This is a genomic window from Nocardia sp. JCM 38205, assembly GCF_058222935.1.
This window is the reverse complement of the sequence record NZ_JBYHFL010000001.1, coordinates 1,154,290-1,268,297: the sequence shown is the minus strand read 5'-3', so window position 1 is coordinate 1,268,297 and position 114,008 is coordinate 1,154,290. Positions and strand designations below refer to the sequence as shown.

The window sequence follows — 114,008 nt, the reverse complement described above, 5'->3', positions numbered from 1 at the left end:
GGCCACCGGGCGTCCAGCCCGGCAACCGGCGGGCGACGGTATCGGTTTTGGCCTTGCGCAGCGTATCGGCCTGCGCCTTGCCGCGCCCTTCGGCGACGGCTTCGGCGAGATTGGCGAACAGCACGGTCAGCCACAACCACGCCACGATGGCCCAGCCGAAGAAACTCGGGTCCGCGAGCGCGAGCACGGTCGACCAGACCGCGCCCACCTCGACGATCAGCATGACCGGATTGCGCCACAGCGTCCGTGGATCGAGTTTGCGCAGTGCTTCGGGCAGCGAGGACAGCAGCAGCCCCGGGTCGAGCACACCGCGCGGCACCGCGCGTTTCGCGGTCGGGGCCGGAGCGGGGCCGGGGGTTTCGGTGACAGAGGTGGTCATCAGTGGATTCCTTCGGCGAGCGGCCCGAGCGCGAGGGCGGGCAGGAAGGTGAGCGCGACCAGGATCAGCGTCACCCCGGCGACCATTCCGACGAATTGCGGACGGTGGGTCGGCAGCGTGCCGATCGAGGCGGGCGTGCTGCCCTGGCGGGCCAGTGCACCGGCGAGCGCGAGCACGAGAATGATCGGCAGGAACCGGCCGAACAGCATGGCGAGACCGAGTGCGGTGTTGTACCACTCGGTGTTGCCGGTGAGGCCGGCGAAGGCCGAGCCGTTGTTGTTGGCGGCGGAGGTGAACGCGTAGAGCACTTCCGAGAATCCGTGCGGCCCCGCGTTGAGCATGCTCGCGCGTTGTCCCGGCATCGCCATCGCGAGCGCCGTGCCCACCAGCACGATCAGCGGACTCACCAGGAAATACGCTGCGGCCAGCTTGATTTCGCGCGGCGTGATCTTCTTGCCGAGGTATTCCGGTGTGCGCCCGACCATCAGCCCGGCCACGAACACCGTGATCACCGCAAGGATGAGCATGCCGTACAGGCCTGCGCCCACTCCGCCCGGCGCGACCTCGCCGAGCTGCATGTTGAACATGGTCATCAGGCCGCCGAGGCTGGTGTAGGAATCGTGGAAGGAGTTCACCGCACCGGTCGAGGTCAATGTGGTCGACGCCGCGAAGGTGGCCGAATTCGCTACGCCGAAGCGCTGTTCCACACCCTCCATCGACGCCCCGATCGCCGTCGGAACGGTGCCGTGGTGCTGGAGCTGGAACAGATTGGTCAGCGTCACGCTCGCGAGCGCGATCGTGCCCATCACCGCCACGATCGCATAACCCTGCTTGCGGCTGCCGACCATGCGCCCGAAGGTGCGCGGCAGCGAGAAGCTGATCACCAGGATGAGGAAGATCTCCAGCCAGTTGGTCCAGGTGGCCGGATTCTCGAACGGATGCGAGGAATTGGCGTTGTAGAATCCGCCGCCGTTGGTGCCGAGTTCCTTGATGACCTCCTGGCCGGCCACCGGACCGCCGGGAATGGTCTGCTCGCCGCCCGCGATCGTCTGCGCGAGCTGATCGTGCACGTGGAAATTCTGGATCGCGCCGCCGGCGATCAGCACGATCGCCGAGACGAACGCGATCGGCAGCAGGATGCGCAGCGTGCCGCGCACCAGATCGACCCAGAAATTGCCCAGATCACCGGTGTGCCTGCGGGCGAATCCGCGCACCAGCGCCACCGCTACCGCCATACCGACGGCCGCGGAGACGAAGTTCTGCACCGCAAGACCCGCCATCTGCACCAGATGGCCCTGCGTCGATTCACCGGAGTAGTTCTGCCAGTTGGTATTGGTGACGAAGCTGACCGCGGTGTTCCAGGCCAGCGCCGGGGTCATCTCGGTGCCCGGATCGTTCAGATGCCATGGCAGCACGCCCTGGACCAGCTGGAATCCGAACAGCAGCAGCACACCGACCGCGGAGAACGCGAGCACGCTGCGCGCGTACACCGGCCAGGTCTGCTCGACCTCCGGCTGCACCCCGATCAGGCGATACACCCCGCGCTCGAAGCGCGAATGCCTGGTGCCGTTGTAGACGCGATACATGTAATCGCCGAGCGGCACGTGCACCAGCGCCAGCGCGACGATCAGGGACACGACGAACACGATCCCCGCGGTAGTGGTATTCACTAGAACCTCTCCGGGAACAGCAGCGCGGCCACCATGAACCCGGCCACCGCGACAGCGAGCACCAGGCCGACGAGATTGGCGATCACAGCCGCTCCACCCCTCGCTGGATCAGGCCGAGAATCGCGAAGAGCGCGATCGTCAGCACGGCGTACACCACCACAGACATCAGTTGCAGACCTCCTTTGCGCTTCGTTGGTGAAGCGCGCCGGAGATCGAGTCAAGCGCCCACCAGGGTCCTCGAGGCCTTTCCTTACGACTTCTTGGCGCCGATAGGCTGGGCTTTTGCGCTCTGTTGACACCACCTCATCCGGTCACCCGGAAGGAAGCTGTCAAAGACGACGGCCAGGCCGTAAGGAGACCGTAAAGACGCGGCTCGCGCCCGAAACGCGCGGTAGAAGTGGGACACCGGCCAGTCGGAATCCCGCACGCGACCGGTGCACAGGTTGTGGAAGGAGTCCTCGTGTCGGCTGTGACCGTTGCGGTCGTTTTCGGCTTCCTCTGTTGTGCGCTGATCCTTCGCATGATCAGCCTGCGACAGGAAGGCCGCCACCTGCGGGTGCTGCGTGTGCGCCCCGCCCGAGCAGCGCGGGCGCCACGCGCGATGATGGACGAGTGAAGCGCGGGCATCTGCGGATCTACCTGGGCGCCGCGCCGGGAGTCGGCAAGACCTACGCCATGCTCGGCGAAGCGCACCGGCGGCTGGAACGCGGCCGCGATGTGGTGGCCGCCGTCGTCGAAACCCATGGCCGCGCCAAGACCGCCGCGTTGCTGGACGGCATCGAGCGGATTCCGCCGAAGATCATCGAATACCGTGGCACCGCATTCCAGGAACTCGACGTCGCTGCGGTGCTGCGCCGCGCGCCCGCGGTGGTGCTGGTCGACGAGCTCGCCCACACCAACGCACCGGGCAGCACGAACGAGAAACGCTGGCAGGACATCGAGGAACTGCTCGATGCCGGCATCGACGTGATCTCCACGGTCAATGTGCAGCATCTGGAAAGCCTCAATGACGTCGTCGAGCAGATCACCGGCATCCAGCAGCGCGAAACCGTGCCGGACGCGGTGGTGCGCGGCGCCGAACAGGTCGAACTGGTCGATATCACCCCGGAGGCGCTGCGCCGCAGGATGTCGCACGGCAACGTCTACGCCGCCGAGAAGGTCGACGCCGCGCTGCGCAACTACTTCCGGCCGGGCAACCTCACCGCGCTGCGGGAACTGGCACTGCTGTGGCTGGCCGATCAGGTCGACGCCGCGCTGGCCAAATACCGGGCCGATCACCGGATCACCGAACTGTGGGAGGCCCGCGAGCGGGTGGTGGTCGCGGTGACCGGCGGTCCGGAATCGGAGACCATCGTGCGGCGGGCCGGCCGGATCGCGACCAAGTCCAGCGCCGATCTGGTCGTGGTGCATGTGGTGCGCGGTGACGGCCTGGCCGGGGTATCGACCGCGCGGCTGGCCAGGTTGCGCGAACTCGCGGCCAGCCTCGACGCGTCGCTGCACACCGTGACCGGCGAGGACGTGCCCGCGGCGCTGCTGGAATTCGCCCGCGAGGTCAATGCCACCCAGCTCGTGCTCGGCACCTCACGTCGTTCCCGCTGGGCGCGCATCTTCGACGAGGGCATCGGCTCCGCGGTGGTGCAGCAGTCCGGCAAGATCGATGTCCACATGGTGACCCATGAGGAAGCCAACCGGGGCTTGCGCAGGTCCAGGGCCATGCTGCGGCGCCCGGTCTGGGCCTGGCTGGCAGCGCTGGTCGTGCCGGTGCTGGTGTGTGCGATCGGTGCCTGGTTCCTCGACGGCGCGCTCGAATTGGGTGGGCTCAGCGCGATGTTCTTCGTCGCGGTGGTGCTGGTGTCGCTGCTGGGCGGTGTGTTGCCCGCCGCGATGTCGGCGTTGCTGTCGGGTGTGCTGCTGAACTGGTTTTTCGCTGAACCGCGCTACAGCCTCACCGTCAACGAGCCCGACAGTATTTTCACCATCGCGGTACTGCTCATCGTCGCGGTGGCGATGGCCGCGCTGGTGGACCGGGCGGCCGCACGAAGCAGGCAGGCACGCAAGGCTTCCCGGCAGGCCGAGCTGCTGACCGTCTTCGCCGGTGCGGTGCTGCACGGCGCGGATCTGCCGAAGCTGCTGGAACAGGTCAGGGAGACCTACGGCATGCGGGCGGTGGCGCTGGTGGCGGGGGAGCAGGTGCTGGCCGCCGTAGGCGCCGAGCCACCCGCCCACCCGGATCAGGCCGACACCACCATCGAAGCCGGCGATACGGTGCACCGGTTGTTGCTGGCCGGGCACCCACTGGCCGCCGGGGACCGCCCGGTGCTGACCGCGGTGGCCAATCAGGCCGTCGGACTGGTGCGGCAGGCGCGGCTGGCCGAGGAAGCGGGCGCGGCGGCCGCACTGCTGGAAGCCGACCGGCTGCGGCGAGCGCTGTTGTCGGCGGTCAGCCACGACCTGCGCACCCCGCTGGCGGGAGCGAAGGCGGCGGTGTCGAGCCTGCGCTCCGATGACGTCGAGTTCTCGCCCGAGGACACCGCGGAACTGCTGGAGACCGTGGAGGAATCGGTGGACCAGCTCACCGCGCTGGTCGGCAACCTGCTGGATTCCTCGCGGCTGGCGGTCGGGGTGGTCTCGCCGCAGCTGCGGCAGGTGTATCTGGACGAGGTGGTGCATCGCGCGCTCGTCGGCGTCGGCATGGGTGCGCGCGGGCTGCGACGGGCGGCGATGGACCGGGTCGAGGTCGAGGTGGACGCCCTGTCGGTGCGCGCCGACGGCGGCCTGCTCGAACGGGTCCTGGCCAACCTCATCGACAACGCACTGCGCCACTCCACCCCTGGTACACCGATCCGGATCACCGCCGAACGCGACGGCGGCAAGGTCGCCATCGCCGTGGTCGATATCGGGCCTGGCATACCGGCCGGCGCCGAAGAGCAGCTGTTCGAACCGTTCCAGCGGCTCGGCGACCGGGACAACACCACCGGCGTCGGGCTCGGGCTGTCGGTGGTGCGTGGATTCGTCGAAGCGATGGGTGGCACGGTGCATGCCGAACCGACGCCCGGTGGTGGGCTGACCATGCTCGTCGAACTGCCGGCCGGCGAGGACGCGGCCCCGGCGCAGCACGCGGTGCGCGACAGCGACGCTCCCGGTGCGCGCCCGGCGACAATGGACGCGGCGGGCCGATCGCGCGGCGACGATCCGGCCCAGGGCAGCGACCGCGCCGAGGTGACGTGAGCAGCACCGCCGCCGTCCGCACGCACCGGGGCTCCCGGTGCCTCCGACTCGACCAGGAAGCGCGATGACCGACAAGTTGCCCGACGCGATCGCCACCAAGGTGCTGGTGGTCGACGACGAACCGCAGATCGTGCGTGCCCTGCGCATCAACCTGTCCGTGCGCGGATACGAGGTCTTCACCGCGGGCACCGGGACGGCCGCGCTGCGGGTGGCCGCGGACCGGCATCCGGATGTGGTGATCCTCGACCTCGGGCTGCCGGATATGGACGGCATCGATGTGCTGGCCGGCCTGCGCGGCTGGACCTCGGCGCCGGTGATCGTGCTGTCGGCGCGCACCGACTCCTCCGACAAGGTCGAGGCGCTCGACGCCGGCGCCGACGACTACGTCACCAAGCCGTTCGGCATGGACGAACTGCTGGCACGGCTGCGCGCGGCCGTGCGGCGCGGCGCCACCGACGGCGACTCCGGCGATCCGGTGGTGGTGACCGCCTCCTTCACCGTCGACCTCGCGGCGAAGAAGGTCACCAAGAACGGCGCCGACGTGCATCTGACGCCCACCGAATGGGGCATGCTCGAGATGCTGGTGCGCCATCGCGGCAAGCTGGTGGGGCGGCGTGAACTGCTGCGCGAGGTGTGGGGTCCGTCCTATGCCACCGAGACCCACTATCTACGCGTCTACCTCGCTCAGCTGCGGCGCAAGCTCGAAGACGATCCCTCGCGGCCCAAGCATCTGCTCACCGAAGCGGGCATGGGCTACCGCTTCCAGGAATGAGCGCGCGGGCCCCGATGTTGGCAGGCGTGCATCGCCCCCGAACCGAGATGGCAGGATCGTGCCCATGGCTGAACACACCGCCGCACCCGTGACCGACACCGCCGCACCCGCGGGCACCACCGCGTCCACGAACAACGCCGCACCCGGATCGACCACCCTGTGGGTCGAGCGCACCGGCACCCGGCGCTACACCGGCCGCAGCTCGCGCGGGGCCGAGGTGCTGATCGGATCGGAGAACGTGCCGGGCGTGTTCACCCCGGGTGAGCTGCTGAAGATCGCGCTCGCCGCCTGCTCCGGGCTCAGCTCGGACTTCCCGCTCTCGCGCCGGCTCGGCGACAACTACGACGCCACCATCCGCGTCTCGGGTGCCGCCGATCGCGAGAACGAGGTCTACCCGCAGCTCGACGAGGTCTTCGAACTCGACCTCAGCGAACTCGACCCCGAAGCTCGTGAGCGGCTGCTGGTCACCGTGCAGCGCGCCATCGACAAGGTGTGCACCGTCGGGCGCACCCTGAAGGCGGGCACCAACGTCACCCTGTCGTTCGATATCGACACCGCCGACTGATGCCGGACGATCCGCAGGTTCGCCTCAGCGCGTGGGTGCACGGCCTGGTGCAGGGCGTGGGCTTACGCTGGTGGACCCGTTCGCGCGCATTGGAACTCGGCCTCACCGGGCACGCAACCAATGCCCGCGACGGGCGGGTGCACGTCGTCGCGGAGGGTCCGAAAGCCGCCTGCGAACGACTGCTGGCGCTGCTTCGCGGCGGCGATACACCCGGCCGTGTCACCCTGGTGGTGGAGAACTGGGAGCCCGCGCGCGGCGATCTGAACGGATTCGAGGAGCGCTAGATCGACCGGGCGGGGAGGAGAGCATAGATGAGCGACACTCCGAATACTGCGGGCGGACCCGAGGACGGGCGTGCGGGCGGTGACGCCGAGCAGGGCCCGTCCGGGAGGCCGGAACCGTCGCAGCCGCCTGCTCAGCCGGAACCCGGCCGCCCGGGGCCGGAGCAGTACTCCGACCACCCGGAGTCCGGGCGGCCTTCGCTGTCGAAGCCGTCGGGACCGCAGCCGTCGGGACCGCAGCCGTCGCCCGGCCCGGCTCCCCGTCCCGGCAGCATCAGCCGCCAGGAACCCGGCGTGACCCAGCCGCGCCCTCCCACTGTGGCCGAGGCCCGGGCCAGGGACAAAGCCCGCAGGAAGGCCGAGGCCGAGGCGCAGGCCGCGGCCGCCCGCGAGGAAGCGGCTCGGCGCACCCGCAAGCGCGTGATGATCGGCGGCGCCGCTGTGGTCGGCGTGGCGGCCCTGGTCGGCGGCGGTTATCTGGCCTACCGGGCGGTGGCCGCGCCGGACCGGGTCACCGCCTACTGCACCGTCATCGACGACAACGGCAAGGAGACCGTGGTCGAGGACGATCGCTGCGGCCGGGCGAGCTCGGCAGGCCATGCCGGCGTCGGCGGGATCTTCATCTACAACGGCATGCAGTACCGCTATTACTACGGCGGCAACAACACCGTCGGGCAAGCGCCCACCGGCGGAACCACGGTCAAACCCAAGGGCGCGGAGATCACCACCAAGAGCGGCACCGTCATCCAGCGCGGTGGCCTCGGCAGCAAATCGGGCGGAGGTTCCTGATGCGGCGGGTCCGCGATACCCCGCGTCCCGGCTGGCAGCAGATCACCGAGGACCAGGGCCTCGTCTATGGTGCGCCGGGCCGCGACGCCAGCGGTAACCCGCGGCCGTACTGGGACGAATCGGTGCACTACGAGTTCGAGATGGACGAGATCCTCGCGCTGGAAGCCGATGTCGAACTGCTGCATTCGATGTGCCTGCACGCCGTGGAACACGTCGTGCTCACCGAGCGCTTCGGCGATTTCGGCCTGCCCGAATGGAGTTGGGGGCCGATCGCCGAATCCTGGCGTCGTGGCGACCCGTATGTCTACGGCCGCTTCGACCTGCGCTACGACGCGCGGCGCCCGGCCAAGCTGCTCGAGTACAACGCCGACACCCCGACCTCACTGCTGGAAGCGGCGATCGTGCAGTGGCATTGGCTCACCGATCGCTATCCCGGTGGGGATCAATGGAATTCGCTGCACGAAAAGCTGGTGCAACGCTGGACGGACCTGCGCGATGCGCTGCCCGGTGCGCATCTGCACTTCACCTGGTCCGGTGCCGACGCCACCGGCGAGGACAACGTCACCACCGCCTACATGCAGGAAACCGCCGCCGAGGCCGGCTTCGACACCATCGCACTGCCCATCGAGGAAGTCGGTTACGACACAGAACTCGACCGGTTCGTGGATCTGGCCGAGGCGCCGATCGAGGCGATCTTCAAGCTGTATCCGTGGGAATGGGTGCTCGACGACGAATTCGGTAAGCGAGTGGTCGACTCGCTGCCCGAGACCGCATGGATCGAACCGCTGTGGAAGACCCTGCTCAGCAACAAGGCGATTTTGGCCGTGCTGTGGGAGATGTATCCCGGCCACCCGAACCTGTTGCCCGCCTATCTCGATCAGCCGAATGAGCTCACCGAATACATCCGCAAACCCAAGCTCGGCCGCGAGGGCGCGAATATGACGATCGTCGGTGCCGCTCTGGAAACCGCCACCGGCGGGGTGTACGGCGAGGAAGGTTACGTCTACCAACTGCTCGATCCGCTGCCCGTCTTCGATGACATGCGTCCGGTGCTGGGTACCTGGGTGGTCGGCGACGAAGCGGCGGGACTGGGTATCCGGGAGACCGCGGGCCTGATCACCGACGACGGCGCTGCCTTCGTACCGCATCGGATCAGCACCGAATAGATTGCGTGGGCGCACCGCGCTCGCATTCGACGTCCCTCGGAAGGATCACGATGACCGTTCTGGCCCTCGATTCGAGCTACTGGAGTTCGCTGGCGGACGGCGTGGGGGCCATCCTGCTCTACGCCGTCGTCGGCTTGGTGCTGATGGTGATCGGCTTCTACGGCATCGATCTCACCACTCCTGGCCGGCTGCGGGCGCTGGTGGCGGAGGGCAGGCCCAATGCCATCGTGGTGACCGCCGCGGGCATGATCAGCATGGCGTTCATCGTGGTCCTCGCGATCTTCTCGGCGGGTGGCAGGCTGCTGGAGGGTTTGATCGCGGCGGCGGTCTTCGGGCTGGTCGGCATCATCGCGCAGATCGTCTCGGTGCGGGTGGTGGAGAAGGCGATCGGCATCGATATCGGTGCGGTCATGCACGCGGACCGGTTCGCCATCGAAGCGCTGATCGTGGCGGCCGCGCATTTCGCGCTGGGTCTGGTCGTCGCCTTCGCCATTCTCTGATCGCAGCTGACGGCTCGGGTCGTCGCGGCGACCCTTGACATTCCACTGTGGAAGGCGCATCCTAGGTGCGTATTCCACAGTGGAATGTGGCTCGATCGTTCGCATGCGGGCCCTGTCATGAGGAGCAGCTATGGACATCTCGCCGGGTACCCGCGCTTCCGACGCCGAACGCGCCCAGACCGCGGAGTTGCTGAGCAGGCATCTCGCCGACGGCAGGCTCGACCTCGCCGAGTACGACCAGCGCGTGGTGACGGTGTGGGCCACCACCACCCGCGATGATCTCGCCCTGGTGCTCTCGGACCTGCCGAAGCTGCCGAAGGTGCGCGCCGAGCAGCCGCAGCGGCCACGCATTCCGATCTGGCAGCGCATCGAAGCCGCCTCCTGGGTGTCGGTCAGCGTACTGGTGCTGGTCATCTGGGGCACCATCTCGCTGGCAGCCGGCGAATTCACCTACCCGTGGCCGATCTGGGTGATCGGACCATGGGGTGCGGTGCTCGCCTTCCGCGCGCTCACCGGATTCGAATCCGGGCGGTCCTGCCGCTCGGCCTGACCGGGCAGCGGATGCTGCCGGTGTGCTGTACTGCCGCTTCGGCGGCCCGGCGCCGCCGGTGAAATGCCGGGGATTCGGCGGCCGGTGATTAGCCTGGGGTGGACCGCGCTCCGTCGCGGGCGGCTACCATGACTGGTCGCCGGATACGACGGGGCGGTGCCGGGCCAGTGCTCTCCACGGCAGTACACGGAAAGGTCGCCGGATTTGCATCTGAAGAGCTTGACGTTGAAAGGGTTCAAGTCCTTCGCGTCCGCGACGACGCTGCGGTTCGAGCCGGGGATCACCTGTGTGGTCGGTCCGAACGGGTCCGGGAAATCCAATGTCGTCGACGCGCTCACCTGGGTGATGGGCGAGCAGGGTGCCAAAGCGCTGCGCGGCGGCAAGATGCAGGACGTCATCTTCGCGGGTACCGCGGGCCGGGCCGCGCTCGGCCGCGCCGAGGTCACGCTGACCATCGACAATTCCGACGGCGCGCTGCCCATTGATTACGCCGAGGTCTCCATCACCCGGCGGATGTTCCGCGACGGCGCCGGTGAGTACGAGATCAATGGCAGCTCCTGCCGATTGATGGACGTGCAGGAGCTGCTCAGCGACTCCGGCATCGGCCGGGAAATGCACGTCATCGTGGGCCAGGGCCAGCTCTCGGCGATCCTGGAATCGCGCCCGGAGGACCGGCGCGCGTTCATCGAAGAGGCCGCCGGCGTGCTCAAGCACCGCAAACGCAAAGAAAAAGCGGTACGCAAGCTCGACGCCATGCAGGCCAATCTGGCCCGGCTCACCGACCTCACCACCGAACTGCGCCGTCAGCTCAAACCGCTCGGCAGGCAGGCCGAGGTCGCCCGGCGCGCCCAGACCGTGCAGGCCGACCTGCGTGATGCTCGGCTGCGCCTGGCCGCCGACGACCTGGTGACCAGGCGCCGCGAGCTGGAAAGCCAGCAGAGCAAAGAGGCATACGCGCGCGAACAGCAGATCACCGTGCAGTCCGAACTGGACGCCGCCAACGCCGCACTCGCCCAGCAGGAATTCCAGCTCGGCAAGCTCACCCCGAGCGCCGAGGCCGCCGCTCAGCTGTGGTTCCAGCTCTCGGCGCTGGCCGAACGGGTCAACGCGACCATCCGCATCGCCGGCGACCGGGCCCGTCATCTGGACACCAGCGCCCCCGTGGGCACCGGCCGCGACCCCGATCAGCTCGACGCCGAAGCCGATCGTGTGGAAGCCGAGGAGGCCGAACTGCGCGAAGCGGTGGAGATGGCCGCCGAAACGCTCGAGGCGGCCCGCGACGCACTCGCCGAACGCGAACACGCCGCCAAGGCCGCCGAGCAGGCCCATCTGGCCGCCGTCCGGGCCATCGCCGACCGGCGCGAGGGGCTGGCGCGGCTGTCCGGGCAGGTCGACACCCTGCGCACCCGGGCGCAATCGGTGGACGCCGAGATCTCCCGGTTGTCGGTGGCCATCGCCGAGGCCAGGCAGCGCGGTGAGGCCGCCCAGGAGGAATTCGATGCGGTGCAAGCCGAACTCGACGATCTCGACGCCGGTGAGGCGGGCCTGGACGCTCAACACGAACATGCCGTGCAGGCATTGAAACTGGCCGATCAGCGCGTCGACGAACTGCGCGAACAGGATCGCGACGCCGGCAAGCGGGTCGCCTCGCTCACGGCGAGGATCGAAGCGCTCGGCATGAACCTGGCGCGTCGTGACGGTGCGGGCTGGCTCACCGAACATCACGGCGCGGATCTGCTGGGCCCGCTGTCGACGTTGATCCGGGTACATCCCGGATTCGAGGCAGCCGTTGCCGCCGTGCTCGGACCGCTCGCCGATGCCGTCGCCGCTGCTTCCGGCAGTACCGCCTATGCCGCGGTGCAGGCACTCAAGGCCGCCGACGGGGGCCGGGCCGCGCTGGTCTTCGGCACGGGTGCGGCGCGGGCCGGATCCGCCGATGCGAGCGGCGAGGCCGCCGGATCGACCGGAGAGGGCGCCGACTCGACCGGTGAGCGCAGGCCCGCTCGCACCGCCGCCGAGGCCGGCGGAGGGACGCTCCCCGCGGGCGCGCGGTGGCTCGGTGCTGTGGTCGACTGCGCCGATGCCGTGCACGCCGCCGTCGCCGCACTCACCGCCGACGTCGTCGTGGTCGAGGATCTCGCCGCCGCCGCCGAACTGCTCGCGGCGCGCCCGCAGCTGCGGGCGGTGACCACCGACGGCGATCTCGCGGGCACCGGATGGGTGCTCGGCGGATCCGACCGCGCACCGAGCCAGCTCGAGATCCAGGCCGATATCGACGCCGCCGAAGCCGAATTGATCGCGGCCAAGCGCCGGGCCGAGGAGCTAGAGGCCGCCCTGGCCGGCGCGCTCGCCGAACAAGCCGATCGCAAGGACGCCGTCGATCACGCGCTGATGGCCCTGCACGAATCCGATCAAGCCCTGGTCGCGATCTACGAGCGGCTCGGCAGGCTCGGCCACACCGCCCGCGGCGCGCATGCCGATATCGATCGGCTCACCGCCCAGCGCGCCGAAGCCGAAGACGGCAGGGAGAAGGCGCTCGCCTCGCTCGCCGAACTCGAGGACCGGCTGCGCCACGCCGAACTCGAACAATCCGGCATCGACGACGACGGCCTCGGTGCCGCGAGCACCGAGGCCGCCGGCCGGGCCCGCGAGGAGGCCGCCGCGGCGCTCGCCGAGGCCCGTTCGATGGAGGTGGAGGCCCGCCTGGCCGTGCGCACCGCCGAGGAGCGCGCCGAATCGGTGCGCGGTAAAGCCGACGGCCTGCGCCGGGCGGCCCGCGCCGAACGGGAGACCCGCGCCCGCGCCGAACGAGCCCAGGCCGCCCGCAAACAGGCCGCCGCGGTGGCCGCCGCGGTCGCCGAATCGGGCGCTAAGGTCGCCGCGGAGCTGGAGGGTGTGGTCGCCCAGGCCGCGGCCCGCCGCGACGAGCTGGTGCGTCGGCGCACCGAATGCGCCGCCCAGGTGGATCAGATCAAAGAGCGAGTGCGTGCCCTGACCGCACAGCTGGCCCAGCTCACCGACGCCGTGCACCGCGACGAAGTGGCCAAGGCACAGGCCGCGCTGCGGATCGAACAGCTCGAGGCCACCATCGCCGAACAGTTCGGCATCGCCCTCGGCGATCTCATCGCCGAGTACGGCCCCGACATCCCGCTGCCGCCGTCGGCGCTGGAATGGCAGGAGTACGAACAGGCCAAGGAACGCGGCGAGGACGTGACACCGCCCGCGCCGATGCCATTCGATCGCGCGAGCCAGGAGCGCAGGGCCAAACGCGCGGAAAAGGATCTGGCCACCCTCGGCAAGGTGAATCCGCTTGCGCTGGAAGAGTTCGCGGCGCTCGAGGAGCGCTACAACTTCTTGGCGACCCAGCTCGAGGACGTCAAGAGCGCGCGCAAGGACCTGCTGGATGTGGTCGCGGAGGTCGATGCCCGCATCCTGCAGGTCTTCACCGACGCCTACGCCGATGTGGAGCGTGAGTTCGTGCAGGTGTTCGCCAAGCTCTTCCCCGGCGGCGAGGGCAGGCTGCTGCTCACCGACCCCTCGGACATGCTGACCACCGGCATCGAGGTGGAGGCCCGTCCGCCGGGCAAGAAGGTCAAACGGCTGTCGCTGCTCTCCGGTGGCGAGAAGTCACTGACGGCGGTCGCGTTGCTGGTGTCGATCTTCCGGGCGCGTCCCTCGCCGTTCTATGTGATGGACGAGGTGGAGGCCGCCCTCGACGACACCAACCTGCGCCGGCTGATCGGGCTGTTCGAACAACTACGGGAGAAGAGCCAGCTGATCGTCATCACCCACCAGAAGCCCACCATGGAGATCGCCGATGCGCTCTACGGCGTCAGCATGCGCGGTGACGGCATCACCCAGGTGATCTCGCAGCGGATGCGCGGGCAGAACCTGGCCCCGGTGGGTGCGTCGGCGAGCTGAGACGCGGTGCTTCGAGTGCCGGTCGGGAGGCGTGAACACGACCGGCGCGAGTGAGTCCGCGCCACTATCGTCGTCGGCATGGTCACCATCGAAGTGCGCGACATTCCCGACGACGATGCCGAGGTACTCCGACAGCGGGCGGCGGCCGCCGGGCTGTCACTGGAAGAACACATCCGCGAGCAGCTGATCGCCTCGGCGCGCAGGCAGTACCGCGTCGAAGCGCTGGAAGACATCCGCAAGGCGCTGGCCGCCAACCCGCTGCCCGGTGAGGACCCGGACCGGGTCGTGGAGGATCTGCGGCGCGAATTCGAGGACTGCTAGCACTTCGGTACGAACCATCGACCACACCGGCGGCCCGCGTGCGGCGGGTCGCCGGATCGGTGTTCACTCGCTCACAGCAGGTCGCTGACGTCGTCGGGGACATCGACGGCGTATTTGCGCAAGATGTCCATCGAGATCACTTCCAGGGCGTTCTCATGGGTGGCCGCGAGCACCACCGGTGCGGCGACACCGTCCTCGTGCGCGTGCAGCCACCGCACCGCCACCACACACCACCGGTCCCCTGGCTGCAGGCCGGGAAAATTGTTCTCCGGGCGCGGGGTGCTCAGGTCGTTGCCGATCGAAGCCTGGTGTTCCAGAAACTCGGTCGTGACGACCGTGCACACGGTATGACTGCCCAGATCCTCCGGGCCGGTGCTGCAGCAGCCGTCACGGTAGAAGCCGGTCAGAGGATCGGTGCCGCACTCTTCGAGCGGACCCCCAAGCACGTTTCGATCGGTCACGTCGCCGATCCTATTGGCACGCCGCGAGAAGTTCCGCAGGACAAGAAATCTCACGGGCTGTGTCTGGACGACTGACCTGCTCCGGGCGGGTCGATGACCGGCGAGAACTCGTTCTGCAAGGATGGTCGGCGTGAGTTCCGAAGCCTGGATTCTGATCGCGGCTATCGCCGCCGTCGTACTCGTCGCGCTCGTTGTCGGATTCGTCCGGTATCGCAGCGGGCGGGTATCGCTGACGGCGCCGACCGAAGACAAGGAGCTGACCGACAAGTCCGGCGGCTATAAGGCCTCAGGGGGCTTCAGTTTCAGCCAGGGCGGCACCGCCACCGCCACCCGGCCCGAGCCGCTGCCCGCCGAACGCACCGACACCGAGGGCCAGCCACACATCGGCGACGACGCGGCGATTCCGCGCGACGCGCCGCGGCGCGGGATCACCAATGTGCCGCTGCCCGAACCGACCGACCTGGCCGAAGCGCCCGCGGGCGACGCGACCACCGCCGAGGCGCCCGAGACGGTGGCGCCGGAAGCGGAATCGGCCGAGACGGCCGACACCACCGACGTGACGGCTGCGCCCGCCGAACAGGCCGCGCCGGAGACCGTCGTCCCGGAGGCGGCCCCCGACACCGCACCGACCGACGCCTCGCCGACCGACACCGCCGCCGCCGACACCGCCCCTCCCGCCGACGCGGCACCGGAGGCCCCGGCCGTCCCCGACACCGTCGCCGAGGCCGAACCAGCGCCCGCCCTCGAGGAGATCGAACCCACCGCGGGCCGCCTGGTCCGGCTGCGTGGCCGCCTGTCGCGGTCGCAGAACGCGGTGGGCAAGAGCCTGCTCGGCCTGCTCGGCGGCGGCGACCTGGACGAGGATTCCTGGGAGGAGGTCGAAGACACCCTGGTGCTGGCCGACCTCGGCACCGCGAGCACGGCCGCCGTGGTGCAGCGGCTGCGCGAGGAGATGGCCGCGCGCAGCGTGCGCACCACCGATCAGGCGCGCGCGGTGCTGCGTGACGTGCTGGTGGAGGCGCTGCGTCCGGAGCTCGACCGTTCGGTGCGGGCGCTGCCGCATCCGGATCATCCGTCGATCCTGCTGGTCGTCGGTGTGAACGGCACCGGAAAGACCACCACCACCGGCAAACTGGCCCGCGTGCTGGTGGCCGACGGGCGCCGGGTGCTGCTCGGCGCCGCCGACACCTTCCGCGCGGCCGCCGCCGACCAGCTGCAGACCTGGGGCGAACGGGTCGGCGCCGACACCGTGCGCGGTAAAGAAGGAGCCGACCCGGCCGCGGTCGCCTTCGACGCCGTCGCCGCAGGCATCGAACGCGGCGTGGACGCGGTGCTCATCGACACCGCCGGGCGCCTGCACACCAAGACCGGCCTGATGGACGAGCTCGGCAAGGTCAAGCGAGTCGTGGAGAAGAAGGCCGCGGTCGACGAGGTGCTGCTGGTCCTCGACGCCACCGTCGGCCAGAACGGACTCATGCAGGCCAGGGTGTTCGCCGAGGTCGTCGACATCACCGGCGTGGTGCTCACCAAGCTCGACGGCACCGCCAAGGGCGGCATCGTCTTCCAGGTGCAGCACGAGCTCGGCGTGCCGGTCAAGCTCGTCGGTCTCGGTGAAGGGGCCGATGATCTGGCGCCGTTCGAGCCCGGAGCATTCGTCGACGCGCTGCTCGGCTGACTCCGCTACCCCGCGGTCCGGATCGAGCGCCGCCCGATCCGGACCGGGGCGGCGCGCCGACCGCCGCGCCGATCCTGCCTTCTCGCTCCGATACCCCCTGTTAGCTGCGGGTTCGCTGCTTCGACACGCCGCTCACAGCCTCGGGGAAACCTCCTGTGCACAGTTGGAAACGTGGTAGCAACACGGGGGCGCCATCCGTTCACGTAGGTGAAACACGGGGGCGGCACGGATGAAACACCGAATGAGCAACCTTCTGTGCAGGTCCATTTCGCCGGAATCGGCGGGGCCCGAGATGAGGAGGACATTAAGGTGGCATTTCCCGTAATCGGCGCGCCGGACGCCGGTGACACCGCATGGATGCTGGCCAGTTCAGCACTCGTGCTGCTGATGACACCCGGACTCGCGTTCTTCTACGGCGGCATGGTCCGCTCCAAGAACGTGCTGAACATGATCATGATGAGCATCAGCGCCATGGGCCTGGTCGCCGTCCTATGGGCGCTCTACGGCTTCTCGGTCACCTTCGGTGACGACAAGGCCAACCTCATCGGTGATCCCGATCAGTACTTCGGGCTGAAGCAGATCTTCGGTGGTGCGTACCTGGCCGACGCCGAGTCCGGCGCCGAGGCCGCGATCCCGCTGGCGGGCACCATCCCGCTGACGGTGTTCGTCGCCTTCCAGGCCATGTTCGCGATCATCACCGTCGCCCTCATCTCGGGTGCGGTCGCCGACCGCATGAAGTTCAGTGCCTGGCTGATCTTCGCCGGCATCTGGGCCACCGTCGTCTACTTCCCGGTCGCGCACTGGGTCTTCGCCTTCGACGGCGTCACCGCCGAGGCCGGTGGCTGGATCGCCAACAACCTGAAGGCGATCGACTTCGCCGGCGGTACCGCCGTGCACATCAACGCCGGCGCGGCGGGCCTGGTGCTCGCGATCGTGCTCGGCAAGCGCAAGGGCTGGCCCAAGACCCCGTTCCGTCCGCACAACCTGCCCTTCGTCATGCTCGGCGCCGGTCTGCTGTGGTTCGGCTGGTTCGGCTTCAACGCCGGTTCCGCGGTGGGCTCCAACGGCATCGCCGGCGCCGCCTTCCTGACCACCGTCGTCGCCACCGGTGCGGCGCTGCTGGCCTGGCTGGTGGTGGAGAAGATCCGTGACGGCAAGCCCACCTCGCTGGGTGCGGCCTCGGGCATCGTGGCCGGTCTGGTCGCCATCACCCCCGCCTGCCATTCCGTCAACGTCGTCGGTGCCCTCGCCATCGGCATCGTCGCCGGCGCGTTGTGCGCCCTGGCCGTCGGGCTGAAGTTCCGCTTCGGCTTCGACGATTCGCTCGACGTGGTGGGCGTGCACCTGGTCGGTGGTCTGCTCGGCACCCTGATGGTCGGCCTGGTCGCGGCGCCGGAAGCGCCCGCGGCGGTGAAGGGTCTGTTCTACGGTGGTGGCATCGAGCAGTTGAAGCTGCAGGCCGTCGGTGCGTTCACGGTGCTGGCCTACTCGCTGGTCGCCACGGCCGTCATCGCCTACCTGATCAAGTTCACGATCGGCCTGCGTGCCGACGACGAGGGCGAGTTCGTCGGCATGGACGAGTCCGAGCACGCGGAAACCGCATACGATTTCGCTGCTGTGGGTGGCACGGCACGTTCGGCCGTCAAGGAGGCATGACGACATGAAACTGATCACCGCAATCGTGAAACCGTTCACGCTGGAGGACGTGAAGACCGGTCTCGAGCAGGCGGGCGTGCTGGGCATGACCGTGAGCGAGGTGCAGGGTTACGGCCGGCAGAAGGGGCACACCGAGGTCTACCGCGGTGCGGAGTACTCGGTGGATTTCGTGCCGAAGGTTCGGGTCGAGGTCGTCGTGGATGACGCCTCGGTGGACAAGGTCGTCGAGGTGATCGTCGAGGCGTCGCGCACCGGCAAGATCGGCGACGGCAAGGTCTGGGTGACCCCGGTCGAGACGATCATCTGGTTCCGTACCGGCGAGCGCGGCACCGACGCGCTGTAGCGGGAAGTCGAATCGAGCGGCGGCCCCGCTCCCGCCGGATCTCCGGCCGGGGCGGGGCCGCCCGCGTGAATGGGTGGTGTGGGCAGTGGGTAGCAGTCGGCGAGAACACAGCGATGGCGCCGAGTCGGCGGCGGTCGAGAACACGGTGGTGTCCAACGGCGCGGCCGATCTGGTCAAGGCCAGGCGCCGGTTGCTCGAGGGCGGGCAGCCGCGCAGTCCGCGCCTGGATGCCGAATCGCTGCGCTCGGCGCTGGTCGACCTGTACGAACTGTGGCTGACCAGCAAGGGTGCCGAACTCGGGATCACCGCCGACAGCGGGCTCGCGGTCGTCGCGGTGGGTGGGCTCGGCCGCAAGGAGATGCTGCCCTACTCCGATCTGGACCTGGTGCTGCTGCACGACGACGTCGACCCCGCGCGGGTGGCCGAGGTCGCCGACCAGCTCTGGTATCCGCTCTGGGACGCCCACATCAAGCTCGACCACAGCGTGCGCACGGTGCCACAAGCCCTGCGAGTGGCCAACGACGACATGATCGCGGCGCTCGGGATGCTCGAGGCCAGGCATATCGTCGGCGACGCCGAACTGAGCAACCTGCTCATCGGCGGGGTGCGCCGGGAATGGCGGACCGGGATCCGAGCCCGCTTCGACGATCTGATCGCCCAGGCCAAGGCCCGGTGGGAGCGCAGCGGCGAGATCGCCCACCGCGCCGAACCGGATCTGAAGAACGGGCGCGGCGGACTGCGCGACATCCAGCTGCTGGACGCACTCGCCATCGCCCAGCTGACCGATGCCATGCCGGGGCTCGGTCCGGATGTGCCCGGCGGCGGTGTCCGCCACGCGCATCGTCGGCTGCTGGATGTGCGCACCGAACTGCACCGGGTGGCCGGACGCTCGCGCGATCAGCTGATGGCACAGGACGCCGACGAGATCGGTGCGGCGCTGCGCATCGGCGACCGTTTCGACCTGGCCCGTACGCTCAGCGACGCCGCGCGAACGGTCAGTTACTCGGTGGACGTCGGGTTGCGCACCGCCGCCAACGCGCTGCCGCGGCGCGGCCTGGCCCGGCTGCGCCGGATGCCGGTGCGCCGACCACTCGATGAGGGGGTGGTCGAGCACGCCGGCGAGGTGGTGCTGGCACGGGACGCGCGGCCGCAACGCGATCCCGGCCTGATCCTGCGGGTGGCCGCGGCCTCGGCGCAGACCGGGCTGCCGATGTCGGCGAATACGCTCAACCGGCTCTCGGAGGACGCGCCGGAACTGCGCGAACCCTGGCCCAAGGACGCGCTGAACGATCTGCTGGTGCTGCTCGGCGCGGGCCGGGGCACCATCGACGCGATCGAGGCGCTGGACCGCACCGGACTGTGGGGCCGGTTGCTGCCGGAGTGGGGCGCGGTGCGCGATCTGCCGCCGCGCGACGTCCTGCACACCTGGACCGTCGACCGGCACCTGATGGAAACGGTGGCCTACGCAAGCGCGCTGAGCACCCGGGTGGCCCGGCCGGACCTGCTCGCGCTGGGTGCCCTGCTGCACGACATCGGCAAGGGCCGCGCCGGCGATCACAGCGTGGTCGGCGCGGAACTGGCCACCCATATCGGGCGCAGGCTCGGGCTGTGGCCCTCGGATGTGCGCACGCTCAGCGCGATCGTGCGCCACCATCTGCTGCTGCCCGACACCGCCACCCGGCGCGATCTCGACGATCCGGCCACCGTGCAACTGGTGGTCGACGCGCTCGACGGCGACGCCCAGCTGCTGGAACTACTGCACACCCTCGCCGAAGCCGATTCGCTGGCCACCGGGCCCGGAGTGTGGGGCGAGTGGAAGGCGTCGCTGATCGGTGAGCTGGTGCGGCGCTGCCGGATGGTCATGGCCGGTGACGAGCTGCCCCGGCCCGAGCCCATCGCGCCGGAACTGCTGGAGAAGGCGGCCGCCGGGGGAGTGCATGTGACGCTCGCGCCCGGCGAAGGCAAACACACTCACATCGTCACCGTCATCGCTCCCGACACGCCCGGACTGCTGTCCGAGGCCGCGGGAGTGCTGGCGCTGCATTCGCTGCGCGTGCTGTCGGCGGCGCTGGGCAGCGCGGGCGAGTCGGCGATCAACACCTTCGTCGTATCGCCGAAATTCGGTGATCCGCCCGACCCGGGCCTGCTGCGGCAAGAGTTGATCCGCGCCATCGCCGGCGAGCTGGACCTGCGCGGTCAACTCGCCACACGCGAACGCGAGGCCGTCGGCGCACAGCTGAGCCCCTACGCCAAGGCACAGCCGCGGCTGCTGTGGACCGACACCGATACCCCCGGTCAGGTGATCGTGCAGTTGCGCGCCGAAGACCGGATCGGGTTGCTGAGCAGGCTCGCCGGTGCGCTGGCCGGTTGTGGGGTGGACGTGCGCTGGGCCAAGGTCGTGACGATGGGCACCGCCGTGGTCGACGCCTTCTGCCTGGATCTCGGCGCCGATTCGGGACCGGCCCGCCGCGCCAGGATCGACGAGGCGATCCTGGCGGTCGTGCCGCGGCCCGCACCGAAGAAGCCCGCCGACGACAACGGTGCGCACGAAGGTTCCTGAGCCACCGAGGTTTTCGTGCCCAGCGCGGCGAACTGCCCTGTGACCTCGCCGTTATCCGAAAACCAGTCCTTTGCACATGATTTGCTGGAAATCCCTACGGCATGGTCGGTGGCCCTTAGGATCGGTGAGTCGGGCTCGCATACGAGGGGAGCAGGTCGGTGGCAATCGAAGTCGTCGCCTCGTCGATCATGACCAGTGATGTGACCCCGCACGTGGCCCGCTGCGTCGGCGGGGATCTGTGGGTGGTGTCCTGGTTGCCTGGCCGCACCCTGACCGGTCGCCAAGCCGTCACCGCGATGACCATCGCGGCCACGGTCGCCACCTCCGGTCTGCCGGTGGAGGGCGATTGGACCGCATTGGACGGTCTCGCGCTCGAACTCGGGTTGACCGGCCGTGAGGCCGCGTTCATGGTGGCCAGGGAAAACCACGACTATCGGCGCATCCGCACCCCGCGCCGGCGCACTCCGGAGTAACCTCGCCCACCCGGCACCCACCGGCTGCGTGCGCAGTCCGGTGATCCCATTACGCTGGGATGCAGTGACGTCACTCGAGATCAGGAGCGCGATCGGTGTTCGAATCCCTGTCCGACCGGCTTACCGGTGCCCTCAAGGACCTACGCGGTAAGGGACGTCTGTCGCCGGCTGACATCGACGCCACCTGCCGTGAGATCCGCCTCGCGCTGCTGGAAGCCGATGTCGCGCTGCCGGTGGTGCGCGGTTTCATCGCCAAGATCAAGGAGCGGGCCAAGGGCGCGGAGGTCTCCGCGGCGCTGAACCCGGCCCAGCAGGTCGTCAAGATCGTCAACGAGGAACTCGTCGGCATCCTCGGCGGCGAGACCCGCAGGATCACCCTGGCCAAGACCCCGCCCACGGTGATCATGCTCGCCGGTCTGCAGGGTGCGGGTAAGACCACCCTCGCGGGCAAGCTCGCCAAATGGCTCAAGGGGCAAGGACATCAGCCGTTGCTGGTGGCCTGTGACCTGCAACGCCCCGGCGCCGTCACCCAGCTCCAGGTGGTCGGCGAGCGCGCGGGCGTGCCGGTGTTCGCGCCGCATCCCGGCACGTCCATCGGCGGCGGTGACAACGCGCTCGGTGTCACGGCGGCCGATCCGGTCGCCGTGGCCGAGGCCGGTGTGGCCGAGGCGAAGCAGAAGCAGTACGACGTGGTGATCGTCGACACCGCCGGTCGCCTCGGTATCGACGCGGAGCTGATGGCCCAGGCCGCCGGTATCCGCGACGCGGTGCAGCCGGACGAGACGCTGTTCGTGCTCGACGCCATGATCGGTCAGGACGCCGTCACCACCGCCGAGGCGTTCCGCGACGGCGTCGGCTTCACCGGCGTGGTGCTCACCAAGCTCGACGGTGACGCCCGCGGTGGTGCCGCGCTCAGCGTCCGCAACGTGACCGGCGCGCCGATCATGTTCGCCTCCACCGGTGAGAAGCTCGAGGATTTCGACGTCTTCCACCCCGACCGCATGGCCAGCCGCATCCTCGGCATGGGCGATGTGCTCACCCTGATCGAGCAGGCCGAACAGGTCTACGACCAGCAGCAGGCCGAGGAAGCCGCGCGCAAGATCGGCAGCGGCGAACTCACCCTCGAGGATTTCCTCGACCAGATGCTCGCCATTCGCAAGATGGGCCCGATCGGCAACCTGCTCGGCATGCTGCCCGGCGCCGGTCAGATGAAGGACGTGCTGGCCCAGGTCGATGACAAGCAGCTCGACCGCGTGCAGGCCATCATTCGCGGTATGACCCCGGCCGAACGGGAGAACCCCAAGATCATCAATGCCTCTCGCAGACTGCGCATCGCCAACGGCTCGGGTGTGCAGGTCTCCGAGGTCAACCAGCTGGTCGACCGCTTCTTCGAGGCCAAGAAGATGATGGCCGCGATGGGCCGCCAGATGGGCATGCCAGGGGCGAACCGGCGCAGCAACAAGAAGGGCAAGAAGGGCAAGAAGGGTGGCCGCGGCCCCACCCCGCCGAAGGTGCGCGGCGGATTCCCCGGCGGCATGCCCGGTATGCCCGCCGGCATGCCCGACCTGTCCGGTATGCCCGCCGGCCTCGACCAGCTCCCGCCGGGCCTGGAGGGCTTCGATCTGTCGAAGCTGAAGTTCCCGAACAAGTAGCCCCCGACGCCCGACCGGCTCGGCTCCACCGCTGCGTGGGGCCGAGCCGGTCGTCGTTGCGCACCCGCTACGCGGAGGCCTGCATCTGCGTGACGATGGTCGCCACCCGATCACTGGCCTGCGTCGCCCAGTGTGGATGGGTGGTGACGTAGAGGCGATCGGCTTCGACGGCCGCCAGGATGATCTCGGCGGCCTCGGCAGCCGGCATCATCTCGTCGGCCAGTTGGGTCAGTGCGCCGAGGCCGGGCGCGAGTCGCTCCCACTGCTCGGCGGTCAGCGTGCTCAGCCAGCCCTCGGTGGGCTGGGTGGGGGCGCCGTCGCCCAGCAGCGCGCCGATGCCGTCGGTGACCCCACGCAGCATCTGGGTGTCCACCGGTCCCGGCAGACCACGGTGGCGCCGACGCCGGGGGCGAGGATGGTCAGTTCGCCATGCAGCGATTCGGTCAGCGAGACGACCGCATGCTTGCTCGCGGTGTAGGGCGCGTTGAACAGCCCGGTGGTCACACCCGCCAGGGACGCGGTGTTGATCACGTGGCCGCGACCGGCGGCGATCAGATGCGGTACGAACGCATGCATCCCGTTGACGACACCCTGCACGTTGACGGCCCAGACCCGTTGCCAGTCAGTGGGTTCCACCTCCCAGATCGGCCCGCCGGCACCCATCGCCGCGTTGTTGAACACCAGGTCGACGCGGCCGTACAGCCGCAGGGTGGTCTCGGCCAACCGGTGCAGTTGGTCGGGATCGGCCACATCGGTGGGCACCGCGGGGGTGTCGCGGCCGATCGCCTCGGCGGTCGCCGCGAGCGCGTCGGCGTCGATATCGGCCAGCACCACGCGCAACCCACGTTCGTGCAGGGCCTCGGCTACCGCTCGTTCAGGCCGACGCCGGCCTGCCGCTGATATACAGTGGAATCGGTTTCTCACTGCCATCGCTGGGTGAGAACCGCTGGTGGGTTCGGTAGTCGAGATCATGCGTTTTCACAGGCACACGACCGGAGATCGGACGGAATCGAGTATGAGCAGTGCCGAGGTTTCGATGATTCATCCCCTGGGCCCGACGAGCGTTGAAGACTGGCTGGCCGAAGACCAGCCGGCCGATGGATCTCGACTCGAACTGATACTGGGGTACCTACACGTGACACCTGCGCCCGGTGGTACGCATCAGCACCTTTCGTACCGACTGGCTCGTCTTCTGGATGACGCGATCGTCGCTGCGCAGCGCGATGACCTACACATGTTGCAAGCGGTCGGGGTGCGCATCAGCACCCCCTTCCGCACCGGCGTCATCCCGGACATCGTCGTCGTCGACACCGACATCAACCAGACCAGCTTCGCGCCCGAGAACGTGGTGCTGGCGGTCGAGATCTGGTCTCCGGGCAATACGCGGGAGGAACGCGACACCAAGATTGCCGGTTATGCCTCGGCGCGTGTTCCGTACCTGTGGGTGGTCGAAATGCCAGTAGGGAAGCCGGTCACCTTCTGCGGATACTCGATGGGTGAGCAGGGTTATCGGCAAGAAGTGCGTGCCGCGGCCGGCGAGACGATCAAAGCTCCGGCTCCGGTTCCGGTCGTGGTCGACACGACCCTGCTGCGCTGAGGTCGTGTCGGCCCATCCCGGCGGCGAGCGGTGCCGATTTCTGGCGCGGGTGGGCTGTCTGGCAGAATGGTCGATCGTCCGTATGGACAGTGTCAGCCCGTCTCCGGTTACGCACCGCGCGGCGGTCACACACTTCAACCGCAAAACCGGGCTCGCAGACCATGTGAGTCGCCGAATTGCGCCGTGACCAACCCCGAAAGGTAGATCAGCACATGGCTGTTCGCATCAAGCTCACCCGCATGGGCAAGATCCGCAACCCGCAGTACCGCGTCGTCGTCGCGGACGCCCGCACCCGTCGTGACGGCCGGGCCATCGAGTCCATCGGCAAGTACCACCCCAAGGAAGAGCCCTCGCTTATCGAGATCGACTCCGAGCGCGTGCAGTACTGGCTGGGCGTCGGCGCGCAGCCGACCGAGCCGGTGCAGCGACTGCTGGAGATCACCGGTGACTGGCAGAAGTTCAAGGGTCTGCCGGGCGCCGAGGGCACCCTGAAGGTCAAGGAAGCCAAGCCGTCCAAGCTGGACCTGTTCAACGCCGCGCTCGCCGCCGCCGACAACGAGCCCGTCGCCGAGGCCGTCACCCCCAAGAAGAAGGCCGCCAAGAAGGACGAGGCCGCTGAGGGCGCCGAGTCGGCCGAGGCTGCCGAGTAATCGTGAGCGAGCGCAGCGAGCGAACCGAAGTCACAGCGCGCCCTGCGCTCACGACGGAGCCGAGCGCTAGCGAGGTGGAGTCGTGAGTGCTGTCGTCGCCGATGCCGTCGAACATCTTGTTCGCGGCATCGTCGCCAACCCCGATGACGTGCGTGTCGAGCTGATCACCGGCCGCCGCGGACGCACGGTCGAGGTGCACGTCCACCCCGATGACCTGGGCAAGGTGATCGGCCGCGGTGGACGTACCGCGACCGCCCTGCGCACCCTCGTCGCCGGCATCGGCGGCCGGGGCATCCGGGTCGACGTGGTGGACACCGACGCCTGATGGAACTCGTCGTAGGTCGTGTCGCCAAGTCGCACGGCGTGCGCGGTGAGTTGGTCGTGGAGGTCCGCACCGACGAACCCGAGGCGCGATTCGCGCCCGGTTCGACGCTGCGCGGCCGGTTGGCGCGATCGAAAGAAGTTCGTGAATTCACGGTGGAGTCGGCCCGGGAACACTCGGGCCGACTCCTCGTGCAGCTGAGCGGCGTCGACGACCGCACCGCCGCCGACGCCCTGCGCGGCACGCTGTTCTTCGTCGACAGCGCAGATCTCGGGCCCTCCGAGGACCCCGATGAGTACTACGACCACGAGCTCGAAGGGCTGCGCGTCGAGCTCGCCGACGGCACCGCGGTCGGCACCGTCACCGAGGTATTGCATTCGGCGGCAGGGGAATTGCTGTCGGTGCGGGCCGCCGATGACGGTCGCGAGATCCTGATCCCGTTCGTGATGGCCATCGTGCCCACCGTCTCGGTGGCCGACGGACTGGTCGTGATCGATCCGCCCGAGGGCCTGCTGGATCCCGAATGAGGCGGCCGAGGCCATGAAGATCGACGTGGTCACCATCTTTCCGGAGTATCTGGAGCCGCTGCGCACAGCGCTGCTCGGCAAGGCCATCGATAAGGGCCTGATCTCCGTCGACGTGCACGACCTGCGTCGCTGGACCCATGACGTGCACAAATCCGTCGATGATTCGCCCTACGGCGGCGGCCCCGGCATGGTCATGAAGCCCACCGTGTGGGGCGATGCCCTCGACGAGGTCTGCCCCGACGACGCCCTGCTCGTCGTCCCCACCCCGGCGGGCGTCCCCTTCACCCAGGCCACCGCCCACCGCTGGGCGGACGAGAAGCACCTGGTCTTCGCCTGCGGCCGCTACGAAGGCATCGACCAGCGCGTCTTCGACGACGCCGCGCGCCGGGTCCGCGTCGAGGAAGTCAGCATCGGCGATTACGTGCTGATCGGCGGCGAGGCCGCGGTCCTGGTGATGACCGAGGCCGTGGTGCGGCTGATTCCGGGTGTGCTCGGCAATCAGCAATCCCACCAAGAGGATTCGTTTTCGGTCACGCCGGAATCCGAGGGTCTCGGGCTGCTGGAAGGGCCGAGCTACACCCGTCCGGTGAGTTGGCGCGGCCTGGATGTGCCGCCGGTGCTGCTGTCGGGTGACCACGCGAAGGTGGCCGCGTGGCGGCGTGAGCAGTCAGTGATCCGGACCCGCGAGCGTCGCCCGGATCTGCTGCCCGACACCGACGAGCCGGGTTCGGAGTAGCCCCGCCGATCCTGGCTCATTCGGCTCGGCGCGGTCGAGCTGCTCATTATGCCCCGACCGCACGTGACGCGAGGTACGTGCACGCCCGCACGGTGCGGTGAAGTGTGTCGACGAGCCGTGCGCGTCTCGGTCGGTGGTTCCTTGCGACCGCTGCTGCAATGATGTGACGTATGAGCGGTCCGGACACGCAGCAGGAGCTGCGTCTGACGAATTCAGTACGCCGCAGCCGGGATTCCCCGTTACCTGATCGTCCGGCTCGACCAGAAGGAAGAGCGGATCGAGGCGGTCGAGGAATACCGGCTCGACTGGTCGGGCCGCCGTTACCGCGCCCATACGGTCCACCGGCGGGTACTGCTCCTCGATGAACCGGTCGAGGTGACGATCCCGTTCGCGACACTGGAGAAGCCCTGACGGCGGCAGATCTCAGCCGGGGAGGCCGAGCAGCGACCGCGCCATTTCCCGCATTTCGGCTTTACGCACCTTTCCGGTGACGGTCATCGGGAACTCGTCCACGACGTGCACATAACGCGGCACCTTGAAATGGGCGAGTTTGCCCGCGCAGAACACCCTGAGCGCGTCGGCGTCGAGCGGGGCCGCGCCCTCGCGCAGCCGGACCCACGCCATCAGTTCCTCACCGTATTTCGGGTCGGGGACACCGATCACCTGGGCGTCGAGGATATCGGGGTGGGTGTAGAGGAACTCCTCGATTTCGCGGGGGTAGATGTTCTCCCCACCGCGGATGACCATGTCCTTGATCCGGCCGGTGACGGCGACATACCCGTCCTCGTCCATCACCCCGATATCGCCGGTGTGCATCCAACGGGCGGCGTCGATGGCTTCGGCGGTGCGCTCGGGATCGTTCCAGTACCCGAGCATGACCGAATAGCCGCGGGTGCACAGCTCGCCGGGTGCACCGCGCGGGACGGTGTGGCCGGTCGCCGGATCGACGATCTTGATCTCGAGGTGCGGGCCGACCCTGCCGACGGTCGCGGTGCGGCGGTCGAGGCTGTCGTCACGGCGGGTCTGGGTGGACACCGGTGAGGTCTCGGTCATCCCGTAGCAGATGCACACCTCGCGCATGCCCATCCGATCGATGACGCGTTTCATCACCTCGACCGGGCAGGGGGAGCCCGCCATGATGCCGGTGCGCAACGTGGACAGGTCGGTGTCCTGCTCGTCGAGCTGCGCCAGCATGTCGATGAACATGGTCGGCACACCGTAGAGCGAGGTGCAGCGTTCGGCGGCGACCGCCGCGAGGGTGGCACCGGGTGCGAACGAGGGTGCCGGAATCACGATCGCCGCACCGTGACTGGTGGCCGCCAGATTGCCCATCACCATGCCGAAGCAGTGATAGAACGGCACCGGAACGCAGATCCGGTCCTGCTCGGTGTAGCCGCACAACTCCCCGACGAAATAGCCGTTGTTGAGGATGTTGTGGTGGCTGAGGGTCGCGCCCTTGGGGAAACCGGTTGTGCCGGAGGTGTACTGGATATTGATCGGGTCGTCCATGGACAGCTGCGCCGCCCGCGCCGCCAGCAGGTCCTGGTCCGCGGTGGTGCGCATGAGCGTGTCCCATTCGGGCGTGCCCAGTATCAGCACCTGTTCCAGGCCAGGGCATTTCGGGCGAACCTGCTCGATCATCGCCATGTAGTTCGAGGTCTTGAACTCCGGCGCCGACACCAGCATCCGTACGCCGGCCTGCTCGAGCACGTACTGCAACTCGCTGGTGCGGTAGGCGGGATTGATGTTCACCAGAATGGCGCCGATCTTCGCGGTCGCGTACTGGATGAGAAACCACTCCGGGCAGTTCGGCGCCCAGATGCCCACCCGGTCGCCGGCGGCGATGCCACGCGCGGCCAGCCCGGTGGCCAGCGAGTCGACCGCCGAACGCAACTCACGGTAGGTCCAGCGGCGCCCGGAGGGGCAGTCGACCAAGGCTTCCCGGTCGCCGAACGCGGCCGCGGTGCGGTCGAGGTTCGCGCCGATGGTGTCGCCGAGCAGTGGTGTCTCGGAGATCCCCGAGGTGTAGCTGGGCAGCGGAGTCGTCATCACCGCACCTCCTGCTGACGCAGCAGGAACCGCTGCACCTTCCCGCTGGGCGTCTTGGGCAGGCTCGGGACGAAATGCACCCGGCGTGGGTAGGCATGCGCGGCGAACTTCTTCTTGACCAGCGTCTGGAGTTCGGCCTCCAGTTCAGCGCTGCCCTCGACGCCCTCGCGCACCACGACGAACGCCTCGAGCACCTCACCGCGCAGTTCGTCGGGCATGCCGACGACGGCTGCTTCGGCGACGTCCTCGTGCAGCACCAGCACGCTTTCCACCTCGAAAGGGCCGATCCGGTAGCCGGCCATGATGATGACGTCGTCGTCGCGGGCGGAGAAATGGAAGAACCCGTCGGCGTCCTGGGAACCGGCGTCACCGGTGAGATACCAGCGGCCGTCCGGGGTGTAGCGCTGCGCGGTGCGTTCGGGTGCGTCGAGGTAGCCGAGGAACCACAGCAGCGGGCTGCGTTCGGTATCGATGGCGATGCGGCCGAGCTGCCCGGTCGGCGCCTCGGTATCGGCATCGTCGGCGAGCACCGCGCAGGCCCAGCCCGGCAACGAACGGCCCATCGAGCCCGCGGGGGCCTCGGTGTTCAGCTCGTCGTGCCAGGCATTGCAGATCACCATGCCGTGCTCGGTCTGACCATAGTGATCGCGCACGGCCACGCCGAGGGTGTCGGCGGACCAGGCCACCACCTCGGGGGTGAGCGGCTCACCAGCCGAGGAGGCCCGGCGCAACCGCACCTTCGGCGCCGCGGCGCTGTCGGCGCGCAGGGCCCGGTAGACCGTCGGCGCGGCCGCGAAGTTGGTGACCCCGAATTTCTCCATCACCTGCCAGGTCAGCGCGGGGGAGAAGCCCGCGTGCAGCAGCAGGCTGCGGGTGCCACTGGCCAGCGGGCCGAGGATCGCGTAGTAGAGGCCGTAGGCCCAGCCCGGGTCCGCGGCATTCCAGAACACGTCGTCCGGGCGGACGTCGAGCGCGAACTCCTGATAGGCGTGGAAGGACGCGAGCGCGCGCACCGGAATCGGCACACCCTTCGGCGTGCCCGTGGTACCGCTGGTGAACAGCTGGACCAGCAGGCCGTCGCCGCCGACCGCGACCGCGGGCTCGACGTCCGCGTCGTCGGCCATCAGATCGCGCATGCGCAGCCCGGCAGCGGCCGGCTCATCGCCGGTGACGATGGTGCGCCACGGCGGATCGACCGGGATGTCGTCGCCGGGTGCGAGTTTGCCCGCCTGATCCGGATCGACGATCACGATCGAGGCGCCACTGGCCGACAACCGGAACGCGATCGCCGGCGGCGCGAACGCGGTGAACAACGGCACATGCACCGCTCCGCGCCGCCAGATCCCCAGCAGCGCCACCACCAGGTCTTCGGACTTGGCCATCAACGTGGCGACCCGATCACCCGGCTCGACCCCGAGCCGCGCCAGCGCCGCCGCGAACCGCTCGGACTTCGCGCGCAGCTGGCCGTAGGTCAGGTCCGTCGACGACAGGTCGCTGTCGATGATCGTGAAGGCGACGGCGTCGGCCGGGTGCCGGTCGCACAGCAGCCAGGCCGCGCTCGCATCGGCGCGGTCGTAACACTCCAGCAGCTCGCGCACCCGCGCGTTCGGGTCGATACCCATCTCGCATCTCCTCGGTCGTGATCCAGCTCACCGGGCTGTTGCCATAGGATGTAGGTCACACCTGATCCCGCACTACCCCCGAAAAGGGGTGACCACCATGACCGACCCGTCACCGCTGCTGCGCCCGCGCGACGGCGACGCACTGCGCGCCGAGATCCGGCGGGTCGCGAGCGTGACCGGGGTTCCGGTGCTGTTCGGCGGCGAGGTGCACGCCGACACGCTGCTGCTGAGCGAATTCTTCGGTGTTCGCACCAACGGCCTGCGCGGGCTGTCGGTGCTGCGGACCTCCGGGCTCGGCGGGCAGGTGATGGACTCGGGGCGGCCGGGACTGGTCGCCGACTACCGCAACGCGCCGACCATCACCCATCACTACGACGGGCCGGTGATGAGCGAAGGCATCCGTTCGGTCGTCGCCGTCCCCGTGGTGGTCGACGACAACCCGCGCGCGGTGCTGTACGCGGCCACCCGCGGCAACGGAGCTCTCGGCGACCGCACCGCGGACGCGCTGTTGCAGGCCGGACGCAGGCTCGCCACCGAGATCACCATCCGCGATGAGGTGGACCGGCGGCTGCGACTGCTGGCGGCCGCCTCGGCCCCGGCGCAGGCCGGCACCGGCGTCGTCGTCGAAGAGTTGCGCGATATCCACGCCGAACTGCGTGATATCGCGCATTCGGCGGCCGACCAGAAACTGCGCGACCGGCTGCATGCCGTGGGCGCCCGGTTGACAAGGGCGCTGTCCGGCGGGCCCGCTCCGGACGCGCCGAAACTGTCGCGCCGCGAACTCGACGTGCTGATCCAGGTCGCGCTCGGCTGCTCCAACCAGGAGGTGGCCCAGCGCATTTCCGTCGGTCCGGAGACGGTCAAGAGCTATCTGCGCAGCGCCATGAACAAGCTCGATGCCCACTCCAGGCACGAGGCCGTCGTGACCGCCCGCCGCCTCGGTCTGATCCCCTGAGCCGCCGCGGAATTCGCGTTCTCCGCACCGCCCGGCCCACATGCGGGACACTGCCCGCCTCGCCTCTATACTCACCGCCGTGCCGCCGTTGCGAGTAGTCGGACTGTCCCTCGACAGTGCCGACCCCGAAACCCTTGCCCAGTTCTACCTGGATCTGCTCGGCGGAAAGACGCTGTGGCGCAAGGAAAGCAGTGTGGGGGTGCGGATCTCGTCAGGGCTCGCGCTCATCGCGCACCGCGTCCCCGACCATCAGCGCCCGGCCTGGCCCGGCTCCTCGATCGTGCACCTGGACCTGGCCGCCGACGATGAGCGCGATCTCGACGAATGTGTCGATCGCGCTGTGGAATTGGGTGCCAGCGTGGCGCCCATGCAGCCGGGCGACCGGTGGCGGGTGCTGCTCGATCCCTCGGGCCACCCGTTCTGCATCACCACGGTGACGCCGCCCGAATAGGCCGAGTGCGGTACGACGGCCCCGGCGCCGGTCACCTGTCGCCCGGCGACGGTAGTGTGCGGGTCGTGACGACAGCGCCTGAGACCTCGAGTCCCGAGACGACGACCCGCACCGACCAGACCACAGCCACTGGGGCAGGCCCGGTGGTGTCCGCTACCGTCAGCCGTCGGATCGCCGACGAGCTGGCGGTGCGCGAGAATCAGGTCCGTGCCGCCGTCGAACTGCTCGACGCCGGCTCGACCGTCCCGTTCATCGCCCGCTACCGCAAGGAAGTCACCGGCGGGCTGGACGACGCCCAGCTGCGCACGCTCGAGGAGCGGCTGCACTACCTGCGCGAACTCGACGAGCGCCGGGCCGCGATCGTGGAATCGATTCGCGCGCAGGGCAAACTCGACGACGAACTGCACCGCCAGATCATGCTGGCCGAAACCAAGGCCCGCCTCGAGGACATCTACCTGCCCTACAAGCCCAAGCGGCGCACCAAGGCCCAGATCGCCCGCGAAGCCGGTCACGAACCCGTCGCCGACGCGCTGATCGGCGACCCGACCACCGACCCGGCCCAGTACACCGCCGAACAGCTCGACGGTGCGCGCGCCATCCTGGTCGAACGCTTCGCCGAAGATGCCGATCTGGTCGGTGAGCTGCGCGAACTCATGTGGCAGCGCGGCCAGATCCGCTCCACCGTACGGGCCGGCAAGGAGGAGGCTGGCGCCAAATTCGCCGACTACTTCGAGTTCAGCGAGCCGTTCGGCAAGCTGCCCTCGCACCGCATCCTCGCGCTGCTGCGCGGTGAGAAGGAAGAGGTGCTCACCCTGCACCTCGAACCCGACACCGAGGAGCCGCAGCCGGGCGAGCGCACCATCTACGAGGGCCGCATCGCGGTGCGCTTCGGCATCGCCGATGAGGGCCGCCCCGCCGACAGCTGGCTGCTGGACACCGTGCGCTGGGCCTGGCGCACCAAGCTCCAGGTCAGCCTCGGCATCGACACCAGGATGCGGCTGCGGCAGTCGGCCGAGAAGGACGCCGTCGAGGTCTTCGCCGCCAACCTGCGCGATCTGCTGCTCGCCGCGCCCGCGGGCACCCGCACCACGATGGGCCTCGACCCCGGCTACCGCACCGGTGTGAAGGTGGCCGTGGTCGACGGCACCGGCAAGGTGGTCGCCACCGAGGTCATCTACCCGCACAAACCGCAAGGCCAGACCGAGAAGTCGCTGGCGGTGCTCGCCGCGCTGGTCGCGCGGTTCGGAGTGGAACTGATCGCCATCGGCAACGGCACCGCCTCCAGGGAAACCGACGCCCTCGCCGCCGAACTCATCTCCCGTATCCCGGAGAACAAGCCGACCAAGATCGTGGTCTCGGAGGCGGGCGCCTCGGTGTACTCGGCCTCGGCCTACGCCTCCCAGGAGCTGCCCGACCTGGATGTGTCGCTGCGCGGTGCGGTGTCGATCGCGCGCAGGCTGCAGGATCCGCTGGCCGAACTGGTGAAGATCGACCCGAAGTCGATCGGTGTCGGCCAGTACCAGCACGACGTCTCCGAGACGTTGCTGGCCCGCTCGCTCGGCGCCGTCGTCGAAGACGCCGTGAACGCCGTGGGCGTCGACGTGAACACCGCCTCGGTGCCGCTGCTGTCACGGGTCTCCGGCATCGCCGGATCACTGGCCGAGAGCATTGTGGCGCACCGCGATCAGCACGGCCCCTTCCGCAGCCGCAGCGCGCTGCTGGACGTGGCGCGCCTGGGGCCGAAGGCGTTCGAGCAGTGCGCGGGCTTCCTGCGCATCCGTGACGGCGACGACCCGCTCGACAACTCCGCCGTACACCCGGAGGCCTATCCGGTGGTGCGGCGGATCCTCACCAGCACCGGCCGCCCCATCACCGAGATCATCGGCAACACCAGCACGCTGCGCGCGCTGCGCCCGGCCGAGTTCACCGATGAGCGCTTCGGTGTTCCCACCGTCACCGACATCATCAGCGAGCTGGAGAAGCCCGGCCGCGACCCGCGCCCGGAGTTCAAGACCGCCGAATTCGCCGCGGGCGTGGAGAAGGTCGCCGATCTGGAGCCGGGCATGGTGCTCGAGGGCGTGGTCACCAATGTCGCGGCCTTCGGCGCGTTCGTCGACGTCGGCGTGCATCAAGATGGTCTGGTGCATGTTTCGGCCATGTCGCACAATTTCGTGAAAGATCCGCGCGAGGTCGTGAAATCGGGGGACGTGGTCAAGGTGAAGGTGCTCGAGGTCGATGTCGCCCGTCAGCGCATCGGGCTCTCGCTGCGGCTGGATGACGAGCCCGGTGCGGGTAAGCCCGAACGCGGTCGCGGTCCGGGCGAACGTGGTCGCGGTGGCGCCGATGGGCAGTCCGCGCAGGGGCGTGGCCAGGGCGGTAACCGCGGCCAAGGCCAGAACCGTCAGGGGCAGAACCGAGGTCAAGGCAAGGGGCGTCAAGGGCAGGGGCAGGGCCAGGGGCGTCAGGGGCAGCGCCGCGAGGCCGCACCGGCCAACGGCGCCATGGCCGACGCGCTGCGCCGGGCCGGTTTCGGAAAGTAGCGGCCGAAGACGGGAGCGGGGGCAGGCATGCGGCGATGGCTCGACGACGATGTGATCGCACAGGGCAGGCTCCCGCTGCTGTGCTTCCTGCTCGGTTTCATCCTCGGCTTCCTGGTGATCCGGGTCAGCGTGCGGCTGATCCGGGCCCAGGTGCGCTGGTGGCCGGGCAATCTGCGTGCGGGCGACACCCACATCCATCACATGGTGTTCGGCGTCATCCTGGTGCTGACCTCGGGTATCGGGATGATCAGCACCTTCGACGACGGCAGCAGCGCGACCGGCGCGTTGCTGGCGGCCCTCTTCGGGGTGGGCGCGGCGCTGGTGCTCGACGAATTCGCGTTGATCTACTACTTGCGCGATGTGTACTGGGAAGAGCAGGGCCGCACCTCGGTCGACGCGGTGTTCGTCGCGCTGGCCGTGACCGGACTGCTGCTGCTCGGTTTCCACCCGCTGTGGCTGCTCGACATCAACGATTTCCGCCACGACCCCAGCGTCGCGGCGCGGGCGCTGGTGGTGGTGTTCGCGGTGGTCAACCTGATCCTGGCCGCCATCGTGATCGCCAAGGGCAAGATCTGGACCGGGCTGTTCGGCATGTTCTTCCTGCCGCTGCTGGTCGTGGGTGCGCTGCGGTTGAGCCGGCCGGGCGCGCCCTGGGCACGGTGGCGCTACGGCGACCGGCGCAGGCTCATGTACCGGGCCATCGTGCGGGAACGGCGTTACCGGCGTCCGGTGATCCGGGCCAAGATCTTCGTTCAGGATCTGGTGGCGGGCAAACCCGACGTCGAACATGTGCGCTCGGCCGCCGAGGCGGAACTGCAGCGCACCGTCGTTCCCGCACCACCGGCGCCGCATCGTCATCACGCGCTGTGGTCGCACGAGCACGACACGCCGCGCTGAACGGGGCGGGTAGGGTGTGGTGCAGCCGGGGAGCACCGGCCGATTTCCGGCCCGCCGCGCTCATCTGGCACAATGCACAGGTTGCCCTGGGCGATATCTGCCCCGGCGCACCCCTTATTCGGAGCATGAACCGGTAGAGCACGTGCCGCCAGGTTCCTCTGTTCGCGCGAACTCCAGAAGGATGAACATGAACACCCTTGACTTCGTCGACGAGAAGTCGCTGCGCACCGATGTCCCCGAGTTCCGGCCCGGTGACACCCTCAATGTGCACGTGAAGGTCATCGAAGGCTCGAAGGAGCGCATCCAGGTCTTCAAGGGCGTCGTCATCCGGCGCCAGGGTGGCGGTATCCGCGAGACCTTCACCGTCCGCAAGGTGTCGTTCGGTGTCGGCGTGGAGCGCACCTTCCCGGTGCACAGCCCCAACATCGACCACATCGACGTGGTGACCCGTGGTGATGTCCGCCGCGCCAAGCTGTACTACCTGCGCGACCTGCGTGGCAAGGCCGCCAAGATCAAGGAAAAGCGCTGAGCTGCTGCTCCGCGCCGCTATCCCGGTCCCGCCCGGAGCGGTGGTAGCGCACAGAAATACCCGGATAGCCCGGCACCGCACGCATTCTCGCGGTGCCGGGCTAATCTGTTCGGCGTGGCAGACGAGAGTGGGCCGGTGACCGTGCCCGGTGCAGACGACGGGCAACCGCAGGGGCGTCGCGCACGGCGTGACCGACGCGGACGCAAGGACAAGAAACAGCGGCCCTTCTGGCAGGAACTGCCGATCCTGCTGGTCATCGCCGCTGTAATCGCCGCACTGATGGTGACGTTCGTCGGACGCCCGTACGTCATCCCGTCGCAGTCGATGGAACCCACCCTGCACGGCTGCACCGGCTGCACCGGTGACCGCATCTACGTGCAGAAACTCAGCTACTACTGGGGCGAGCCCGAGCCCGGTGACGTCGTCGTGTTCGTCGGCCCCGACTCCTGGAACACCCACTACCGCTCCATCCGCTCGGACAATCCGGTAATGCGCGGCGTGCAGAACTTCTTCTCCTTCTTCGGCCTCGTCCCGCCCGACGAGAACGACCTGGTCAAGCGGGTGATCGCGGTCGGCGGCCAGACGGTCGAATGCTGCGATCCGCAAGGCCGGGTGATGGTCGACGGTAAACCGCTCGACGAGCCCTACGTCGAGGACGATTTCCCGTGGGTCCAGGGCGAGAAGAACGCCTCCTACCCGGTGGGGCGGGTGTTCGGCCCGGTCACCGTGCCCGAGGGGCACCTGTGGGTGATGGGCGACAACCGCAACGAATCCGCCGATTCCCGCGCTCACGTCGGCGACGAACTCCAGGGCACCGTGCCGGTGGACAACGTCCGCGGCAAGGCAGTGTTCAAGATCTGGCCGCCCGGGCGTATCGGCCCGGTCCGAGCGCAGGATCCGCAAACCAACTGATGGCTGTTCGCGCGATAATCGGTCTGTGGGCTGTGTGGACCGGTTCGACCTGCACGACTGGGCGGCGGTGACGCCGATGGCCCGATCCGAGCGTCGCCTGCCGAGTGTGGAGCGTGTCAGCTGGCCGCCGCGGGTGGTCATGCGTAAGGCCGGTGGGCTGCGCACCCTCGAGGCGGCCCTGAACCGCAGCGGTCTCGGGCCGGTCGCCGGCGTCGACGAGGCCGGACGCGGTCCGAGCGCCGGGCCGCTGGTGGTCGGGGCGTGCATGTTGTCCCCCAAGGCTCATGACGCGCTGGCCGGTCTCGATGATTCGAAGAAACTCACCGAGGCGGCCCGCGAGGAGCTGTACCCGGTGATCACCCGGCTGGCGCTGGCCTGGCATGTGGTGGTCATCCCGGCCTGGGAGATCGACGCGATCGGCATCCACGTCGCCAACCTCGAGGGCATGCGCCGCGCGGTCGCCGGACTCGGCCGCACCCCCGGCTATGTGCTCACCGACGGATTCCGGGTGCCCGGCATCCCGGTGCCGTCGCTGCCGGTGGTGGGTGGTGACGCCACCGCGGCCTGCATCGCAGCTGCCAGCGTGCTCGCCAAGGTCACGCGCGACCGGATGATGGTCGAGCTGGATCAGCGGCTGCCCGGCTACGGTTTCGCCGCCCACAAGGGCTACAACACGCCCGAGCACAATGCCGCGTTGCGGCAGCTCGGGCCGTGTGCCGAACACCGGCGATCATGGCGCAATGTGCGCGAGCACGAGCCCGCGGGGGCGGGCGGGAGGCCGGTGCGGCACGAGGTGGTGGTGTCCTCCGGTTCGGTCATCGTGGATCAGGTCACGTCCGACCGACTGGCTACCGAAGCGTTACATACGCGATGATGTCAGGACACGCAGTGCCGCGAGAAGGAGGACGTCCCACCCGATGAGCGCCGAGGACCTCGAGAAGTACGAAACCGAGATGGAGCTGTCCCTGTACCGCGAGTACAAGGACATCGTCGGGCAGTTCTCGTACGTGGTGGAGACGGAGCGTCGCTTCTACCTGGCCAATTCCGTGGAATTGCGACCGCAGAACGCCGACGGCGAGGTGTATTTCGAGGTCAGGATGAGCGATGCCTGGGTCTGGGACATGTACCGGCCCGCCCGCTTCGTCAAGCACGTCCGCGTGATCACCTTCAAGGACGTCAATATCGAGGAGCTGGAGAAGCCGGATCTGCGGTTGCCGGAGTAGCGCTGCCGTAGTTATCCACAGGCCCGGGTTATCCCCAGGGTTTCTGTTTCCCCAGGTGAGCGGTCCGGCGCGGGACGGCCGGCACCGCATGCTGACCGGGTGGCACACAACTTGGCGCTCGGCGCACACGGGGAAGACCTGGCGGCACGATTCCTGGAAGCCGCGGGCATGGACATCATCTGCCGGAACTGGCGTTGCCGCTACGGCGAACTGGACGTGATCGCCCGCGAAGGCGACGTCACGGCGTTCATCGAGGTGAAAACCAGAGCCGGGCTCGGCTTCGGCACACCCGCCGAGGCGGTGACCTTCACCAAACGGCAACGCATCCGCAGGCTGGCGCTGCTGTGGCTGTCCGAACAGGACGGTCCCTGGCAACGCATCCGCTTCGACGTGGTTTCGGTCCTGGTCTCCCATGAGCGCGCACCGGTGATCGACCACCTGAAAGCGGTGTTCTGATGGCGCTCGGGCGGGCCTGCTCGGTCGCGGTGAGCGGCGTGGACGGCCAGCTGGTGGAGATCGAGGCCGACATCGGTCAGGGGCTGCCGTCGGTACACCTGGTCGGATTGCCCGACACCTCGCTGCAGGAATCGCGCGACAGGGTGCGAGCGGCGGTCGCCAACTCCGGTGAGAAATGGCCCGACGGGCGGGTGATCCTCGCGCTGTCGCCCGCGACGCTGCCGAAGGTCGGCTCGGTGTACGACCTGGCCTTGGCCGCGGCCGTCATGGACGCCTCCGATGCCATCCCGTCCAAGAAGCTCGACCACACCGTGCTGCTGGGCGAACTGGCCCTGGACGGGCGCATCCGGCGGGTGCGCGGCATCCTGCCCGCGGTGCTCGCCGCCAGGAAAGCGGGATGGGCGACGGTGGTGGTGCCGGAGGCCGCCCTGCCGGAAGCCGGTCTGGTCGACGGCATCGAGGTGCTCGGAGCTGCGACGCTGCGATGCGCACTGGCCTGGCTGCGTGGCGAAGCCGTCCTGACCGAGCCCGACCGCGATCTGCCCGAGCAGCCGCGGGCCAACGGCGATCTCAGCGAGGTCGTCGGCCAGCACGAGGCACGCTGGGCGTTGGAGGTGGCCGCTGCGGGCGGGCATCACATCCTGTTGACCGGGCCGCCGGGCATCGGCAAAACGATGCTCGCGCAGCGGCTGCCGGGATTGCTGCCGCCGCTGTCGGAGGCCGAAGCCCTCGAGGTGACCGCGATCCACTCCGTCGCTGGCACACTGTCCGGCGACCATCCGCTGATCACCATGCCGCCGTTCGTCGCTCCGCACCACTCCACCTCCGCGACGGCGATGGTCGGTGGCGGGTCGGGTTCGGCCAGGCCCGGTGCGGTGAGCCGAGCCCATCGCGGGGTGCTGTTCCTCGACGAATGCGCCGAGATCGGCACGAAGGTGCTCGAAGCGATGCGGACTCCGCTGGAGGAGGGCGAGGTGCGCATCGCCCGCCGCGACGGTGTCGCACGGTATCCGGCCCGGTTTCAGCTGATGCTGGCGGCGAACCCGTGTCCGTGTGCGCCGGCGCGTGACGTCGACTGCATCTGCGCGCCCCTGGCCCGGCGTCGCTACCTGGGCAAGCTGTCCGGGCCGTTGATGGATCGGATCGATATCTGGGTGCAGATGTACGGGATGGCCGGTGGCACCTTCGGCGCGGAGGAATCCGAGAGCAGCGCGACGGTCCGCGAACGGGTGACGGTCGCGCGCCGGGCCGCCGCGCACCGCTGGCGGGAATTCGGGTGGCTCACCAACGCCGAGGTGCCCGGACATGTACTGCGGCAACGGTTTCGGTTACCGTCCGATGTCACGGCACCGGTGGAGGCGGGGTTGCGGATGGGGCGGCTGTCCGCGCGTGGCGCGGACCGGGCCATCCGGGTGGCGTGGACAATCTGCGATCTACGTGGTGGCGACGTACCGAATGCGCAAGACGTCATGCAGGCGTTGAACTTCCGGCAGCGTGGTGCGCAGTGACCGCGGCACGCTCCGGCCGGCCCGGCGACGAGATCGCGGTGGCAGCCCGGGCTGCCGTGCTCGGGCAGGACGGCCGCGATGAGTCCGAGCAACGGCTGCTGGCATGGATCTACCTGTCGCGGGTGGTCCAGGGACCGTGCGCGCCGTTGACGGCGCTGATCGATTCGGTGGGTGTGGTGGAAGCGGCGCGGGCGGTGCGGGAATGCCGGTTACCGCAGGTGCTGCGTGCGGCGACAGCGGCTCGACGTGGGGTCGATCGGGCCGCCGAAGATCTCGAACGCATCCGGGCGCTCGGCGGTCGCGTGGTCACTCCAGAGGATCCGGAATGGCCCGCGTGGCGGCTGCTGGGGCTACAACAGCTCGAACCGGGAAGGGACGTCGATGGTGCGGTGCCGCTGGCGCTGTGGGTGCGCGGCCCGCTTTCGCTTCTCGGCGCCAGCGAACAGGCGCTCGCGGTGGTCGGAGCCCGATGCAGTACCGGCTACGGTGATCGCGCCACCGCGGAGATCGCAGGCGAGCTCGCCTGCCGAGGGTGGACGATCGTGTCCGGTGCGGCGTTCGGCATCGACGCGATGGCCCATCGGGCCGCGCTGGCGGCCGGCGGGTCCACCATCGCGGTATTGGCCTGCGGGATCGACCGCGCGTACCCGGTTCAGCATTCACGCCTCATCACTCAGATCGCCGAAACCGGGTTGGTGATCAGCGAATATCCGCCCGGCACCGTCGCACGCAAGCACCAGTTCCTGGCGCGCAACCGGCTGGTGGCGTCGCTGGCCGACGGTGTGCTGGTGGTCGAAGCCGGGCTGCGCAGCGGCGCCCGCAATACCGTCAAATGGGCTCGGCGCCTGGGGCGTCCAGCGCTGGCGGTTCCCGGGCCGATCACCTCGGCGTCCTCGGTGGGCTGTCACCGGATGATCCGCGAGGGCGAGGCCGTGCTGGTCACGGGGCCCGAAGACGTCATCGATGAGGCAGGGCCCCTGCGCCTGTCGTTACCGATCACGGCCGCCGTCGACGCCGGTGACCAACTCGCCGGCGACCAGCAACTGGTATACGCCGCGCTACCGGCCGCCGGTTCACGCGTACCGCACGAGCTGGCCACCAGCACCGCGCTGCCGGTGGCCACGGTACGGGCGGTGCTGGCCGAGCTGGAGCTGTCCGGGTTGGTCGGAGTCGGGGGAGAGGGGTGGTACCGGGTCGGGTCCGAGCAGCCGCCGGGAATCAGGTGAACTCAGGTGCTCGGCCGGATACACCCGGCGCACCGGATGTGGCGGTGTTCCGGGCCCGGGATGACCGGGAACACCGCCACCATGTGCTCGCCGGTACGACACCGGCGAGCCGGCCTCATTCCATCCGGACCGAGGAGCCGTAGACGTCGGCGTCCGTGGCGGGATCCACCTCAGCGGTGATCTCGCCGTTGCAGCCGGCATCGACATAGACGACCGCCAGGGAGTCGGTGTCGTTGATCATGTGGAACCGGGCGGGCTGCTCGTGTACCTCGACGCAGCCGGTGGGATTTTCATGCTCGGTGCCGTTGATGACGAGGACTCCCTCGGCACCGGAGGCGGTTCCGGCGGCGGTGAGGATCAGTGTTCCTGCGACAGCACACACAGTTGCGATATGACGCACGGGGTGTCCCTTCTGTGAGCATCGGTGAATCGACTGATCGAACCGGGCAATCTTCGCAGTCCGGACACCCGAAGCGTGGTAGGCCGATACCTCGAACAGGCAAAACGGGTTGTGAGCGGGGCGGCGGCGCGCCGACTTGCCAACACCGGTGTCGCGGGTGACGGTGGAGCGATGGATGCGCTGCCCGAGGACCTGGAGGAATTGCTGGCCGAATATGGGCGCAATCTCCGGCTGGGAAGCAATCGTTCGCCACACACCGTGCGCGCCTATGTCGCCGACGCGCGGTCCTTGCTGACGCATCTGGTGGCGCGCTCGTCGGATTCGTCGGTGCGGGAACTGGATCTGGCGTTGTTGCGCTCGTGGCTGGCAGCACAGTCCGCCGCGGGTGCCGCCAGGACCACGATGGCTCGCCGCTCGTCATCGGCTCGCACCTTCACGGCCTGGCTCACCAGGACCGGACGGTTGGGTGTCGACCCCGGATTGCGGCTCGGTTCCCCAAAGGCACATCGCGTCCTTCCGGCCGTACTGGGCAAACAGCAGGCCGCCGCAGTGATGGACGCAGCGGAATCGGGTGCGGTACAGCGTGATCCGATGGCCCTGCGGGACCGGCTCATCGTCGAGTTGCTGTATTCCACCGGAATACGGGTCAGTGAGCTCTGCGGGCTCGATATCGATGATGTGGATCGGGAACGCCGGCTCGTGCGAGTCCTGGGCAAGGGCAACAAAGAACGCTCGGCCCCCTTCGGCGCCCCGGCCGACGATGCGATCGGCAACTGGCTGCGTTTCGGCCGCCCCGATCTCGCGACCGCCGAATCCGGCCGCGCCCTCTTACTGGGCCGGCGCGGCCGCCGCCTCGACCCCCGCCAGGCCAGAACCGCAGTACACGAGGTGATTTCGGCCATTCCCGGCGCACCGGACATGGCGCCGCACGGCCTGCGGCACACCGCCGCCACCCACCTGCTCGAAGGCGGCGCGGATCTGCGCGTGGTCCAGGAACTACTCGGCCACGCCAGCATGGCCACCACCCAGCTCTACACCCATGTCTCCGTCGAACGGTTGAAAAAGGTGCACGACCAGGCACATCCCCGCGCGTGAGAGGGCCGCCATGACCCTGCCGAACCCGGATGCCGAATCCGACGATGACGAGGAGGAGATCGACTACCGATTCACCCTCGCCAACGAACGAACCTTCCTGGCCTGGATGCGCACCTCGCTCGGCCTGCTCGCGGGCGGCGTCGCCGTGCACACCCTGGTGCAGCCGTTCCATGTGGCGGGATTCCGGCGTGCGATTGTGCTGTGCTGCCTTGCTCTGGCACTCGTGCTCGCGGTCGGCGCCTACGGCCATTGGCGGCGCGTCGGTGAGGCGATGCGCAGGGGTGGCCCACTGCCCGGCACGGTTATGGTGCCGATTTTGTCCGCCGGCATCACCGCCATCGCGCTGCTCGCCAGTGTCGCGGTGCTACTGCGATGACACCACCCGGCCTGGCCGCGGAGCGAACCGCATTGGCGTGGCGCCGCAGCGCACTGGGCGCCACGGCGGTGACGATGCTGTTGCTGAACGCCGCCATCGCCGACGGCTGGCGCGCCACCTCGATCGCCCCGCTCGCCGGCGCACTCACCATGGCCGTGCTGGCCGTGGTGGGTGCCCTGCGCAGCCACGATCTGCGCCACGGCCGCAACCGGCACGGCACCCTCGCGGTCCGGCTGGCGATGCTCTCGACCGCTGTCACAGCGCTGGTCACGGTGCTGATCGGCGTGACGCACCCGATCCGCTGACGAGTGCCGAGGGCTCGCGCCCGCTGCTGTGGCCCAGCTACCCGGAGCTCGGCAGTGCGTCGATGTATTTACCGGCGATGACGCGTTGGACGCCGCGGGCCACGGGGCCACCGAGGCGGGTGTACCAGGTGGCGCCGCGAGAGAAGGCCGTGACGACGCCGTAGACGCTGTCGTCAGAGGGGTCGTATTCGACGGCGAACAGTTCTTCCCCGCACTCGGGGTGGCCGTGGAGGGTGCCGTAGGCGAAGCCGCGGCGGTCGGGCTCGTCCAGCACATAGACCACGCGGCAGGGGGCGGTGATGGCCAGTGGGCCGATCCCCAGGCGCACCGTGAGCAGGGTCCCCGGTTCGGCGGTCGGGGTGCTCGCGGCGTGGAAGATGCCGGTTCCGCGCTGCATGCGATAGGCGTTGATCGCCTCGCCTGCGCGTTCGAACAGCTCCCTGCCGTGGCCGATGGGCCTGCGGAGCGAGAACTGGTGATAGCCGGCTGGAAGCGGGCCGTGCGTGGCACCGACCTCGGCGTAGGTGAACGGCGGATCGTCCGGGTTCTGCATGCCTCGATCATGGTCGGTCGATGGTCGGGGAGGAAGCGTCACGCACCGGCTTCAACCGAAGTGGACCCAGGTGCAACAGTCCGAGCGGATCCAGGTATTCGCGCCCTCCCCGGCCGGTCGACTCGCGACGCAACCCCCAGTGCAGACAAGCCGCGGCCGAGCAGCCTTCATGCCCGGCCTGCAGCACCCCGATCCGACTGCCCAGCCCCACCCGGCGGCCGACCGGCACCTCGGCCGTCACCGGTTCGTAGGTGGTGCGCAGCCCGCCCGCATGATCGATCGACACCACCGGTTTCCCCGCCACCGATCCCGCGAAAACGACGATCCCGTCTCCCGCCGCGAGCACCGCCTGCCCAGGCGAACCCACCAGATCTACTCCGCGATGCCCGGGCAACCAGTTCTGCGGCGGCTTCTCGAATCGCCGTTCCACCGCCGGCCGCGGCCGCAACGGCCAATCGAATCGGGTGGCCGGCGCCGCCCCGGCAACGTGCCCACCCGCACCGAGCAATATCCCGACCAGCACCAAGGCAGCCAGCCTCCCGACGACCGTCGGGGTCCGTCCTCGCTCGACCGACTGCGTGCCCCGGTGCGCGGCCGGAACCAAGGTGCTCGGCCACGGGGCCGGCACCTGGGTGGGGCGCCCGGCTGGATCGGGAGTGCTCGGCTGCCCGGCTGGATCGGAGGTGCTCGGCCACGTGGTCGGATCCGCGCCGCTGGGTCGCGCAGCTGGATCGAGGGTGCTGCGTCGCCGCGCGGCTGGAACCTGGATGCTCGGCCGGGCGATCGGCTGCGCGCCATGGTGCGTGGTCGTAATCGGGGCTCTCAGCCGCGCGGCCGGAACCGGGGGGTTCGGCCGTGTGCCAGGAACCGGGGTCCGCACGGCTGGTACCCGCGAAGGCGGCGGCCGATTCATCACCGACGCGCGTGGTTTCCGGTCCACCTGCCTGTGCGTCATCTGCGCTCATCGCGACCCGGACGGCGTGCGCGGCAGCGGTGCGTTGCGGGCCAAACCGCGCAGCAACGGCCCGAGCGCACAGGCCGATCCGCTGCTGAGCACCGCACACGCTTCGGGTTGGCGCTGCCGTGGCGCGGCGGCCACCTCGCCGTCGGGAGCTGTCGCGACGAACAGCCCGACCAACAGCCCCAACGGCAGCAGGCCCGACAGCAGCCGGCGCACCGTTCGGATGCCACTGGCGCCGCGCGAGCCGGCCGCGGTCACACTGCTGCCGGGCCCTGCGCGGCCCGGGACCACGGCAGCGTTGTCGGCGGCCTGGGCGGAGTCGCCGGCTGGCAGCGTGCCGTTGCGGGGCGGCAGGGCAGCGCGGTCGGCGGGCAGGATGGTACCGCCGGTCGGCAGAGTGGCGTCGCGGGGCGGTCGGGCGTTGCCGCTGGTTGGCAGGGCGGCCGCGGCACGCGGCCGGGAGTCGCGCATCGATCGGAGGGGCGAGCAATCACGGGGCGGCAGGGTGGCGCGGCCGATTGGCAGGGTGGCGCCGCCGGTTGGCAGGGTGGCGTCGTGGGGTGGCGCGGGAGCGTGGCCGGTGGGCAGGGCGGTGCCGCTAATAGGCGGTGTGGCGTCGCGGGGCGGTAGTGCAGCGCTGTTGGTTGGCAGGGCGGCCGCTGCGCGGGGCTGGGAGGCCCGCACGGATCGGAGGGGCGGAAATTCACGGGGCGGCAGGGTGGAGCCGCCGGTTGGCTGGGTGGCCTCGTGGGGTGGCGCGGGAGCGTGGCCGGTGGGCAGGGTGGTGCCGCTGATAGGCGGAGTGGCGTCGCGGGGCGGTCGGGCAGTGCCGCCGGCTGGCAGGGCCGCCGCGGCGCGCGGCTCGGAGGCCCGCAGCGATCGGGTGGGCGAGGGATCACAGGGCGGTGTCATGGCTCAACAGTGGCGTGCGCAGGACGCGCCGGACAGCCCAGAGCCGCCCCTTGTGGACAACCCCGGTTGATGTGGATAAACCCTCTTCCACCAGGGCGATTTCAATGGTGGTGATCCACGCCGTAGACTGATCGCGCGGTCTGTGTTTCCCATGGACCGACTTCGCGCGCCACCGTGCTCGTTCGTATGGCGCTGATCGATCCGGTGCGCACTTCATCAGAAGTGTGCCCGGTCGCGCCAGCGCAGCAATGGACGGGGAATCGTCGGCTGGTCCCGATCACGAGATCGGGTCCGGCGGTTCGGGGCGCCAGGGCAGCAGGCCGCCGGCGTGCTGCGTCAACCGGCAACGAAAGAGAGATACGGGAGCTATGGCTGTCGTAACCATGAAGCAGCTGCTCGACAGCGGCGCACACTTCGGGCACCAGACCCGCCGCTGGAACCCGAAGATGAAGCGGTTCATCTTCACCGACCGCAACGGCATCTACATCATCGACCTGCAGCAGACGCTGACCTACATCGACAAGGCCTACGAGTTCGTCAAGGAGACCGTCGCCCACGGCGGCACCGTGCTCTTCGTCGGCACCAAGAAGCAGGCCCAGGAGTCGATCGCGGCCGAGGCCACTCGCGTCGGGATGCCCTACGTCAACCAGCGCTGGCTGGGCGGCATGCTGACCAACTTCTCCACCGTGCACAAGCGCCTGCAGCGCCTCAAGGAGCTCGAGGCCATGGAGCAGACCGGTGGCTTCGAGGGTCGCACCAAGAAGGAAATCCTCATGCTCACGCGTGAGATGAACAAGCTGGACCGCACCCTCGGCGGTATCCGCGACATGCAGAAGGTGCCCTCGGCCATCTGGGTCGTCGACACCAACAAGGAGCACATCGCCGTCGGCGAGGCCCGCAAGCTGAACATCCCGGTCATCGCGATCCTGGACACCAACTGCGATCCCGACCTGGTCGACTACCCGATCCCGGGTAACGACGACGCGATCCGGTCGGCCGCGCTGCTGACCAAGGTGGTCGCCTCCGCCGTCGCCGAGGGCGTGCAGGCCCGTGCCGGCCGCGCCGCCGGTGACGACAAGCCCGAAGCGGGCGCGGGCGAGCCGCTGGCCGAGTGGGAGCAGGAGCTGCTGGCGCAGGCCGCCCCCGCCGCCGAGGCTCCCGCTGCCGAGGCCGCTCAGACCGAGACCCCGGCCGAGGCCTGAGTTTCGGCGTCATCCGCTGTTCCAGTGGTGGCCACCTGGCACTGCCATCGTGGCCACCACTGCCCGGTACCTAACCTTTTCGAAGGAGGCTCGCCCCCGATGGCGAACTACACCGCCGCTGACGTGAAGCGGCTCCGGGAGCTGACCGGCTCCGGGATGATGGACTGCAAGAACGCCCTGGCCGAGACCGACGGCGATTTCGACAAGGCCGTCGAGCTGCTGCGCATCAAGGGCGCCAAGGACGTCGGCAAGCGCGCCGAGCGCACCACCGCCGAGGGCCTGGTCGTCGCCAAGGACGGCGTCATGGTCGAGATCAACTCCGAGACCGACTTCGTCGCCAAGAACGCCGAGTTCCAGGGCCTGGCCGACCAGATCGTCACCGCCGCCGCGGCCGCCAAGCCGGCCGACCTGGAGGCGCTGAAGGCGCTGGACCTCGGCGGCAAGACCGTCGATGCCGCGGTGCAGGAACTGGCCGCCAAGATCGGCGAGAAGCTGGAGCTGCGCCGCGTGGTCTCCCTCGACGGCCCGGTCGCCACCTACCTGCACAAGCGTGCCTCTGACCTGCCGCCTGCCGTCGGCGTGCTGGTCGAGTACACCGGTTCCGGTGACGCCGCCGCCGAGGCCGCGCGCGCCGCCGCCATGCAGGTCGCCGCCCTCAAGGCCAAGTACGTGACCCGCGACGAGGTTCCGGCCGACATCGTGGAGAACGAGCGCCGCATCGCCGAGCAGACCGCTCGCGAGGAAGGCAAGCCCGAGGCCGCGCTGCCGAAGATCACCGAGGGCCGCGTCAACGGCTTCTTCAAGGATGTCGTCCTGCTCGAGCAGGCGTCGGTCACCGATTCGAAGAAGACCGTCAAGGCCCTGCTGGACGAGGCCGGTGTCACCGTGACCCGCTTCGCCCGGTTCGAGGTCGGCGCGAGCTGAGAGCCCTCGCGCCACACGAGCGAGAAGGCCCCTCGTCGCACCGATCATCCGGTCGACGGGGGGCCTTCTGCTGCCGCTCCAACCGAATAAGGCAGGATAGGGACGCTCTGCGTTGCCGACTGTCTGATGCCGCCGTGCCCGGATCTCGGGCCGGCGCCAGCCGAGAACATGCCGATCGCCGAAGGAGACCCAGACCGATGACCGACCCGGGGACCGACCGCCCAGGATATCGCCGGGTACTGCTGAAACTCGGCGGTGAGATGTTCGGCGGCGGCAAGGTGGGGCTCGATCCTGACGTCGTCCAGACAGTGGCCGAGCAGATCGCCGAGATCGTCGCGACCGGCGTGCAGGTGGCCGTGGTGATCGGTGGTGGCAACTTCTTCCGCGGTGCCGAACTGGAAGAGCGCGGCATGGAGCGGGCGCGCTCGGATTACATGGGCATGCTCGGCACCGTCATGAACAGCCTTGCGCTGCAGGACTTCCTGCAGAAGCAGGGCATCGACACCCGAGTGCAGACCGCGATCACCATGGGCCAGGTCGCCGAGCCCTATCTGCCGTTGCGCGCCAAACGGCACCTGGAGAAGGGCCGCGTGGTGATCTTCGGCGCCGGTATGGGCATGCCGTACTTCTCCACCGACACCACCGCGGCACAGCGCGCACTCGAGATCGGCGCCGACGTGGTGCTCATGGCCAAGGCCGTCGACGGTGTGTTCACCGCCGACCCCCGGGTCGATCCGGCGGCCACGATGTACACCGAGATCACCCATAAAGAGGCGATCGAACGCGACCTGAAGGTCGCCGACGCCACGGCGTTCAGCCTGTGCATGGACAACCAGATGCCGATCCTGGTGTTCAATTTGCTGACCAAGGGCAATATCGCCCGGGCTGTCGCCGGTGAGAAGATCGGCACATTGGTTCGTTCCTGACTCCGCGAGCCCGCGGATCATGACGATGACGACGCTGTGGAGGAAACGGTCGTGATTGAAGAAGCGCTCTTCGACGCCGAGGAGAAGATGGAGAAGGCCGTCTCGGTGGCGAAGGACGATCTCGGCACCATCCGCACCGGTCGGGCGAATCCGGGCATGTTCTCCCGGGTGCTGGTCGACTACTACGGATCGCCTACCCCGGTCACCCAGATGTCGAGTATCACCGTGCCGGAACCCCGGATGGTGGTGATCAAGCCCTACGAGCAGGCGCAGCTGGGTGCGATCGAGACCGCGATCCGCAACTCCGATCTCGGCGTGAACCCGACCAACAACGGTGACATCCTGCGGATCTCGATTCCGCAGCTCACCGAGGAGCGCCGGCGCGAGATGGTCAAGCAGGCCAAGTCCAAGGGGGAGGACGCCAAGGTCGCGATCCGCAACGTGCGTCGCAAGGCGATGGAAGAACTCGGGCGCATCCAGAAGGATGGCGAGGCGGGCGAGGACGAGGTCGGGCGGGCCGAGAAGGAACTCGACAAGACCACCGCCAAATATGTCGGCCAGGTCGATGAGCTGGTCAAGCACAAGGAAGCCGAACTGCTCGAGGTCTGACCCAGATCTGGCGGGCCCGCCCGGGCGGGGGACGAAACGGAAACGACGAGTTGAGCGACGGGACAATCGTGGCCGAGAACACCGCTGCGGCCGGTGCGGCGGGACAACAGGCACCGGACGACGGCCCCTTTGACGCCGCTACCGCCGGTGCGGCGGACGCGACGCCGAGCGTGCGCGAATCGCCGGCGCCGGAACCGGCCGCGCCCAAGTCGCGGGCCGGTCGCAATCTACCGGCGGCCTTGATCGTCGGCTTCGGCCTCGGGCTCTCGCTGATCGCGATCCTGCTGTTCGTGCCGAAGGTGTTCATCGGGGTGGCGGGCGCCGCGATCGCGGTGGCCACCTGGGAGGTCGCCAAACGGCTGCGTGAGGCCGACGTGCTCGTTCCCCGGATCCCGTTGATCGCCGGTGGTCAAGCGGTGTTCTGGCTGGGCTGGCCGTTCGGCCCGGAAGGGGTCGCCGGAGCGTTCGCGGCCACGGCGCTGGTGTGCATGGTGTGGCGTTTGTTCGACCACGGCCTGACCACCGCCCCGCGTAACTTCCTGCGCGACACCTCGATCGCGATCTTCACCCTCGCCTGGATTCCGTTGCTCGCCGCGTTCGCGGTTCTGCTGCTGCTCGAGCCGGACGGCAACCTGCGGGTGCTGACGTTCATGATCCTGGTGGTCTGCTCCGACGTCGGCGGCTACGTCGCCGGGGTGCTGTTCGGCAGGCATCCGATGGTGCCCTCGATCAGTCCGAAGAAATCCTGGGAGGGCTTCTGCGGCTCGCTGGTGTTCAGCGTGATCGGCGGTCTCCTGACGGTGACGCTGCTGCTGGACGCCAACTCGATGATCGGTGTGGTGCTCGGCATCGGCCTCGTGCTGGTGGCGACCATCGGTGATCTCATCGAATCGCAGATCAAACGCGAGCTCGGCATCAAGGACATGGGCACGTTGCTGCCGGGCCACGGCGGCATCATGGACCGGCTCGACTCGATGCTGCCGTCGGCGTTCGTGTCGTGGCTGGTGCTCAGCACCCTGCTCTGAGGTCTGCGCGGCGCCGCGGCTGAGCCGCGGTCAGGGGCGTTTGGCGGCGCGGCGCAACTGCATGATGCGTACGCCGCCGACCAGCGCCATCACCAGCGCACCGGCGATCACCGACAGCAGCACCGATACTCCGAGCGGCAGGCCGAAGGTCCAGAACAGGAGGTCGACCTCCACCCGCTCCAGGTTCTGCAGGATGAAGATCAGCAGCACGACACCCAGCAGCGCGGCCACGACGAGGCCGACCCAGGTGTATCCCGCCTTCGACTTCTCCAGCGTGCGGCGGGTGCGCGGAGTGACGGCCGGTTCGGTCTGCGGGATCGGCTCCGGTTCGGGCACCTGGTCAGCGGCATGGGTAGACATATATCGATCATTCCCGACAGCTATCGCTCCCGCACGGATTTCCGTGCCACGGCGCGCTCCCGCGGCCGCAGCGGAGCCGTCGAGGGGATGTGATGTGGTCGACGCCCCGGGGGATGGGACACTGGAGAAACTATGACCGTCTCCCTGCCCCTGGTTTTCGATGCCCCGCGCCGTGGGATGCCGCCGCGCCACCTGGCCGATCTGGACGCCGACGGCCGCCGCGCCGCGATGGCCGAACTCGGGCTGCCGGCCTTCCGGGCCGACCAGATCGCCCGCCAGTACTACGGGCGGCTGCAGGCCGACCCGGAGCAGATGACCGACCTGCCGGCCCCGGTGCGCGCGAAGGTCGGCGAGGCGCTGTTCCCGCCGTTGCTGACCCCGGTCAAGCATGTCGCGTGCGACGGCGGCGATACCCGCAAGACGCTGTGGCGGGCCGGTGACGGCACCCTGCTGGAGAGCGTGCTCATGCGCTACCCGGACCGGGCGACGCTGTGTATCTCCAGCCAGGCCGGCTGCGGTATGGCCTGCCCGTTCTGCGCGACCGGTCAGGGCGGGCTGAACCGGAACCTGTCGACCGCCGAGATCGTCGACCAGGTGCGGGCCGCGGCCGCCGCACTGCGTGACGGCGAGGTACACGGCGGTCCCGGCCGGCTGTCGAACATCGTCTTCATGGGCATGGGTGAGCCGCTCGCCAATTACAAGCGGGTGCTGAACGCGGTGCGGCGCATCACCGCACCGGCGCCGGACGGTCTCGGCATCTCCCAGCGCAACGTCGTGGTCTCCACCGTCGGCCTCGCCCCCGCGATCCGCAAGCTGGCCGACGAGGGCTTGTCGGTGACGCTGGCGGTCTCGCTACACACCCCCGACGACGAGCTGCGTGACACCCTCGTACCGGTGAACAACCGCTGGCCGGTGGCCGAGGTGCTCGACGCCGCACGCTACTACGCCGACAAGACCGGTCGCCGAGTATCGGTGGAGTACGCGCTGATTCGCGATATCAACGATCAGCCGTGGCGGGCGGACATGCTGGGGGAGAAGCTGCACAAGGCACTCGGCTCGCGCGTGCACGTCAACGTGATCCCGCTGAATCCGACGCCGGGCAGCAAGTGGGATGCCAGCCCGAAGCCGGTGGAACAGGAATTCGTGCGGCGGGTCAACGCCAAGGGCGTGCCCTGCACGGTGCGCGATACCCGTGGTCAGGAGATCGCGGCGGCCTGCGGGCAGCTGGCCGCCGAAGGCTGAGCCGCACCTGCGGGCGAGCAGAACGCCGCCCCGGCCGCTGATCCGCGGATCGAGCCGCCGGGGCGCTGGTGATCGAGTGCGAGCGCGCCGGGACTAGCGCGGTTTGCGGCGCAGGATGCTGTCGCGGATGAGGATGACGGCAAGGCCGATCGCGGAGGCGACGAGGAAGATGTAGCCGACGTTGCCGGTGCCGGAAGAGGCGCCCTGCGGGCCCTCGAACAGCATCGCCAGCAGCGCGAGCACGACGATCCAGCCCGCGATCCGGAAGGCGCGCCTGGACTCGCCGCTCCAGCCCCATGCGGCCGACGGAACCTCAGCAGGATCCACAGTGGTGACGGCGCGGTCACTGGTGGTGGTTTCGAGTTCCGTGGCGGCCACGATCGCTCCTCAGCTCGAGAATCGGATACTGCCCGATATCGTGGCATACGACCGGTCGTCGTAGCCAGCAGGGTGCGGTGTCGGTCAGAATGTGCGGGTGTCCGACGTCGTAAGAGTTCTCCTGCTCGGCAGCACCGGTTCCATCGGAACCCAGGCGCTGGAGGTGATCGCCGCCAACCCCGGCAAGTTCGAGGTGGTCGGCCTGGCCGCGCGCGGCGGTAATGCCGATCTGCTCGCCGCGCAGATGGCGGCCACCGGTACCGCCAATGTGGCGGTGGCCGATCCGGCCGCGGCCCAGCGGCTCGGCGTCGAGCTCGGCGGGGCCGGCGCGGTGACCGAGCTGGTGCGCCGCACCGAAGCCGATGTGGTGTTGAACGCGCTGGTCGGTTCGCTCGGACTGGAACCGACGCTGGCCACCCTGCACTCTGGCGCGCGACTTGCGTTGGCGAACAAGGAATCTCTCGTCGCGGGCGGCTCGCTGGTGACTCGCGCCGCCGCGCCCGGACAGATCGTGCCGGTGGATTCGGAGCATTCCGCGCTGGCGCAATGCCTGCGCGGCGGGCGCGCCGAGGAAGTGGACCGGCTCATTCTCACCGCGTCCGGGGGACCGTTCCGCGGCTGGACCACCGAGATGCTGGAAGCGGTCAACCCCGCCGAGGCGAAAACCCATCCCACCTGGTCGATGGGCCCGATGAACACGCTCAACTCGGCCTCGCTGGTCAATAAGGGCCTCGAGCTGATCGAAACGCATCTGCTGTTCGGCATTCCGTACGACCGCATCGACGTCACCGTGCATCCGCAGTCGATCGTGCACTCGATGGTCACCTTCACCGATGGCTCGACGCTGGCTCAGGCCAGCCCGCCCGATATGAAGCTGCCGATCGCGCTGGCACTCGGCTGGCCCGACCGGGTGCCTGGTGCTGCGGCGCCCTGCGATTTCTCCACCGCGACGACCTGGGAGTTCGAACCGGTGGACAACGAGGTCTTTCCCGCGGTGGAGCTGGCCAGGCAGGCCGGTACCGCGGGCGGCTGCGTGACCGCGGTGTACAACGCGGCCAACGAGGTCGCGGTGCAGGCCTTCCTGGACGGCGCGATCCGGTTCCCCGAGATCGTGCGCACCGTCGGTCTCGCGGTCGCCGCTGCCGACGATTGGCGCGCCGAACCGACCAGCCTGGAGGAAGTGCTCGCGGCCGATGCCTGGGCGCGGGAGTACGCACGGAAACTGGTGCTCACCTAGTCGGCACGCGCGGTCCGGCGGCGACCATCGCGGCCCACTGCCCGGCTCACAGCGCCGGACCGCGCGCTGCCGGGTAGACGCATCCGGTCACCGCCGAACGCTGCCGGTACTGTGGACGCGTGCTCGCGGCCGACCCAGGACGCGTGCGTGCCGGGAACTGACGAGCTGCGCAACGCAGGAGGGCTGTAGAGCAAATGGTGTTCGCGTTCGGTTTCGCGCTGTTCGCCCTCGGCATCACGATCTCGATCGCACTACACGAGTGCGGGCATATGTGGGCCGCACAGGCGACCGGGATGAAGGTGCGCCGCTACTTCATCGGCTTCGGGCCGCGCATCTTCTCGTTCCGGCGTGGTGAGACCGAGTACGGCCTGAAGGCGCTGCCGCTGGGCGGGTTCTGCGATATCGCGGGCATGACCGCGCTCGACGAGCTCGAGCCCGAGGAACTGGACCGGGCGATGTATCGCCAGGCCACCTGGAAGCGTCTGGTCGTCATGTTCGGCGGCATCGCGATGAACTTCCTGCTCGGCTTCCTGCTGGTGGTGGTGCTCGCCGTCGGCTGGGGGCTGCCGAACTTCAACCAGCCGCCGGCCACCGCTCTCGGTGAGATGAGCTGCGTCGCCACCCAGAACCCGGATGGCACGCTGGCCGAGTGCACCGGCACCGGCCCCGCTCAGCGGGCCGGGCTGCAGCGCGGTGACGTGGTGAAAGCCGTCAACGGGGTCGAGGTCGAGACCTGGCGGGAGTTCCAGACCGAGACCCAGAACCAGACCGGGCCCTTCACCTACACCATCGAGCGTGACGGTGAGATCCTGACGATTCCGGTCACCCCCGAGCGCGTGATCCGCTATCCGTCCGACGGTGGACCCGGTCGCGAGGTGAGCGCGGTCGGCGTCGGTTCCGACTACTACGGGCCGGTCAAGTACAACGTGCTGGCCGCCATCCCCGCGGCCGGGGCGTTCACCGGCGACATGTTCGTGCGCACCTTCGAATCGCTGGCCCAGATGCCGGCCAAGGTGGCCGACCTGTGGACCGCGGTGACCGGCGGCGAACGCGATCCGGAAACCCCGGTGAGCGTGTACGGCGCCTCGAAGATCGGGGGCGAGACCGCCGAGCGCGGGCTCTGGGGCCTGTTCATCCTGGTCCTGGCCAGCCTGAACTTCTTCCTCGGCGCGTTCAACCTGCTGCCGCTGCTGCCGCTGGACGGCGGGCATATCGCGGTGGTGCTCTACGAGAAACTGCGCAACACCGTCCGCGGCTGGAAGGGGCTGGCGCCGGGCGCGCCGGTCGACTACCTGAAGTTGCTGCCGGTGACCTATGTGGCGGTGGTGATCGGTGGTGCGTACATGGTGCTGACGTTGGTCGCCGACATCGTCAACCCGATCGAACTGTTCCCCTGACCAGCGCACCCGATGTTCGAGTGACGGCCCTCGCGCTGTCACGGTGGTCACACGAGAACGTCACGCGCGCGCGACTAGACTCGCAGGCGAGTAGGCCCGAACCAGACGAAAGCAGGCAGCCGAAGGTGACCAGCACAATCGGATTGGGGATGCCGACCGCGCCCGCGGCCGTGCTGGCTCCCCGCCGCAAGACCCGTCAGCTGATGGTGGGCAACGTCGGTGTGGGTAGCGATCACCCGATCTCGGTGCAGTCGATGACGACCACCAAGACCCATGACGTCAACGCGACGTTGCAGCAGATCGCGGAGCTCACCGCGTCCGGCTGCGACATCGTGCGGGTGGCCTGTCCGCGCCAGGAGGACGCCGACGCGCTCGCCACCATCGCCAAGAAGTCGCAGATCCCGGTGATCGCCGACATCCATTTCCAGCCGCGCTACATCTTCGCCGCGATCGACGCCGGATGCGCCGCGGTGCGAGTGAACCCGGGCAACATCAAGGAGTTCGACGGCCGGGTCAAGGAGGTCGCCAAGGCCGCAGGCGACGCCGGAATCCCGATCCGCATCGGCGTGAACGCCGGTTCGCTGGACAAGCGGATGCTGGAGAAGTACGGCAAGGCCACTCCCGAGGCGCTGGTGGAATCGGCGCTGTGGGAGGCGAGCCTGTTCGAGGAGCACGGCTTCGGCGATATCAAGATCTCGGTCAAGCACAACGACCCGGTGATCATGGTCGAGGCCTACCGCCAGCTGGCCGCGCAGTGCGATTACCCGCTGCACCTCGGCGTCACCGAGGCCGGTCCGGCATTCCAGGGCACGATCAAATCCGCGGTGGCCTTCGGCGCACTGCTCAGCGAGGGCATCGGCGACACCATCCGGGTGTCGCTGTCGGCGCCGCCGGCGGAGGAGATCAAGGTCGGCGGGCAGATCCTGCAATCGCTGAACCTGCGTCCGCGCAAGCTCGAGATCGTCTCGTGCCCGTCCTGTGGGCGCGCCCAGGTCGACGTGTACACCCTGGCCAACGAGGTGACCGCCGGACTGGAGGGCATGGAGGTTCCGCTGCGGGTGGCGGTGATGGGCTGCGTCGTCAACGGACCGGGTGAGGCCCGCGAAGCCGATCTCGGCGTCGCCTCCGGCAACGGCAAGGGGCAGATCTTCGTCAAGGGCGAGGTCATCAAGACCGTGCCGGAAGCGCAGATCGTGGAGACCCTGATCGAAGAGGCCATGCGCATCGCCGAAGAGATGGGCGAGGATGTCGGCGCCGGGGAACCGGTCGTCACCGTCGGCTGAACGCCGCACCGGACCAGGGGTTTCGAGATACCCGGGGCACGCGGCCCCGGTTCATGGCAGGCTGTGAGACGTGCGGAGTCTGCTGGAGCCGACGCGACGCGCGAAGAACCCTCCCGCGCGTCAGCTCGCCAAGCGGGACCTGGCGCAGGTCCTGCGAGTGCTGGATGCCGATCCCGTGGCCTGCTGCATGGTCGCGGCCCGGTTGCAAGAATTCGGTATCGATGGCAGCGGCGGCCAGGGCGAACTGTGGAGCCGCGGCGGTCCGGCCGAGTCGCTGTGCTTCTCCGGGGTCAACCTGGTTCCGTTGCTCGGCGATCAGGACGCGTTGCGCGCCTTCGCCGAACGGGCGGTCCGCTGGCCCCGCATCTGCTCCTCGGTGGTCGGCAGACAAGAGCTGGCGCTGCCGCTGTGGGAGATGCTGGCCGAGCATTGGGGCCCCGCCCGGGAACTGCGGGCCGACCAGCCGCTGCTCGCGTTGGACGAACCGACGGGGGCCACACCGGATCCGCTGGTGCGCCGGGTGCGGCCGGAGGAACTCGACCGCTATCTGCAGGCCGCCATCGCCATGTTCATCGAGGAGGTGGGCGTCGACCCGCGCGCCGGTGACGGCGGCCGCGGCTACCGTCGCCGAGTCGCCGGTTTGATCGAATCCGGCCGCGCCTGGGCCAGGTTCGAGGACGGGCGCGTGGTGTACAAAGCCGAGGTGGGTTCGCTGTCGCGGCGCACCGGCCAGATCCAGGGCGTGTGGGTGCATCCCGATCGGCGTGGCAACGGCCTCGGCACCGCGGGGACCGCCGCCGTCGCCAATGCGGTGATCGCCTCCGGGCGCACGGCCAGCCTGTATGTCAACGATTACAACGAGATCGCGCGCAAGGCCTACCGCCGGGTGGGTTTCCGGCAGATCGCCACCTTCACCACCGTGCTGCTCGACTGAGGTTGCCCGGCCCGAACTGCGGTGCGCCACAGGTGTTTGCCCGGCGGTGGCCGCTACCATCGGTGCCGATGTCGATTCGCGTGTTCCTCGTGCTTGCCGTCGCCGCGCTCGCGGTCGCCGCAGCCGGCTGCGCGGCGGGCCCGCAGGGTCCTGCCGCGGCTGCCGAGGCCTTCGTCAGCGCCTTTGCCGCCCATGATGTCGATGCGGCCGCCGGGCACACCAGCCGGCCGGAATCGGCACGGCAGGCATTGGTTTCGGCGTGGGAGGGTTTGCAGGCCGAGCAGTTGAGCGCGCGCACCGGTGCTGCCCGCGTCACCGGTGACACCGCGACCGTCGACTACACCTACGAATGGGTACTGCCGAAGAACCGGGTGTGGACCTACTCCGGGACATTGCAGATGGCCCGCACCGACGGACGCTGGACGGTGCGCTGGACCTCGTCGAATATCCACCCCGAACTCGGTGACACCCAGAAGATGGAACTGCGCGCCGAGCCGGCGCCGCGGGCCAGGGTCAACGAACAATCCGGCAGCGATGTGCTGGTCCCCGGCAAGGTGTCGCGGGTGGTGTTCCGCACGGCCGATGCCAGTGATCCGGGCTCGGTGGCGGGCGCGCTCTCGGCCGCCCTGATCCGCTTCGACAAGGACCTCACCGCGTCGGCGATCCTCGATGCGGCCCGGCGGGCCCAGGGCGCCTACACCGTCGCCAAGCTGAGCGAATTCGAATTCGACCAGGTCAGCATCGAACTCATCGGCCTGCCGGGGGTGACGCTGACCCAGGAGTGGGATCTGGTGCCCACCCGGCGCGAGTTCGCCCCCGATCTGATGACGCAGGTCCGCCAGACCGTGATCGACGAGGTCGACGGCAAGGCGGGCTGGAGCGTCGTGCTCGAGAACGCCAATGGCGCGCAGATCGGGGTGTTGACCGAAGTCGCCGCCCAACCGGCGCCGTCGTTCTCGCTCAGCGTCGACCGCAATGTGCAGAATGCCGCCCAGCACGCGGTATCGCTGCGCACCGAGCAGACCATGATGGTGGTGATCCAGCCGTCGACCGGTGCGATCCTGGCCGTCGCGCAGAACGAGGCCGCCGACCGGGACGGGCCGATCGCGACCATCGGCCAGTATCCGCCGGGATCGGTGTTCAAGACCGTCACCGCGGCGGCCGCCATCGACGAAGGCCTGGCCACCCCCGACACCGTGCTGCCGTGCCCGAGCCAGACCGTGATCGGTGAACGCACCATCCCCAATTACAACCTCTTCACGGTGGGCAGTGTGCCGATGGCGACCGCCTACGAGCGGTCCTGCAATACCACGTTCGCGAAACTGGCCAGCGGGTTGTCCGCCGAGGCATTGCACGATATGGCGGCGGCGTTCGGGATCGGGCCGACGTACACGGTGGCCGGTTTGCCGACAGCTTCTGGATCGGTGCCACCGGCCGAGGACGAGGTCCAGCGGGCCGAGGACGGCATCGGGCAGGGCCGGGTGGTGGTGAGCCCGTTCGCGATGGCGCTGGTCGCGGCGACCGTGGCCAACGGTTCGGTGCCGGTGCCGTATCTGATCGCCGGACGCGAGACCGTCGTGGACGGCGATCGCCCCTCGATCGACCCGGAGGTGATCGACGGTCTGCGGATGATGATGCGCAAGGTGGTCACCGGCGGCACCGCCGGCCGCATCGCCGATCAGGGCGAGGTGTACGGCAAGACCGGTGAGGCCGAGGTCGACGGCGGCTCACATTCGTGGTTCGTCGGCTACCGCGGTGACCTCGCATTCGCGACGCTGCTGGTCAAAGGCGGGAGTTCCGATAACGCGGTCGCCGTTACCCGGGATATGTTCGCGGCGCTTCCGCCGGGATACTGAGCAGGCCGTCGGCGGGCGACACGTCCGCGGTGCGGCCGGATGGCTGCTGGGCGGCGAGCTGGTGCACCGCGAAGAACAGTTGGGTCGCGGTGACGGGGTCGACGGTCGCGTTCGGATAACTTCGCGGAGATTCGCGGGGGGGTTGAATGTCACGGACGACGGCCGGGTGCACGGCGCCCCCGGAAGCGGCGGTGTCCGTGCCGAGGATTTCGACGACACCGGCGCCGCCCAAAATCATTCCGGCGGTGATGAGGACAAGGGTAGAACGCTTCATGGCCGGCTCCCTCGAATCAGGGTGTGCGGGAAGAGCTCGTGCTGCAGCCTCGTTGCGGCAAGTGAATTCGCCAGATGATGACTGAATGTTTGCTGTTGAGGCCAACCTAAGCGCTCAGCACTGTTCCGGACAAGAAAAATGTGAGCAGGCGGATATCGGAGCGAAAATCGTGACCTGAGGCATGGCCGATTCGTGACCGCCTCGTTATCCGGCGATCGAGGTAGCGAAAAGCTTCACGCGCGACGCAACGTGGCTGCCAGATGATGTTGTAACGATTCACCGACCGCCGCCATGCGCAGCGTGTAGTCGATGACGTCGCCGGATTGCCGAATTGAGCGGCCGAGCGCGGTCACCGATTTCGCGGTGCCGCTGAGCCCGATATTCGTCGACTCGAATTCGACGCGAATCTCGTCGGAGGTGACGGTCAGGGCGCCTTCGCAGATTTCGGTGATACCCGTCGGATGCGCCAGGATCAGCTCGACGCGATCCGGTCGCGGACAGCGCAGGTACCCGGTTTCGGCGTGTAGCGGGCGATTGTCGTCGGCGGCGCGGGTGCGTTGCCGATAGGTGAGGAAAGGCCGGCCGATATGACCGAAGTGGATTTCCTCGAGGTAGTCGAACGGCTCGATCGTCGGGTACTCGCCGTGTCCGGTGCCGCGCCAGGTGCCCAGCAGTGGGGCCAGCGGTGCGATATCGGGATGGGGCGCGATGGGCGGCTGGGGTTCGACCACGGCGGTCAGCTTAAACCCATGGCCGAGATGATGTTTCCCGGCTCCCCGGTTTCTTACACGCTAAGGTGAGCGACGCCTGATGGGTGAGGGGCTGTGTTGTCGGAAGGGACAAGAATGCTGTACGGACACCGGGCCGATTCCGGTAACTGGCGCTCGCGCACGACCCTGTTGCGGATGTCGGCGCTCGCCACCGCTGTCGCGCTCGCCGCGGCCTGCTCGGACTCCGCGACCGGGACGGGCGAGGTCGGGTTGGACGGCAACCGTTATGTCGTGACCGCGCTGGCGTCCGGCGACGAGGGCGCGCACGCCGCGGTCACCGTGTCCGATCTGGTCAACGCGTGGGGGTTCAGCGATCGGCCCGGCGGCCATTTCCTCGTCGGCGCGGGCGGCAAGGCCTTCGGTTTCCTCGGCGATGTGCGCTCGGCGGCGAAACCGGAGCTGCACACGTTGTCCCAGGACGGATTCACGGCTATGACCGTGCCCGGTGTCGATGCCGACACCTCCGCCAACAGCGCGGGCACCGTGACCGGTGTGGTGGCGAATCCGGCGCCGCCGAACTCGGATGCGTTCGTGGTGCGCGATCAGCCGGTGCCGTTCGAGGGGGTGCCGCCGCTGCTGCTGACCGGCTCGGCGCGCAACATCATCGCGACCGATGCGGGCACGCTGGCCGCCTGGACCGATATCGCGCCCGACGGTGCCGTCATCCGGCACGACGGTCCGGCCAACCTGGTTTTCGACGGATCGGCGCAGAAGATGGCGTTCTACGGCATCGCCCTCGCACCCTCGGGGGACAAGCTGCTCGCCGCCGATTTCGGCGCCGAACCGCAGGTGCGCACGTTCGACAAGAACTGGCAGCTGGTGCCGACATCCGGGTTCGCCAATCCGTTCGCCACCGGCGAGGCTGTCGACGCCGAGAAACCGGAGCTCGGCCGCAAGGCGGTTCCGGGTGATCCGGCGCCGTTCAATGTCACCACCATCGGTGACCGTGTGTTCGTCTCGTACGCGGTGACCAGGCCCGATTCCGATGACGCCGAGAAGTTCGCGGTGGGCGAGCGCGCGGTGGCCGACGCCGACGGTGAAAGCGCTGCCGCGGGCAAGCCGGGTAAGGGCAAGGTCGCCGAGTTCGCCGCCGACGGTTCGCTGGTGCGCATCCTCGATGACGGCGGCAGGCTCAACGCGCCGTGGGCGGTCACCGTCACCCCGTCCACCTTCGGCCCGCTCAGCGGAAAATTGCTGATCGGCAATACCGCGGGCGTGGGCCACATCCTGGCCTACGACGACACCACCGGTGAGTTCGTCGACTACGTCCGGGATACCGGCGGCGCACCGCTGTCGGTGCCCGGCTTGCGCGGGCTCGAGTTCGGTGACGGCGCGTCGCTCGGAGATTCCGACGCGCTGTACCTGACCGCCGCCCCGACGCCGAAGACCGCGCACTTCTCCAGCATCCGCCTCAAGTGAGCCGTGGACTCGCCGAGTGGAACTCAGGAACCACTCGGCGAGTCGGGCACCGCGGGCTGCCTGCGTTCGGCCCAGCGCCACAGCGGCTCCAACGCCTCACCGAGTTCGGCCCCAGCCTCGGTGAGCTCATAGGACTTGTCCGCGTTTTTGGTCACCAGCCCCGCGGTCTGCAAACTCTGCAGCCGCGTCGACAGCATGCTCGACGAGCAATTGCCCATCCGCCTGCGCAATTCGAGAAACCCGAGCCTGCCCGGTTCCAGCTCCCAGATCACTCGCAGCACCCAGCGCTGACCGAGCAGGTCCATGGCGGCCAGCATCGGCGCGACGGTGGGATCATGTCGGCCGCGGGACGGCGTCGGCTCACTTGCGCTTCTCATTCAGAACCAGCATAGTGATTCTAAATCAGAAGCACGGGGTCGGGTTGTCGCGTGGACGGAAGGTAGGCGAGTGGGCGAAACCGAGGCGAAGGCCGGACGGCGCACGGTCGTGATCACAGGCGCGTCCCGTGGCATCGGCGCCGAGACGGCCCGGGTGCTGGCGGCCGGCGGCGACCACGTCGTCATCAACTACCGCGAGAAGCGCAAGCGGGCCGACGCGCTGGCGGCCGAGATCATCGCCGCCAGCGGGGCCGCGTCCACCGTCGGCGCCGATATCTGCGACGAATCCTCCGCGCAGGCGATGGTCGATGCGGTCGCCCAGCGGCACGGGCAGGTGGATGTGCTGGTGCTCAACGCCTCCGGCGGGCTGGAACGCGGTGCCGCACCCGAGTATCCGATGGCCATCAATAGAGACGCGCAGGTGCGTCTGGTGCGCTTGGCGTTGCCGCATATGCCTGCCGGTTCCCGGATCGTCTTCGTCACCAGCCATCAGGCGCATTTCCATGGCCGAAAGCCCGTGCCGGCCGACTACGAGCCCATCGCGGCGAGCAAGCGGGCCGGTGAGGACGCGTTGCGGGCGATGATCCCGGAACTGGCCGAGCGGGGGATTCGGCTGCTCGTCGTGTCCGGGGACATGATCGACGGCACCATCATCGTGCGGTTGTTGCAGCGGCGGGACCCGGCGGCCGTTTCGGCGCGCCGTGAGCAGGCCGAGCTGCCGACGATCGCCGAATTCGCCGAGGCGGTCGCGGCGGCGGCCTCCAGTACCGCGGAGTCCGGGACCACCACCTACGTCGGCGGGCCGGACTATCTGACGGGGCGATCCGCGTCCGTGCCGGCCTGAATCACCGCCGAAATCCGGCGAATCGGATGGACCACCGGTTCTGTGACACCGAGAGTTGCGGAAAACGATGACGGCCGCCGGGAAGTAGTGGACGCTATCGGGGTGAACGGTGCAGTGAGTCCGGGGCCGCGGCGACAGCCGGAGCCTGGCTCGCTACTGCGCCGCGAGCGCGTGCGGGTGCGGGTGCGGTGGTGCCGATGATCCCGAGCAAGGAACTCGTGCTCGCGGCCTGCCGAGGCCTCCCGCACGCCGATCATCCGATGCTCGACGCCGCCGGCGAGCTCACCCAGCTGCACGAGCAGCGCGAGCGCACCCCGGTGAGCGCGCTGGCGAAGCTGGATCGCCGACGCGGACAGCTGGTGCGGGCGATCGATCGCTGGGTGACGCTGGCGACGCCGATCCCGCACGGTTCGGCCCGGCTGCATTCGGAAACCGTCGGCAGCATCGTCGACCGGATGGCACAGCTGACCGTGCATGCGTTCGTGGCCTCGGCGCACGCTCCCGACACCGTGTACTACGACGCGTGGGTGCGGCTGCACGAGGTGGCCGACAGCTATCAGGACCTCATCGTCGAAGTGCTCGACGGCAATCGCCGACTGCCCGACGCCGCGGGGGAGTGGTGAGCGGGGACAGCCGCTATCGACCGCGGCCGAACAAGCGGAACGTCCGTTCCTTGCGCCGCGGCAGCGTCGCGTACACCATGGTCATCTCCGCGAACACCCCCGCATCGCGTTCGCGTTCGGGGCCGAAATCGTCGCGACCGAGCACATGCGCGACGGCACCCGGCGCCATCGACGACACCACCGAGGCCAGCGTCGGAGACAGCTCCGCGGCCGGCGCGTCGAGATCGCCGTGCCCGAGCAGCATATGGCCGACGGCGTGCAGCACGATGTGCTCGGCATTGCGGCCCGCTGCCGCAGCGTCGTAGACGATGATGTCGTCGTATTTGCGTGCGATCCACAACCCATTGCCGCCGCAACCGATATCGGCCAGTGCCGACCGATGGGCGGGCTGCAGCGACAGCGGCCTGCTCCGGTGCGCGGCCACCTGAGCGAGGTAGGCGTTCAGGTCCCACGGGTGCGGTAGCGGTACCGTCCGCGCCGCCTCACCCAACCGGGCTTCCATGCTGTTCATCGTCGAACACGTTACCGATCAGGCCTTGTCTCGTCACCTTCGTGGCAGGCAGTGCAGCGTCGGTCCCTGAGCGTATCTTCGGCCTCGAAATCGCTGGGTAGAAAGTGTTTTCGGGTCACAGGCCTGCTGCGCCGAGGCAGCGTGCCGACGGTGGCGGGCGCGCGGGCAGTGGGAATTCACACCCCGAACGGATCCGTCCACCACGCCGTGACCGCGAAGTGATGGCCGCGAGCGCCCGAACGGAGGACGATGAGCGGGTGTCGAGCTCAGGACCGTGGCGGTGAGCGCACCGGCCGGTATCCGGACGGCGGCGCGCGCCGGCGCCGTCCGGCAGTGGTGGGTGCTCACCCGGCGGCTGATCCGTCCGTCGTGGCGCAACGGCGAACTGCTGACCGCGGTGCTCGCGCCGACGGTGTTCACCCTCGGCTTCTATGTGCCGCTGAACCTGGTGATGAGCTTCTACGGTCACGGCCTCAGCAGCTACGCGCAGTTCCTGATGCCGATGATCGTGATGCAGTCGGTGGCCTTCTGCGCCGGCTCGGCCGCGTTACGCGCGGCGACGGACGCCCGAGACGGTTTGGACGCCAGGTTCGGTTCCATGCCCATCGCCGCGACGGTGCCGCTGGCCGCGCGGATGGCGGCCGCGCTGTACCGCACCGCGGTGTCGCTGGCCGCGGCGGTGGTGTGCGGCACGGTGATCGGGTTCCGGTTCTACGGCAGCTGGTGGCACACGGCCGGTTTCGTCGTGCTCGCCTTGCTGATCGCGGCGGCGTTCGCGCTCGGCGCGGACTGGCTGGGGCGGCTCACCCGCAATCCGGAGGCGACCACCCAGTTCCTGGTGTTGCCGCAGCTGATCCTCGGCATGGTGTCGACCGGGTTCGCTCCGGCCGAGCAATTCCCGTCCTGGATCCAGGGTTTCGCCACCTACCAGCCGATATCCCGGTTCATCGATGCCCTGCGCGCGCTGGCCGGCGACTCGACGGGCAACGCGGGCGCGGTGGACTGGCCGATCATGGGACCCGCCCTGGCCTGGGTGTGCGGGCTGATGCTGGTATTCGGCGGCCTGGCCGTCGCGGAATCGGTGCGCAGGCGATGACCACCCAGACGCCGGACCCCATCGGTGTGCGCGGGCTGCCCGTGGTCACCGGCACCACCGAAACCCTTCGCCTGCTGGTGCCGCACACCCTGATCCAGACCCAGCGGCTGCTGCTGCGCTGGTGGCGCGATCCGCTGACGCTCATGCAGTCGCTGCTGTTCCCGGCCTTGCTGCTGGTGATGTTGCAGACCGTGCTCGGTCGCCAGATCTCGGCGTTCTCCGGCGCCAGCGCGCTCTACGGCTCGGTGCCGATGGTGGCGCTGGTCGGGGTGATGTCGGGGTCGCTGGCCGGTGCGATCACCCTCGGCCGCGAACGCGACGCCGGGCTGCTGGCCCGATTCTGGGTGCTCCCGGTGCACCGGGCCTCCGGGCTCGCGGCCCGGATCGTCGCCGAGGGCGTGCGCATCCTGACCTGCACGGTGGTGCTGTTCGCGGTCGGGGTGGTACTGGGATTCCGGTTCGAGCAGGGTTTCGCGGCAGCGGTGGCGCTGCTGGGGGTGCCACTGCTGTTCGGGCTCGCCTTCGCCACGGTGGTCACCACCGTCGCGGTGTTCGGGGCGAGAACGGCGGTAGTGGAGGCGATCTCGCTGGGCTCGTCGATGATGATGTTCTTCAGCACCGGATTCGTGCCGCTGGCCGCCTACCCCGGATGGGCGCGCCCGATCGTGGAGTACCAGCCGATGAGCCACGCCATCAACGCCATGCGCGGACTGTCGCTGGGCGGGCCGGTGCGCGAGCCGTTGCTGGCGACGCTGGCCTGGTCGGTGGGTGCGATCCTGGTGTTCGCGATCCCCGCGGCCATCGGCTACCGCCGGGCCAGCCGGCGTTAGCTCAGGGCGCTCGCGGCCTCGGAGATCAGGGCCGCCGAATCGCGGGGACTCAATGCCATGGCGCGCAGCTGATCGAAGATGACGCCGAAGCGGCGGATCTCGTTGTGCCCCTCGATCAGCGCGTCGCCGGCGATGCCCTCGACATACACCAGTTCCGGATCGGCGGGATCATGGAAATCCAGCAGGGTGAACGCGCCTGCCATGCCCGGATGGGCGCCCGCGTCGAACGGCAGGATCTGCAGGATCACGTTCTTCTTCAACACCTCTTCCAGCAGCCGGTGCAGCTGCCCGCGCATGATCTCCGGCCCGCCGACCACCCGCCGGATGGCGGCCTCGTCCAGCACCACCCACAACTCCAGCGGATCGTCCTTGGTGAGCACCGCGGCACGGTCCATCCGAGCGCGGGCCCGGCGTTCCATCACCGCGGCGTCGACCTTGGGCATCGTCGTGTCGATCACCGCCAACGCGTACTGCTCGGTCTGCAGCAGGCCTGGCACGTAGGAGGTCTGGTAGTGCCGCGCCGACAGCGCCACGGACTCGAAATTGATATATGCCGCATAGACTTCGGTGAGGCTGGCCTCGTACGGGCGCGACATTCCGGGCTTCTGCGCATCGCTGAGCAATTCCAGCGCGTCCTTGCGGCGGGCCTCGTCGACGCCGTACAGGTCCAGCATCGTCAACAGGGTGCGCCGTTGCGGCCGCGCCTGCGCGCGCTCGATCCGGTACAGCGTGGTCACATTGATCCCGGTCTTGGCGCTGACTTCTTCCTTGGTGAGATTCGCCTGCTCACGCATCTCGGTCAGCAGCACCGACAGCCGCCGCAGGCCCGCGGTGAGGATCGTGCGCTTGCCCGCCATGACAACCCCTTCGCTGCGCACCCGCATCGGGTCGCGTCATCGTTCCCGGCTCGTAGCGCGTCCGGCACCCACCGGGCCGAGCCGCTCCGCCGCCGGCCCCAGACGCGTGTTGTCTCGAATCTACGACGTCGGAAGCGGTTCTACGAGCGTATGGGCAGATACGGCGGACGGATCCGCGAGTCGGCCCGATGCCGCGGCACCGGCGGGCTCAGCTGTGCGGTACGTGGCCGGGCCGGTCGTGCCGGGTCTTCGGCGACCCGACCTGACCGGTATGGCCGGCCAGCAGCTCGGCGAACGGCGTCGGTGTGGCGAGGGTATTTCCCGAATGGCGTTGCCTGCGCGGTTGCTCTTGCACGAATCCGCCGACGGCGTTCTGTTCGGCGACGACGAGCGTCGCGAATTCCGCCGCCGCGCGGCGCACCCGCTCAGTGAGCCCGGTCGATCCGAAATCCTCGGTGGCCGCGAAGATCCCGGTAGGCGTGACGACGGCGCGCAGGTAGGTGAACAGCGGACGCATGGCATGGTCGAGCACCAGCGAATGCCGCGGTGTGCCCGCGGTGGCCGCGATCAGCACCGGCATGCCGTTGAGCGCCTCGGGATCGAGGACGTCGATGAACATCTTGAACAGGCCGCTGTAGCTTGCGGCGAATACCGGCGTGACGGCGATGACGCCGTCGGCGGCCGACACCTTCGCCCTGACCTCGGCGATCGCTGCCGTCGGCAGACCACCGGTGATGGTGGTGGTCGCCAATTCGGTGGCCAGCTCGCGCAGTTCGACCACCTCGAACTCGACGGCCTCACCGCGTGCGGTCACCGCCGCCGAGACGGCATCGGCCAGCTGATCGGCCAGCAACCTGCTCGACGACGGCTGCGACAGCCCGGCGGTGAGGACCACTACTCGTCGTGTCATCGCTTCACTCCTCGCTCGCTGCGGCGAGCACGCGTTCGCGCGCGGGCTCGACCAGGTGATGCGGTGCCTGCGGACCGGCCGCCACCAGGCTCGCGTGGGTGGGCGGATCGCTGGGCACATGCGCGGGACGACGCGTCTCGAACTCCCGGCGCAGCGTGGGCACCACCTCGCGGCCAAGGATCTCGATCTGCTCGAGCACCACCTCGAGCGGCAGTCCGGCATGGTCGAGCAGGAACAGCTGACGTTGATAGTCGCCGACATTGTCGGCGAAGCCGAGGGTCCGCTCGATCACCTGCTCGGGTGTGCCCACCGTCAACGGCGTGAGCTCGGTGAACTCCTCCAGCGACGGGCCGTGCCCATAGACCGGCGCGTTGTCGAAGTAGGGGCGGAAGAACTTCTTGGCCGCGGCCTCGGTGTCGGCCATGAACACCTGACCGCCCAGACCGACGATGGCCTGATCGGCGCTGCCATGGCCGTAATGCTCGAAGCGCTGCCGGTACAGCGCCACCATCTGCGCGGTGTGCTCCTTGTTCCAGAAGATGTTGTTGTGGAAGAAGCCGTCACCGTAGTAGGCGGCCTGTTCGGCGATCTCCGGGGAGCGGATCGAGCCGTGCCAGACGAACGGGGGAGTCTGATCCAGCGGCGCCGGCGTCGAGGTGAAGCCCTGCAACGGTGTGCGGAACTTGCCCTGCCAGTCGACCTTCGGTTCCCGCCACAGCGTGCGCAGCAGGTGGTAGTTCTCCACCGCCAGCGGGATGCCGTCGCGGATGTCCTTGCCGAACCACGGATAAACCGGTCCGGTGTTGCCGCGGCCGAGCATCAGATCCACCCGGCCGTCGGCCAGGTGTTGCAGCATGGCGTAATCCTCGGCGATCTTCACCGGATCATTGGTGGTGATCAGAGTGGTCGCGGTGGACAGCCGCAGGTTCTCGGTGCGGGCGGCGATATAGCCGAGCATCGTCGTCGGCGAGGACGGGACGAACGGCGGGTTGTGGTGTTCACCGGTGGCGAAGACGTCGAGCCCGACCTCCTCGGCCTTCAGGGCGATCGCCACCATGGCCTTGATCCGTTCGGCCTCGCTCGGGGCGCGGCCGGTCGTGGGGTCGACGGTGACGTCCCCGACGGTGAAGATTCCGAACTGCACGATGCCCTCCTCCTCTCGTCCACCGAGTTGGTGGACATGGCAACCAAGGGAACGCGGCCGGTCGCCGGGCTATTCCCGGGCGCTGCCCGCCCCGCGATTCCCGGCCGCGACCGATCCGCCGACCGCCCCGATGACGGCCCCGACCGGCCGAACGCCCGGTGTTAGGGTCGACACATGAGCATGGCTCGCCGCGAACGACAGGCCCTGGCCGAGGCGATGATCGCCGCCGGGCCCGAGGCGCCCACCCTGTGCGGGGAATGGACCGTGCGCGATCTGGCCGCCCATCTGGTCGTTCGCGAACGCCGCCCGGACGCGGCGCCCGGCATCCTGATCGACCGGCTGGCCGGCTACACCGACCGCGTCCAGGCGAAAGCCGCCCAGCGCTCGTTCCCGGACCTCATCGAGCAGGTGCGCACCGGCCCGCCGTGGTGGTCGCCGCTGCGCCCCGTCGACGCCCTGGTGAACCTCTCCGAGATGTTCATCCACCACGAGGACGTCCGCCGGGCCGCGGACGAATGGGACCCCCGCGAGCTGCCCGCCGCCGATCAGGACCAGCTCTGGAAGCTGCTCACCCGCACCGCGCGCATGTCCTACCGCAACTGCCCGGTCGCGGTCGTGCTCGAAACCCCCGACGGCCGCCGGATCACCGCCCGCCCCGGTGCCGACGAGGTCGTGCTGTGCGGCGAACCCGCCGAACTGCTGCTGCACGCCTTCGGGCGGGACCGGGTGCGGATCGAGGCCGCCGGCGAAACCGTGGCGGTCGAGGCCGCGCTGACCTGTGACCGGAGTGTGTGAGGCGCCAACGGCGCACTGAGCCGCCGCATCTCGCTCTCCTGAACGAGTGTGGCCCCCAAGCGCAGGGTTGAGAGCCACACCAGCTCGAGGAGAATTGCGTGACGCGGGCGCCTGGGAGACTCAGCCGGCGCTGAAGTATCCAGGATCAGCGCCCGCCACAGCGTCCACGAGTGCCTGCTTGTAGTCGCGTCCAGGTGCGAACAGCGGGGCGCCCGGGATGGCCGGAATCTGGAATGCGCTCAAGAGGGTGGGGAACTCGCCCTGGAGTTCTGCCCAACATTCAGCCAACCTGATCTCTATTTCCCGGGCACGCTCCTGCGTGAGGATGCCTCGGGCGGTGTACCACAGGCCGTTGTGCCGTATCCGGTCGAGTGCATAGGCCTCGGCGAGAAGCAGTATGAGCTCTTTTGCGCTGCGATCGTCGGTTTCGTCGGCCGAGGCGACAAGGGCTGTCACCGCGAGGCGCTCGGCCGTGGCGGTCGTCAGTTGGATCGCTGCGGAATTTCGGCCCATGACCGCGCCCGCAGCCGTGGCGTCGCCGGTAGCCAGTCCATCGGCGATTGCTCGTGCTCGCCGGCCGAGCACATCGACATACCAGGGCATTTCACGCGGCGTCCCCGGTAGCTCCAACCCGGCCAGGTCGCTGCCGGCGCTAGCCGCGACCACCTGCAGGATTTGGTTCTCGCCTTCCGCGGTGATGATGGCCTCGAGGTTGCCGATCCAATCGACCATGCGGTTGCTGCGCAAGATGCCCTGGCTGGCCGTGCGCCATCGGCAGACCTTCAAGACGTCGTGGGCGGTATAGGACAGCAATGGTTTGGCAAGCATGGCGAAAACGACGTTCTGCGCCCCGGCGGGGTCGGCGGACACCATATCGCGGATACGTCGACCCAAAGCGCTGGTGGCATACGTTGCCGCCAGCGCTGGCATCAGATCCGCACCGACGTTGTCGCGTGCCATCATGACCGTCCCGGTCCCCGACATACGCTGGGATGCGTAGTGATACGCGCCCACGAGGCCGGCGCGGGCGCTTGTGATCGCGGCGGTGGCGAGGTCGAGTCGGCCTTGGCTGAGGATCGCGATGACCTTGGAGAAGCGTTCGCGCTTCGACACGCGGCACTCGAATCGACCATCGGGCGTCATCTGCGCCATGGATCCCCCCAGCAGCGCATCACGGGGAACCCAGAAGCGGGCAAAGCGGATCAGGGCATGATCCATCGGGCCTGACGACTTGTCGGGCAAGCGGAATATCCGGACGCCATCTGCTGGGCCGTCAGCGGTCCGTAGTCGTGTCAAGAAGGGCAGCACACCCTCGTCGTGTCCGTCGACAAAGAGGCGAGCAGTGATGACAAAGGTTTTCGGGGTCGAAGGGTCTCCGACGTTGGGCATGTATTTGCACGCCCCCGGCGTCGGCGAGTTCAGCCAAAACCCGTCCGTGGCGGGATCCCACGTCGCAGTCGTTTGGTGGTCTGCGCCGTTCGTTCCATCGAGTTCGGTAAGGCCGAGGCCCCCGACCGTGGCTCCGGTGTTCAACTCGGCCAGGCATTGCCGCTGATACGCGGAACCGTTGCCGAGCGTGCGGATGGCATTGGTGGACAAGTCGATGTGTCCGGTCAGGATGAGAAACATTCGCGGTGCGAGCACCTGGGCCCAGTCGCAGAATGCACCGCGAGTCTGGGCGTCGGAGGCGAGATCGACGGCCGTTGCGCCGATTGCCGGGAGAGCTTTGCGAAGCAGGCCTGGAGCGAGTTCGGCTTCTTGGGAGTGCCTGAGGTCGGGCCTCGGCCGGTCGTCCAGTTCGATGAGGGCGTCGCGAATACGAAGGTGAAGATCCCGGTGTTCGCCGAATATCACTCGTTGCAGTGCCTCATCTACTGTCGTGTTTTCCTCGGCCGACGGATCGATCGCGAAAACATGAGCATCTGAAATTGTCATACAACTCACCCACTACCTCTGCCCGGCCCACTGTCTGCGCCGAACCTCGTTTCTACTACTTACCCACCGATCTGCTACCCGACATACGGAACGGGTTGCGTCGGTGAGAATTTGGCCGGTAGCCCCTCGAGGGCGCGGTGGAACGGACCGGGCCGCCAGAGCATCTGACCGGACGGGAAATCGGGAGAAAGGTCGGGTATGTGGTCGAACAATTGATCGATCGCCTCATGCGCGGTATATCGGGCCACGCGCTGTGCGGCTTCTGGGCATGTGTGCGGGCCCAAACCGAACGCGAGATTGTGACGTGCCTCGGTGAAGTCGCCCGTGTTCACTTCTGGGCTCGAGGTGCACGCCGCCATGCTGGTGATGACCGGTTGGTTTGCAGGCAGCCAGACGCTTGTCGTTTCCCCGTCTTTGGGGAAGTCGATGAGCTGCGGACCGCGGGGGTACACGACGCAGTAGTTGGCGAGCGGCGGTTCGTTGTGCAGCGTCTCTTCGAGCGCGGTCAGCGTACTCAGCTGAGGGCTGTCGATCGTCGTGAGATACCGGGAATCGGTCATCATCAGATACAACGTATTTGCGATCCAGTTCTTCGGAATCTCCGACCCAGCCGAGAAGAACGTCAGCATATGGCTGACGAACTCGATGTCATCGAGTTCGGCCGGGTGCTGGAGAAGCCGCGATGCGATATCGTCGGCGCTTTGAGTGCTTTTCAAGCGAGCAAGCTCGGTAAACGTATCCGCAAAGCTCTGGTTCACTGTTTGGGCAGTGTCGGGATCGACGCCCTCGAAAAGTATCGCCGAGGCGGCGGCCACTCTTTCGCCCAGATGCGCCGGGCAGCCGACGATCGAGGTCAGCACCTCGAATGCGAGTGGTTCCGCGTACTCCTTGAGTAGATCGACTCGCCCCCGGCCGATGAACTGGTTGATCAACCGATTGGAGATGACCTTGACCGTCTGGCGCACCTCCTCGAGGTCGACTCCGGCCAAGGCGTAGTTGGCTGCGCCGCGGTGGCGGCTGTGGTCCATGCCGTCGTTGAAAAGGGCGTTCGGTCGCCATTCCAGCATCCCCATGATCGGTGCGTGGCGCTGCACCTCTGTCAAGGTTGCTTGCCATCGGCGCGGATCGGAGGAGAAGTGTGCTGTGTCGCCCAGGATGCTTCTGGCCGTGTGGTAGCCGATCACCAGGGTCGCTGGGATGTCTGGCCAGATCTCCACCGGGACAACGCTGCCGTAACGCTCACGCATCTGTCGGTAGTGACCATGTGGGTCGGCCGCGAAGGCTTGGGTGTAGATGGGGATTCGCGGGCCGAGATCGTCGATGTTCGTCACGGCTGCGGACGTTGGGTACTGCACCCCGAGATCTCCTTGGCTGAGCGGGTGATGGATTGAGCTGCGGCGCGCACGTTTCCTGGTGCCGGCCGGGTTCCGATGATCGGGTCTGAATCGGTGGTCACCGGTTGTGCGCACGGGTAGGTTTCAGCGCGCAGGTGTCGTAGTGCTGACGTGTGGTACCGGGGTCGCGGGCTCACAGCAGTTCCTCCGGTCAAACGTCAACACAACACCAGCATGAAACGTGCAACCACATGCCGTGGTTGGGTTGCCGCGAGGTCACCGACTCGGCGGGAGTCAGTAAATGTGCATCGCGGGAACCGAATTGGGCACCCCGGGGATACTACTCGTTACCTACTCGAGGCCGCAGGCCTAAGCGTTTACCTACCCGCGGGTAGCGAGGTGGCTGCCAGGGGGCTTGCGTAGGGCGTTGGAGCGATGACGGTCGAGTTGCCATAGCCGTTCCGACCCGGCTGTGGACGGATAGCGCGGACTTAGCTGCTGCTCAGCGGGGGTTCCGGGCATGATGCCGAGCAGTTGGAGGAGGACTGGTAGTCCTGTCGTCGCCAGGCCTGGTCGTCGTGTACGAGGCGTCAGACCAACCGCCCGGTACGCACAAAGTAGTTCGCAATATTGCGTTCTGGGGTCTTGTGTTCTTGCATCGGTAAGTGCAAAATCTGCCTATCCTTGTTGTGAACAAGCGATCCGATCCGGATAACCGAACAGAGAGCCAATCATGTTGGTACAAAGTGTGATGGTGTCGGGTGAGTTCGGGGTGTGGGGATGAGCGCGCCGACGGTGGGGGTTCTGCCGACGGCGCCGCAATTGCTGTGTGCCTTCCAGGGGCGGCGGTTCCAGGACCGCGAGATGTTGCGCTCGGCGCATGCGCTGGTCGAACTGCACGAGCGGCGCGCCCAACTGCGTGATACCGCGTTGGTGGCCGAAATCGACTGTCGCAGGGTTGAACTCGTCGACGACATCAACGAGTGGATCACCCAGGAGGTGCCGCAGCATCGCAACGGCGCCACCCTGCACACCGAGAGCCTCGGGGCGGTGATCGACCGGATGGCGCGCAGCTGGGTCAACGCCAATCAGGCCATCGATACCAATGGTGCGCGCAGCGACAACACGCACAAGCACTGGTACCACCTGGCCGAACTGGTCGACGGCTACACCGATTTGATCGCCGAGGTGACCGGCGGCCGTCGGCGGTTGCCGGAGCAGTAACGCCGCGGCCGCGTCCATCCCACTGGACAGCCGCTCGATCGGCCGGTGGAGGTCCGCCCGGACCACCACCGGCCGATCTCGTTGTTCAGCGCAGTGCGGCGCGGCCCTTGATCCGGCCGAGCAGGATGAGCGCCAGCAGCGTGACCAGCACGAGCACCGTGGTGCCCGCGGCGGCGTCGAACACCTCGCCGCGATCGGTGAGCGCGAAAATGCTGACCGGCAGCGTTTTCCAGGTGGCCGGATACACCATGATGGTGGCGCCGAGCTCGCCCATGGACAGGGCGACGGCCAGGCCCGCGGCGGCGCCGAGAGCGGGCAGCAGCAGCGGCAGCGTCACCTGGCACAGCACCCGGACCGGGTCGGCGCCGAGTGATTCGGCCGCCTGCCGGTACGCCGGGTCGAGCCGGTCGAGGGCCGCCGACACCGCGCTGAACGTATACGCCAGCACCAGCACCGAATGCGCCACGATGACAATCCATTTGGTGCCGCCGAGCACGAGTGGCCGCTCGTTGAACGCGATCAGCACGCCGAGCCCGATCGCCACCGACGGCACCGCCACCGGCAGGTGGAACACCGCATCGGTCAGCCGCCGCCACCACTGCGGTGCCTCGCGCCCCGCCAGTGCGGACCACGTGCCGAGCACCAGGGACACCGCGCCGGCCAGCAGCGCCGTCTGCACGCTGACCGAGAGGCTGGCCAATTGCTCACCCGAGAGCGCTCGTTCGAGGTTGGCGGTGCCGAGATCCGACGGCAGCGGCCCGGTCCAGCTGCCGGCCAGCGCGGCCGCGAACACCGTCGCGATCGGGGCCGCGAAGACCACCAGCACCACCACCGCGAACACCGCGAGCACCAGCGCACGTCCGCGCCCGGTCCACACCAGCATTGTTCAGCGCTCCTTCCGGGTCGGACCGGTGACCCTGGCGAAGATCAGCCGGTACCCGAGATACAGGGTCAGTGACAGCGCGACCTGGACGGTGGCCAGTACCGCCGCACCGGGCAGATCGAAGGTGACGATGCCGCGGGTGTAGATCAGCGCGGGCAGGGTGATCACCCCTTTCGCGCCGGTGAACAGCACGATGCCGAATTCGTTGAGCGTCAACAGCAGTACCAGGCTGCCGCCTGCGGCGAGGGCGGGCCACGCCTCGGGCAGTACCACCTGACGCAGCACCCGCCACGGGCTCGCCCCCAGGCTCGCGGCGACGTCGAGTTGCTCACGCGGCAGTTGAGCGAACGCGGCCAGCAGCGGACGCACCACGAACGGGGTGAAGAAGGTGATCTCGGCCAGGATCACCCCGGTCGGGGTGGTGAGAAAGTCGAGGGCCGGTCCTTCTCGTCCGGTGAGGCGGGAGATGAGCGCGTTCACCGCGCCGGCCGTGCCGTAGAGGAAGGTGAAGGCGAGCGTGATCAGGAACGACGGCAGCGTCAGCACCGTGTCGATGAGGCGGCCGACCACGGTGGCGCCGGGAAACGGGACGAACGCCAGCACCACCGCCAGGAACGCGCCGAGCACCAGACAGCCCGCCGTCGAGCAGGCCGCGATGGTGATCGTGCGCCACAGCGCGTCCCGGAAGGCCGCCGATCCGAGGACCTGCGACCAGGTTTCGGTGCCGCGACCGTCCGGGGTGATCGTCGATTCGGTGAGCACCCGCAGGATCGGGTAGACCGCGATGACCAGCACCACGAGCATCGGCGGCAGCGCCCACGCGATCGGCCGGAGGTTTCGCCGCGATGCCGGGGACGCGCTACCGGCCGCCATCGGGATATGACTCGGAAGCTCGGGTGCTGGTGGTTGTTCGGTCGATGTCGTCATGACGGGCTCCCACTGCTGCCATCCAACGGCGGTGGAATGAGTACTCCGGCCGGATCGGGGAGTATGACGCCGACCACTGCGCCGGTTTCGGTCTCCACGTGTCCGGCGACGTCGGCGGTGAGCTCACCGGACAGCCCGTCGACGCTCATCCGCACGCGGGTGGAGGCGCCGCGCCAGACCGCGCTCAGCACCGTCGCGCGCAGGGCTCCTCGGTCGCCGGTGGCGCCGATTCGCACGGTATGCGGCCGGATACACAGCAGTGCCTCGGAATCCGGCGCCCAGGCCGGACGGCCGACGCCCGGTTGGGGTGCCTGTGCCCGCAGGGTCGAGGTGCCTGCGGTGACCAGCGCAGTGCCGCCGGAGACCCGGTTGACGGTGCACGGCAGCAGATTCGCGCCGCCGAGGAAGGCGGCGGTGAAATCCGACGGCGGACGCTGCCACAGGTTGGCCGCGGTGTCGATATCGACCAGGCGCGCATCGCGCATGACCGCGATGCGATCGGCCAGGGCCAGCGCCTCGGTCTGATCATGGGTGACATACAACATCGCGGTGTCCGGCAGCGCCTGCCGAAGTTGTTGCAGCTCACCGAGCATGGACTGGCGCAGCTGTGCGTCGAGTGCGGCGAGCGGTTCGTCGAGCAGCAGCACCGGCGGCCGGATGGCAAGCGCCCGGGCGATGGCCACCCGCTGCTGCTGGCCACCGGAGAGTTCGCGCGGCAGTCGCTTCGCGTAGCCGGCCATGCCGACCATCTCGAGGGCTTCGACGACCCTGGCGTCGATCTCCCCGCGCGGAACCCGATGGGCCTTCACTCCGAAGGCCACGTTGCCGTGCACCGTCATATGCGGGAACAGGGCGTAGGACTGGACGACGACACCGATACCGCGTTTGGCCGGCGAGAGGCCGGTGACCTCGCGCCCGGCCAGCCGCACCGCGCCCGAGGTCGGCCGGACGAAGCCGGCCAGCGCCTTGAGCGCGGTGGACTTGCCGGAGCCGCTCGGCCCGAGCAGCGCGACGGTCTCACCCGCCGCCACCCGCAGCGAGAAGTCGGTCAGGGCGACGGTCGCGGTGCGGCCGCGGCCGTAACTGACACCCACCCGATCGAAGACGATCGCGGCTTCGGCCGCGTGTGCGGCGGCCTTCGTGGTGTTTGTGGTCGTGAGCGCGTCACCGGCGGGCATTGTCGGCTCCTGTCGTCGTCGGCGGATGTCAGCTGCCGGTGGCCCGCTGGTAGGCGGCGATATCGCCGTCCAGCTCGGTCAGCACGGTGTTCCAATCGACCGGGACCACCTCGACACCGGCGAGCAGGCTGCTCGGCGAGGGTTCGGTAGCTGTCGGTGCGTTGCGCAATTCGGCACGCGCGGGTACGGCGAACGCCTCCGGCGCCAGGGTCTGCTGGGCGGGAGTCGACAGCAGGAACTCCATCAGCTGCTTGGCCTCGGCCTGGTGCGGTGCGGTCTTGCTCAGCCCCATGACATACGGAACCGCGACCGTGGAGCGCTTGCCGTCGGCGCCGGCGGGGAAGAAGATCGAGAACTTCGATCCCTTGTCCGCGATGGTGGCCAGGTTCATCTGGATATCGCCGTTGGCGATCAGCAGCTCGGCCTTGTCGACCTTGGCCTGCAGTTTGCCGGTCGACGACGACGGACCCACATTGTTGGCCTGCAACTTCGCCAGATAGTCCAGCGCGCCCTGCTTGCCGAGCAACTGCTGCAACAGGATCAGCACGGCGGTGCCGTCACCGGCCTGGCCGGGGGTCGAATATTGCAGTTTGCCCTTGTATTCCGGCTTCAGGAGGTCGTCCCAGGTCAGTCGCGCGGTGTCGACCGCGGGGTTGGCGATGAAGCACAGGTAGTTCTCGGCGAGGGTGACGTACTGGCCGTCCGGATCCTTGTCGGCGGCCGGCACGGCAGCGGTGTCGATGCCGCTGTCGGCGAGCAGGCCCGAACTCTTCGCCTTCTGGATGAACGGCGGCAACGTGACCAGTACGTCGGCCTGCGGGTTGTTCTGCTCCATGGTCACCCGGTTGACGACCTCGCCGGAGCCGGCTTCGACCAGATTCACCGCGATACCGGTCTGTTCGGTGAACTCGGCGAAACGCTTGTCGTACCAACCGGCCAGGCCGTCGGCGGAGTAGACGGTGACGGATTTACCGCCGGTGGCCTCGGCCCCGGTCCCTCCGCAGGCCGCCGTGAACGCCACCGCGGTGGCGGTGGCGACCAGCAGTGCGGTCCGGGAAAGGGTGCGTGCCAGGCGTCGGCCCGGTGTATTCGAAGTACGCACGATGACTGCAACTTTCGTTCTCGAAGCGAGTGAGGAGTCGAAGGGACGGGTCGGATTCAGTGCAGGATCAGGTCGGCGAACTCGCTGACCGACGCCACCACGTGGGTGGCACCGGCCTCGCGCAGCGCGTCCGCGTCATGGGCGCCGGTGAGGGTGCCGGCGACGATCCGGGCGCCCGCGGCCAGGCCGGTGGCGATATCGCTGGTGGTGTCGCCGAGCACCGCCACCCGGTCGACGGCGTCGGCGCCCAGACGCAGCAGCGCGGTGAGCACCAGGTCGGGGTAGGGGCGGCCGCGGCCGGCGTCCGAGGGCGCAAGGGTCAGGTCGGCGATGTCGTGCCAGCCGAGCGCGTCGAGCAGCCGGTCTTGGGTGGCACGGCTGAACCCGGTGGTCAGCGCCACCTTCACCCCGGCCGAGCGCAGTGCCCGGATGGCCTCGGCGGCGCCGGGGATCGGTGCGACATCGGAGTCTTCGATCAGCGCGTCGTAGGCGGCTTCGAAGGCGCGGTTGGCCTGGTGCGCCCGGTCGTCGTCGCCGAGCAGGGCGCGAAAGACCGCGATCTTCGATTGCCCCATGGTGTCGAGCACGTAGCCGCGGGCGCGGTCGCGTTCGGGGCCGGCGGCGGGGATCCCGGCGGCGGTGGCGGCCTCCTCGAAGGCGCGCAGCACCAGGCCGCCATCGGCGACGGTGGTGCCCGCCATATCCAGGACCGCGAGCTGAATGGTGGTGTCCGGCATGGTGATCCTCACAGGTTGAGCAGGTCGGCGGTCTCTTCGCCGAGTGCGGGTCCGAGGGTCATGCCGCGCCCGCCGGGCCCGGTCACCACCCAGATGTGCTCGTCGGCCCGGGCGCGGGTGACGATGGCGTCCGGATCGACGCTCTGGCTGTACACCCCGGCCCAGCGGCGCATGATCGGCGGCAGCTTGCGGCCGAGCAGTTCCTCGGTGACGGAGGTGAGGTGCTCATAGGGCGCCTCGTCGACGTCGAACGGGAACGGTTCGGCGTACTCATGGGTGTCGCCGATGGTCAGCCCGCCGTGCAGGCGCTGCACGCACAGCAGCTGCATCTTGTGCTCGGCCGCGGTGGCGGTCTGGGACTGCTCGCGTTCGAGCGCCTCGACCTGCGGACCGGCGAACCCGGGGTAGTAGCGGAAACTGTCGCCGTCGGCGATCGCGGTGGTGAGCGCCTCGCCCAGCGGCGCCGTCTGCATCATCTGCAACCGCACCCGGCGCACGGGCAGCTCACCGGCGAGATCACGGGTCAGGCCGGTGTGCGCGGCGCCCGCGCAGACGAGCACCAGATCGGCCTCGAACGTGCGGCCCCGGTCGTCGCGCACGGTCGCGCCGCCTGCGGTGTCCTGGACGGTCCTGGCCTCGGTGCCCGCGTGGAAGGTGTAGCGGCCCGAGGCCTCCATGTACGCGCGCAGCGCGGGCAGCGCCTGCCGGGATTCCACCGCCGCGTCGGCCGAGCAATGCAGTCCGGCAAGGAACTTGCCGCGCAGCGCCGGATTGAGTGCGCGCACCTGCTCGGGCTCGAGCAGTTCGAAACCGCGCTGCTCGGCGGTCGGACCCGCGGCCGCGGCCTCGGCCACCGCCAGTTCGGCGGGCGTGCGCACCAGCGTCAGCGAGCCCGCCGGCCGGAACCCGACGCCCGGGACCCGGCCACCGATCTCCTCCCAGAGCTGCCGCGACCGCAACGTCAGCTCGAGTTCCGTTGCCGAGCGCCCGGAGACCCAGACCAGGCCGAAGTTGCGTACTGTGGCGCCGCGGGCTTCGGGCTCGCGCTCCAGCTGGAGGACCTCGTGGCCGCGCCCGATCGCGGCCAGGGCGTGCGCGGTGCCGAGGATGCCGCCGCCGATGATGACCAATCGCATGCGCCCATCGTGCACATTGGTCTAGACCGATGGGTGTGGGCCGCGCGAACGCTGGGTTAACAATTGGTATAGACCAATTGCGGGTACGCTGAGGGCATGGACACGACGGATGTGGCGGGGGCGGATACCCGGTGGCCCAAGGCTTTTCCGACGACGACGCCCAAGGTCGTCGGCAAGGCCTACCAGGTGCGCACCGAGATCGAGCGGATCCTCGACGAGCTGAACGAAGGCGATCCGGTGCCCTCGGAGCGCGAACTCGCCACCCGGTTCGAGGTCGCGCGCGAAACGGTGCGCCAGGCCCTGCGCGACCTGCTGGTCGAGGGCCGGATTCGCCGGCGGGGCCGGGGCACGGTGGTATCGCGACCGAAGATGGTGCAGCCGTTGGCCTTGCAGTCCTACACCGAGGCAGCGCTCAGCCTGGGGCGGGTACCGGGGCGTTCGGTGGTCGGCTGGCAGGACGTGCCCGCCGACGCCGATACCGCGCGTGACCTCGGCGTCGAGCCCGGCACCGAGGTGATGCATCTGGAAAGGGTGCTGCTGGCCGATGGTGAACGCATCGGCCTGGAGAGCACCTACCTGCCATTGAGCCGTTTCGCCGGGCTGCGCGGCAGTTACGATCCGGCCACCTCGCTGTACGCCGCCATCCGGGCCGCCGGAGTGGAATTCGCTGCGGCGACAGAGCGAATCGAGACCGTGCTCGCCGCACCACGCGAGGCGGCCCTGCTGGAGTGCAGCACCGCGCTGCCGCTGATCCTGCTGACCCGCCGTAGCGTCGATCCGGCGGGTCTGCCCATCGAGCGGGTGCGCTCGCTGTATCGCGGTGATCGCATCGCCTTCGAAGCGCGACTGGGGCGCTGACTTCCGGCCGCCGTGCTGCCCGGGAATCGCGATGTCCGGGGCGCTGATCGAGCGCAGGGTTCGCCCGACGACTCGGTACGGTGCAGTTATGTCAGGAACGACCTCGCCGCGAGTAGGCCGCCCCCGCGACCGCGACTTGGATGCGGCCTTGCTCGAAGCCGCGGCGCGGCTGGTCGTGGAGCGTGGCTACGCCGCGCTGACGCTGCAGGCGGTGGCCGACGAGGCCGAGACGAGCCGACCGGCCCTGTACCGCAGGTATGCCGATCGTGCCGAGCTCGTCATGGCTGTGCTGATCGATCGTTTCGGCTTGCGGCCGGGCGGGCAGGATCTCGGCGGCCTCGAAGCGGAAATGCTGGCGATCCAGCAGCATCAGCGGGACCTGTTCAACGAGCCGGTGATGGGCAAGGCGCTGCCGGGGTTGCTGGCCGATCTGGCGAGCAACCCGGAGGCTGCGCGTCGTTTCCAGGAGGAGTTCCTCACGCCTCGCCGCGTCTCCACCGCCTCGATCCTGGAACGCGCGGCCGCTCGGGGGGAGATCGAGCCGGGTGTGGATCCGGAATGGATCTGCGATTTGATCACCGGTCCGATGCTGATGCGGGCGCTGGTGCCCTCGCTCGGTCCGATCGACGACGAACTGGTGCGGTTGACCGTCCGGTCCGCGTTGGATGCGCTCGGCTACCGGGGGCCACGCAGCTGATCCATGAATGTGGTTGACGCCACATTTCCGTGCCTCTACTCTCAGTTACGTTACGGCACGTAATTTATTGGAGGCACCATGCGGGTCGATACCGAATTCCTCAGCAATGGCGTCACCCTGCGCGGGTGGCTGTATCGGCCGGAGGCCGGCCCGCCGACCGGCGCACCGCTGGTGGTCATGACCCACGGGTTCGCCGGCGTCAAGGAATGGGTGGCGCCGTTCGCCGAGGTACTGGCCGCCGCGGGCCTGGCGTGCCTGGTGTACGACCATCCCGGCTTCGGGACTTCGGACGGCGCACCCAGGTACGAAGTGGACCCGCAGGCCCAGATCGACGGCTACCGCGATGCGATCACCTATGCGCAGACCCTCGACGGCATCGACCCGGATCGGATCGCGGTGTGGGGCACCAGCTACGCCGGGGCCCATGTGCTGGTCGTCGCCGCCACCGACCGGCGGGTGCGTGCCGTGGTCTCCCAGGTGCCGCTGACCGACGGTTGGGCCACCTTCAGCCGCCTCGTGCCACCGACCATGATCCCGATGCTGCACGAGGCCATCGCCGCGGACCGCCTCGCCGTCGCGGCGGGTAAACCGCATCAGACGATCAAGGCGGCCTCCGACGACCCCACCGAGATGGTCGCGATGCCGGGCCTCGAGGTGTACCAATGGCTGATGGACAACGGCCCGCGAGTCGCCACCTGGCGCAATGAAGTGACGCTGTCCAGCGTCGACAAGTTCCAGTCCTACGCTCCGGAAGCATTCGTCCGACGAGTCTCGCCCACTCCGCTGCTCATGATCGTCGCCGATCAGGACACCCTCACGCCGACCGATATCGCGCTGGCCCGCTATCAGGAGGCGCTCGAACCCAAACAGCTGGAACTCGTTCCGGGCGGTCACTTCTCGGTCTACGGGGAACAGTTCGACCGGGCCGTCGGCGCGGCACGCGCCTTTCTGACCGCTCACCTGCTCGGATGATCACTCCGGCAGCGCCGAAGGCCCGCCGCCGCAGCACCGCGCGCCGCACTGCCGTGCAGGTCGAGCCATGACGGTGCTGGCGCTGGCGATCGGCGCGGACGTTCTCGCGGCGGGCCGGGTGCGTGCCGGCGGCGTCCACGCCATCCGGCGCAAGCCCATGCCCGCGACGCCGGCGTGGTGGTCCTGCCGCGAACTGCTGCTCGATGTCGCCGGCGACGACGAGGTCACCGCGGTCGGGATCGCGTGCGCGGGGCGGATCGGCGGACCCGCCGGCACGGTCGGGTGGGCCGGAATCTCCGGCCGTTGCGGCGGATTCGGGATGGTCGCGGCGGTGCGCAAGATGTTTCCCGCGGCCGTGGTGCGCATGGGCACCGAAGGGCTGTGCGCGGCGCTCGCCGCGCAGCAGTCGCAGGCCTCGTACGGGGTGGAGACGGTGCTCGCCGGGGCCGAGCTACTTGCAACGATCGCCGAGGAACGATCGTTGCTCAGCTGGCCACCGGAGCAGGACGACGTCCGCCGCGCGCTGCCGCTCGGTCCGTGCGAGCAGTACCGGTAGCGGTGGCATGACCCATCATGCGAGGAGGTCGAGAGCGGTGGGCGACGGTCTACCCGCAGTGCGGGCCGCTAGGGTGGAGCAATGTCCGTGCGCACCCGTCAGCCGCTAGTTCCCGGTACGCAATCGCCGATCCGGGAGGTTCCGCGCGCCATCGAGCGCCCGGAATACGCCTGGAAGAAGACCGTCAACGAAGGCCACGAGCCGTGGGTGCAGACGCCGGAGACGATCGAGAAGATGCGGGTGGCCGGCCGGATCGCGGCACGGGCGCTGGCGGAAGCCGGTAAGGCCGTCGCGCCCGGCGTGACCACCGACGAGCTGGACCGGATCGTGCACGAATACCTGTGCGATCACGGCGCCTACCCGTCGACGCTCGGCTACAAGGGTTTCCCGAAATCCTGCTGCACCTCGCTGAACGAGGTCATCTGCCACGGCATTCCGGATTCCACCGTCATCGAGGACGGCGACATCGTCAATATCGACGTCACCGCCTACATCGACGGCGTCCACGGCGACACCAACAAGACCTACCTGGCCGGCGATGTCGACGAGGAGGTGCGCCTGCTGGTCGAGCGCACCGAAGAGGCCACCATGCGCGCGATCAAGGCGGTGCGCCCCGGGCGCGCGCTCAACGTCATCGGGCGTGTCATCGAGTCCTACGCCAACCGGTTCGGCTACGGCGTGGTCCGCGACTTCACCGGCCACGGCGTCGGCCCCACCTTCCACAGCGGCCTGGTGATCCTGCACTACGATCAGCCCGCGGTGGATTCGGTGATCGAGCCGGGCATGACCTTCACCATCGAGCCGATGATCAACCTCGGCGGCATCGACTACGAGATCTGGGACGACGGCTGGACCGTGGTCACCAAGGACCGCAAGTGGACAGCGCAGTTCGAGCACACCCTCGTCGTCACCGATACCGGCGCGGAAATCCTGACCCTGCCGTGAACACGGTGGTCGGTGGCCACCTGGCGGCGAGCGGATTCGGCTCGGACGTCGGTGCGGTGCCGCCCGTTCACCGGTGGCCGCGAGCCTGCGCGGGCCGGGGATGAAGGGCGCGCTGCTGGTCGCAGGCACCACCTCGGACGCCGGTAAGAGCGTGCTGGTCGCCGGCATCTGCCGGATGCTGGCCCGGCGCGGGGTGCGGGTGGCGCCGTTCAAGGCGCAGAACATGTCGAACAACTCGGTGGTCACCCTGGACGGCGGGGAGATCGGCCGGGCGCAGGCGCTGCAGGCCCGAGCGTGTGGGCTCGAGCCCAGCGTGCGTTTCAATCCGGTGCTGCTCAAACCGGGCAGCGATCGACGCTCGCAGTTGGTGGTCCGGGGGAAGGCCGTCGATACCGTCGGCGCCGGCGACTACTTCCGGCATCGGCAGTGGCTTCGGGGGGTCGTCGCGGACGAGTTGGCGGCATTGCGCGCCGAGTTCGATGTGGTGATCTGCGAGGGCGCGGGCTCGCCCGCCGAAATCAACCTGCGCGCCACCGATCTGGCGAATATGGGGCTGGCCCGAGCGGCCGATCTCCCGGTGCTGATCGTCGGCGATATCGACCGCGGCGGGGTGCTCGCGCATCTGTTCGGCACCCTGGCGATCCTGGAACCCGAAGATCAGCAACTGATTTCCGGGTTCGTGATCAACAAGTTCCGCGGCGACGTCGAGCTGCTGCGACCCGGCCTCGACCAGCTCACCGCGCTCACCGGCCGCCCGACGCTCGGCGTCATCCCCTACAGCGACGAACTGTGGATCGACGCCGAGGATTCGCTCGGCACCGTAGCCGACGCCCCGGTCGGGCGCCCGCGCCCGCCGATCGGCAGCGAATGGCTGACCGTCGCGGCGGTCCGGCTGCCCCGCATCTCGAACTCCACCGATGTGGAGGCCTTGGCGTGCGAGCCAGGGGTCTCGGTGCGGTGGGTGACCGAACCGTCGCGATTGTCCGGCGCCGACCTGGTGGTGCTGCCGGGGAGCAAGGCCACCGTCGACGATCTGCGCTGGTTGCGCCGCACCGGATTGGCCGATGCGCTGCTCGCCCGAGCTGCTGCGGGCGGGCCGATCTTCGGCATCTGCGGGGGCTATCAGATGCTGGGCTCCCGCATCATCGACGAGGTGGAGTCGGGGGCGGGGACGGTCGACGGTCTCGGGCTGCTCGATCTCGAGGTCGAATTCGGCGCGCCCAAGGTCGTGCGGCGGGTGGTCGGCGTGGGTGCGGCTGCGCCGGGGATCGCCCTGCGCGGATATGAAATTCATCACGGCCGGGTCCGGCGCACCGGTGAGCGCCACTGGCTTCGTCTCACGCCGGACGAGCGTCGGGAGCCCGCCGGGACGTCGCCCGAATTCGACGGTCATCCGCTGCCCGGGCACCGGAACGATCCCGCGCCGAGGGAATCGGCAGCACTGGGCGCCGGGACCACCGCCGCAGGTTCGGGCCCCGACGGCGAGCCCGGCCGCAACGATGTGCTCACGCCGGGCATACCCGAGGGCAGCGTCCGCGGGACTGTCTGGGGCACCCATGTCCATGGGTTGATGGAATCGGATGCGTTCCGCCGTGCCTGGCTCGCCGAGATCGCCGCGCAGGCCGGACGCACGGGATTCCGCGTCGCGTCCGGCACCTCCGTCGCGGCCGTGCGCCTCGCCCAGCTCGATCTGCTCGCCGACCTCGTGGAGCAGCATCTCGACCTGGACGCGCTCGACCGCCTGCTCGTCGGCGGCGCGCCGCGAGATCTGCCTGCCGTCACCGCTACCAGAGACGACGCAGCCCGCCTCACGCCCTGATCGTGCGGGCGGGCGCGGCCCGACACACCGCTTCCCGGACAGACATGCCCCGTCGATCCGGTCAGTGCCCGATCGCGGCCCGCCGCGGTGGACTGCCGCCGGTTGCCCTCGCCACCCCGAAATCCGCACAGACCAGCGGTTTCGGCTGACAACTCCCTACGGTTCACGCCTGCGGTGTAGCGTCCTTCGGCATGAAGTCTCGGCGGATTGCGGTCGGCGACCGGGAATGGACGGTACGGGTCGACGGCCCGGAAACTCAGCACAGCGTATTGCTGTTGCCCGACGCGGGGGACCCGCCCGATGTCTTCGACCGGGTCTGCGCGCGGCTGCACAATTCCGATCTGCGCACCATCGCGGTGGAGACGGTCGATCGGCTCGACACCACCGGCGTCTACGCCATCCTCGACGAACTCGGGGTGCCCTGGGTGAACGTCGCGGGGCGGGGCGAGGGCGCCAGCGTCGCCTGGCAGGTGTGCGCCACCGGTTTCGGCCGGTTCATCAGCCTGGTCGTCGCCGACCGCGGACATCCCGCCGTACCGGACGCCGACGGTGCGGTCCGCGACCCGGACTGCCGGGCGGTGGAACTGCCCACCACCGTGCTGGTCACCAAATCGCTGCCGCGTTCGGTGGCCGACACCTCGGGCCGCTACGTCTACGGGGAGTACCGGGTGGTCGCCCTCGACGTCGACAATGTCGCCCTCGAAGCCGACCACGAACTGGCCACCGAGATCGTGCTACGCACCAGCCTCTGGTGAGGCGGCCAGGCTGCGGCGATAGCTCGTCAGCCAGTCCAGCCAGGCATCCAGTTCCTCGAACGCCTTGGCCAGCGGCTGCGCCGAGGACAAGAACACATCGTGGCGGGCGCCGTCGATCGGCACGATCGAGGTGCGATCACCCAGGCAACCGGCCCAGCGCTGGATCTGCCTGACATCGAGCACCGCGTCGGCCACGTCGACGGCCGGGCCGTACTTGCGGGCGAATTTCGTCAACCGGGACCGCAGCAGCAGCGAGGGCACCCCGATATCGAGACCGGCGTGCAGTTGCGCGTGCCCGCGCCGGATGGCGCGCAACCAGCCGAAGCGCACCGGGAAACCGTGCAGCGGCTTCCAATCGAGGTTGTAATCCCACTCGCCGGAGGCGGTGTGGTGCAGGCTGGCGCCATAGGCATCGGTCTTCGCGAGCGGCAGTTCGTCGCGGGACCGGAAGCGGCCGAGCGCGTGGATGATCGGGGTGCCCACCGTGCGGTAGTAGGACGGGCCCTGCAAATCGAACCAGGGGCTGTTCAGCACCAGCCCGGTGATCCCGGCGGCCGCGGTGCCCTCGGCCCGGTTCAACCGGTCCAGCCACAGCGGCACGACCAGCCCGCCGGTCGAGTGGGCGACCAGCAGCACATCCTTGCCGGTTTCAGCGCGGATGATGCGCAGCGCCTCGTCGAGTTCGGCGTCGTAGAGAGACAGATCGCTGACGTAGTGCGGCGTCTGCCCCTCGCGCAGTGACCGGCCGCACTTGCGCAGGTCGAGTGCGTAGAACTGGTGCCCGCGGTCGGCGAAATGCTCGGCCAGATGCCGCTGGAAGAAATAGTCGGTGAATCCGTGGACGTAGAGCACCGCGCTCTCGGTACTCGCCGCGGCCTCGCCACCGGCGGGGACGTGGCGTACCAGGGTGGCAACCGCCTGCCCCTCACCGTCGGGATCGGCGCCGAAATCCAGGGTGCGCTGCTCGTAATCGGCGCCGAGGATATCGGGCTGCCAGTCGGCGGTGCGGGTGCCGGCGCGGGAATCGACCGAGGTCTCGTTCGTCACCACCTCAATCTAAGCGACACCCCTGTCGCAGGCGAGCGGCCGCCCCGCCGAGCGGGCGCAACGACGCGCCGGAGGAATCTTTGTCACATTCGCCGGGTTCGTTGCTGGTCTGCGCGGTCGTGAGGTGCACAATTGGCGGTAGGTGAACGGCGGGTAACCTACATCCCGCCGACGCCCGTGTCGGTGACGACACGGGATGTCGTTACAACCGCATAGTGCCCGTGCCCAGGCGGAGCCACCTCAGCCGGTGGGTCCGCGCACAAGGACAAGGAAGTCGATCTACCCGTGCCGAACGCTGACCTGACTGAAAAGACCGATGTCGTACTCATCGGTGCCGGCATCATGAGCGCCACCCTGGGTGCGCTGCTTCGTCAGCTGCAGCCGGACTGGTCGATCTCGGTGTTCGAGCGCCTCGACGCCGCCGCGGCCGAGAGCAGCGACCCGTGGAACAACGCGGGCACCGGACACTCGGCGCTGTGCGAGCTGAACTACAGCCCGCAGAAGCCGGACGGCTCGGTCGATGTGAGCAAGGCCGTCGACATCAACGAGCGGTTCCAGGTCTCGCGCCAGTTCTGGGCCTACGCCGTGGAAAACGGTGTGCTCGGCGATCCGTCGCAGTTCATCAACCCGATCCCGCACGTCAGCTTCACTCACGGTGCCGACGATGTGCAGTACCTGCGCAAGCGGTACGAGGCGCTGGCCCCGCACCCGCTGTTCGCGGGCATGGAGTTCATCGACAGCCCCGACGAGTTCTCCCGCCGCCTGCCGCTGATGGCGCGCGGCCGCGATTTCTCCGAGCCCATCGCGCTGAACTGGACCGACGCCGGCACCGATATCGACTTCGGCTCGTTGACCAAGCAGCTGCTCGCCTACATCGGTTCCACCGGCGCCGATATCGCCTTCGGTCACGAGGTGCGTGATCTGAGCAAGCAGTCCGACGGCACCTGGCGGGTCAAGGTGCGCAACCTGCGCACCGGCAAGTCCCGCACCGTGGTGTCGAAGTTCGTCTTCGTCGGCGCAGGCGGCGGCGCGCTGCCGCTGCTGCAGAAGTCGGGCATCAAGGAGATCAAGGGCTTCGCCGGGTTCCCGGTCAGCGGTCAGTTCCTGCGCTGCACCAACCCCGAGCTGATCGCCCGCCACGACGCGAAGGTCTACGGCAAGGCCGCGGTCGGCGCCCCGCCGATGTCGGTGCCGCATCTGGACACTCGCGTCATCAACGGCAAGCCCGGCCTGCTGTTCGGCCCGTATGCCGGCTGGACCCCGATGTTCCTCAAGGACGGTAAGTACACCGACCTGTTCAAGTCGATCCGTCCGGGCAATATCGCGCCCATGCTCGGCGTCGGCGTCACCGAACTGGGCCTGGTCAAGTACCTCGTGTCCGAACTGCTCAAGTCGCAGGCAGGCAAGGTCTACACCATGGAGGAGTTCATCCCCCGCGCCGAGGCCAAGGACTGGGAGATCATCACCGCCGGCCAGCGTGTGCAGATCATCCGCCGCAAGGGCGTGGGCGGCGTGCTCGAACTGGGCACCGCCGTCATCGCGGCCCAGGACGGCACCATCGCCGGCCTGCTCGGGGCCTCGCCGGGCGCCTCCACCTGTGTCACCGCGATGCTCGATGTGTTGCAGCGCTGCTTCCCGCGCGAGTACGCCGACTGGACGCCGAAGCTGAAGGAAATGGTGCCCTCCCTCGGGGTGAAGCTGTCGGAGAACCAGGCGCTGTTCCAGGAGGTGTGGGACTGGACGTCCAAGGCCCTCCAGCTCGATTCCGCCGCCACGCCGAGGACCGTGGGGGTCGCGCCGACGGCGTAGGTGTGATAGCAAGACGCGATGATGTCAACGGTTGCTCTCAAACGGTCATGGGCACAGGATCTCGATACCGCCACCCTGTACCAGCTGTTGAAACTCCGCGTCGAAGTCTTTGTCGTAGAACAGAAATGCGCGTACCCGGAGCTGGACGGACTCGACCTGCTACCGGAAACGCGCCATTTCTGGCTCGACGACGAAGGTGAGGTCATCGCGACGCTTCGGCTGCTCGAAGAGCACCACGACGGCGTGAAGTCCTTCCGGATCGGGCGGCTGTGCACAGCGGTCCCGGCCCGCGGGCACGGTTACACCACCCGCCTGTTGCAGGCCGCGCTGGCCGAAGTGGGTTCGGATACCGTGCGCATCAACGCCCAGACCTATCTGATCGACCTGTACAGCAAGCACGGGTTCGAGGTGGACGGCGAAGAGTTCGTCGACGACGGTGTCCCGCACGTTCCCATGCGCAAGGGTTAGGTGACGTTCGCCGGGCAGGTGCTCGCCTCTGACACGGCCGCATTGTCCGCGTGGTGGACGGCCGCGACCCCACCGGTGCACCGGATGCGAACGCGGGCCGGCCGCCGTGTGTCCCGGTGCCGCCACCGATGGGCCGCGTCGCGATCTCGTCAGTCCGGCTTCGGTGGGCGGCGGGGGCCGGCTGGCAGCGCCCCCGGATCGGCCTACCGCGCCCGTTCGGTTGCCGTAGGTCGACGTCGGACGGGTTGGCCGCGCCGCATAGAGTCGGGGTGTGTCCGTGTCGCATGCCGAAACCGCAATGTCGTCCGCCGCTCACGGCGCGGGGCGCCCGCCGACCGGTGCCCGTGACGAAGCCGGGTTCCCGTTCTCGGCGGTCGTCGGACAGGAACGGCTGCAACTGGCGCTGATCCTGTGCGCGGTGCACCCCGGCATCGGTGGCGTGCTGGTGCGCGGCGAGAAGGGCACCGCCAAATCGACGGTGGTGCGCGCGCTGGCCCAGCTGCTGCCGCCGGTGGTGGACGAGACCGGCGCGCGTCCGGCCCGGCTGGTGGAGCTGCCGGTCGGCGCCACCGAGGACCGCGTGGTCGGCTCACTCGATCTGGAACGGGTACTGCGCGACGGCGAGCAGGCCTTCCGGCCGGGGCTGCTGGCGGCCGCCCATCACGGCGTGCTCTACGTCGACGAGGTGAACCTGCTGCACGACCACTTGGTGGACGTGCTGCTGGACGCCGCCGCGATGGGCCGGGTGCACATCGAACGTGACGGTGTCTCGCATTCGCATCCCGCGCGCTTCGTGCTGGTCGGCACCATGAATCCGGAAGAGGGCGAACTGCGCCCGCAGCTGCTGGACCGCTTCGGGCTGACCGTCGACGTGGCCGCTTCCCGCGACGTCGACGTGCGGATGGCGGTGGTGCGCCGTCGTCTGGACTACGAGGCCGATCCGGACGGATTCGCCGCCCGCTACGCCGCCGCCGACCGCGAGGTCGCCGAGCGCATTCTCACCGCCCGCGACCGACTGTCCGAGGTCGCCCTCGACGATGTGGAGCTGCGCCGGATCGCGGCCCTGTGCGCCGCCTTCGATGTCGACGGGATGCGGGCGGATCTGGTGGTCGCGCGCACCGCGACCGCGCATGCCGCCTGGCGGGGCAGCGATACCGTCACCGAGGACGATGTGCGGGTGGCCGCCGAACTCGCGCTGCCGCATCGGCGTCGGCGCGACCCGTTCGACGAGCCGGGCATCAGCGAGGATCAGCTCGACGAGGCGATGCGCGAGGCGGGCGAGGAAGCCGAGCGGGCGCCCGAACCGGAGCCAGGAGCCAAGTCCGACGCTGAGCCCGAGAGCGGGCAAGCAGAGCCGGCCGAGGACGACCGTGCCGCAGATACCGGGCACGATCCCGAAGAACCAGACGACGATCCCGATGGCCCGCCGGATCCCCCTGGCGGCGGCCAGGATTCGCCGAAGCGCCGCGAGGGCGGACAGTCGAGGGAAGGTCGCACCGCCACCCCCACCACGGCTCCCGCGAAGCCGCCGCGCTGGGAGGTGCCCGGCGTCGGCGAAGGGGCTCCCGGCCGCCGCTCGCGCGCCCAGACCAGGCAGGGCCGCATGGTCCGACCGGACACCGACACCACCGGCGGGTTGCACCTGCTCGGTACCGTTTTCGCCGCCGCACCGCATCAGCACGCGCGCGGCCGGACCGCGGGGCCGCTGAAATTGGCCACCGACGATCTGCGCGGCGCGTATCGCGAAGGGCGCGAAGGCAATCTGGTGGTCTTCGTGGTGGACGCCTCGGGGTCCATGGCGGCGCGCGATCGGCTCTCGGCCGTGACCGGGGCGGTGGTCGCGCTACTGCGCGATGCTTATCAGCGGCGGGACAAGGTCGCCGTGATCACCGTGCGCGGCGCCGAGGCGGAACTGGTGCTGCCGCCGACGTCATCGGTCGATATCGCGGTGCGGCGGCTGTCCGGCATGCGTACCGGGGGCAAGACTCCGCTCGCCGCGGGCCTGCTGAAGGCGCGCGAGGTCGTGGCGCGCGAACGAGTCCGTGACCCGCGCCGCCGCCCGATGCTGGTACTGCTCACCGACGGTCGCGCCACCGGCGGCACCGACCCCGTCATCCGCGCCCGCGCCGCGGCTCGGCTGCTCGCCATGGATGCGGTCACAGCCATGGTGGTCGATTGCGAACGAGGGATGATCCGGCTCGGCCTCGCCGCCGAACTGGCTCGCGAATTGCGTGGTGAATGTGTGCGATTGGGTGAGCTCACCGGTGATGCGGTGGCGGGCGCGGTACGGGACTCGGCGCGGGTGATGAGTACAGGGGCCGGCCGGGCAGCGTGAAAGTGTGGTGCTGCACCCGGTTCGGCCACCGGTCGGGCGGGAAAGGCGACCGGCCCCTGTGGAGCCCAGGCGCAACGGAGACGTCCCGCGACGGCAGCGGTGGCAGTACCGTTCGGCCCGTTGTCGGCCGAGTCGGCTCATACGCCGTGGGGTCTGCGATCCGACCCGACGAGTCGGAGTGCGGGAAGGTCGGGCCGGCTCCGGCCGGATGCCGTGCGGTCGACCGCGTCCGATAACGAAACACAGTGATCAGCGAGGAGATTCGATGCCCAAGGGTGTGCCGGAAACCGTTCCGGACGACGGCCTGACGACGCGGCAGCGCCGCAACCAGCCGGTGCTCGCCGTGCACACAGGACCCGGTAAGGGCAAGTCCACCGCAGCATTCGGGATGGCCCTGCGGGCCTGGAACCAAGGTTTCGACGTCGCCGTGTTCCAATTCGTGAAGAGCGCCAAATGGAAGGTCGGCGAAGAAGCCGCCTTCCGCACCCTCGGCCGTCTGCACGAGGAAACCGGCGCCGGCGGGGCCGTGGAATGGCACAAGATGGGCGAAGGCTGGTCCTGGACCCGTAAGCACGGCACCGAGGAAGATCATGCCGCCGCCGCGCGGGCCGGATGGCAGGAGATCGCCCGCCGCCTCGCCGCCGAACAGCACCGCTTCTACGTGCTCGACGAATTCACCTATCCGCTGAAGTGGGGCTGGGTCGATGTCGACGAGGTGGTGCGCACGCTGGTCGAGCGTCCCGGAAACCAGCATGTCGTCATCACCGGCCGCGACGCCCCCACCGCCCTCATCGACGTCGCCGATCTGGTCACCGAGATGACCAAGATCAAGCACCCGATGGACGCCGGGCGCAAGGGCCAACGCGGGATCGAATGGTGAGCGCCGGGCGGAGACCTGCCGCGTCGAGGGCCGCCGGCGCCGAGCCGATGCGGACCGAGCGCCGGTATGGCGCCGCAGCCGCAGCCGGCCGGAGCCCACGATGAGCACACCTGCCGTCGTGATCGCCGCGCCCGCCTCGGGCAGCGGGAAGACGACCGTGGCGACCGGCCTGGTCGGTGCGTTGCGGCGGGCCGGGCATCGGGTGGCGCCGTTCAAGGTGGGTCCCGATTACATCGACCCGGGGTATCACGGGCTGGCGGCCGGGCGTCCCGGACGCAATCTGGATCCGGTGCTGTGCGGCGCCGAACGGGTGGTGCCGCTGTACCGGCACGGGTCGGCCGGCTGTGATCTCGCGGTGGTCGAGGGCGTGATGGGCCTGTTCGACGGCCGCATCGACGCCGGCGACGCCAGGCCGGTCGCCGAGGGTTCGACGGCCCAGGTCGCGGCGATGCTCGGTGCCCCAGTGGTGCTGGTCGTGGACGCCCGTGGCCACAGCCAGAGCCTGGCTGCGCTGCTGCACGGGTTCGCCACCTACGACAGTTCGATCCGGCTCGGCGGCGTGATCCTCAACCGGGTCGGTAGCGAACGGCACGAACAGGTGCTGCGCTCGGCCTGCGACCGCGTCGGCCTGCCCGTGCTCGGTTCGCTGCCACGCATGGCCGAACTCGAAGTGCCCTCCCGTCACCTCGGGTTGATCCCCGCCGTCGAACACGGGGCGGCCGCCACCGCCGCGGTGGCCGCGATGACCGATCTCGTCGCGGCTCACGTCGATCTGGGTGCCATCGCAGCTTTGGCCGCTTCCTCGACGCCCGGCCCGGCCTGGAGCCCGGAAAGCGCGCTCTACGGTCGGGCGACCGAGGTCGGCGCTTGGTCCGTCCAGGGCGCAGCCGATGGGCGGGCCAGGGCTGAGTCCGAGGCCGATGTCGCAGGTCCTGACTCGGATCCCCGGTTCGGGCATGGAGGCAGCCGCGATACCGCGATGCACGCCGGCCCGCTGCACGATGGCGACGTGACGGACACGATCCATCGACGCGAGGTATCGGCCGAGTCGCCATCAGGGATGTCCGCCGTGCACCCGGGGCAGGTCGGCGGTGCGGACACGACGCCGGGCGATGCCCCGGTGATCGCGATGGCCGGGGGAGCGGCGTTCACCTTCGGATACGCCGAGCATCGCGAGCTGCTCGTCGCGGCAGGAGCGCAGGTCGTGGTGTTCGACCCCCTGCACGACGAACTTCCCTCTGGCACAGCGGGGCTGGTGTTGCCCGGCGGATTTCCGGAGGAGCACGCCGCCGAGCTCGCGGCCAACACGCGGCTGCTCGCCGCGGTGGGAGCGGGAGCCCGGCGCGGGATGCCGATCCACGCCGAGTGCGCGGGCCTGCTCTACCTCACCCGATCACTGGACGGCCATGCGATGGCCGGAGTCCTCGACGCCACAGCGGAATTCGGCCCCCGCCTGACCCTCGGTTACCGCGATGCCGTCGCCCTGATCGATTCACCGCTGTGGCGCGCAGGCGAACGCGTACGCGGCCACGAATTCCACCGCACCCGCCTGACCGGCACCGGCACCAACAGTCCGGCCTGGGGCTGGCGCACCGCCGATGCCCGGCACCGCGAAGGCGCCGTCGTCCACCGGGTCCACGCCTCCTACCTGCACACCCACCCGGCCGGCAACCCCGAATCGGTGCGCCGATACGTCGCTGCGGCCGCAGATTTCGCCTGCACCGATGCCGCCGAGTGACTCGTTCGCCGCCCGCGGCGAAACCCTCCCCGCGCTGGCCGTCGGTGTCGGCATCCGTCCCGGCACCTCGGCCGAGCAGATACTCGCCGTGGTACGCGCCACCCTCGGCCCCCACCCCATCGCCTGCCTCGCCACCATCGACCGGCGCGCCGAAGAACCCGGACTCCGCTCCGCCGCCGCCGAACTAGGCGTGCCGGTGCGTTCCTTCACCACCAGTGAACTCGCCGCCGTCCAGGTGCCGAATCCGTCGACCCACACGACGACCGCCCTCGGAATCCCGGGCGTAGCCGAAGCCGCGGCACTACTGGCCGGAACACACCCGCTCCTGTTCCCCAAACAGATCACCGGCCCCGTCGTGATCGCCGCCGCCCCTGCCGCCCCATAGGCTGCGACAACCTCGCACAGGTAGTGAGCGAAAAGGCTGCCGACAGCCTATGCGAGGTGTTCAGAACCTGTGCGGGAAGCAGCTTTCCGGCGATCCGGTGACGGCTGGGTGCCGGGGAGGCGGGGCGTGGATTCGCTGGGTTATTCCTCGATGTCGATGCTGGTGAAGACCAGGTTGTTCAGTTGCTCGCTTCGGCCGTCGTAGTCCGGAGGAATGAGGCTGTCGATCACCTCGAGGCCCTCGTAGGAGATGGTGCCGAAAACCGTGTACTCCGGCACCAGGTGTGTGTCGGCGAAGAGCATGTCGAAGGTGGCGCCGAAGATCGGAAGCGCCTCCATCATCAGATAGCCGCGTCGGTACTTCAGCTCGGTGAAACTCTCCGATTCGAGACCATAACCGGGGCTGTCCGAGCGACCGCAAGTGATCCAATCGGATCCGTCTCCGGCGCATCGGACCTGCTCGAACGCGCCCTGGTCGACCAGGCTGAGGAAACTGTGCACCGTGCACGGTGCCAGTGATCGGTCGAGCAGTAGCGGGATCGCGCCGGCGCCGGTGTTGATCGTCGCCCGGACGATTCCCGTGGAGGAGACCGGGCCATCATCCGGACGTTTCACCGTTGGTTCTTTGCCGTCCGGTTTGTACCGGCAATAGACCGGATCCGGCAACGGAGTCGGACGCACAGGCGGGGCCACGAACCCAGCTGGGATCTGTATGGGCGGGAGAGTTGTCGGTTGCGTCGATTCTGGCTGTGCGGCGGAATCTCTGGCGGTATCGACAAGGCCGGGCAGGACCAGGACTGCGCTGACCACCATCGTCAGTACGACTGCGAGGGCGAGGGAGGCTGTTGCGGCGACGACCACTCTTCGCCGACTGAATTCCGGAGGTCTGGCCGGTCGTCTTATCGACGGCCCCCGCCGTGGCGAGGCGTCTGCCGAAGCGACGCGAAGTGCGGTGTGTTGCGGTCGAACGGGGGAGTGCTGCGCTGATGCCGGGCCGGGCACCGCTCGTCGACGCGCTAGCGCGAGTTGCCCGATGCTTCGGGTATTCCGCTGCTCCGGACGAGGAAAGCCCTTGGCCGGCAATACTTGCTCCAGCTGTTGGTGCAGCGCGGTGAGGGTGAGGAGCTCGGTGCCGGGATCGGTGGGGCCGCGCTGGAGCAGGGCGAGCAATTCGCCGGTGTACGCGGTGTGTCTGGCATTCACCGGGGCGATTGACGGGCGATTCGCCGGTGAGGAGGTCAGGGTGCACGTTCCCGCCACGGTTATCTGGCCCGATACCGCCGCGGTGACCTCGGTCATCAAGTCGACTGCAAGTCCGGAGAAGCAACAATCGAGGATCAATACCCGATTATCGGCTGAGGCCGTGGCAAGTGTGCGACGGACCAGCTCGAAAGGCAAAGCGGTCCACGAGACCATATTCCGGTCGCTGCGTGTATTGGGCAACGACAGATAGAGGCTTCCGTCCGGGCCGATCAATCCGTGCCCGGCGTAATAGACCAATAGAAGATCTTGTGCCTGTGCGGCGACAGTATTGAGAGCGCTGCCGATAACCGCGCGATCGGACTCGTCGGCCAGCGTCACACAGTGCTCGCCGGGCAACGCTGTTGCCCAGGGGCTGGTCAATACTTCGGCCAGATCGGCGAGATTGTTGCGCACCGCGGGTATGTCCGGTAGCGCAGTGTCGTCGAAAGTGCTGGTGCCCAACAGCACCGCCCAGGACCGAGCGGGGTCCGGCAGCCGCATATCAGTCGTCCAGCGCCTGTCGTAACATCTCGGCTAGATCGCCGTCTTTCACGTCGCGGACCACGACTTTCACGCTGCGGCCTGCCGAATTGGTCACTTCGATATCAGCGGACGGCCGGCGGTGTCTGATCCACATCGTCAGTGAGGTCACCAGCGCGGCACCCAAGCCAGGGGCGCCCATCGCTACATTCACAACATCCGCGAGCGCCCCCATCTCGCCTTCCGCGACGACAGGCGTGTCGGCCGAGACCCGGCCGCGCAGCTCGTCCTCACGCGAGAGCCACTCCGCGAGATCCACCAACTCGGCCCGCGCCTGCTCTCCCACCAGCCGAATCCGCACCACGGACCCCCCATCTCTCATGCATTACACACAATAATTGAATACGAAACCATACGTGACCTTCATACCGCATCAATGCGATCTGCGTCGCGGTTGCCAGCGCGGTGTCAGTTGTACAAGGTTGGAGCGCAGCATCATTCGCGTTCGGAGATAGTGATGGGCCGCTCCGTCATCCCGGGCGGAGCCGAAGCCGCAACGTTACTGGCCGGGACAGGGTCCCTGCTGATCCCAGTCAGGTCGTCGGCACCGTGGTGACCGCCGCATGTCCGGCCCGTCGTCCCGTAGGTTGTGACAGCCTCGCACAGGTTATGGGCGAAACGGCTCGCGATAGCCAATGCGAGGTGTTCAGGCCTGTGCGGGGGTGGTCGCCCTGTGGTCAGCGCAAAGCTCTCCACCGGTCCAGTGACAGCTGGGTACCGAGTTCGCTGCGGAAAGCGGGGTTGTCGGCGTAGAAGGAAAGGAATCGAAGTACGCGGTGTTCGTCGACGGCCAGTCGCGGGCATTCCACGCAGATGCTGCCACTCCGCGCGGGGCGGTCCAGCATCCAGATCGGGCGGCGGGCGCGGCCGAGCGGTACATGCGGTGTCGTGACCTCATGGTTCCACTGCTCGCCATTCGACCCGGTGATGACAATCAGCGGCTGTTGCTCGAATGCGGCCATCACACCCGCAACATCGGCCCATGGCAGGCGGGTTCGGGAACTCCAGCCCTCACGGACGATGTCGTCGGCGGTCAATTCGACTGCGCGCAGCCGTCGTATCAGCCCGACATCCCCGTATGCGCCGAGAGCCACGATCACGATCAGGATGGCGCCGAACAGGGCCACATACTTGGAGACGACGTGCGCGACATGGTCGTCGCTGCGCGCCATCTGAACCGCGATAGCCACGCACAGCGCCGCGAGGCCGGCGAGGAACACCATCGACACAACACGTTTTCGCCGGAACGCCTTCGCTCCGAGGTGAGGGTCCGGCCGGTCGCGGAGAACAGGAAATCGCAATTCCACCCCATCGAGTGAGTTGTGGGCCTCGGAGCGCCTGAGCCCGTGCCGCGAGGTCTGTCTACCACCGCCCTACTCGAGGTGCGGCGACTGCTGGGTCCAATGGAATCCACGCTCGATCAGTGCGAACCGATCGAGCGGGATGGATTCCAGCACCATGTGTACCGGCCGGGTGCCGAGGGTGCCGTCGAGGATCAGGCGGTCGGGGGTGGGCTGGGTGTAGGTGAAGCTGCCCAGCTTCCATTGGGCGGCGGGATCGCGGAACAGGGTGAGGGTGTGGAGGTCGGGGTTTACGGTGGCGGGCATCCAGGTCAGCCGGTCGTCCATGCCTTGCACGTGGATCCCGTCGACGGTGTCGAAGACGAGGCGGCGGGGGCGGGCCGAGGTCGGGTCGGTGAACGGGTTCGGCTCGGTGAGTAGCGGGGGGACCTGGTGGCCGGCGACGGAGTATTCGGCGACATTCCAGATGCCGTACAGCGGGGAACGCGGGCGGGCGGCGCCGTAGGCGTGCCAGGCGTCCCAGCCCTCCAGCGCCGTGGTCGCCAGCAGCCACAGGCCGAGCAGGACCTGGCCGAGCAACGCGAACCGATTCGACCGTGCGGTGGTGAAGAGTTCGGATCCCTCGGCCGCCGGCACCGCCTCACCGGAGAACAGGACCGTTGCCAGGCGGCGGCTGTGCGGGGCGAGCAGCGCGAGGGACAGGGCGAGCATATGGAAGCTGAACAGCTTCACCGGCACGTCGAAGGTCATATTGAGCAGGAAGACCTGCGCCATCGCCACGGTCGACAGCGCTGCTCCCGCGGTGACGGTGGCGGGCAGGATCAGCAGCAATCCGGCGCCGATCTCCGCGCAACCCAGGGCGATCTCATAGGGCTTCGACGCCGCCGTCTGCGACCACAGCACCCCCATCGGCGTCATATCGCCGAACGGTTCGATCAGCCGGTGCAGGGCGAACGTCATCTGCGACGGCATCACCTTGACCATGCCGTAGAGCATCAGCGCACCGGCCAGCGCGAAGCGCAGCAATGCTCGGAACCAGCGGTCCAGGCCGCGGTAGTCGGTGCGGCGCCGGTCCAGAGCGGTCCAGATCGCGGTGGCCACGGCCGCGACCACCAGCCAGCTGAACGCCGCCACCCAGAGGGTGACGGTGTCTCCGCTGCCGGTGGGTGCGTACCCGAGCGGTTCCTCGATGCCGAACAGCTGGGCGGCGAACCAGTCGGTCAGCGGCGGCAGTGCCCACCACCGGCCGAGGGTGAGCACCGCCGGCTCCGGGACGCCGACCGACCGCAGCAGTTGCAGGAGCAGCCATTGCGCCGCGGTACCGATACCGAGGTAGACGAATACGAACCGGAACAGCACACGCGTGGCCGGATGCCACGACGGTGACAGCACGACAGGCACGGGCTCACCCTGCTCCCGATCCGGCGCCTCCGACTCCACCAGGGTTGCCACTGTTCACCTTTCCCGATCCGCCGCACACCTGACCTTGCTCTGGCACGGTATGTCAGATCAGGGGTGCGCCGCGGCTGGGAAAACCTGTGCCCCCAGTGCTGTCTGCACCGGTTTCGGGGGCGTCAGCGGAAGTCCGGGTAATCCTGGACCCAGCGGAAGCCGCCGCTGCGCAAGGGGAATGAGTCGAGGTCCATCTGGTCGAGCACGATGGTTGTGGGTGTTCCGTTCAACTCGCCGGTGAGGCGCAATCGCTCGGGCTCGGGCCGTTCGAAGGTGAAGGAGGCGATCGGAACCGGCGTGGCATCGGGTGATTGCGGTGGGGCGGTCAGGGTGAGGGTGCGGGCATCGGTGTCGATGGCGACCGCGGACGGCGTCAGCGCACCGTCCATCCCCTGGATGAACATCGCGCCCGGATCATCGAAAACAGCGCGCTGCCAGCGGTTCTCATCGGTCAGCACGGGAGGAACCGGCTGCCCTGAGGCGGTGAACTCGCTGACTGTCCAGATGCCGTACAGCGGCGATTTCTCGCGGCCGCCACCGAACTCGTCCCACGCGCGCCAGCCGGTGTCCACCACGCCGATCAGCATCCACACCCCGATCAGCACCTGGACCAGGGCGGCGATCCGATTGGCCTTGGCGCTGTCGAACAATCGCGGCTGCGTCGCCGGGTCCGACGGGCGTTCCAGTACCAGCACATTCGCCAGCCGTTGCGCCTGCGGCGCCAGCAGCAGTAGCGACAGCAGCAGCAGATGGAACGACAGGATCTTGACCGGCACGTCGAAGGTCATGTTCAGCACGAACACCTGCGCCATGCTCACCACGCTCAGCATCGCGCCGACGGTCGCGGTGCGAGGCCAGAACAGCAGCAGGCCCGCGAGCATCTCGGCGATGCCGAGCAGCACCTGGTAGGCGGGCGAGGAACCCACCTGCAACCAGAGCACCGAGGTGATGCTGAACTCGCCGTACGGCTGCAGCAGTGCGTTCAGTGGTGGTGACGGCATCTGCGTCGGGATGGCCTTGGCGATGCCGTAGAACAGCATCTGACCGGCCAGGCACAGCCGGATGACGGTGAAGAACCAGGCGCTCAGCCGCGGGTAGGCGGTGCGGCGCCGGTCGAGCACCGACCAGATCAGCGTTGCCGCCAGGGCGACGACAAGGACACAGAAGATCATCACCCAGATGACGGTCTGATCGCCGCTGCCCGAATCCTCGTGCAACACGGCATCGACCCCGAAAACCGTCCGCCCGACCCACTCGTAGGCCGGCGAGAGCAGCTCCATCTGCCACATGACCGCCCGCTCGGGCAGCCATTGCCCGGCGATGCCGGTGAACGCGAAGGTGATCTGGGCGAACAGCAGACAGAACAGGCCGAAATAGACGAAACAGAACCGGAACGCGATGCGCGTGAGCGGATGCCACCGGCGTGGCTCGGCCACCTCGACGGGAGCGTCATCGTCTTGCTGTTGGAGAACCTCGACCCCGACCACTATCAGCCCCTCACTGCGCCGATCCGATTGCCTGGGCCGAACGTATCCACCGGCGGCGCCGCCCACCACCGGATAAACCCGGAGTGGAACCCCTATTTTCGCATCATTCGTAGGACGTATCCGGCATCATCCTTGCGGCCGATGCGGCGCTCCCGGAGAGGTGTCACGGACCGATTTCCGGCTTTCCCGAACAGCCAAACTGAAACGCGTTACAGTCACCACGACCCGGCAGTCACCGCGGTCCGCGCCGGGCTCGGCAGCAACGCCCTCGCCCGAGCCGCACCGCTGTACGGCATCAGGAGGACGATGATGGCCGACGATCCCGCACCCACCGAACGACGTCGGCTGACCACCAGTGATCGCGATCTGGATTCGTTCACCGCCGACCTGTCCCGCTGGCTGGGCGAACGCGTCGGCGCCGACGAACCGCCCTCGATCACCGGCCTGTCCCGGCCGGAGGCGGGCGGTATGTCGAGTTCGACGGTGTTGTTCGACGCCGAATGGCTCGCGGGCGGGCAGCGCGGCGGCGGGTCGTTCGTGGCGCGGATGGCGCCGGAGGACGATGCCTTCCCGGTGTTCGAAACCTATGATCTGGCAACGCAATACCAGGTGATGGCCGGTGTCGCCGAGGCGACCGATATCCCGGTGCCGAGGACGCGCTGGCTGGAAAACGATCCCGGTGTGCTCGGTACGCCGTTCTTCGTGATGGACCGGGTGGAGGGCCGGGTGCCCACCGACAACCCGCCCTATGTCTTCGTGGGCTGGCTCTTCGACGCCACCGACGAGGAGCGGGAGCGGTTGACCGACGCCACGGTCGAGATCATCGCGAAGGTGCACGCCATCCCCGACCCGGTGCGGCGGTTCCCGATGCTGGCCGGGCCCGGCGATGCGCTGCGCCGCCACGTCGACGCCCAGCGCGCCTGGTATCGCTGGGCCCTCGCCGACGACGGCTACCGGATCCCGATCATCGAGCGCGGCTTCGATTGGCTGGCGGCCCACTGGCCCGCCGACCCCGGCCCCGACGTGCTGACCTGGGGTGATGCCCGTCCCGGCAATATCATCTACCGCGGTTTCGAACCGGCGGCGGTGCTCGATTGGGAGATGGCGGCCATCGGCCCGCGGGAACTCGACGTGGCCTGGATCATCTTCCTGCACCGGTTCTTCCAGGACCTCGCCGTTCGGTTCGACCAGCCCGGCCTGCCGAACTTCCTGCGCCGCAGCGAGGTGGTGGCGAAATACGAAGCGGCCAGCGGCCATACCGTGCGTGATCTCGACTTCTATCTGGTCTACACGGCACTACGGCACGCCATCGTGATGGCAAGGATCAAGCGCCGGATGATCCACTTCGGCGAGGACACCGACACCGATGACCGCGACGACTATGTGATGCACCGGGCGAGCTTGCAGGCCCTGCTCGACGGAACCTACGAATGGGATTGAGCCACACTATGTCTGATTCCTCCCGTCTTCCCGGATCCGCACCGGCACCGCTGGACGAATTCCCGATCCACCAGACGCCGCTGTCGCTGGCACGGGTGGCCAGCAGCGACCGCAACTTCTACGACCGCAGCTATTTCAACGCGCACAATCGTGCGGGCGGCACCATGCTGGTGACCGGGTTCGGCGTCTATCCGAACCTGGGGGTCACCGACGCCTATCTGGCTCTGCGCGAGGGCGATACCGTGCGCACGGTGCGGTTTTCCGACGCGCTCGGCGACCGGAGCCTGGATATGCGGGTCGGTGACTACCGGATCGAGGTGCTCGAACCACTGCAGCGGCTGCGGCTGGTGTGCGAACACGATGAGCTCGCCGCCGACCTGACCTGGACCGGCGCGTTCCCCACGGTGCAGGAGCAGCCGCATCTGATCCTCAACGGCAACCGCCCGATCATCGAGGCCTCGCGGTTCGCCCAGGTCGGAAGCTGGTCGGGCACCCTGCAAGTCGACGGCCGGGAGATCACCGTCGATCCCGAGGTCTGGACCGGCACCAGGGACCGGTCCTGGGGCATCCGGCCGGTCGGCGAAACCGAGCCGCCCGGGCGCGCGGCCGCGGAACCCTCGGGCGGGTTCTGGTGGCTGTACATGCCGTTGCGGTTCGACGAGTTCGCGATCGTCGTCATCGTGCAGGAGGAACCCGACGGCAGGCGCACCCTCAACGACGCCACCCGGGTCTGGCCGGACGGGCGGACCGAGCAACTCGGCTGGCCGCGCATCTCGATCGACTACCGCTCCGGCACCAGGTTGCCCACCGGCGCGCGCATCGAACTGACCACACCGGACGGCAAACCGCTCGACGTGGAAATCCGGACGGTGACCGATATCCCGCTGCACGTGGGCTGCGGCTACGGCGGCGATCCCGATTGGCAGCACGGCCAGTGGAAGGGCCGCGACTGGACCTCGAGCGACCGCTACGACCTCACCGATCCGGCCGTCGCCGGGCGCATCCCGTACGGCGTCATCGACCATGTCGCGCATGCCCGTTGCGGTGAGGCCGAAGGCTGGGGGTTGTTCGAGCACGCGAGCATCGGACGGCACGACCCCACCGGGTTCGCCGACTTCCTGTCGGTGGCGCCCTAGCGGCGCTGGGGCGGGACCAGGTCGATCACGACCGGGATCTGAGCCTGTCCCGGGTGCCTGCGGCCGGTGCCGGACACGCCCCGTAATCTCGACACTTGTGCCGAACACGTCAGCCGATACCGAGGACCAGCCAGCGGGCGACCCGAACTACCTGGTCGGGCTCGATCTGAACGGGCGAAGGGTGGTCGTCGTCGGCGGCGGTTCCGTCGCCCAGCGCAGGCTCGGGCTGCTCATCGCCTCGGGCGCGGACGTGCACGTCATCAGCCGTGAGGCCACCCCGGCGGTCGAAGGCATGGCCACCTCCGGTCAGCTGACGCTCACGCTGCGCGCCTACACCGATGGCGATCTCGACGGCGCCTGGTACGCGATCGCCTGCACCGACGAACCCGAAACCAATGCCGCCGTGGTCGCGGAGGCCGAACGCCGCCGCATCTTCTGTGTGCGCGCCGACAACGCCCGGCTCGGCACCGCCGTCACCCCGGCCACCGCCCGCTTCGACGGCCTCACCCTCGGCGTGCTGGCCGGGGGCAGGCACAAGCGTTCGGCGGCGGTGCGCAACGCGCTGCTGGAAGCGCTGCAATCGGGTGTGGTGACCGATGATTCGACCCCGGTCGCGCCGGGCGTCGCGCTGGTCGGCGGTGGACCCGGCGACCCGGACCTGATCACCGTGCGTGGCCGCAGGCTGCTCGCGCGCGCCGATCTCGTCGTCGCCGACCGGCTCGCACCGCCGGAACTGCTGGCCGAACTCGGCCCGGAGGTCGAGGTCGTCGATGCCGCGAAGATCCCGTACGGACGCGCCATGGCGCAGGAGGCGATCAACACCACGCTGGTGGAAGGCGCCAAGGCGGGCAAGTTCGTGGTGCGGCTCAAGGGCGGCGACCCGTATGTGTTCGGCCGCGGTTTCGAGGAGGTCGAGGCGTGTGTGGCCGCCGGTGTGCCGGTCACCGTGGTCCCCGGCATCACCAGCCCGATCGCGGTGCCCTCGGCCGCGGGCATTCCGGTCACCCATCGCGGGGTGACCCATGAGTTCGTGGTGGTCAGCGGGCATGTGGCGCCGGATCACCCGGACTCGCTGGTGGACTGGCCCGCGCTGGCGCGGCTGCGTGGCACCCTGGTGCTGATGATGGCCGTCGAGCGGATCGAGCAGTTCGCCGATGTGCTGCTCGCCGGCGGGCGGCCCGCCGATACCCCGGCCACCGTCATCCAAGAGGGCACGCTGCGGACCCAGCGGGTGCTGCGCGCCGAGCTGGCGACGATCGCCGAGCGAGTGCGCGCCGAAGGCATCCGCCCGCCCGCCATCGTCGTGATCGGCCCCACGGCGGGCTTCTCGGCAGACGTCGCGCCGGGCGGCTGAGACGTAGCGGGCGAGCGACAAGTGACAGCCCGCACGCGACAGCAACGTACCGCCGCCCTTCGGTAGCGCGGTGGGGCGCGGCCCGGTCGCCCCTCCGGTCGCGCTGCTCGAACGACCCCGGCCCGACGTACCGAACGGTGTGCTTGTGACCGTCGATTACAGTGACTCCCTGTGCTCGACAAAGCCGCTGCTACGACGCAGTACCCCGTGACGCGGCGGGCCTTCGGGCTCGCGATCCTCGTCCTGAGCGGACTCCAGCTCATGGTGGTGCTCGACGGCACCGTGGTGATCCTGGCGCTGCCGCGATTGCAGGAAGAAATGGGGCTGTCCAGCTCCGGCAGCGCCTGGATGGTGACCGCCTACGGCCTGCCCTTCGCCGGCCTGATGCTGCTCGGCGGCCGGATCGGCGATTCCTTCGGGCGGCGGCGGATGTTCCTGCTCGGTGTCTCACTGTTCACGCTGGCATCACTGCTGTGTGGACTGGCCCAGAACGAAGGCATGCTGATCGCGGCCCGCGCTTTCCAGGGCACCGGCGCCGCACTCGCGGCCCCCACCGCGTTCGCCTTGGTGGCCAGCACATTCGCACCGGGACCGGTGCGCAATCAGGCCTTCGCGATCTTCGGGTCGATGGCGGCGCTCGGCTCGGTCGGCGGACTGGTGATCGGTGGCGCGCTCACCGAGGTGAGCTGGCGCTGGATTTTCCTGATCAATGTGCCCATCGGCGCGCTCATCATCCTCGGCGCCGTGATCGCCCTGCGCGACACCACGCATCACCGGCTCACCCTCGACGTGCGCGGCGCGATCCTCGGCACCCTGGCCTGCGCGCTGATCGTGTTCGGCGCGACCGAAGGGCCGGAGTTCGGCTGGGACAGCCCCTACGTCATCGGTTCGCTGATCGGCGGTGTGGTGCTGCTGGTGGTGTTCGTGCTCGCCGAACGCGCGGTGGCCAACCCGCTGCTGCCGTGGTCGCTGTTCGATCACCGCGACCGCAACGCCACCTTCGTCATCATCCTGCTCGCCAGCGGCGTGCTCGGCGCCACCACCTACTTCGCCGGGCTGTTCGTGCAGAACGTGGTCGGCTACAGCCCGCTGGTGGCCGGGTTGTCGTTCATCCCGTTCACCGTCGGCATCGGTATCGGCGGCGCGCTGTCGTCGAAGCTGGCGATGCTGGTCGCGCCGCGGTGGCTGCTCAGCGGTGCGGCCCTGGTCCTGGTGGCCGGGCTGGGTTTCGGATCGACGCTCGACGGTGACGTCAGCTATGTGCCGACCCTGCTAGGGCTGTTCCTGGTGATCGGTTTCGGTATGGGCCTGGCCATCGTCCTCATCCCGCTGTGCGTGCTCGTCGGTGTGCCGCAGGACGAGATCGGCCCGCTGTCGGCGATCGGCCAGATGTTCCTGAGCCTCGGCACCCCGATCGCGATCGGCCTGCTGACACCGCTGGCGGCCTCACGCACGCTGTCCGAAGGCGGCCGTACCGGCAAGCCCGCGGATATGACGGCGGCCGAACTCGTCGCGCTCGGCAGCGGCTACACGTTGGTGCTGTTCGTCGCGGCCATCGGTGCGCTGCTGGTCGGGCTGCTCGCGCTGACCCTGCGCTACACCCCGCAGGAAGTGGCGCAGGCCCAGCACGCTCAGGAAGAGGCCCAGCAGGCCTGAACCCGGCGGACTCGGCAGCGGGTTCAGAGTCGGCCGACGACCTTGTCCGGTGTGACCCGCACGATGATCCGCTCGGCGTCGTGCACCGAGGCCGGATTGAACTCCCGGTAGGTCTTGCCGGTGTACTTCAGCGCCAGCTTGTCCGGCAGCGCTCGCTCCGGGTCGGGCGTCACGGTGGCCGAGCCCTTGATCTCGGCGTAGACGAAGGGCCGGTCGGGCGGGTTGATCATCACCGTGACCCGCGGATCGCGCATGACATTGCGGCCCTGCACCCGGCCGACGGTGGTGGAGAAGATCAGATCCTCGCCGTCGCGCTCGAGCCAGACGACGGTCAGATGCGGATGCCCGTCCTTGCCGACGGTGGCGACTGTGGCGTAGACGCGCTCTTCGTCCAGATACTTCTTCAGGTCATCGGACAGTACGGCTGTAGTAGTGCTCACAACACTCGCCAACACCCGGGTCTCCCGGCGCATTCCAGCCGCGGATCTCAGGTGATGATGAGAAGTTCGGTGGGGGAGGCGATCTCGGTTCGCAGCCCGGCCTTGGTGGCGATCCGGGCGACGGCGCGGATATCGGCCGGCTCGGCGCGGGTGAGCACCAGCGCGCGGGCGAGCAGGCCCTTGTGATGCTTGTTGAAATGCGAGACGACGGTGCGGGAACCATCGGGATGCTCGGTGAGCACGTTCGCGGTGATGGCGCCGGGGACGCGGCCGAGCTGCTGATAGGTGCCCGAACGCAGGTCGATCACCAGTTCGTCGCCGGCCTCGGCGCGCAGGGCATCGGGCAGCTGTTCGCGCCACACCGCCGACAAGGTGGGCAGGCCGGGCAGTTTCGACCCGCCGGAGAGCCGATACGCCGGGATCGGATCGCCGGCCCGCACCGCGCCGAACAGTGCCGAACCGATCCCGAGACGGGCGTAGGCCTTGGCCCGCTGCACCTTGGTGAACGAACGGGCATCGAGCGCGTCGTAGAGCACACCGGTGTAGCGCTCGAGCGCGGGCCGGGTGGGGGAGGTGCGCAACGCCGCGTTGCGGGCGATCTCCGTCTCCGCGCCCTTGCCGAGGCCGAGCGCGGCGCGCGAGGCCTCCGGATCGCCGGCCAGCCGTACCAGCTCCGCCAGCAATTTCTCCCGCACCGCGGTCAGCTGCGGCATCGCCAGCTCGCCGAGCTCCAGCGGCGCGCCGGTTCCGCCGTCGGACTTGGTTTCGGAAGGAGGTAGCAGCACCAGCACGAGCGACAACGGTAATCGGCGCCGGCCGGCCGGCCGGCAGCACCCCGGGACGCGGTCCCGGGTACTTCGGCGCCGAGAGACCGTTGGCCGCAGCCCAGCGGTGCCGCGGGGATGGTGTGAGCCGGCGGCGTGATGGGCGGCCGTCGTCAGCGCACCGCGCGTAGGAAGGCCCGGGTCCGCTCGTTGTGCGGGTCCTCGAACAGCTGCCGCGGCGGGCCCTGCTCCACCACGCGGCCGCCGTCGAACATCATCACCCGATCGGATACATCGCGGGCGAAGCGCATCTCATGGGTGACGATGAGCATGGTGATATCGGTGCTCTCGGCGATATCGCGCAGCAGGTCGAGCACATCGCCCACCAGTTCCGGATCCAGCGCCGAGGTCACCTCGTCGAGCAGCATCACCTTCGGGTCCATCGCCAGGCAGCGCGCGATCGCGACGCGCTGCTGCTGACCGCCGGACAGCTGCGCGGGATGGGCGTGCGCCTTCTCGGCGAGCCCGATCATCTCCAGCAGCTCCGTCGCCCGCGCGCGGGCCTGGCCCTTGGACCGCCCGAGCACATGCACCGGCGCCTCGGTGATGTTCTCCAGCACCGTCATATTCGGGAACAGGTTGAACTGCTGGAACACCATGCCGATCTTCTTGCGCACCGTACGCAGGTGTTTCTCCTTGGCGGGCACCAGCTTCGCACCGCGCTGCTCGTGCGTGAGTGGTTGTCCGTCCACCCAGATGACGCCGTCGCTGACCTGCTCCAGCGTCATCAGCAGCCGCAGGATCGTGGTCTTACCCGATCCGGAGGGGCCGATCAGGGTGACCTTCTCGCCGCGGCCGACGGTGAAATCGAGGTCGTCGAGCACCACCAGCTTGCCGAACCGCTTGCCCACCTTGTCGAAGCGGATCATCGCGTCCTGGTCGCGGCCGACCGTGTCGTCAGTAGTAGGCAAGACGCTTCTCCAGTCTTCTGATCAGTACAGACGTCGGGTAGCTCGCGATGAGGAAGAACACGCCGGCCAGGGTCAGCGGCTCCAGATATTGGAAGTTGCGGGCCCCGAACTGCTGGGCGGCGGTGACGAGTTCGACCACCGAGATGGCGAACAGGAACGGCGTGTCCTTGAACATCGACACCGCGTTGGTGCCGAGGGCGGGAACGCTGGCGCGGATGGCCTGCGGCAAGACCACCGCCCGCCAGGTGCGGTACGGCGGCAGCGACAACGCACGCGCGGCCTCCCACTGCCCGGTCGGCACCGACTCGATCCCGGCCCGGTACACCTCGGCCAGATAGCTCGAATAGTGGATGCCGAGCACGGTGATGCCGATCTGCAATGCGGAGAACTGCGGCAGCAGGTTGTAGGCGAACAGCAACTGCACCACCAGCGGCGTGAGCCGGACGAACTCGGCCACCGCATGCACCGGGGCCGCGATCCAGCGCGGGAACGACCGGCGCACGATCGCGATGGCCAGCCCGATCACCGCCGCGATCGCGAAACCGACGACGGTGGCCAGCAAGGTGATCTGGAAACCGTCCCACAGCACCGGCAGCGATTCCCTGGCGCGCTCCCAACTCCATTCGACGGTCATCGCGCCACCGCCTCGACCGGCTCGTCCGGGGCGAGCCGAAGCATCTCCCTGAGCGTCGGCCCACGGCCGAGCTTCGCCTTGGCGCGGGTTTCCACCAGGTTCATCAGCACCGTCAGCACATAGGCCAGCGCGAAATAGATCAGCAGACCGACACCGAAGGCGAACAGGGTGTCACCGGTGGATTGGCGCAGCTTCCCGATCTCGAAGGTCAAGTCCTGCAACGTGATGTAGGAGGCCACCGCGGTGCCTTTGAGCAGGTGGATCAGCAGGTTCGTCAGCGGCGGCACCATCAGCGCCCAGGCCTGCGGGAACAACACCTTGCGCAACCGCTGCCACGGGCTGAAATTCAGCGCGACCGCCGCCTCCCACTGCGTGCGCGGTACCGCGTTCAACGCACCGCGCACCACCTCGGCCCCGTAGGCGCCGTAATTGAGGCCGAGCGCCAGGATTCCGCAGAACACCGGCTCGAGCTGATAGCCGAACAGCGGCAGCACGTAGAACAGCCAGAAGATCTGCACCAGCAGTGAGGTGCCGCGGAAGAACTCGATCAACACCCGCGAGGTTCCGCGCAGCGCGAGATTGCGCACCCGCACCACGGTCCCGAGCAGCAAGGCGATCACGAAGGCCAGCGCGGCCCCGCCGAGCGTGAGTTGCAACGTGACGAGAATGCCGTCCCAGATCCCGGGAAGCGCCTCGCGCAACGCGTCCATATCGCTCATGGCGCGAACCGCTCGATCAGACTTCGCCCTTGCACAGCTGTTCAGTGGTCAGACCCGGATCCGGCAGCTCCCGCTCGGTGAACCCGAACGGACCGACGATGGCCAGGTAGCGCTCTTTGTCGGAGGTGATCTTCTTCAACTCGGCGTTATAGGCGTCCAGCAGGTCCTTGTCGCCGGTGCGGAAGACGGTGCCGCCCGCCCCGATCTGCGGTTTGCCGTCGATGACCGCCACGAACGACGGCGTCACCTCGACCTCGGCGCCGGGGGAATGGCTCTTCAACCAGTTCAGCGAGATCGCGGTCAACGCGAACACATCCGCGCGGCCGGAGGTGACCGCGTCCAGGCCGTCTTGCGGGCTGCCGACCAGCATGGCGTCGATGCCGAGGGCCGCGGCGTAGTCGGATTCGATGGCGCCGGTCATGGCCGCCATGCGCGCGCCGCTGTCCTTGACCGACTGCATATCCGTCAGGTTCAGCGGATTGCCGGACTTCACCATCAGCGCGGTCGTGTACATGAATTCCGGTTCGCTGAACGCGGCCTGCTCACAGCGTTTGGGCAGGATCGACATGCCTGCGCTCACCGCGTCGAAGCGCTGGGCCTGTAAACCGGGGATGAGCGCACCGAACTCGGTCTGCACGCCGTCGACGGTGTCGATGCCCAGATTCTTGAAGATCTCCCGGTGCAGGGCGACGGTCGCGCCGGTCAACTGCCCGTCCTGCTCGAAGGAGTACGGGGCCTCGCCGGCGAACCCGACGGTGATGGTGCCGCTGTCCTGCAACGTTCGCAGCAGTTCGCCCTCGGCGGCGGTATCGGTCTTGGTGCAGCCGGCCAGCATGGCCGCCGATAGCGATGCCGCGGCCAACCCCGCGGCCCAACGAACCATTCTCCGGTGTGTGTCGACCACTGCCTCACCTTTCGACAGGGGTGGCTGGCCATCATTTCGCGGAGATGATCGGGCGACCAGAATTATCGACACCCCCGCAGGTCAGCGGCCCTTTATGTGGTTGTGTGCGCCGGTATTTCGGCACTCCAACAGTATTTGGTTCGCATTCTTTACATGGCGAAAGTGATATTTTTGTGATCCAAAGTTTGGCGGCCTCCATTAATGGGTAATTTACTTTCCTGTTCGTGCGTCATGATCGTTTTCGGACCCTCTGCGCGCGCCCCGCGGTCGCGAACCGCTAATCCGGTGTCATCGGCCGTGGACCGGCGACTACCCTGTGCATCCGTGATCACCCGCCTCTCCCGCCTGTTCCTGCGCACCCTGCGAGACGATCCCGCCGACGCCGAGGTGCCGAGCCACAAGCTATTGGTGCGCGCCGGATACGTGCGCCGCGTCGCCCCCGGCATCTATTCGTGGCTGCCGCTGGGCCTGCGGGTGCTGCGCAAGGTGGAGCAGGTGGTGCGCGAAGAGATGGACGCCATCGGCGCCCAGGAGATCTCGCTGCCCGCCTTGCTGCCGCGCGATGCCTACGAGACCACGAACCGGTGGACCGAATACGGCGACGCGCTGTTCCGGCTGAAAGACCGCAAGGGCGCGGACTATCTGCTCGGGCCCACCCACGAGGAGCTGTTCGCGCTCACCGTCAAGGGGGAATACAACTCCTACAAGGATCTGCCGGTCACGCTCTACCAGATCCAGGACAAGTACCGCGATGAGGAACGTCCGCGCGCGGGCATCCTGCGTGGGCGCGAGTTCGTCATGAAGGACTCCTACTCCTTCGACCTCGACGAAGACGGCCTGAAGGCGAGCTACAACGCCCACCGTGAGGCCTACCAGCGCATCTTCGGCCGGCTCGGCGTCAAGTACGTCATCGTCGCCGCGACCTCCGGCGCCATGGGCGGCAGCGCGTCCGAGGAGTTTCTCGCCGACAGCCCCGTCGGTGAGGACACCTACGTGCGCTGTCCCGAGTCCGGATACGCCGCCAATGTGGAGGCCGTGGTCACCCCCGCTCCCGAACCGCTGCCGATCGAGGGACAGCCCGCGGCCGTCGTCCACGACACCCCGGGCACCCCCACCATCGCGACCCTGGTGGACTGGGCCAACGGCGCCGGTCTCGCCGAACGCTATGGACGGGCGGTCACCGCGGCCGACACCCTGAAGAACGTCATGGTCAAGCTGCGGCACCCGGACGGCAAGACCGAGATCGTCGGCGTCGGCATCCCCGGCGATCGTGAGGTCGACGACAAGCGCCTCGGCGCTTCGGTGGAACCGGCCGAGGTCGAGCTGCTCACCGACGCCGACTTCGCCGCCAACCCCTTCCTGGTCAAGGGCTACATCGGCCCGAAGGCGCTGCAGGCCAACGGTATCCGCTATCTCGTCGATCCGCGCGTGGTGACGGGGTCCTCGTGGATCACCGGGGCCGACGAACCGGGCAAGCATGTCGTCGGCCTGGTCGCCGGTCGCGATTTCACCCCCGACGGCACCATCGAAGCCGCCGAGGTGCGCGACGGTGACCCCTCGCCCGACGGACGCGGCACCCTGGTCTCGGCGCGCGGCATCGAGATCGGCCACATCTTCCAGCTCGGCTACAAGTACACCGACGCCTTCGAGGTCGATGTGCTCGGCGAGAACGGCAAGCCGGTCCGCCTGGTCATGGGCTCCTACGGCATCGGCGTCTCCCGCATGGTCGCGGTGATCGCCGAACAGCAGCACGACGACAAGGGCCTGCGCTGGCCGGCGTCGGCCGCTCCGTTCGACATCCACGTCGTGATCGCCAACAAGGACGCCGCCGCCCGCGAAGGCGCCGAAGCCGTGGTCGCCGGACTCGACGCTCAGGGCCTTGATGTCCTCTTCGACGATCGCACCGCCTCGCCCGGCGTCAAGTTCAAGGACGCCGAACTGCTCGGCATGCCGTGGGTGCTCGTCATCGGCCGTGGTTGGGCCGACGGCAAGGTCGAACTGCGCAACCGGTTCACCGGCGAATCCGAAGACATCGCCGCCGATTCCGCCGTCGACGCGGTGCTCGCCAAGATCCGCGGCTGACTGTGACGCACGCTCTACGCCCCCGGCTCCGAATCGGACCGGGGGCGTAGGCGTTTCCTGGCGTCGGTCGGCGGGTGGTCCGGCCGCCCGCCGCGCCGTGGTGCGGTACCCGAAGACTCGGCTCCCGCTGAGAGGGATGCGCCGGGCGCGGACAACCGCGATGCCGAGCACCATGGCCCGTGGACTCCGGGATGAGACCACCGGCTGTGGAAAGGATTTCGCTATGGGTGCCGTGCGGTTCGACGAGGAATTCGACGTGGTGGTCCTCGGGGTCGGGGCGGCCGGCGCCGCCGCGGCGCTGAGCGCGCACGCGGCCGGCGCGCGGGTCGTGGTGCTGGAGAAGGCGGATCCGGCGACGGCGGGCGGTAACACCAGGGTCTCCGGGGCCGGCTGGTTCATCAATCGCGACCCGCGACGCGCGGAGGTCTTCCTCCGTTCGCTGTGCGGGCCCTACCCGGTCGCCGAGGACGTCATCGCCACCTGGGCGCGGGAAACCGCGCTCAATTCCGAGTGGTTGCGCGCGCTCGGCGCCCAAAGCAGCGCAAGAGGGCAGGGACACACCAAGGAAAAACACCCCACC

112 protein-coding genes and 1 pseudogene (1 of these 113 running past the window's edge) are annotated in these 114,008 nt (G+C 68.6%); 73 read left to right on the top strand and 40 right to left on the bottom strand.

From position 1 onward, the window contains the following. Positions 1–379 carry the start of a potassium-transporting ATPase subunit KdpB gene (gene kdpB, locus AC4HOU_RS05935; RefSeq protein WP_490724188.1) on the bottom strand. It extends 1,769 nt beyond the left edge of the window, so the window shows 379 of its 2,148 coding nt (coding positions 1–379); it begins with the start codon at positions 377–379; its stop codon lies off the left edge, out of view. Then, entirely contained in the window at positions 379–2,049 is a 1,671-nt protein-coding gene (gene kdpA, locus AC4HOU_RS05930; protein WP_163811620.1) for a potassium-transporting ATPase subunit KdpA, read from the bottom strand. Before kdpA ends, kdpB begins: the two co-directional genes overlap by 1 nt. A 460-nt stretch (positions 2,050–2,509) precedes the next feature. Between kdpA and AC4HOU_RS05925 the strand changes: the two genes are divergently transcribed. The 11 genes from AC4HOU_RS05925 (at position 2,510) to AC4HOU_RS05875 (ending at position 14,142) form a co-directional block, all read left to right on the top strand. Further along, positions 2,510–2,665, top strand: a complete 156-nt coding sequence (locus AC4HOU_RS05925) for a hypothetical protein (RefSeq protein WP_194991478.1) — start codon at positions 2,510–2,512, stop codon at positions 2,663–2,665. Continuing rightward, positions 2,662–5,277 carry a sensor histidine kinase gene (locus tag AC4HOU_RS05920; RefSeq protein WP_195007018.1) on the top strand — a complete coding sequence of 872 codons (2,616 nt, stop codon included), beginning with the start codon at positions 2,662–2,664 and terminating at the stop codon, positions 5,275–5,277. The genes AC4HOU_RS05925 and AC4HOU_RS05920 overlap by 4 nt, the downstream gene beginning before the upstream one ends. 64 nt (positions 5,278–5,341) lie before the next feature. Continuing rightward, on the top strand, positions 5,342–6,049 hold the full coding sequence (locus AC4HOU_RS05915; protein ID WP_163811627.1) for a response regulator: 708 nt from the start codon (positions 5,342–5,344) through the stop codon (positions 6,047–6,049). Between the two features lie 64 nt (positions 6,050–6,113). Continuing rightward, entirely contained in the window at positions 6,114–6,614 is a 501-nt protein-coding gene (locus tag AC4HOU_RS05910; RefSeq protein WP_490724187.1) for an OsmC family protein, read from the top strand. Then, positions 6,614–6,898, top strand: coding sequence for an acylphosphatase (locus tag AC4HOU_RS05905; protein WP_490724186.1), 285 nt, complete (start codon positions 6,614–6,616; stop codon positions 6,896–6,898). The genes AC4HOU_RS05910 and AC4HOU_RS05905 overlap by 1 nt, the downstream gene beginning before the upstream one ends. 27 nt (positions 6,899–6,925) lie before the next feature. After that, entirely contained in the window at positions 6,926–7,684 is a 759-nt protein-coding gene (locus AC4HOU_RS05900) for a hypothetical protein (protein WP_490724185.1), read from the top strand. Further along, a complete protein-coding gene (locus tag AC4HOU_RS05895; RefSeq protein ID WP_490724184.1) occupies positions 7,684–8,850 on the top strand; it encodes a glutathionylspermidine synthase family protein in 1,167 nt (388 codons plus the stop codon). The genes AC4HOU_RS05900 and AC4HOU_RS05895 overlap by 1 nt, the downstream gene beginning before the upstream one ends. A 50-nt stretch (positions 8,851–8,900) precedes the next feature. Continuing rightward, on the top strand, positions 8,901–9,350 hold the full coding sequence (locus tag AC4HOU_RS05890; RefSeq protein WP_194990572.1) for a DUF350 domain-containing protein: 450 nt from the start codon (positions 8,901–8,903) through the stop codon (positions 9,348–9,350). Between the two features lie 130 nt (positions 9,351–9,480). Next, the gene (locus AC4HOU_RS05885; protein WP_490724183.1) at positions 9,481–9,900 is read left to right on the top strand and encodes a DUF1707 SHOCT-like domain-containing protein; all 420 of its coding nucleotides are present in this window, start codon (positions 9,481–9,483) and stop codon (positions 9,898–9,900) included. A 204-nt stretch (positions 9,901–10,104) separates the two neighbouring features. Beyond that, the gene (gene smc / locus AC4HOU_RS05880; RefSeq protein ID WP_490724182.1) at positions 10,105–13,821 is read left to right on the top strand and encodes a chromosome segregation protein SMC; all 3,717 of its coding nucleotides are present in this window, start codon (positions 10,105–10,107) and stop codon (positions 13,819–13,821) included. Between the two features lie 78 nt (positions 13,822–13,899). Then, positions 13,900–14,142 carry a FitA-like ribbon-helix-helix domain-containing protein gene (locus tag AC4HOU_RS05875; protein WP_163811639.1) on the top strand — a complete coding sequence of 81 codons (243 nt, stop codon included), beginning with the start codon at positions 13,900–13,902 and terminating at the stop codon, positions 14,140–14,142. A gap of 71 nt (positions 14,143–14,213) precedes the next feature. Here the strand turns inward: AC4HOU_RS05875 and AC4HOU_RS05870 are convergent, their stop codons facing one another. Then, positions 14,214–14,603 (bottom strand): DUF2237 family protein, encoded by a 390-nt coding sequence (locus AC4HOU_RS05870; protein WP_036538374.1) that lies wholly within the window; start codon positions 14,601–14,603, stop codon positions 14,214–14,216. A gap of 121 nt (positions 14,604–14,724) precedes the next feature. Between AC4HOU_RS05870 and ftsY the strand changes: the two genes are divergently transcribed. The 6 genes from ftsY to ffh all read left to right on the top strand — a co-directional run bounded on the left by ftsY (position 14,725) and on the right by ffh (position 22,962). Then, entirely contained in the window at positions 14,725–16,278 is a 1,554-nt protein-coding gene (ftsY, locus tag AC4HOU_RS05865) for a signal recognition particle-docking protein FtsY (protein ID WP_490724181.1), read from the top strand. A gap of 357 nt (positions 16,279–16,635) precedes the next feature. Then, positions 16,636–17,934 (top strand): ammonium transporter, encoded by a 1,299-nt coding sequence (locus AC4HOU_RS05860; protein WP_490724255.1) that lies wholly within the window; start codon positions 16,636–16,638, stop codon positions 17,932–17,934. Between the two features lie 4 nt (positions 17,935–17,938). Beyond that, the gene (locus AC4HOU_RS05855) at positions 17,939–18,277 is read left to right on the top strand and encodes a P-II family nitrogen regulator (RefSeq protein WP_490724180.1); all 339 of its coding nucleotides are present in this window, start codon (positions 17,939–17,941) and stop codon (positions 18,275–18,277) included. Positions 18,278–18,422: 145 nt separating this feature from the next. Next, the gene (locus tag AC4HOU_RS05850) at positions 18,423–20,837 is read left to right on the top strand and encodes a [protein-PII] uridylyltransferase (RefSeq protein WP_490724254.1); all 2,415 of its coding nucleotides are present in this window, start codon (positions 18,423–18,425) and stop codon (positions 20,835–20,837) included. A 158-nt stretch (positions 20,838–20,995) separates the two neighbouring features. Next, positions 20,996–21,310 (top strand): hypothetical protein, encoded by a 315-nt coding sequence (locus tag AC4HOU_RS05845; protein ID WP_138455124.1) that lies wholly within the window; start codon positions 20,996–20,998, stop codon positions 21,308–21,310. 95 nt (positions 21,311–21,405) lie between these two features. Next, entirely contained in the window at positions 21,406–22,962 is a 1,557-nt protein-coding gene (ffh, locus tag AC4HOU_RS05840) for a signal recognition particle protein (protein WP_490724179.1), read from the top strand. Between the two features lie 67 nt (positions 22,963–23,029). On the opposite strand, the gene AC4HOU_RS05835 is transcribed toward ffh, so the two are convergent. Together AC4HOU_RS05835 and AC4HOU_RS05830 are read right to left on the bottom strand one after the other, a co-directional pair. After that, positions 23,030–23,323: a hypothetical protein gene (locus AC4HOU_RS05835; protein ID WP_490724178.1), complete on the bottom strand. Its 294-nt coding sequence runs from the start codon at positions 23,321–23,323 to the stop codon at positions 23,030–23,032. Beyond that, entirely contained in the window at positions 23,245–23,892 is a 648-nt protein-coding gene (locus AC4HOU_RS05830) for an SDR family oxidoreductase (protein ID WP_490724177.1), read from the bottom strand. The genes AC4HOU_RS05835 and AC4HOU_RS05830 overlap by 79 nt, the downstream gene beginning before the upstream one ends. Positions 23,893–23,977: 85 nt before the next feature. Here AC4HOU_RS05830 and AC4HOU_RS05825 point away from each other — a divergent pair, with 85 nt between their 5' ends. The 5 genes from AC4HOU_RS05825 (at position 23,978) to trmD (ending at position 26,794) form a co-directional block, all read left to right on the top strand. Continuing rightward, positions 23,978–24,559 carry a Uma2 family endonuclease gene (locus tag AC4HOU_RS05825; protein WP_195019719.1) on the top strand — a complete coding sequence of 194 codons (582 nt, stop codon included), beginning with the start codon at positions 23,978–23,980 and terminating at the stop codon, positions 24,557–24,559. A 212-nt stretch (positions 24,560–24,771) separates the two neighbouring features. Further along, a complete protein-coding gene (rpsP, locus tag AC4HOU_RS05820; RefSeq protein WP_036538364.1) occupies positions 24,772–25,209 on the top strand; it encodes a 30S ribosomal protein S16 in 438 nt (145 codons plus the stop codon). Between the two features lie 82 nt (positions 25,210–25,291). Continuing rightward, entirely contained in the window at positions 25,292–25,534 is a 243-nt protein-coding gene (locus tag AC4HOU_RS05815; protein WP_014352088.1) for an RNA-binding protein, read from the top strand. Continuing rightward, positions 25,534–26,058, top strand: a complete 525-nt coding sequence (rimM, locus tag AC4HOU_RS05810) for a ribosome maturation factor RimM (RefSeq protein ID WP_163811651.1) — start codon at positions 25,534–25,536, stop codon at positions 26,056–26,058. Before AC4HOU_RS05815 ends, rimM begins: the two co-directional genes overlap by 1 nt. A 13-nt stretch (positions 26,059–26,071) precedes the next feature. Beyond that, positions 26,072–26,794: a tRNA (guanosine(37)-N1)-methyltransferase TrmD gene (trmD, locus tag AC4HOU_RS05805; RefSeq protein WP_490724176.1), complete on the top strand. Its 723-nt coding sequence runs from the start codon at positions 26,072–26,074 to the stop codon at positions 26,792–26,794. 423 nt (positions 26,795–27,217) lie between these two features. Here trmD and AC4HOU_RS05800 read toward each other — a convergent pair whose 3' ends face one another. Both AC4HOU_RS05800 and AC4HOU_RS05795 read right to left on the bottom strand, forming a co-directional pair. Next, positions 27,218–28,843, bottom strand: a complete 1,626-nt coding sequence (locus tag AC4HOU_RS05800; protein ID WP_163811655.1) for an AMP-binding protein — start codon at positions 28,841–28,843, stop codon at positions 27,218–27,220. Further along, positions 28,843–30,465 carry an AMP-binding protein gene (locus AC4HOU_RS05795; protein WP_490724175.1) on the bottom strand — a complete coding sequence of 541 codons (1,623 nt, stop codon included), beginning with the start codon at positions 30,463–30,465 and terminating at the stop codon, positions 28,843–28,845. Before AC4HOU_RS05795 ends, AC4HOU_RS05800 begins: the two co-directional genes overlap by 1 nt. 97 nt (positions 30,466–30,562) lie before the next feature. Here AC4HOU_RS05795 and AC4HOU_RS05790 point away from each other — a divergent pair, with 97 nt between their 5' ends. The 11 genes from AC4HOU_RS05790 (at position 30,563) to dprA (ending at position 41,162) form a co-directional block, all read left to right on the top strand. Further along, positions 30,563–31,420: a helix-turn-helix transcriptional regulator gene (locus tag AC4HOU_RS05790; protein ID WP_490724174.1), complete on the top strand. Its 858-nt coding sequence runs from the start codon at positions 30,563–30,565 to the stop codon at positions 31,418–31,420. Positions 31,421–31,499: 79 nt separating this feature from the next. Continuing rightward, positions 31,500–31,871, top strand: a complete 372-nt coding sequence (locus AC4HOU_RS05785) for a VOC family protein (RefSeq protein ID WP_036538351.1) — start codon at positions 31,500–31,502, stop codon at positions 31,869–31,871. A 143-nt stretch (positions 31,872–32,014) separates the two neighbouring features. Continuing rightward, complete coding sequence (locus AC4HOU_RS05780) at positions 32,015–34,411, top strand: Tex family protein (RefSeq protein WP_195007182.1); 2,397 nt, start codon at positions 32,015–32,017, stop codon at positions 34,409–34,411. A 27-nt stretch (positions 34,412–34,438) separates the two neighbouring features. Next, positions 34,439–35,308: a hypothetical protein gene (locus tag AC4HOU_RS05775; RefSeq protein WP_163811663.1), complete on the top strand. Its 870-nt coding sequence runs from the start codon at positions 34,439–34,441 to the stop codon at positions 35,306–35,308. Positions 35,309–35,495: 187 nt separating this feature from the next. After that, positions 35,496–35,837 carry a 50S ribosomal protein L19 gene (gene rplS, locus AC4HOU_RS05770; protein WP_163811665.1) on the top strand — a complete coding sequence of 114 codons (342 nt, stop codon included), beginning with the start codon at positions 35,496–35,498 and terminating at the stop codon, positions 35,835–35,837. Between the two features lie 114 nt (positions 35,838–35,951). Next, positions 35,952–36,749, top strand: a complete 798-nt coding sequence (gene lepB, locus AC4HOU_RS05765) for a signal peptidase I (RefSeq protein ID WP_280212463.1) — start codon at positions 35,952–35,954, stop codon at positions 36,747–36,749. 76 nt (positions 36,750–36,825) lie between these two features. Further along, entirely contained in the window at positions 36,826–37,623 is a 798-nt protein-coding gene (locus AC4HOU_RS05760; RefSeq protein WP_490724253.1) for a ribonuclease HII, read from the top strand. Between the two features lie 43 nt (positions 37,624–37,666). Next, entirely contained in the window at positions 37,667–37,972 is a 306-nt protein-coding gene (locus AC4HOU_RS05755; RefSeq protein ID WP_011210678.1) for a DUF2469 domain-containing protein, read from the top strand. A gap of 99 nt (positions 37,973–38,071) precedes the next feature. Further along, on the top strand, positions 38,072–38,428 hold the full coding sequence (locus AC4HOU_RS05750; RefSeq protein WP_195019717.1) for a YraN family protein: 357 nt from the start codon (positions 38,072–38,074) through the stop codon (positions 38,426–38,428). Further along, entirely contained in the window at positions 38,428–39,936 is a 1,509-nt protein-coding gene (locus AC4HOU_RS05745; protein WP_195019716.1) for a YifB family Mg chelatase-like AAA ATPase, read from the top strand. The genes AC4HOU_RS05750 and AC4HOU_RS05745 overlap by 1 nt, the downstream gene beginning before the upstream one ends. 98 nt (positions 39,937–40,034) lie before the next feature. Then, positions 40,035–41,162, top strand: a complete 1,128-nt coding sequence (gene dprA, locus AC4HOU_RS05740; RefSeq protein ID WP_490724252.1) for a DNA-processing protein DprA — start codon at positions 40,035–40,037, stop codon at positions 41,160–41,162. A 115-nt stretch (positions 41,163–41,277) separates the two neighbouring features. On the opposite strand, the gene AC4HOU_RS05735 is transcribed toward dprA, so the two are convergent. After that, the gene (locus AC4HOU_RS05735) at positions 41,278–41,544 is read right to left on the bottom strand and encodes a hypothetical protein (protein WP_195019715.1); all 267 of its coding nucleotides are present in this window, start codon (positions 41,542–41,544) and stop codon (positions 41,278–41,280) included. A 189-nt stretch (positions 41,545–41,733) separates the two neighbouring features. Here AC4HOU_RS05735 and AC4HOU_RS05730 point away from each other — a divergent pair, with 189 nt between their 5' ends. From AC4HOU_RS05730 to AC4HOU_RS05720, 3 genes are read left to right on the top strand one after another with little or no spacing between them, the layout of a single operon-like run. Continuing rightward, positions 41,734–42,657: a tyrosine recombinase XerC gene (locus AC4HOU_RS05730; protein WP_175585815.1), complete on the top strand. Its 924-nt coding sequence runs from the start codon at positions 41,734–41,736 to the stop codon at positions 42,655–42,657. 10 nt (positions 42,658–42,667) lie between these two features. After that, positions 42,668–43,033 carry a YidH family protein gene (locus tag AC4HOU_RS05725; RefSeq protein ID WP_195019714.1) on the top strand — a complete coding sequence of 122 codons (366 nt, stop codon included), beginning with the start codon at positions 42,668–42,670 and terminating at the stop codon, positions 43,031–43,033. Next, entirely contained in the window at positions 43,030–43,338 is a 309-nt protein-coding gene (locus tag AC4HOU_RS05720; protein ID WP_163811675.1) for a DUF202 domain-containing protein, read from the top strand. Before AC4HOU_RS05725 ends, AC4HOU_RS05720 begins: the two co-directional genes overlap by 4 nt. Positions 43,339–43,375: 37 nt before the next feature. Here the strand turns inward: AC4HOU_RS05720 and AC4HOU_RS05715 are convergent, their stop codons facing one another. The 3 genes from AC4HOU_RS05715 to AC4HOU_RS05705 form a co-directional block, all read right to left on the bottom strand. Continuing rightward, the gene (locus tag AC4HOU_RS05715; protein WP_195019713.1) at positions 43,376–43,891 is read right to left on the bottom strand and encodes a DUF1990 domain-containing protein; all 516 of its coding nucleotides are present in this window, start codon (positions 43,889–43,891) and stop codon (positions 43,376–43,378) included. A gap of 7 nt (positions 43,892–43,898) precedes the next feature. After that, entirely contained in the window at positions 43,899–44,417 is a 519-nt protein-coding gene (locus AC4HOU_RS05710; protein ID WP_490724173.1) for a M23 family metallopeptidase, read from the bottom strand. 435 nt (positions 44,418–44,852) lie between these two features. Then, positions 44,853–45,323: a hypothetical protein gene (locus AC4HOU_RS05705; protein ID WP_195019711.1), complete on the bottom strand. Its 471-nt coding sequence runs from the start codon at positions 45,321–45,323 to the stop codon at positions 44,853–44,855. Between the two features lie 809 nt (positions 45,324–46,132). Here AC4HOU_RS05705 and rpsB point away from each other — a divergent pair. From rpsB to AC4HOU_RS05680, 5 genes are all read left to right on the top strand, one after another. Next, entirely contained in the window at positions 46,133–46,966 is an 834-nt protein-coding gene (rpsB, locus tag AC4HOU_RS05700; protein WP_036538333.1) for a 30S ribosomal protein S2, read from the top strand. Positions 46,967–47,065: 99 nt separating this feature from the next. Then, on the top strand, positions 47,066–47,890 hold the full coding sequence (gene tsf / locus AC4HOU_RS05695) for a translation elongation factor Ts (protein WP_163811684.1): 825 nt from the start codon (positions 47,066–47,068) through the stop codon (positions 47,888–47,890). 197 nt (positions 47,891–48,087) lie between these two features. Continuing rightward, the gene (gene pyrH, locus AC4HOU_RS05690; protein ID WP_036538330.1) at positions 48,088–48,816 is read left to right on the top strand and encodes a UMP kinase; all 729 of its coding nucleotides are present in this window, start codon (positions 48,088–48,090) and stop codon (positions 48,814–48,816) included. A 51-nt stretch (positions 48,817–48,867) separates the two neighbouring features. After that, positions 48,868–49,425, top strand: a complete 558-nt coding sequence (frr, locus tag AC4HOU_RS05685; RefSeq protein WP_130917271.1) for a ribosome recycling factor — start codon at positions 48,868–48,870, stop codon at positions 49,423–49,425. A 50-nt stretch (positions 49,426–49,475) separates the two neighbouring features. After that, positions 49,476–50,450 (top strand): phosphatidate cytidylyltransferase, encoded by a 975-nt coding sequence (locus tag AC4HOU_RS05680; RefSeq protein WP_228806314.1) that lies wholly within the window; start codon positions 49,476–49,478, stop codon positions 50,448–50,450. A gap of 30 nt (positions 50,451–50,480) precedes the next feature. Here the strand turns inward: AC4HOU_RS05680 and AC4HOU_RS05675 are convergent, their stop codons facing one another. After that, positions 50,481–50,810 (bottom strand): LapA family protein, encoded by a 330-nt coding sequence (locus tag AC4HOU_RS05675; RefSeq protein ID WP_163811686.1) that lies wholly within the window; start codon positions 50,808–50,810, stop codon positions 50,481–50,483. 132 nt (positions 50,811–50,942) lie between these two features. Between AC4HOU_RS05675 and rlmN the strand changes: the two genes are divergently transcribed. Then, positions 50,943–52,052, top strand: a complete 1,110-nt coding sequence (gene rlmN / locus AC4HOU_RS05670) for a dual-specificity RNA methyltransferase RlmN (protein ID WP_163811688.1) — start codon at positions 50,943–50,945, stop codon at positions 52,050–52,052. A gap of 93 nt (positions 52,053–52,145) precedes the next feature. Here rlmN and AC4HOU_RS05665 read toward each other — a convergent pair whose 3' ends face one another. Beyond that, a complete protein-coding gene (locus tag AC4HOU_RS05665; protein WP_163811690.1) occupies positions 52,146–52,430 on the bottom strand; it encodes a DUF2631 domain-containing protein in 285 nt (94 codons plus the stop codon). A 97-nt stretch (positions 52,431–52,527) separates the two neighbouring features. Here AC4HOU_RS05665 and dxr point away from each other — a divergent pair, with 97 nt between their 5' ends. From dxr to AC4HOU_RS05640, 5 genes are all read left to right on the top strand, one after another. After that, entirely contained in the window at positions 52,528–53,667 is a 1,140-nt protein-coding gene (gene dxr / locus AC4HOU_RS05660) for a 1-deoxy-D-xylulose-5-phosphate reductoisomerase (protein WP_195019710.1), read from the top strand. Positions 53,668–53,861: 194 nt separating this feature from the next. Further along, positions 53,862–55,064, top strand: coding sequence for a M50 family metallopeptidase (locus AC4HOU_RS05655; protein WP_195019709.1), 1,203 nt, complete (start codon positions 53,862–53,864; stop codon positions 55,062–55,064). 125 nt (positions 55,065–55,189) lie between these two features. Next, entirely contained in the window at positions 55,190–56,347 is a 1,158-nt protein-coding gene (gene ispG / locus AC4HOU_RS05650; protein ID WP_130917267.1) for a flavodoxin-dependent (E)-4-hydroxy-3-methylbut-2-enyl-diphosphate synthase, read from the top strand. 70 nt (positions 56,348–56,417) lie between these two features. Next, a complete protein-coding gene (locus AC4HOU_RS05645) occupies positions 56,418–57,281 on the top strand; it encodes a GNAT family N-acetyltransferase (RefSeq protein ID WP_194990233.1) in 864 nt (287 codons plus the stop codon). A 68-nt stretch (positions 57,282–57,349) separates the two neighbouring features. Beyond that, entirely contained in the window at positions 57,350–59,137 is a 1,788-nt protein-coding gene (locus AC4HOU_RS05640) for a penicillin-binding transpeptidase domain-containing protein (protein ID WP_194990234.1), read from the top strand. On the opposite strand, the gene AC4HOU_RS05635 is transcribed toward AC4HOU_RS05640, so the two are convergent. Then, positions 59,097–59,411 carry a hypothetical protein gene (locus AC4HOU_RS05635; RefSeq protein WP_194990235.1) on the bottom strand — a complete coding sequence of 105 codons (315 nt, stop codon included), beginning with the start codon at positions 59,409–59,411 and terminating at the stop codon, positions 59,097–59,099. The genes AC4HOU_RS05640 and AC4HOU_RS05635 overlap by 41 nt on opposite strands. Positions 59,412–59,644: 233 nt before the next feature. After that, the gene (locus AC4HOU_RS05630; RefSeq protein ID WP_194990236.1) at positions 59,645–60,142 is read right to left on the bottom strand and encodes a peroxynitrite isomerase; all 498 of its coding nucleotides are present in this window, start codon (positions 60,140–60,142) and stop codon (positions 59,645–59,647) included. A gap of 114 nt (positions 60,143–60,256) precedes the next feature. Between AC4HOU_RS05630 and AC4HOU_RS05625 the strand changes: the two genes are divergently transcribed. Continuing rightward, the gene (locus AC4HOU_RS05625) at positions 60,257–61,600 is read left to right on the top strand and encodes a TIGR03118 family protein (protein ID WP_194990237.1); all 1,344 of its coding nucleotides are present in this window, start codon (positions 60,257–60,259) and stop codon (positions 61,598–61,600) included. A gap of 23 nt (positions 61,601–61,623) precedes the next feature. On the opposite strand, the gene AC4HOU_RS05620 is transcribed toward AC4HOU_RS05625, so the two are convergent. Further along, positions 61,624–61,977: a winged helix-turn-helix transcriptional regulator gene (locus AC4HOU_RS05620; RefSeq protein ID WP_228806315.1), complete on the bottom strand. Its 354-nt coding sequence runs from the start codon at positions 61,975–61,977 to the stop codon at positions 61,624–61,626. 70 nt (positions 61,978–62,047) lie between these two features. Here AC4HOU_RS05620 and AC4HOU_RS05615 point away from each other — a divergent pair, with 70 nt between their 5' ends. Next, positions 62,048–62,821, top strand: coding sequence for an SDR family oxidoreductase (locus AC4HOU_RS05615; RefSeq protein WP_194990238.1), 774 nt, complete (start codon positions 62,048–62,050; stop codon positions 62,819–62,821). A 197-nt stretch (positions 62,822–63,018) separates the two neighbouring features. Continuing rightward, a complete protein-coding gene (locus AC4HOU_RS05610; RefSeq protein WP_163811707.1) occupies positions 63,019–63,444 on the top strand; it encodes a DUF4254 domain-containing protein in 426 nt (141 codons plus the stop codon). A gap of 13 nt (positions 63,445–63,457) precedes the next feature. Here the strand turns inward: AC4HOU_RS05610 and AC4HOU_RS05605 are convergent, their stop codons facing one another. Then, positions 63,458–63,955: a hypothetical protein gene (locus AC4HOU_RS05605; RefSeq protein ID WP_228806316.1), complete on the bottom strand. Its 498-nt coding sequence runs from the start codon at positions 63,953–63,955 to the stop codon at positions 63,458–63,460. A gap of 280 nt (positions 63,956–64,235) precedes the next feature. Here AC4HOU_RS05605 and AC4HOU_RS05600 point away from each other — a divergent pair, with 280 nt between their 5' ends. Next, positions 64,236–65,051, top strand: coding sequence for an ABC transporter permease (locus AC4HOU_RS05600; protein WP_194990239.1), 816 nt, complete (start codon positions 64,236–64,238; stop codon positions 65,049–65,051). After that, positions 65,048–65,881, top strand: a complete 834-nt coding sequence (locus tag AC4HOU_RS05595; RefSeq protein WP_195007021.1) for an ABC transporter permease — start codon at positions 65,048–65,050, stop codon at positions 65,879–65,881. The genes AC4HOU_RS05600 and AC4HOU_RS05595 overlap by 4 nt, the downstream gene beginning before the upstream one ends. On the opposite strand, the gene AC4HOU_RS05590 is transcribed toward AC4HOU_RS05595, so the two are convergent. The 3 genes from AC4HOU_RS05590 to AC4HOU_RS05580 form a co-directional block, all read right to left on the bottom strand. Next, positions 65,878–66,738, bottom strand: a complete 861-nt coding sequence (locus AC4HOU_RS05590) for a helix-turn-helix domain-containing protein (protein WP_138447223.1) — start codon at positions 66,736–66,738, stop codon at positions 65,878–65,880. The two genes, AC4HOU_RS05595 and AC4HOU_RS05590, sit on opposite strands and share 4 nt — an antisense overlap. Before the next feature lie 208 nt (positions 66,739–66,946). Further along, complete coding sequence (locus tag AC4HOU_RS05585) at positions 66,947–67,648, bottom strand: FMN reductase (protein ID WP_194989672.1); 702 nt, start codon at positions 67,646–67,648, stop codon at positions 66,947–66,949. A gap of 4 nt (positions 67,649–67,652) precedes the next feature. Then, complete coding sequence (locus tag AC4HOU_RS05580) at positions 67,653–68,792, bottom strand: LLM class flavin-dependent oxidoreductase (protein ID WP_163811716.1); 1,140 nt, start codon at positions 68,790–68,792, stop codon at positions 67,653–67,655. A 174-nt stretch (positions 68,793–68,966) separates the two neighbouring features. Between AC4HOU_RS05580 and AC4HOU_RS05575 the strand changes: the two genes are divergently transcribed. Then, positions 68,967–69,587: a TIGR03085 family metal-binding protein gene (locus AC4HOU_RS05575; protein ID WP_194989673.1), complete on the top strand. Its 621-nt coding sequence runs from the start codon at positions 68,967–68,969 to the stop codon at positions 69,585–69,587. 120 nt (positions 69,588–69,707) lie between these two features. Here AC4HOU_RS05575 and AC4HOU_RS05570 read toward each other — a convergent pair whose 3' ends face one another. Both AC4HOU_RS05570 and AC4HOU_RS05565 read right to left on the bottom strand, forming a co-directional pair. Then, a complete protein-coding gene (locus tag AC4HOU_RS05570) occupies positions 69,708–71,522 on the bottom strand; it encodes an acyl-CoA dehydrogenase family protein (RefSeq protein WP_194989674.1) in 1,815 nt (604 codons plus the stop codon). A gap of 74 nt (positions 71,523–71,596) precedes the next feature. Further along, positions 71,597–72,853 (bottom strand): cytochrome P450 family protein, encoded by a 1,257-nt coding sequence (locus tag AC4HOU_RS05565; RefSeq protein WP_280212451.1) that lies wholly within the window; start codon positions 72,851–72,853, stop codon positions 71,597–71,599. An 867-nt stretch (positions 72,854–73,720) separates the two neighbouring features. On the opposite strand from AC4HOU_RS05565, the gene AC4HOU_RS05560 reads away from it, so the two are divergent. Then, a complete protein-coding gene (locus tag AC4HOU_RS05560) occupies positions 73,721–74,080 on the top strand; it encodes a DUF4254 domain-containing protein (RefSeq protein ID WP_163811998.1) in 360 nt (119 codons plus the stop codon). Between the two features lie 85 nt (positions 74,081–74,165). Here AC4HOU_RS05560 and AC4HOU_RS05555 read toward each other — a convergent pair whose 3' ends face one another. The 6 genes from AC4HOU_RS05555 to AC4HOU_RS05530 are packed head-to-tail and all read right to left on the bottom strand — an operon-like array spanning position 74,166 to position 80,043. After that, the gene (locus AC4HOU_RS05555; protein ID WP_195019708.1) at positions 74,166–74,963 is read right to left on the bottom strand and encodes an ABC transporter permease; all 798 of its coding nucleotides are present in this window, start codon (positions 74,961–74,963) and stop codon (positions 74,166–74,168) included. Positions 74,964–74,966: 3 nt separating this feature from the next. Then, positions 74,967–75,890 carry a 2-aminoethylphosphonate ABC transporter permease subunit gene (locus AC4HOU_RS05550; protein ID WP_416381957.1) on the bottom strand — a complete coding sequence of 308 codons (924 nt, stop codon included), beginning with the start codon at positions 75,888–75,890 and terminating at the stop codon, positions 74,967–74,969. After that, a complete protein-coding gene (locus tag AC4HOU_RS05545) occupies positions 75,887–77,068 on the bottom strand; it encodes an ABC transporter ATP-binding protein (RefSeq protein WP_194989676.1) in 1,182 nt (393 codons plus the stop codon). Before AC4HOU_RS05545 ends, AC4HOU_RS05550 begins: the two co-directional genes overlap by 4 nt. Before the next feature lie 28 nt (positions 77,069–77,096). Continuing rightward, positions 77,097–78,170, bottom strand: a complete 1,074-nt coding sequence (locus AC4HOU_RS05540; protein WP_195019707.1) for a 2-aminoethylphosphonate ABC transporter substrate-binding protein — start codon at positions 78,168–78,170, stop codon at positions 77,097–77,099. A gap of 56 nt (positions 78,171–78,226) precedes the next feature. Then, positions 78,227–78,907, bottom strand: a complete 681-nt coding sequence (locus tag AC4HOU_RS05535; protein ID WP_195019706.1) for a phosphonatase-like hydrolase — start codon at positions 78,905–78,907, stop codon at positions 78,227–78,229. An 8-nt stretch (positions 78,908–78,915) separates the two neighbouring features. After that, the gene (locus tag AC4HOU_RS05530; RefSeq protein WP_195019705.1) at positions 78,916–80,043 is read right to left on the bottom strand and encodes a TIGR03364 family FAD-dependent oxidoreductase; all 1,128 of its coding nucleotides are present in this window, start codon (positions 80,041–80,043) and stop codon (positions 78,916–78,918) included. 96 nt (positions 80,044–80,139) lie between these two features. Here AC4HOU_RS05530 and AC4HOU_RS05525 point away from each other — a divergent pair, with 96 nt between their 5' ends. The 7 genes from AC4HOU_RS05525 (at position 80,140) to AC4HOU_RS05495 (ending at position 86,645) form a co-directional block, all read left to right on the top strand. Continuing rightward, positions 80,140–80,901, top strand: a complete 762-nt coding sequence (locus tag AC4HOU_RS05525; RefSeq protein WP_228815115.1) for a GntR family transcriptional regulator — start codon at positions 80,140–80,142, stop codon at positions 80,899–80,901. An 88-nt stretch (positions 80,902–80,989) separates the two neighbouring features. Beyond that, complete coding sequence (locus AC4HOU_RS05520) at positions 80,990–81,598, top strand: TetR/AcrR family transcriptional regulator (protein WP_163811732.1); 609 nt, start codon at positions 80,990–80,992, stop codon at positions 81,596–81,598. A 78-nt stretch (positions 81,599–81,676) separates the two neighbouring features. Further along, on the top strand, positions 81,677–82,570 hold the full coding sequence (locus AC4HOU_RS05515; RefSeq protein ID WP_194989680.1) for an alpha/beta hydrolase: 894 nt from the start codon (positions 81,677–81,679) through the stop codon (positions 82,568–82,570). Positions 82,571–82,637: 67 nt separating this feature from the next. After that, positions 82,638–83,126: a hypothetical protein gene (locus AC4HOU_RS05510; RefSeq protein WP_163811737.1), complete on the top strand. Its 489-nt coding sequence runs from the start codon at positions 82,638–82,640 to the stop codon at positions 83,124–83,126. Positions 83,127–83,207: 81 nt separating this feature from the next. After that, on the top strand, positions 83,208–84,071 hold the full coding sequence (gene map, locus AC4HOU_RS05505) for a type I methionyl aminopeptidase (protein ID WP_163811739.1): 864 nt from the start codon (positions 83,208–83,210) through the stop codon (positions 84,069–84,071). Positions 84,072–84,171: 100 nt separating this feature from the next. Further along, on the top strand, positions 84,172–85,890 hold the full coding sequence (locus AC4HOU_RS05500) for a cobyric acid synthase (RefSeq protein WP_195020805.1): 1,719 nt from the start codon (positions 84,172–84,174) through the stop codon (positions 85,888–85,890). 191 nt (positions 85,891–86,081) lie between these two features. Further along, positions 86,082–86,645, top strand: a complete 564-nt coding sequence (locus AC4HOU_RS05495) for an alpha/beta hydrolase (RefSeq protein ID WP_194989683.1) — start codon at positions 86,082–86,084, stop codon at positions 86,643–86,645. On the opposite strand, the gene AC4HOU_RS05490 is transcribed toward AC4HOU_RS05495, so the two are convergent. After that, positions 86,625–87,692, bottom strand: coding sequence for an alpha/beta hydrolase (locus AC4HOU_RS05490; RefSeq protein WP_416383066.1), 1,068 nt, complete (start codon positions 87,690–87,692; stop codon positions 86,625–86,627). The genes AC4HOU_RS05495 and AC4HOU_RS05490 overlap by 21 nt on opposite strands. A 285-nt stretch (positions 87,693–87,977) precedes the next feature. Between AC4HOU_RS05490 and mqo the strand changes: the two genes are divergently transcribed. The 6 genes from mqo (at position 87,978) to AC4HOU_RS05460 (ending at position 95,307) form a co-directional block, all read left to right on the top strand. Continuing rightward, the gene (gene mqo, locus AC4HOU_RS05485; RefSeq protein WP_163811747.1) at positions 87,978–89,501 is read left to right on the top strand and encodes a malate dehydrogenase (quinone); all 1,524 of its coding nucleotides are present in this window, start codon (positions 87,978–87,980) and stop codon (positions 89,499–89,501) included. An 18-nt stretch (positions 89,502–89,519) separates the two neighbouring features. Further along, positions 89,520–89,969, top strand: a complete 450-nt coding sequence (locus AC4HOU_RS05480) for a GNAT family N-acetyltransferase (protein WP_138447240.1) — start codon at positions 89,520–89,522, stop codon at positions 89,967–89,969. Positions 89,970–90,267: 298 nt separating this feature from the next. Beyond that, a complete protein-coding gene (locus tag AC4HOU_RS05475) occupies positions 90,268–92,304 on the top strand; it encodes a magnesium chelatase subunit D family protein (protein ID WP_195020804.1) in 2,037 nt (678 codons plus the stop codon). Positions 92,305–92,569: 265 nt separating this feature from the next. Then, positions 92,570–93,184 (top strand): cob(I)yrinic acid a,c-diamide adenosyltransferase, encoded by a 615-nt coding sequence (gene cobO / locus AC4HOU_RS05470; protein ID WP_195019702.1) that lies wholly within the window; start codon positions 92,570–92,572, stop codon positions 93,182–93,184. A gap of 100 nt (positions 93,185–93,284) precedes the next feature. Then, positions 93,285–94,922, top strand: coding sequence for a cobyrinic acid a,c-diamide synthase CobB (locus AC4HOU_RS05465; RefSeq protein ID WP_195019701.1), 1,638 nt, complete (start codon positions 93,285–93,287; stop codon positions 94,920–94,922). After that, entirely contained in the window at positions 94,909–95,307 is a 399-nt protein-coding gene (locus AC4HOU_RS05460) for a cobalamin biosynthesis protein (RefSeq protein WP_195019700.1), read from the top strand. Before AC4HOU_RS05465 ends, AC4HOU_RS05460 begins: the two co-directional genes overlap by 14 nt. Before the next feature lie 140 nt (positions 95,308–95,447). On the opposite strand, the gene AC4HOU_RS05455 is transcribed toward AC4HOU_RS05460, so the two are convergent. From AC4HOU_RS05455 to AC4HOU_RS05435, 5 genes are all read right to left on the bottom strand, one after another. Then, on the bottom strand, positions 95,448–97,016 hold the full coding sequence (locus AC4HOU_RS05455) for a caspase, EACC1-associated type (RefSeq protein WP_324197325.1): 1,569 nt from the start codon (positions 97,014–97,016) through the stop codon (positions 95,448–95,450). Positions 97,017–97,050: 34 nt separating this feature from the next. Continuing rightward, positions 97,051–97,374 (bottom strand): effector-associated constant component EACC1, encoded by a 324-nt coding sequence (locus tag AC4HOU_RS05450; protein WP_324197324.1) that lies wholly within the window; start codon positions 97,372–97,374, stop codon positions 97,051–97,053. 391 nt (positions 97,375–97,765) lie between these two features. Continuing rightward, a complete protein-coding gene (locus AC4HOU_RS05445; RefSeq protein ID WP_195019697.1) occupies positions 97,766–98,311 on the bottom strand; it encodes a hypothetical protein in 546 nt (181 codons plus the stop codon). Between the two features lie 150 nt (positions 98,312–98,461). Continuing rightward, a complete protein-coding gene (locus AC4HOU_RS05440) occupies positions 98,462–99,841 on the bottom strand; it encodes a DoxX family protein (protein ID WP_195019696.1) in 1,380 nt (459 codons plus the stop codon). Between the two features lie 122 nt (positions 99,842–99,963). Then, entirely contained in the window at positions 99,964–101,328 is a 1,365-nt protein-coding gene (locus tag AC4HOU_RS05435) for a DoxX family protein (protein ID WP_195019695.1), read from the bottom strand. A gap of 309 nt (positions 101,329–101,637) precedes the next feature. Between AC4HOU_RS05435 and AC4HOU_RS05430 the strand changes: the two genes are divergently transcribed. The 4 genes from AC4HOU_RS05430 to AC4HOU_RS05415 all read left to right on the top strand — a co-directional run bounded on the left by AC4HOU_RS05430 (position 101,638) and on the right by AC4HOU_RS05415 (position 106,914). Further along, positions 101,638–102,768 (top strand): phosphotransferase family protein, encoded by a 1,131-nt coding sequence (locus AC4HOU_RS05430; protein ID WP_195019694.1) that lies wholly within the window; start codon positions 101,638–101,640, stop codon positions 102,766–102,768. 8 nt (positions 102,769–102,776) lie between these two features. Then, positions 102,777–103,904 carry an Rv3169 family protein gene (locus AC4HOU_RS05425; protein ID WP_490724172.1) on the top strand — a complete coding sequence of 376 codons (1,128 nt, stop codon included), beginning with the start codon at positions 102,777–102,779 and terminating at the stop codon, positions 103,902–103,904. Positions 103,905–104,001: 97 nt separating this feature from the next. Next, the gene (gene cobA / locus AC4HOU_RS05420; RefSeq protein WP_195019692.1) at positions 104,002–105,258 is read left to right on the top strand and encodes a uroporphyrinogen-III C-methyltransferase; all 1,257 of its coding nucleotides are present in this window, start codon (positions 104,002–104,004) and stop codon (positions 105,256–105,258) included. A 171-nt stretch (positions 105,259–105,429) separates the two neighbouring features. Next, positions 105,430–106,914: an MFS transporter gene (locus AC4HOU_RS05415; protein ID WP_280212441.1), complete on the top strand. Its 1,485-nt coding sequence runs from the start codon at positions 105,430–105,432 to the stop codon at positions 106,912–106,914. Between the two features lie 23 nt (positions 106,915–106,937). Here AC4HOU_RS05415 and AC4HOU_RS05410 read toward each other — a convergent pair whose 3' ends face one another. The 6 genes from AC4HOU_RS05410 to ehuB all read right to left on the bottom strand — a co-directional run bounded on the left by AC4HOU_RS05410 (position 106,938) and on the right by ehuB (position 111,325). Next, positions 106,938–107,354: a PPOX class F420-dependent oxidoreductase gene (locus tag AC4HOU_RS05410; protein ID WP_280212440.1), complete on the bottom strand. Its 417-nt coding sequence runs from the start codon at positions 107,352–107,354 to the stop codon at positions 106,938–106,940. 47 nt (positions 107,355–107,401) lie between these two features. Continuing rightward, positions 107,402–108,145: a peroxide stress protein YaaA gene (yaaA, locus tag AC4HOU_RS05405; RefSeq protein WP_195019691.1), complete on the bottom strand. Its 744-nt coding sequence runs from the start codon at positions 108,143–108,145 to the stop codon at positions 107,402–107,404. 146 nt (positions 108,146–108,291) lie between these two features. Further along, positions 108,292–109,047, bottom strand: coding sequence for an ectoine/hydroxyectoine ABC transporter ATP-binding protein EhuA (ehuA, locus tag AC4HOU_RS05400; protein WP_163812013.1), 756 nt, complete (start codon positions 109,045–109,047; stop codon positions 108,292–108,294). A gap of 28 nt (positions 109,048–109,075) precedes the next feature. Then, entirely contained in the window at positions 109,076–109,723 is a 648-nt protein-coding gene (ehuD, locus tag AC4HOU_RS05395) for an ectoine/hydroxyectoine ABC transporter permease subunit EhuD (RefSeq protein ID WP_163811773.1), read from the bottom strand. Next, positions 109,720–110,442, bottom strand: coding sequence for an ectoine/hydroxyectoine ABC transporter permease subunit EhuC (gene ehuC, locus AC4HOU_RS05390; RefSeq protein WP_163811775.1), 723 nt, complete (start codon positions 110,440–110,442; stop codon positions 109,720–109,722). Before ehuC ends, ehuD begins: the two co-directional genes overlap by 4 nt. A gap of 16 nt (positions 110,443–110,458) precedes the next feature. Beyond that, positions 110,459–111,325, bottom strand: coding sequence for an ectoine/hydroxyectoine ABC transporter substrate-binding protein EhuB (gene ehuB, locus AC4HOU_RS05385; protein ID WP_195007023.1), 867 nt, complete (start codon positions 111,323–111,325; stop codon positions 110,459–110,461). 345 nt (positions 111,326–111,670) lie between these two features. On the opposite strand from ehuB, the gene AC4HOU_RS05380 reads away from it, so the two are divergent. Both AC4HOU_RS05380 and AC4HOU_RS05375 read left to right on the top strand, forming a co-directional pair. Next, complete coding sequence (locus AC4HOU_RS05380; protein WP_163811779.1) at positions 111,671–113,428, top strand: proline--tRNA ligase; 1,758 nt, start codon at positions 111,671–111,673, stop codon at positions 113,426–113,428. 223 nt (positions 113,429–113,651) lie between these two features. Continuing rightward, positions 113,652–114,008, top strand: a pseudogene (locus AC4HOU_RS05375) (FAD-dependent oxidoreductase); the annotation flags it as partial.

Excerpts from the sequence above, each read along its gene's own strand:
- AC4HOU_RS05915 (WP_163811627.1), top strand. The coding sequence starts at position 5,342 with ATGACCGACAAGTTGCCCGACGCGATCGCCACCAAGGTGCTGGTGGTC.
- AC4HOU_RS05910 (WP_490724187.1), top strand. The coding sequence starts at position 6,114 with ATGGCTGAACACACCGCCGCACCCGTGACCGACACCGCCGCACCCGCG.
- AC4HOU_RS05905 (WP_490724186.1), top strand. The coding sequence starts at position 6,614 with ATGCCGGACGATCCGCAGGTTCGCCTCAGCGCGTGGGTGCACGGCCTG.
- AC4HOU_RS05900 (WP_490724185.1), top strand. The coding sequence starts at position 6,926 with ATGAGCGACACTCCGAATACTGCGGGCGGACCCGAGGACGGGCGTGCG.
- AC4HOU_RS05895 (WP_490724184.1), top strand. The coding sequence starts at position 7,684 with ATGCGGCGGGTCCGCGATACCCCGCGTCCCGGCTGGCAGCAGATCACC.
- AC4HOU_RS05890 (WP_194990572.1), top strand. The coding sequence starts at position 8,901 with ATGACCGTTCTGGCCCTCGATTCGAGCTACTGGAGTTCGCTGGCGGAC.
- AC4HOU_RS05885 (WP_490724183.1), top strand. The coding sequence starts at position 9,481 with ATGGACATCTCGCCGGGTACCCGCGCTTCCGACGCCGAACGCGCCCAG.
- AC4HOU_RS05875 (WP_163811639.1), top strand. The coding sequence starts at position 13,900 with ATGGTCACCATCGAAGTGCGCGACATTCCCGACGACGATGCCGAGGTA.
- ftsY (WP_490724181.1), top strand. The coding sequence starts at position 14,725 with ATGGTCGGCGTGAGTTCCGAAGCCTGGATTCTGATCGCGGCTATCGCC.
- AC4HOU_RS05860 (WP_490724255.1), top strand. The coding sequence starts at position 16,636 with ATGCTGGCCAGTTCAGCACTCGTGCTGCTGATGACACCCGGACTCGCG.
- AC4HOU_RS05855 (WP_490724180.1), top strand. The coding sequence starts at position 17,939 with ATGAAACTGATCACCGCAATCGTGAAACCGTTCACGCTGGAGGACGTG.
- AC4HOU_RS05835 (WP_490724178.1), bottom strand. The coding sequence starts at position 23,323 with ATGCTGCGTGGGGTCACCGACGGCATCGGCGCGCTGCTGGGCGACGGC.
- AC4HOU_RS05830 (WP_490724177.1), bottom strand. The coding sequence starts at position 23,892 with ATGGCAGTGAGAAACCGATTCCACTGTATATCAGCGGCAGGCCGGCGT.
- AC4HOU_RS05825 (WP_195019719.1), top strand. The coding sequence starts at position 23,978 with ATGAGCAGTGCCGAGGTTTCGATGATTCATCCCCTGGGCCCGACGAGC.
- rpsP (WP_036538364.1), top strand. The coding sequence starts at position 24,772 with ATGGCTGTTCGCATCAAGCTCACCCGCATGGGCAAGATCCGCAACCCG.
- rimM (WP_163811651.1), top strand. The coding sequence starts at position 25,534 with ATGGAACTCGTCGTAGGTCGTGTCGCCAAGTCGCACGGCGTGCGCGGT.
- trmD (WP_490724176.1), top strand. The coding sequence starts at position 26,072 with ATGAAGATCGACGTGGTCACCATCTTTCCGGAGTATCTGGAGCCGCTG.
- AC4HOU_RS05800 (WP_163811655.1), bottom strand. The coding sequence starts at position 28,843 with ATGACGACTCCGCTGCCCAGCTACACCTCGGGGATCTCCGAGACACCA.
- AC4HOU_RS05795 (WP_490724175.1), bottom strand. The coding sequence starts at position 30,465 with ATGGGTATCGACCCGAACGCGCGGGTGCGCGAGCTGCTGGAGTGTTAC.
- AC4HOU_RS05790 (WP_490724174.1), top strand. The coding sequence starts at position 30,563 with ATGACCGACCCGTCACCGCTGCTGCGCCCGCGCGACGGCGACGCACTG.
- AC4HOU_RS05775 (WP_163811663.1), top strand. The coding sequence starts at position 34,439 with ATGCGGCGATGGCTCGACGACGATGTGATCGCACAGGGCAGGCTCCCG.
- rplS (WP_163811665.1), top strand. The coding sequence starts at position 35,496 with ATGAACACCCTTGACTTCGTCGACGAGAAGTCGCTGCGCACCGATGTC.
- AC4HOU_RS05760 (WP_490724253.1), top strand. The coding sequence starts at position 36,826 with ATGGCCCGATCCGAGCGTCGCCTGCCGAGTGTGGAGCGTGTCAGCTGG.
- AC4HOU_RS05755 (WP_011210678.1), top strand. The coding sequence starts at position 37,667 with ATGAGCGCCGAGGACCTCGAGAAGTACGAAACCGAGATGGAGCTGTCC.
- AC4HOU_RS05745 (WP_195019716.1), top strand. The coding sequence starts at position 38,428 with ATGGCGCTCGGGCGGGCCTGCTCGGTCGCGGTGAGCGGCGTGGACGGC.
- AC4HOU_RS05730 (WP_175585815.1), top strand. The coding sequence starts at position 41,734 with ATGGATGCGCTGCCCGAGGACCTGGAGGAATTGCTGGCCGAATATGGG.
- AC4HOU_RS05725 (WP_195019714.1), top strand. The coding sequence starts at position 42,668 with ATGACCCTGCCGAACCCGGATGCCGAATCCGACGATGACGAGGAGGAG.
- AC4HOU_RS05720 (WP_163811675.1), top strand. The coding sequence starts at position 43,030 with ATGACACCACCCGGCCTGGCCGCGGAGCGAACCGCATTGGCGTGGCGC.
- AC4HOU_RS05715 (WP_195019713.1), bottom strand. The coding sequence starts at position 43,891 with ATGCAGAACCCGGACGATCCGCCGTTCACCTACGCCGAGGTCGGTGCC.
- AC4HOU_RS05705 (WP_195019711.1), bottom strand. The coding sequence starts at position 45,323 with ATGCGCGACTCCCGGCCGCGTGCCGCGGCCGCCCTGCCAACCAGCGGC.
- rpsB (WP_036538333.1), top strand. The coding sequence starts at position 46,133 with ATGGCTGTCGTAACCATGAAGCAGCTGCTCGACAGCGGCGCACACTTC.
- tsf (WP_163811684.1), top strand. The coding sequence starts at position 47,066 with ATGGCGAACTACACCGCCGCTGACGTGAAGCGGCTCCGGGAGCTGACC.
- pyrH (WP_036538330.1), top strand. The coding sequence starts at position 48,088 with ATGACCGACCCGGGGACCGACCGCCCAGGATATCGCCGGGTACTGCTG.
- AC4HOU_RS05675 (WP_163811686.1), bottom strand. The coding sequence starts at position 50,810 with ATGTCTACCCATGCCGCTGACCAGGTGCCCGAACCGGAGCCGATCCCG.
- rlmN (WP_163811688.1), top strand. The coding sequence starts at position 50,943 with ATGACCGTCTCCCTGCCCCTGGTTTTCGATGCCCCGCGCCGTGGGATG.
- AC4HOU_RS05655 (WP_195019709.1), top strand. The coding sequence starts at position 53,862 with ATGGTGTTCGCGTTCGGTTTCGCGCTGTTCGCCCTCGGCATCACGATC.
- AC4HOU_RS05640 (WP_194990234.1), top strand. The coding sequence starts at position 57,350 with ATGTCGATTCGCGTGTTCCTCGTGCTTGCCGTCGCCGCGCTCGCGGTC.
- AC4HOU_RS05635 (WP_194990235.1), bottom strand. The coding sequence starts at position 59,411 with ATGAAGCGTTCTACCCTTGTCCTCATCACCGCCGGAATGATTTTGGGC.
- AC4HOU_RS05625 (WP_194990237.1), top strand. The coding sequence starts at position 60,257 with ATGCTGTACGGACACCGGGCCGATTCCGGTAACTGGCGCTCGCGCACG.
- AC4HOU_RS05620 (WP_228806315.1), bottom strand. The coding sequence starts at position 61,977 with ATGAGAAGCGCAAGTGAGCCGACGCCGTCCCGCGGCCGACATGATCCC.
- AC4HOU_RS05610 (WP_163811707.1), top strand. The coding sequence starts at position 63,019 with ATGATCCCGAGCAAGGAACTCGTGCTCGCGGCCTGCCGAGGCCTCCCG.
- AC4HOU_RS05605 (WP_228806316.1), bottom strand. The coding sequence starts at position 63,955 with ATGAACAGCATGGAAGCCCGGTTGGGTGAGGCGGCGCGGACGGTACCG.
- AC4HOU_RS05595 (WP_195007021.1), top strand. The coding sequence starts at position 65,048 with ATGACCACCCAGACGCCGGACCCCATCGGTGTGCGCGGGCTGCCCGTG.
- AC4HOU_RS05590 (WP_138447223.1), bottom strand. The coding sequence starts at position 66,738 with ATGGCGGGCAAGCGCACGATCCTCACCGCGGGCCTGCGGCGGCTGTCG.
- AC4HOU_RS05585 (WP_194989672.1), bottom strand. The coding sequence starts at position 67,648 with ATGACACGACGAGTAGTGGTCCTCACCGCCGGGCTGTCGCAGCCGTCG.
- AC4HOU_RS05575 (WP_194989673.1), top strand. The coding sequence starts at position 68,967 with ATGAGCATGGCTCGCCGCGAACGACAGGCCCTGGCCGAGGCGATGATC.
- AC4HOU_RS05570 (WP_194989674.1), bottom strand. The coding sequence starts at position 71,522 with ATGACAATTTCAGATGCTCATGTTTTCGCGATCGATCCGTCGGCCGAG.
- AC4HOU_RS05560 (WP_163811998.1), top strand. The coding sequence starts at position 73,721 with ATGTTGCGCTCGGCGCATGCGCTGGTCGAACTGCACGAGCGGCGCGCC.
- AC4HOU_RS05555 (WP_195019708.1), bottom strand. The coding sequence starts at position 74,963 with ATGCTGGTGTGGACCGGGCGCGGACGTGCGCTGGTGCTCGCGGTGTTC.
- AC4HOU_RS05550 (WP_416381957.1), bottom strand. The coding sequence starts at position 75,890 with ATGACGACATCGACCGAACAACCACCAGCACCCGAGCTTCCGAGTCAT.
- AC4HOU_RS05545 (WP_194989676.1), bottom strand. The coding sequence starts at position 77,068 with ATGCCCGCCGGTGACGCGCTCACGACCACAAACACCACGAAGGCCGCC.
- AC4HOU_RS05535 (WP_195019706.1), bottom strand. The coding sequence starts at position 78,907 with ATGCCGGACACCACCATTCAGCTCGCGGTCCTGGATATGGCGGGCACC.
- AC4HOU_RS05530 (WP_195019705.1), bottom strand. The coding sequence starts at position 80,043 with ATGCGATTGGTCATCATCGGCGGCGGCATCCTCGGCACCGCGCACGCC.
- AC4HOU_RS05525 (WP_228815115.1), top strand. The coding sequence starts at position 80,140 with ATGGACACGACGGATGTGGCGGGGGCGGATACCCGGTGGCCCAAGGCT.
- AC4HOU_RS05520 (WP_163811732.1), top strand. The coding sequence starts at position 80,990 with ATGTCAGGAACGACCTCGCCGCGAGTAGGCCGCCCCCGCGACCGCGAC.
- AC4HOU_RS05515 (WP_194989680.1), top strand. The coding sequence starts at position 81,677 with ATGCGGGTCGATACCGAATTCCTCAGCAATGGCGTCACCCTGCGCGGG.
- AC4HOU_RS05510 (WP_163811737.1), top strand. The coding sequence starts at position 82,638 with ATGACGGTGCTGGCGCTGGCGATCGGCGCGGACGTTCTCGCGGCGGGC.
- map (WP_163811739.1), top strand. The coding sequence starts at position 83,208 with ATGTCCGTGCGCACCCGTCAGCCGCTAGTTCCCGGTACGCAATCGCCG.
- AC4HOU_RS05500 (WP_195020805.1), top strand. The coding sequence starts at position 84,172 with ATGAAGGGCGCGCTGCTGGTCGCAGGCACCACCTCGGACGCCGGTAAG.
- AC4HOU_RS05495 (WP_194989683.1), top strand. The coding sequence starts at position 86,082 with ATGAAGTCTCGGCGGATTGCGGTCGGCGACCGGGAATGGACGGTACGG.
- AC4HOU_RS05480 (WP_138447240.1), top strand. The coding sequence starts at position 89,520 with ATGATGTCAACGGTTGCTCTCAAACGGTCATGGGCACAGGATCTCGAT.
- AC4HOU_RS05475 (WP_195020804.1), top strand. The coding sequence starts at position 90,268 with ATGTCGTCCGCCGCTCACGGCGCGGGGCGCCCGCCGACCGGTGCCCGT.
- cobO (WP_195019702.1), top strand. The coding sequence starts at position 92,570 with ATGCCCAAGGGTGTGCCGGAAACCGTTCCGGACGACGGCCTGACGACG.
- AC4HOU_RS05465 (WP_195019701.1), top strand. The coding sequence starts at position 93,285 with ATGAGCACACCTGCCGTCGTGATCGCCGCGCCCGCCTCGGGCAGCGGG.
- AC4HOU_RS05460 (WP_195019700.1), top strand. The coding sequence starts at position 94,909 with ATGCCGCCGAGTGACTCGTTCGCCGCCCGCGGCGAAACCCTCCCCGCG.
- AC4HOU_RS05445 (WP_195019697.1), bottom strand. The coding sequence starts at position 98,311 with ATGGTGTTCCTCGCCGGCCTCGCGGCGCTGTGCGTGGCTATCGCGGTT.
- AC4HOU_RS05430 (WP_195019694.1), top strand. The coding sequence starts at position 101,638 with ATGGCCGACGATCCCGCACCCACCGAACGACGTCGGCTGACCACCAGT.
- AC4HOU_RS05425 (WP_490724172.1), top strand. The coding sequence starts at position 102,777 with ATGTCTGATTCCTCCCGTCTTCCCGGATCCGCACCGGCACCGCTGGAC.
- ehuA (WP_163812013.1), bottom strand. The coding sequence starts at position 109,047 with ATGATCCGCTTCGACAAGGTGGGCAAGCGGTTCGGCAAGCTGGTGGTG.
- ehuD (WP_163811773.1), bottom strand. The coding sequence starts at position 109,723 with ATGACCGTCGAATGGAGTTGGGAGCGCGCCAGGGAATCGCTGCCGGTG.
- ehuC (WP_163811775.1), bottom strand. The coding sequence starts at position 110,442 with ATGAGCGATATGGACGCGTTGCGCGAGGCGCTTCCCGGGATCTGGGAC.
- ehuB (WP_195007023.1), bottom strand. The coding sequence starts at position 111,325 with ATGGTTCGTTGGGCCGCGGGGTTGGCCGCGGCATCGCTATCGGCGGCC.